Annotated in this window: 83 protein-coding genes and 2 tRNA genes; 59 read left to right on the top strand and 26 right to left on the bottom strand. The window is 64.2% G+C overall.

Annotation, left to right across the window (positions count from 1 at the left end; genetic code table 11):
* Positions 1–552 precede the first annotated feature (552 nt).
* Both AC2EBU_RS15640 and AC2EBU_RS15635 read left to right on the top strand, forming a co-directional pair.
* Positions 553–1,335 carry a hypothetical protein gene (locus tag AC2EBU_RS15640; RefSeq protein ID WP_484611375.1) on the top strand — a complete coding sequence of 261 codons (783 nt, stop codon included), beginning with the start codon at positions 553–555 and terminating at the stop codon, positions 1,333–1,335.
* Between the two features lie 362 nt (positions 1,336–1,697).
* On the top strand, positions 1,698–2,180 hold the full coding sequence (locus AC2EBU_RS15635; RefSeq protein ID WP_484611374.1) for a hypothetical protein: 483 nt from the start codon (positions 1,698–1,700) through the stop codon (positions 2,178–2,180).
* A gap of 42 nt (positions 2,181–2,222) precedes the next feature.
* Here AC2EBU_RS15635 and AC2EBU_RS15630 read toward each other — a convergent pair whose 3' ends face one another.
* Both AC2EBU_RS15630 and tgt read right to left on the bottom strand, forming a co-directional pair.
* On the bottom strand, positions 2,223–3,035 hold the full coding sequence (locus AC2EBU_RS15630; protein ID WP_484611373.1) for a C40 family peptidase: 813 nt from the start codon (positions 3,033–3,035) through the stop codon (positions 2,223–2,225).
* A 17-nt stretch (positions 3,036–3,052) separates the two neighbouring features.
* Positions 3,053–4,219 carry a tRNA guanosine(34) transglycosylase Tgt gene (gene tgt, locus AC2EBU_RS15625; protein WP_484611372.1) on the bottom strand — a complete coding sequence of 389 codons (1,167 nt, stop codon included), beginning with the start codon at positions 4,217–4,219 and terminating at the stop codon, positions 3,053–3,055.
* 260 nt (positions 4,220–4,479) lie between these two features.
* Between tgt and AC2EBU_RS15620 the strand changes: the two genes are divergently transcribed.
* Positions 4,480–5,373, top strand: coding sequence for a FecR domain-containing protein (locus tag AC2EBU_RS15620; protein ID WP_484611371.1), 894 nt, complete (start codon positions 4,480–4,482; stop codon positions 5,371–5,373).
* A gap of 21 nt (positions 5,374–5,394) precedes the next feature.
* On the opposite strand, the gene queA is transcribed toward AC2EBU_RS15620, so the two are convergent.
* Positions 5,395–6,486 (bottom strand): tRNA preQ1(34) S-adenosylmethionine ribosyltransferase-isomerase QueA, encoded by a 1,092-nt coding sequence (queA, locus tag AC2EBU_RS15615; RefSeq protein WP_484611370.1) that lies wholly within the window; start codon positions 6,484–6,486, stop codon positions 5,395–5,397.
* Between the two features lie 58 nt (positions 6,487–6,544).
* Between queA and recG the strand changes: the two genes are divergently transcribed.
* The 4 genes from recG to ubiA are packed head-to-tail and all read left to right on the top strand — an operon-like array spanning position 6,545 to position 11,414.
* Positions 6,545–8,635, top strand: coding sequence for an ATP-dependent DNA helicase RecG (gene recG / locus AC2EBU_RS15610; protein WP_484611369.1), 2,091 nt, complete (start codon positions 6,545–6,547; stop codon positions 8,633–8,635).
* A 10-nt stretch (positions 8,636–8,645) separates the two neighbouring features.
* Complete coding sequence (locus AC2EBU_RS15605; protein ID WP_484611368.1) at positions 8,646–9,611, top strand: LysR substrate-binding domain-containing protein; 966 nt, start codon at positions 8,646–8,648, stop codon at positions 9,609–9,611.
* 44 nt (positions 9,612–9,655) lie between these two features.
* The gene (locus AC2EBU_RS15600) at positions 9,656–10,555 is read left to right on the top strand and encodes a Dyp-type peroxidase (protein ID WP_484611367.1); all 900 of its coding nucleotides are present in this window, start codon (positions 9,656–9,658) and stop codon (positions 10,553–10,555) included.
* 1 nt (position 10,556) lies between these two features.
* A complete protein-coding gene (ubiA, locus tag AC2EBU_RS15595; RefSeq protein WP_484611366.1) occupies positions 10,557–11,414 on the top strand; it encodes a 4-hydroxybenzoate octaprenyltransferase in 858 nt (285 codons plus the stop codon).
* 14 nt (positions 11,415–11,428) lie between these two features.
* Here the strand turns inward: ubiA and proC are convergent, their stop codons facing one another.
* On the bottom strand, positions 11,429–12,265 hold the full coding sequence (gene proC / locus AC2EBU_RS15590; protein WP_484611365.1) for a pyrroline-5-carboxylate reductase: 837 nt from the start codon (positions 12,263–12,265) through the stop codon (positions 11,429–11,431).
* 128 nt (positions 12,266–12,393) lie between these two features.
* Between proC and glpK the strand changes: the two genes are divergently transcribed.
* The 20 genes from glpK (at position 12,394) to AC2EBU_RS15490 (ending at position 24,496) form a co-directional block, all read left to right on the top strand.
* Positions 12,394–13,902, top strand: coding sequence for a glycerol kinase GlpK (gene glpK / locus AC2EBU_RS15585; protein WP_484611364.1), 1,509 nt, complete (start codon positions 12,394–12,396; stop codon positions 13,900–13,902).
* A gap of 247 nt (positions 13,903–14,149) precedes the next feature.
* Positions 14,150–14,518 carry a 50S ribosomal protein L14 gene (gene rplN / locus AC2EBU_RS15580; protein ID WP_484611363.1) on the top strand — a complete coding sequence of 123 codons (369 nt, stop codon included), beginning with the start codon at positions 14,150–14,152 and terminating at the stop codon, positions 14,516–14,518.
* 9 nt (positions 14,519–14,527) lie between these two features.
* Complete coding sequence (gene rplX / locus AC2EBU_RS15575; protein WP_484611362.1) at positions 14,528–14,848, top strand: 50S ribosomal protein L24; 321 nt, start codon at positions 14,528–14,530, stop codon at positions 14,846–14,848.
* Positions 14,849–14,850: 2 nt separating this feature from the next.
* Positions 14,851–15,390 carry a 50S ribosomal protein L5 gene (gene rplE / locus AC2EBU_RS15570; protein ID WP_484611361.1) on the top strand — a complete coding sequence of 180 codons (540 nt, stop codon included), beginning with the start codon at positions 14,851–14,853 and terminating at the stop codon, positions 15,388–15,390.
* 8 nt (positions 15,391–15,398) lie between these two features.
* On the top strand, positions 15,399–15,704 hold the full coding sequence (gene rpsN, locus AC2EBU_RS15565) for a 30S ribosomal protein S14 (protein ID WP_484611360.1): 306 nt from the start codon (positions 15,399–15,401) through the stop codon (positions 15,702–15,704).
* 19 nt (positions 15,705–15,723) lie between these two features.
* Entirely contained in the window at positions 15,724–16,119 is a 396-nt protein-coding gene (rpsH, locus tag AC2EBU_RS15560) for a 30S ribosomal protein S8 (protein WP_484611359.1), read from the top strand.
* A gap of 23 nt (positions 16,120–16,142) precedes the next feature.
* Complete coding sequence (gene rplF, locus AC2EBU_RS15555) at positions 16,143–16,676, top strand: 50S ribosomal protein L6 (protein ID WP_484611358.1); 534 nt, start codon at positions 16,143–16,145, stop codon at positions 16,674–16,676.
* Positions 16,677–16,687: 11 nt separating this feature from the next.
* Positions 16,688–17,053, top strand: coding sequence for a 50S ribosomal protein L18 (rplR, locus tag AC2EBU_RS15550; RefSeq protein ID WP_484611357.1), 366 nt, complete (start codon positions 16,688–16,690; stop codon positions 17,051–17,053).
* Positions 17,054–17,070: 17 nt separating this feature from the next.
* Positions 17,071–17,589: a 30S ribosomal protein S5 gene (gene rpsE, locus AC2EBU_RS15545; protein WP_484611356.1), complete on the top strand. Its 519-nt coding sequence runs from the start codon at positions 17,071–17,073 to the stop codon at positions 17,587–17,589.
* A 13-nt stretch (positions 17,590–17,602) separates the two neighbouring features.
* The gene (rpmD, locus tag AC2EBU_RS15540) at positions 17,603–17,785 is read left to right on the top strand and encodes a 50S ribosomal protein L30 (RefSeq protein ID WP_484611355.1); all 183 of its coding nucleotides are present in this window, start codon (positions 17,603–17,605) and stop codon (positions 17,783–17,785) included.
* 10 nt (positions 17,786–17,795) lie between these two features.
* Positions 17,796–18,227 carry a 50S ribosomal protein L15 gene (gene rplO, locus AC2EBU_RS15535; RefSeq protein ID WP_484611354.1) on the top strand — a complete coding sequence of 144 codons (432 nt, stop codon included), beginning with the start codon at positions 17,796–17,798 and terminating at the stop codon, positions 18,225–18,227.
* Positions 18,228–18,257: 30 nt separating this feature from the next.
* Positions 18,258–19,568, top strand: coding sequence for a preprotein translocase subunit SecY (gene secY, locus AC2EBU_RS15530; RefSeq protein WP_484611353.1), 1,311 nt, complete (start codon positions 18,258–18,260; stop codon positions 19,566–19,568).
* Positions 19,569–19,692: 124 nt separating this feature from the next.
* On the top strand, positions 19,693–19,806 hold the full coding sequence (rpmJ, locus tag AC2EBU_RS15525; RefSeq protein WP_011481465.1) for a 50S ribosomal protein L36: 114 nt from the start codon (positions 19,693–19,695) through the stop codon (positions 19,804–19,806).
* Positions 19,807–19,830: 24 nt separating this feature from the next.
* Positions 19,831–20,196: a 30S ribosomal protein S13 gene (gene rpsM, locus AC2EBU_RS15520; protein WP_484611352.1), complete on the top strand. Its 366-nt coding sequence runs from the start codon at positions 19,831–19,833 to the stop codon at positions 20,194–20,196.
* 19 nt (positions 20,197–20,215) lie between these two features.
* Positions 20,216–20,620, top strand: a complete 405-nt coding sequence (gene rpsK / locus AC2EBU_RS15515; protein WP_484611351.1) for a 30S ribosomal protein S11 — start codon at positions 20,216–20,218, stop codon at positions 20,618–20,620.
* A gap of 88 nt (positions 20,621–20,708) precedes the next feature.
* Entirely contained in the window at positions 20,709–21,332 is a 624-nt protein-coding gene (rpsD, locus tag AC2EBU_RS15510) for a 30S ribosomal protein S4 (RefSeq protein WP_484611350.1), read from the top strand.
* A 101-nt stretch (positions 21,333–21,433) separates the two neighbouring features.
* On the top strand, positions 21,434–22,426 hold the full coding sequence (locus tag AC2EBU_RS15505) for a DNA-directed RNA polymerase subunit alpha (protein WP_484611349.1): 993 nt from the start codon (positions 21,434–21,436) through the stop codon (positions 22,424–22,426).
* A gap of 103 nt (positions 22,427–22,529) precedes the next feature.
* Positions 22,530–22,922 (top strand): 50S ribosomal protein L17, encoded by a 393-nt coding sequence (rplQ, locus tag AC2EBU_RS15500; protein WP_484611348.1) that lies wholly within the window; start codon positions 22,530–22,532, stop codon positions 22,920–22,922.
* A 22-nt stretch (positions 22,923–22,944) separates the two neighbouring features.
* Positions 22,945–23,021: transfer RNA gene (locus AC2EBU_RS15495), tRNA-Met, on the top strand.
* Positions 23,022–23,101: 80 nt separating this feature from the next.
* On the top strand, positions 23,102–24,496 hold the full coding sequence (locus AC2EBU_RS15490; protein ID WP_484611347.1) for an NADH:flavin oxidoreductase/NADH oxidase family protein: 1,395 nt from the start codon (positions 23,102–23,104) through the stop codon (positions 24,494–24,496).
* Between the two features lie 120 nt (positions 24,497–24,616).
* Here the strand turns inward: AC2EBU_RS15490 and AC2EBU_RS15485 are convergent.
* A tRNA-Arg gene (locus AC2EBU_RS15485) sits at positions 24,617–24,691 on the bottom strand.
* 305 nt (positions 24,692–24,996) lie between these two features.
* On the opposite strand from AC2EBU_RS15485, the gene AC2EBU_RS15480 reads away from it, so the two are divergent.
* Positions 24,997–25,539: a c-type cytochrome gene (locus tag AC2EBU_RS15480; RefSeq protein ID WP_484611346.1), complete on the top strand. Its 543-nt coding sequence runs from the start codon at positions 24,997–24,999 to the stop codon at positions 25,537–25,539.
* Positions 25,540–25,634: 95 nt separating this feature from the next.
* On the opposite strand, the gene AC2EBU_RS15475 is transcribed toward AC2EBU_RS15480, so the two are convergent.
* The 3 genes from AC2EBU_RS15475 to AC2EBU_RS15465 all read right to left on the bottom strand — a co-directional run bounded on the left by AC2EBU_RS15475 (position 25,635) and on the right by AC2EBU_RS15465 (position 27,723).
* Entirely contained in the window at positions 25,635–26,192 is a 558-nt protein-coding gene (locus tag AC2EBU_RS15475; protein WP_484611345.1) for a DUF2946 family protein, read from the bottom strand.
* Between the two features lie 29 nt (positions 26,193–26,221).
* Positions 26,222–27,211: a YheT family hydrolase gene (locus AC2EBU_RS15470; protein ID WP_484611344.1), complete on the bottom strand. Its 990-nt coding sequence runs from the start codon at positions 27,209–27,211 to the stop codon at positions 26,222–26,224.
* A gap of 65 nt (positions 27,212–27,276) precedes the next feature.
* On the bottom strand, positions 27,277–27,723 hold the full coding sequence (locus tag AC2EBU_RS15465; protein WP_484611343.1) for a YybH family protein: 447 nt from the start codon (positions 27,721–27,723) through the stop codon (positions 27,277–27,279).
* Between the two features lie 118 nt (positions 27,724–27,841).
* On the opposite strand from AC2EBU_RS15465, the gene AC2EBU_RS15460 reads away from it, so the two are divergent.
* From AC2EBU_RS15460 to AC2EBU_RS15450, 3 genes are read left to right on the top strand one after another with little or no spacing between them, the layout of a single operon-like run.
* Positions 27,842–28,438 (top strand): LemA family protein, encoded by a 597-nt coding sequence (locus AC2EBU_RS15460; RefSeq protein ID WP_484611342.1) that lies wholly within the window; start codon positions 27,842–27,844, stop codon positions 28,436–28,438.
* 40 nt (positions 28,439–28,478) lie between these two features.
* Complete coding sequence (locus AC2EBU_RS15455) at positions 28,479–29,375, top strand: TPM domain-containing protein (protein WP_484611341.1); 897 nt, start codon at positions 28,479–28,481, stop codon at positions 29,373–29,375.
* Entirely contained in the window at positions 29,375–29,929 is a 555-nt protein-coding gene (locus AC2EBU_RS15450; RefSeq protein ID WP_484611340.1) for a TPM domain-containing protein, read from the top strand. Before AC2EBU_RS15455 ends, AC2EBU_RS15450 begins: the two co-directional genes overlap by 1 nt.
* Before the next feature lie 26 nt (positions 29,930–29,955).
* Here AC2EBU_RS15450 and AC2EBU_RS15445 read toward each other — a convergent pair whose 3' ends face one another.
* The 6 genes from AC2EBU_RS15445 to AC2EBU_RS15420 all read right to left on the bottom strand — a co-directional run bounded on the left by AC2EBU_RS15445 (position 29,956) and on the right by AC2EBU_RS15420 (position 36,412).
* Entirely contained in the window at positions 29,956–30,522 is a 567-nt protein-coding gene (locus AC2EBU_RS15445; RefSeq protein WP_484611339.1) for a cyclic nucleotide-binding domain-containing protein, read from the bottom strand.
* Between the two features lie 38 nt (positions 30,523–30,560).
* On the bottom strand, positions 30,561–32,234 hold the full coding sequence (locus AC2EBU_RS15440; protein WP_484611338.1) for a PglL family O-oligosaccharyltransferase: 1,674 nt from the start codon (positions 32,232–32,234) through the stop codon (positions 30,561–30,563).
* Between the two features lie 51 nt (positions 32,235–32,285).
* A complete protein-coding gene (tfpZ, locus tag AC2EBU_RS15435; RefSeq protein ID WP_484611337.1) occupies positions 32,286–33,062 on the bottom strand; it encodes a TfpX/TfpZ family type IV pilin accessory protein in 777 nt (258 codons plus the stop codon).
* Positions 33,059–34,810 carry a PglL family O-oligosaccharyltransferase gene (locus AC2EBU_RS15430; RefSeq protein WP_484611336.1) on the bottom strand — a complete coding sequence of 584 codons (1,752 nt, stop codon included), beginning with the start codon at positions 34,808–34,810 and terminating at the stop codon, positions 33,059–33,061. Before AC2EBU_RS15430 ends, tfpZ begins: the two co-directional genes overlap by 4 nt.
* A 425-nt stretch (positions 34,811–35,235) precedes the next feature.
* Entirely contained in the window at positions 35,236–35,727 is a 492-nt protein-coding gene (locus tag AC2EBU_RS15425) for a pilin (protein WP_484611335.1), read from the bottom strand.
* Between the two features lie 181 nt (positions 35,728–35,908).
* Positions 35,909–36,412: an Lrp/AsnC family transcriptional regulator gene (locus AC2EBU_RS15420; RefSeq protein WP_484611334.1), complete on the bottom strand. Its 504-nt coding sequence runs from the start codon at positions 36,410–36,412 to the stop codon at positions 35,909–35,911.
* A 135-nt stretch (positions 36,413–36,547) separates the two neighbouring features.
* Between AC2EBU_RS15420 and AC2EBU_RS15415 the strand changes: the two genes are divergently transcribed.
* The 5 genes from AC2EBU_RS15415 (at position 36,548) to AC2EBU_RS15395 (ending at position 46,121) form a co-directional block, all read left to right on the top strand.
* Positions 36,548–40,123: an indolepyruvate ferredoxin oxidoreductase family protein gene (locus AC2EBU_RS15415; RefSeq protein WP_484611333.1), complete on the top strand. Its 3,576-nt coding sequence runs from the start codon at positions 36,548–36,550 to the stop codon at positions 40,121–40,123.
* A gap of 220 nt (positions 40,124–40,343) precedes the next feature.
* Positions 40,344–40,670 carry a preprotein translocase subunit YajC gene (yajC, locus tag AC2EBU_RS15410; RefSeq protein ID WP_484611332.1) on the top strand — a complete coding sequence of 109 codons (327 nt, stop codon included), beginning with the start codon at positions 40,344–40,346 and terminating at the stop codon, positions 40,668–40,670.
* A 63-nt stretch (positions 40,671–40,733) separates the two neighbouring features.
* Positions 40,734–42,626, top strand: coding sequence for a protein translocase subunit SecD (gene secD, locus AC2EBU_RS15405; protein WP_484611331.1), 1,893 nt, complete (start codon positions 40,734–40,736; stop codon positions 42,624–42,626).
* A gap of 9 nt (positions 42,627–42,635) precedes the next feature.
* A complete protein-coding gene (gene secF / locus AC2EBU_RS15400) occupies positions 42,636–43,592 on the top strand; it encodes a protein translocase subunit SecF (protein WP_484611330.1) in 957 nt (318 codons plus the stop codon).
* A 12-nt stretch (positions 43,593–43,604) separates the two neighbouring features.
* Positions 43,605–46,121 carry a DUF1631 family protein gene (locus AC2EBU_RS15395; RefSeq protein WP_484611329.1) on the top strand — a complete coding sequence of 839 codons (2,517 nt, stop codon included), beginning with the start codon at positions 43,605–43,607 and terminating at the stop codon, positions 46,119–46,121.
* A gap of 31 nt (positions 46,122–46,152) precedes the next feature.
* Here AC2EBU_RS15395 and dprA read toward each other — a convergent pair whose 3' ends face one another.
* A complete protein-coding gene (dprA, locus tag AC2EBU_RS15390; protein ID WP_484611328.1) occupies positions 46,153–47,352 on the bottom strand; it encodes a DNA-processing protein DprA in 1,200 nt (399 codons plus the stop codon).
* A 20-nt stretch (positions 47,353–47,372) separates the two neighbouring features.
* Positions 47,373–48,581, bottom strand: a complete 1,209-nt coding sequence (locus AC2EBU_RS15385; RefSeq protein ID WP_484611327.1) for a LysM peptidoglycan-binding domain-containing protein — start codon at positions 48,579–48,581, stop codon at positions 47,373–47,375.
* Positions 48,582–48,723: 142 nt separating this feature from the next.
* On the opposite strand from AC2EBU_RS15385, the gene def reads away from it, so the two are divergent.
* From def to pyk, 7 genes are all read left to right on the top strand, one after another.
* The gene (gene def, locus AC2EBU_RS15380; RefSeq protein WP_484611326.1) at positions 48,724–49,233 is read left to right on the top strand and encodes a peptide deformylase; all 510 of its coding nucleotides are present in this window, start codon (positions 48,724–48,726) and stop codon (positions 49,231–49,233) included.
* A complete protein-coding gene (locus tag AC2EBU_RS15375) occupies positions 49,230–49,730 on the top strand; it encodes a hypothetical protein (protein ID WP_484611325.1) in 501 nt (166 codons plus the stop codon). The genes def and AC2EBU_RS15375 overlap by 4 nt, the downstream gene beginning before the upstream one ends.
* A gap of 47 nt (positions 49,731–49,777) precedes the next feature.
* Positions 49,778–50,746: a methionyl-tRNA formyltransferase gene (gene fmt, locus AC2EBU_RS15370; RefSeq protein ID WP_484611324.1), complete on the top strand. Its 969-nt coding sequence runs from the start codon at positions 49,778–49,780 to the stop codon at positions 50,744–50,746.
* Positions 50,747–50,756: 10 nt separating this feature from the next.
* Complete coding sequence (locus tag AC2EBU_RS15365) at positions 50,757–51,503, top strand: AzlC family ABC transporter permease (protein WP_484611323.1); 747 nt, start codon at positions 50,757–50,759, stop codon at positions 51,501–51,503.
* A gap of 46 nt (positions 51,504–51,549) precedes the next feature.
* Positions 51,550–51,903 (top strand): AzlD domain-containing protein, encoded by a 354-nt coding sequence (locus tag AC2EBU_RS15360; protein WP_484611322.1) that lies wholly within the window; start codon positions 51,550–51,552, stop codon positions 51,901–51,903.
* 60 nt (positions 51,904–51,963) lie between these two features.
* On the top strand, positions 51,964–53,157 hold the full coding sequence (locus AC2EBU_RS15355) for a phosphoglycerate kinase (protein WP_484611321.1): 1,194 nt from the start codon (positions 51,964–51,966) through the stop codon (positions 53,155–53,157).
* Positions 53,158–53,252: 95 nt separating this feature from the next.
* Complete coding sequence (gene pyk / locus AC2EBU_RS15350; protein ID WP_484611320.1) at positions 53,253–54,686, top strand: pyruvate kinase; 1,434 nt, start codon at positions 53,253–53,255, stop codon at positions 54,684–54,686.
* On the opposite strand, the gene AC2EBU_RS15345 is transcribed toward pyk, so the two are convergent.
* The gene (locus AC2EBU_RS15345) at positions 54,664–55,254 is read right to left on the bottom strand and encodes a phosphatase PAP2 family protein (protein WP_484611319.1); all 591 of its coding nucleotides are present in this window, start codon (positions 55,252–55,254) and stop codon (positions 54,664–54,666) included. The genes pyk and AC2EBU_RS15345 overlap by 23 nt on opposite strands.
* 150 nt (positions 55,255–55,404) lie before the next feature.
* Here AC2EBU_RS15345 and fba point away from each other — a divergent pair, with 150 nt between their 5' ends.
* Complete coding sequence (gene fba, locus AC2EBU_RS15340; RefSeq protein ID WP_484611318.1) at positions 55,405–56,469, top strand: class II fructose-bisphosphate aldolase; 1,065 nt, start codon at positions 55,405–55,407, stop codon at positions 56,467–56,469.
* 110 nt (positions 56,470–56,579) lie between these two features.
* Positions 56,580–57,488: a phosphoribosylaminoimidazolesuccinocarboxamide synthase gene (locus tag AC2EBU_RS15335; protein ID WP_484611317.1), complete on the top strand. Its 909-nt coding sequence runs from the start codon at positions 56,580–56,582 to the stop codon at positions 57,486–57,488.
* A gap of 135 nt (positions 57,489–57,623) precedes the next feature.
* Here the strand turns inward: AC2EBU_RS15335 and trxA are convergent, their stop codons facing one another.
* Positions 57,624–58,583 carry a thioredoxin gene (gene trxA / locus AC2EBU_RS15330; RefSeq protein WP_484611316.1) on the bottom strand — a complete coding sequence of 320 codons (960 nt, stop codon included), beginning with the start codon at positions 58,581–58,583 and terminating at the stop codon, positions 57,624–57,626.
* 46 nt (positions 58,584–58,629) lie between these two features.
* Here trxA and purE point away from each other — a divergent pair, with 46 nt between their 5' ends.
* Genes purE through AC2EBU_RS15310 form a run of 4 tightly spaced genes read left to right on the top strand, consistent with a single transcriptional unit; the run spans position 58,630 to position 62,300 of the window.
* Positions 58,630–59,130 (top strand): 5-(carboxyamino)imidazole ribonucleotide mutase, encoded by a 501-nt coding sequence (gene purE / locus AC2EBU_RS15325; protein WP_484611315.1) that lies wholly within the window; start codon positions 58,630–58,632, stop codon positions 59,128–59,130.
* A gap of 12 nt (positions 59,131–59,142) precedes the next feature.
* On the top strand, positions 59,143–60,363 hold the full coding sequence (locus tag AC2EBU_RS15320; protein WP_484611314.1) for a 5-(carboxyamino)imidazole ribonucleotide synthase: 1,221 nt from the start codon (positions 59,143–59,145) through the stop codon (positions 60,361–60,363).
* Between the two features lie 16 nt (positions 60,364–60,379).
* Entirely contained in the window at positions 60,380–61,372 is a 993-nt protein-coding gene (locus AC2EBU_RS15315; protein WP_484611313.1) for an L-threonylcarbamoyladenylate synthase, read from the top strand.
* Between the two features lie 49 nt (positions 61,373–61,421).
* On the top strand, positions 61,422–62,300 hold the full coding sequence (locus tag AC2EBU_RS15310) for a twin-arginine translocation signal domain-containing protein (RefSeq protein WP_484611312.1): 879 nt from the start codon (positions 61,422–61,424) through the stop codon (positions 62,298–62,300).
* An 81-nt stretch (positions 62,301–62,381) separates the two neighbouring features.
* On the opposite strand, the gene AC2EBU_RS15305 is transcribed toward AC2EBU_RS15310, so the two are convergent.
* The 3 genes from AC2EBU_RS15305 to dacB all read right to left on the bottom strand — a co-directional run bounded on the left by AC2EBU_RS15305 (position 62,382) and on the right by dacB (position 65,808).
* Positions 62,382–63,053: an OmpW/AlkL family protein gene (locus tag AC2EBU_RS15305; protein WP_484611311.1), complete on the bottom strand. Its 672-nt coding sequence runs from the start codon at positions 63,051–63,053 to the stop codon at positions 62,382–62,384.
* A 23-nt stretch (positions 63,054–63,076) separates the two neighbouring features.
* Positions 63,077–64,243 (bottom strand): SGNH/GDSL hydrolase family protein, encoded by a 1,167-nt coding sequence (locus AC2EBU_RS15300; RefSeq protein WP_484611310.1) that lies wholly within the window; start codon positions 64,241–64,243, stop codon positions 63,077–63,079.
* Positions 64,244–64,380: 137 nt separating this feature from the next.
* Complete coding sequence (gene dacB / locus AC2EBU_RS15295; protein WP_484611309.1) at positions 64,381–65,808, bottom strand: D-alanyl-D-alanine carboxypeptidase/D-alanyl-D-alanine endopeptidase; 1,428 nt, start codon at positions 65,806–65,808, stop codon at positions 64,381–64,383.
* Between the two features lie 105 nt (positions 65,809–65,913).
* Between dacB and AC2EBU_RS15290 the strand changes: the two genes are divergently transcribed.
* From AC2EBU_RS15290 to AC2EBU_RS15265, 6 genes are all read left to right on the top strand, one after another.
* A complete protein-coding gene (locus AC2EBU_RS15290) occupies positions 65,914–66,858 on the top strand; it encodes a DMT family transporter (protein ID WP_484611308.1) in 945 nt (314 codons plus the stop codon).
* A gap of 96 nt (positions 66,859–66,954) precedes the next feature.
* Positions 66,955–67,653 (top strand): tRNA (adenosine(37)-N6)-threonylcarbamoyltransferase complex dimerization subunit type 1 TsaB, encoded by a 699-nt coding sequence (gene tsaB / locus AC2EBU_RS15285; RefSeq protein ID WP_484611307.1) that lies wholly within the window; start codon positions 66,955–66,957, stop codon positions 67,651–67,653.
* Positions 67,650–68,165 carry a ribosomal protein S18-alanine N-acetyltransferase gene (gene rimI, locus AC2EBU_RS15280; RefSeq protein WP_484611306.1) on the top strand — a complete coding sequence of 172 codons (516 nt, stop codon included), beginning with the start codon at positions 67,650–67,652 and terminating at the stop codon, positions 68,163–68,165. The genes tsaB and rimI overlap by 4 nt, the downstream gene beginning before the upstream one ends.
* A complete protein-coding gene (locus AC2EBU_RS15275; RefSeq protein ID WP_484611305.1) occupies positions 68,162–69,043 on the top strand; it encodes a uracil-DNA glycosylase in 882 nt (293 codons plus the stop codon). The genes rimI and AC2EBU_RS15275 overlap by 4 nt, the downstream gene beginning before the upstream one ends.
* A 73-nt stretch (positions 69,044–69,116) precedes the next feature.
* Positions 69,117–69,890, top strand: coding sequence for an alpha/beta fold hydrolase (locus AC2EBU_RS15270; RefSeq protein WP_484611304.1), 774 nt, complete (start codon positions 69,117–69,119; stop codon positions 69,888–69,890).
* The gene (locus tag AC2EBU_RS15265; protein WP_484611303.1) at positions 69,887–70,501 is read left to right on the top strand and encodes a DUF2939 domain-containing protein; all 615 of its coding nucleotides are present in this window, start codon (positions 69,887–69,889) and stop codon (positions 70,499–70,501) included. The genes AC2EBU_RS15270 and AC2EBU_RS15265 overlap by 4 nt, the downstream gene beginning before the upstream one ends.
* Positions 70,502–70,513: 12 nt before the next feature.
* Here AC2EBU_RS15265 and AC2EBU_RS15260 read toward each other — a convergent pair whose 3' ends face one another.
* Positions 70,514–71,404, bottom strand: a complete 891-nt coding sequence (locus AC2EBU_RS15260) for a DMT family transporter (RefSeq protein WP_484611302.1) — start codon at positions 71,402–71,404, stop codon at positions 70,514–70,516.
* A 62-nt stretch (positions 71,405–71,466) separates the two neighbouring features.
* Here AC2EBU_RS15260 and pyrF point away from each other — a divergent pair, with 62 nt between their 5' ends.
* Positions 71,467–72,336 carry an orotidine-5'-phosphate decarboxylase gene (gene pyrF / locus AC2EBU_RS15255; protein WP_484611301.1) on the top strand — a complete coding sequence of 290 codons (870 nt, stop codon included), beginning with the start codon at positions 71,467–71,469 and terminating at the stop codon, positions 72,334–72,336.
* A gap of 15 nt (positions 72,337–72,351) precedes the next feature.
* A complete protein-coding gene (locus tag AC2EBU_RS15250; protein WP_484611300.1) occupies positions 72,352–72,969 on the top strand; it encodes a glutathione S-transferase family protein in 618 nt (205 codons plus the stop codon).
* A 111-nt stretch (positions 72,970–73,080) separates the two neighbouring features.
* Here AC2EBU_RS15250 and AC2EBU_RS15245 read toward each other — a convergent pair whose 3' ends face one another.
* Complete coding sequence (locus AC2EBU_RS15245; protein WP_484611299.1) at positions 73,081–74,037, bottom strand: LysR family transcriptional regulator; 957 nt, start codon at positions 74,035–74,037, stop codon at positions 73,081–73,083.
* 127 nt (positions 74,038–74,164) lie between these two features.
* Here AC2EBU_RS15245 and AC2EBU_RS15240 point away from each other — a divergent pair, with 127 nt between their 5' ends.
* Positions 74,165–75,769, top strand: coding sequence for a GMC family oxidoreductase (locus tag AC2EBU_RS15240; protein WP_484611298.1), 1,605 nt, complete (start codon positions 74,165–74,167; stop codon positions 75,767–75,769).
* Between the two features lie 28 nt (positions 75,770–75,797).
* On the top strand, positions 75,798–77,801 hold the full coding sequence (locus AC2EBU_RS15235) for an alkyl/aryl-sulfatase (protein WP_484611297.1): 2,004 nt from the start codon (positions 75,798–75,800) through the stop codon (positions 77,799–77,801).
* 36 nt (positions 77,802–77,837) lie between these two features.
* Here AC2EBU_RS15235 and AC2EBU_RS15230 read toward each other — a convergent pair whose 3' ends face one another.
* The 3 genes from AC2EBU_RS15230 to AC2EBU_RS15220 form a co-directional block, all read right to left on the bottom strand.
* Positions 77,838–78,953: a tetratricopeptide repeat protein gene (locus AC2EBU_RS15230; protein ID WP_484611296.1), complete on the bottom strand. Its 1,116-nt coding sequence runs from the start codon at positions 78,951–78,953 to the stop codon at positions 77,838–77,840.
* Between the two features lie 36 nt (positions 78,954–78,989).
* Positions 78,990–80,468, bottom strand: a complete 1,479-nt coding sequence (locus tag AC2EBU_RS15225; protein WP_484611295.1) for a CYTH and CHAD domain-containing protein — start codon at positions 80,466–80,468, stop codon at positions 78,990–78,992.
* 61 nt (positions 80,469–80,529) lie between these two features.
* On the bottom strand, positions 80,530–81,477 hold the full coding sequence (locus AC2EBU_RS15220; protein ID WP_484611294.1) for a LysR family transcriptional regulator: 948 nt from the start codon (positions 81,475–81,477) through the stop codon (positions 80,530–80,532).
* Between the last annotated feature and the right edge of the window lie 66 nt (positions 81,478–81,543).

Raw genomic sequence — 81,543 nt, 5'->3', positions numbered from 1 at the left:
GACCGCCAGGGCAAGCTGACGGTGAGCTTTGCCGGCGATGCGCAGGCGATTGCCGGCGTCTACTCCGACATCGTCAACCTGGTGATCAAGGCCAAGTAAGCGTCTGACACCTCCGGCCGGCCGCGCCGGCCCCACCCAACCACCCCGCCCGAGGATGACTCGGCGGGGTTGGTGGCGTCTGGGGGGGTGGGTTGAGGGTGCGCTACGGGTGTTTCAGGGCGTTTTAGGCCGATACCCAGCAGGAAAAGGTCGCTTGTTGCTATCGTCGCAGGAGTGAAACCATGGCAACCTTCGCGTGCCCTGGCGAAGCACGCACGCAATGGAACAGCACCCGGCGGGTAGACAGCGGCGTTCGTGGTCGGTAGTCATTGAGGTAGGTCACGCCCGATCACTGGCAGAACCAGGTACTGGGGCGTTTGCCGGGGGCATGCTCATCACCCGCTGGCGCGGAACAACTTTTGGGTGACGTGACCGCCAGAATGCTCCGCGTGGCCCCGCGTGTCCGGGCAGAATCCGCAGGGTACGTCACACAAGGCGTCATACAGACTACTCATGCGCCAGCCCGCCCATACTCTCACCCGCAAGCTCGCCATCCAGCGCGTGCGGGAACGTCTCATGCGGGAGTCCTTCCCCAGGGCCCAGATGGCGTTCATCGTTGCCCTGACGGGCGGCCTCGGCCTGCTGGCATCTTTCACCATGCTGCACGGCGGCGTGGACTCCATGGCCGTTCGGTATCCGTTGGCACTGGCAATAGCCTATTTGTTCTTTCTTTTTCTCATCTGGCTCTGGCTGCGAACGAACGCGGAAGACTATGTCGATGTGCCCGATATCTCGAACCTGGTGCCTGGCTCACGGACATCTTCAGGCGCCCCAGACTTTCAGAGCGGTGGTGGTGGCGACTTTGGCGGCGGGGGCGCTACTGGCTCCTTCGACGTTCGTTCGGCGGCCCTTGACGAAGCGGCGTCGACGCCAGCGCGAATCGTGCGTGACTCCGTGGGCGCCGTCGCCGACGCTGACGAGCTGGTCATTCCCCTTGTTGCGATCGCACTTGCCTTTGGCATTGCGGTGGCTTCGCTTTACGTTGTTTATGTCGCGCCCATCCTCTTCGCGGAGGTATTGGTTGACGGGGCACTTTCTTACGCCCTGTTCCGGCATCTCCGTGGCCAGCATCCTCAGCACTGGCTGTCAAGCACCGTGCGGCGCACCGCCATTCCCTTCGTGGCAACGGCCGTATTTCTGACTGCGGTAGGTGCGGCAATGGCCGCCTACGCCCCGGGCGCGAAGTCTGTCGGTCAGGTCGTGAAACATGCAAGCACCCAACGCGTTGCGAGATGACGCGTCTCACGAAACCCCAGCTTACTGATTGATTCTCGCGGTGTTTTCATCAGGGTTTGCGGGGTGGACAAGCCGCGCCGCACCGTCTGACCCCCCGCGGCGCGTTCAGAAGGGCCGTTTTATCTCCTTTTAGGATGTTTTTGGCCCATACCCAGCGTAAAAGCGTCACTTTTTGCTATCAAAAACAGACTAATCACGATTCCCGGAACGCTGCCGCAGGCAGCGCCCGATGCCGTCAGAAGGTATCGCATTCAGATACCGAAAGGTGTGCAGATCGAGTCCCGGTGGATAAAGGTGATGCCGATCGGCGGTTCTCCACCACGATGGCGCCACCAGCATGTGCTGGGGCCTTGAAAGTTGGTATGACATCCCTGAATCCTGCTCGTTCGCCCTTCCGGCGCGGTCTGGCCGCGTTGTCGCTGGCGGCGCTGGCGGCGTCGCTGGTGGGTTGCTACGTGGTGCCCATCGACCCGCGCACCGGTCAGCCCCTGCCGCCCCCGGTGGCGGCGCCGGCGGCATCGGTTCCGGCCGCGCCGCCCGCGCCGGTCAGCTTCCCGGCCCGCCTGTACCCGATGAACGAGGCGGCAGCCGGCTACGGAGTGGTCAGCGCGACCGTCACCAACGACCTGCACGGCCGTGGCACCTTCACGGCGGCGATTGATGGCGAGCGGTTTGTCGGCGAGGCCACCCGCCGCGCCGGTTCGCCCCGTGAAGGGGTGGCCAACGGCGCCGGCAACCGGGGCAGCTTCCTCGCCTGCCAATACACCATGAACTCGGCCACGCTGGGCACCGGCACTTGCCGCCTGAGCAATGGCGCCGTGTTCACCCTGCATGTCGGGCATTGACGCGGGACTGCGTGCCGCGACCGCAGCGCCGACGCAAGGGGCTCAGTCGCTTTCCCGCCTGGCGATGGCCGTGCCCTCTGCGCCGGGCCCGAGCTTGAGGTGGCCGACATACTGCAAGGCCTGGTTGATGGTGACCGAGGGGACGTCGCCCTCGCGCATGGTCAGCAAGTCCGCCGGGCTGAACAGCAGGGGGTCTGCGGCAGTCAGCGGCAACTGGGCCTGACGGAACGCCTCCAGCACGAACTGCGAGCAGAAAAACCGGTCATTGCGGGCGGCGCCCAGTTGCACCGCAGCCAGGCCCTGCAGGCAGAAATCGCGCACCAGCCCCGGCACCAGCGGGACTTCGCAGTAGCGCCGCTGCAGCGTGAAGGGGGCTTGCAGCACCACCCCCAGGGTGTTGTAGCCTTTGCCGTCCTGGCTCCGGGCAAAGTGCCGCAGGGCCGCGGCGTGATCGGCCCGCAGCCCGGGATGGCGGAAAGCGACCACGGTGGATTCGTCCGCCATGAACGCCGCGCCGGGACGAATCCGCACCCCCGAGGCCACCGCCTCGGCAATCTGGTCATCGCCCAGGTACAGCGCCGCGTGGCTGACTGGCGCCATGGTCAAGGCGCGTATGCCCGCTGAAACCCAGCCGGCGGTATTGGACAGGATGATGTCGCCCGGCATCAAATCGGCCAGGCCGATCTGACGGCCGCCATTGGCGGGGTTCAACAGCAGTCGCTGTTGAATCTGTATCGGTGGCTGGCCTTGTGTCGTGGCGACCGGGTCCACCCGCGTGGCGCAGCCGGCCACCCCGAGCAGCGCGGCCAGTGCAAGCGCAGCCGCGAACCGGCGCGGGGCCGGAACATTCGCCATGGCGCGATTGACGGCGCTCACACCCCGCGCGCCCGATCTGCCCGGAACTGCGCCCGGAACGCGCTGAACCGGCCCGCGTCCAGCGCCGCGCGCACCTCGCGCATCAGGTTCAGGTAATAGTGCAGGTTGTGGATGGTGGTGAGCATCGGCCCCAACATTTCGCCGCAGCGGTCCAGGTGGTGCAGGTAAGCGCGCGAGAAGCCGCCGCTCACGGTGCCGTCCGGCGCGGTGCGGCCGGCGCAGGTGTAGCAGGTGCAGGTTTCGTCCAGCGGGCGGTGGTCGCTTTTGTGGCGGGCGTTGCGGATTTTCAGGTCGCCGAAGCGGGTGAACAGGTGGCCGTTGCGCGCGTTGCGGGTAGGCATGACGCAGTCGAACATGTCCACGCCGGCGGCGACGCCGTCCACCAGGTCTTCGGGCGTGCCCACGCCCATCAGGTATCGCGGCTTGTTCGCCGGCAGGCGGTGCGGGGTGTGCGCCATGATGCGCTGCATGTCTTCCTTGGGCTCGCCCACACTGACGCCGCCCACGGCGTAGCCGGGGAAGTTCATCTCCACCAGCGCGTCCAGCGACTCCTGGCGCAGGGGCTCGAACATGCCGCCCTGCACGATGCCGAACAGCGCGTTCGGGTTTTCCAGCCGGGCGAATTCGGTCTGGCAGCGCTGCGCCCAGCGGCGCGAGAGCTCCATCGACTGGCGCGCTTCGCGCTCGGTGGTCAGGTGCCCTTTGGTCTCGTAGGGCGTGCACTCGTCGAACTGCATGACGATGTCGCTGTTGAGGATCGTCTGGATCTGCATGCTGATTTCGGGCGTGAGGAACAGCCGGTCGCCGTTGACCGGGCTGGCGAACTTGACGCCCTCCTCGCTGATCTTGCGCATCTCCCCCAGGCTCCAGACCTGAAAGCCGCCCGAGTCGGTCAGGATCGGTTTGTGCCACCGCTCGAAGCCGTGCAGGCCGCCGAAGCTCTGCATCACGTCCAGCCCCGGGCGCATCCACAGGTGAAAGGTGTTGCCCAGGATGATCTGCGCGCCCATGTCCTCCAGGCTGGCGGGCATCACGCCCTTGACGGTGCCGTAGGTGCCCACGGGCATGAAGATGGGCGTCTGCACCACGCCGTGGTTCAGGGTGAGCGTGCCGCGGCGGGCGTGGCTGTCGGGGTCGGTGGTGAGCAGGTCGAAGGTCAGCATGGGCCGGATTGTCGGCTACGCCGCCGCGTGAAGGAATCCACGTTTGCCGCGCGGATATGACCCCAGGCGACATGCCGGTCGGGCCAAACGTGAAATGCTGCACAAAGGCGGTGTCCGGATGTCGGCCAATGGTCATTAAAGTTGCGACATGAACTGGTTGGTTCAATAAATACCATCTGGTCTTGGTGCGGTGCAGGATTGCCTGCCCGTGGTTTTCAGTCAGGAGAAAAGTGGGGTCGATGATGAACAGGCGTGGCTGGATGGGAAGTACGTTGGCGGGCGTTGCCGCAGTGACCGGAGCCGCCGCGGCGGTGGCCGCGACGCCGCGACGTACCGTGGTGGAGGGCATTGCGGTCGAAGCGGTCCAGATGCCGGCATGGATAGACCAGGGGGGGCGACGGGTGCCCTTGGCGCCCGGTGATCGTGTCCGCTCCGACCAGGTGATCGAAACCGGCGCCGGTGCCGCGCTGGTGCTGGTGCTGCCGGAAGGCAGCCGCATCAACCTGGGCGAAAAGTCCCAGCTGGGGATCGCGCGCCTGGCCACCGAACGCCAGGACGGCCAGACCGCGGTACGCACGGACCTCAAGCTGCTGGAAGGATTCTTCCGCTTTGCAACGACATCGATTTCGCGGGTCACCGGGCGACGCGACGTTCGCGTGACCCTGCGGACCGCGACGGTCGGGATCCGGGGGACCGATTTCTGGAGCATGACCGATGCCGCCCACGATGCGGTCTGCCTGTTCGAAGGCAAGGTCGCGCTGGACACCCGCGACCAGGGCGCCCTCAGCCTGGAAAAACCAAGCGCATTCTGGGCGCGCTTTTTCGACCGGCCCGTTCAGCCGGTGGGCGTGGCAACCCCGGATCAACTGGCCGGCTTCATCGCGTCGGCCGCCCTGAAATCGGGCACGGGTGTTGCGGTGGCGGGCGGTGAATGGCAGCTGGTTGCGACGAGTACGACAGACTCCCGAGAGGCGTTGCAGAGCGCCGGGCGGCTCCGGGCCGCCGGCTTCCCCGCGCAACTGGTGGAAAGCCGAGGCCGCCACGAAGTGCGCATTGATCAGCTGGCCACCCGCGACGATGCCCAGGGATTGCTGGTCCGCCTTGGTGATCTGGCCGGCCCGTCCTCCCGGGTGGCACCGGCCGCCGGCCGCTGATTGCCGCCTCGGCCGGCTGGGTCAGCCCTGCCGGGTCAGCCACATGGCGTCGCCGTAGCTGAAAAAACGGTAGCGGTGGGCGATGGCATGCGCGTAGACGCTCCGGATGTGCTCGTAGCCCGCAAAGGCGCTGACCAGCATCATCAAGGTGCTTTTGGGCAGATGGAAGTTGGTAATCAGGGCATCCACCACCTGAAAACGGAAACCCGGGGTGATGAATATGTCGGTATCCGCCTGCATCACGCCGCCGGACAGGTCCGGCCCGGTGCAACTGCGGGCCCATGATTCCAGCGTGCGCACGGTGGTGGTGCCCACCGCCACGACACGGCCGCGCCGCGCCCGGCAGGCCACAATCGCCTGCCGGGTGGTCTCGGGCACGTCATACCACTCGCTGTGCATGGTGTGTTCGGCAAGGTTGTCGGTCTTGACGGGCTGGAACGTGCCGGCGCCCACATGCAGGGTGACACTGGCGCGTCGCACGCCCTGCCGGTCCAGCGCGGCCAACAAGGGCTCGTCGAAATGCAACGCGGCGGTTGGCGCGGCCACCGCGCCGGGCTTGCGGGCGAAGACCGTCTGGTAGCGCCGGGCATCATCCTCGGAATCGGCGTGGGTGATGTAAGGCGGCAGGGGCACATGCCCGTGGCGGGCCATCAGGGCATGGGGCTCGTCGCTGAAGCGCAGGTGGAACAGTGCGCCGTTCGCATCGGGCCAGCGGCCCAGCACCGTGGCCTCGAACCCGCCGCCGGGTTCGCCGTCCCCCAGCCGCAAGACCGAACCGGGTGGCGGCTTCTTGCTCACCTTCATGTGCGCGACCACGGTGTTGTTGTCCAGCACACGCTCGACCAGCAGTTCCAGTTTGCCGCCCGAAGGCTTGTTGCCGAACAGGCGCGCCTTGATGACCTGCGTGTCGTTGAAAACCAGCAGATCGTCGGGACCGAGCAGCGCGGGGAGGTCGCGGAAGACCCGGTCCTGCGGTGTCGCGGAACTGGCATCAAGCAAGCGCGACGCACTGCGTTCGGCGGCCGGATGCTGGGCAATCAGCTCAGGGGGCAGGGAAAAATCGAAGTCGGCCAGCTGGAAATGGCGCAGCGGCGGCGAGGAGGTGCAATTCATGGTGCTTGAGGGCTGGACAGAGCCCGTCCCAAGTCGTGGAAGAAGGCAGAATTGTTCCATGAGTCCGGCGCCCGCCCCTTCCCCGATGCGCAAGGCGCTGGAGCGCCTCGGTCTGGTCCGTGATGCCGACCTCAGTCTGCACCTGCCCCTGCGCTACGAAGACGAGACCCATATCGTGCGTCTGGCCGATGCCCGTGACGGGGAGGAAGTGCTGATCGAAGCGACTGTGCGGACCGCCCAGGTCACGCCGCGACCCCGGCGCCAGCTGGTGGTTCATGTGCACGATGGCAGTGGCGAATGTGTGCTGCGCTTTTTCCACTTCTATCCCACCCAGGAAAAAGCGTTTGCACCGGGCACCTGCTGGCGGGTGCGGGGCGTCCTCAAGCGCGGATTCGGTGGCGACGTGATGCTTCACCCCGTCATGCGGTCGGCCCGAACCGAGCTGGCGCAGACCCTGACACCCGTGTACCCGACGGTTGCCGGTCTGCCGCAGTCGTGGTTGCGCAAGGCCATCCTTGCCGCTGTGGAGCGAAGCGACTGGAGCGACACCATCGTCGTGCCCGACGCCTGGCAGCATGCGCCCGCACCGGTCCTGGGGCTGCGCGAGGCTTTGCTGTTCCTGCATCACCCGGCGCCCGATGTGTCCCTTGCCGCCCTGGAGGACCGCAGCCACCCAGCCTGGCAGCGTCTGAAAGCGGAGGAGTTGCTGGCCCAGCAACTGTCCCAGTGGATAGCCCGTCGCGGCCGGGCGCAGCAGCGTGCCCCCAAGCTCGTGGCCCGTGCCGGTGGATTGCCCGAGCAGTTGCTGCGCCGCTTGCCATTTGCATTGACAGCCGCCCAACAGCGGGTGGTGGCAGAAATCGGCAACGATCTTGCGGCCGCAACACCCATGCACCGCTTGCTGCAAGGTGATGTGGGTGCCGGCAAGACGGTGGTTGCCGCCTTGGCGGCTGCAGTGGCGATGGATGCCGGATGGCAGTGTGTGCTGATGGCCCCCACCGAGATACTGGCGGAACAACACTTTCGCAAGCTGGTCGCCTGGCTGGAGCCCCTGGGCGTTTCAGTCGCGTGGCTGACCGGCAGTCAGCGAAAAAGTGAGCGCACGCTCATGCTCTCACGCATCGCCAGCGGCGAGGCGAGTCTGGTGGTGGGCACCCAGGCGGTGATTCAGCAGCAGGTGCGTTTTCGTCGCCTGGGCCTGGCGATCATCGACGAGCAACACCGGTTCGGGGTCGCCCAGCGTCTGGCACTGCGCAGCAAGTCATCTCCGGCGCCGGAGGAGGACATTTCCGGGGGCGGCGGCAGTGAAGAGCTGGAGCAGCATCTGTTGATGATGTCGGCCACCCCCATTCCGCGCACGCTGGCCATGAGTTACTACGCCGACCTCGATGTTTCCACGCTGGACGAATTGCCGCCCGGGCGCACCCCGGTGGTCACCCGGGTGGTGTCCGACCAGCGGCGCGACGAGGTTGTCGAGCGTATCCGCCAGCAAGTCGCGGCCGGCCGGCAGGTCTACTGGGTTTGCCCCTTGATCGAGGAAAGCGAGGCGCTGGACCTGACCAACGCCACGGCGACCCATGCGCAGTTGTGCGCGGCACTGCCGGACATGGGGGTTGCCTTGCTCCATTCCCGCATGCCGGCGGCCGAAAAAAGAGCGGTCATGGAGCAGTTCACCGTCGGCGCGATTGCCGTATTGGTGTCGACCACGGTGATCGAAGTGGGCGTGGATGTGCCCAATGCCAGCCTGATGGTGATCGAACATGCGGAACGCTTCGGATTGTCCCAGCTGCACCAGTTGCGTGGCCGGGTCGGGCGGGGTGCGGCGGCTTCCGCCTGTGTTCTGCTGTACAGCGCTCCGGCCGGTGGCCGCCTGGGGGAAAGCGCACGCGAGCGACTGCGGGCGATGGCGGAAACCCAGGATGGTTTCGAGATCGCCCGCCGTGATCTGGACATTCGTGGTCCGGGCGAATTCCTGGGTGCGCGTCAGTCCGGTGCGCCATTGCTGCGTTTTGCCGACCTGGCGGTTGACGGGGCCTGGCTTGAGTGGGCGCGCGCGCTCGCACCGCGCCTTCTGGAATACGCGCCGGACGCTGCGCAGCGGCACATTCAGCGCTGGATGGGTGGAAAATCCGAGTTCCTCAAGGCTTGAAAGCGCCGCCATGACCCTGACCGAGCTCAAATACATCGTTGCCGTCGCACGCGAGAAGCATTTCGGAAAAGCGGCGGAGGCCTGCTTTGTCTCCCAGCCCACCCTTTCGGTGGCGATCAAGAAGCTGGAAGAGGAACTGGACGTCAAGCTGTTTGAGCGGGCCGCGAGCGAAATCACCGTGACGCCGCTGGGCGAAGAGATCGTGCGCCAGGCGCAAAGCGTGCTGGAACAGGCCGCCGTGATCAAGGTCATCGCCAAGCGCGGCAAGGACCCGCTGGCCGGGCCTTTGAAGCTGGGGCTGATCTACACCATCGGTCCGTATCTGTTGCCCGACCTGGTGCGGCAGGCGATTCGCATGGCGGGCCAGATGCCTTTGCTGTTGCAGGAGAACTTCACGGTCAAACTCCTGGAGATGCTGCGCACCGGCGAGATCGACTGCGCCATCCTCGCCGAACCGTTTCCGGAAACCGGACTGGCCATCGCGCCCCTGTACGATGAGCCGTTCATGGCGGCCGTGCCGCGGCAGCACCCCTTGGCGGACAAAAAAAGCGTGACCTCGGAGGAGCTCAAGAACGAGACCATGCTGCTCCTGGGCACCGGCCATTGTTTTCGTGACCATGTGCTGGAGGTTTGCCCGGAGTTCGCGCGGTATGCCAGCCATGCGGAAGGGATTCGCCGCAGCTTCGAAGGCTCGTCCCTGGAGACCATCAAACACATGGTCGCGGCCGGAATGGGCGTGACCCTGGTGCCCCGTTTGTCAGTACCCAAAGAGGCGCTGACAACGGCGCGCCGCCGCCGGGGTGCGGACGAGCCGTTTGTCCGCTACCTGCCGATTGTGGACGGCCATGGCGGCGCGCCCCCCTTGCGCCGTGTGGTGCTGGCCTGGCGACGCAGTTTTCCCCGGTATGAAGCGATCGCCGCCTTGCGCAACGCCATCTACGCCTGTGAACTGCCCGGCGTGACCCGCCTGTCCTGACCGAACCCGGGACGCTTTCCCTCCGCTGATCTTCCAATTTGCCCATGTCAACACACCAACCTGGAATCCTTGCCCCCTTGCCGCTGCATGGACGCTACCTGTCTTTTACCCTCAGCGGTCAGGGTGCGCTGCGAGAAAGCTTGCGGGAGGGGGCCGAGCGGATGGATGGTGACCACGCGGTACTCGGCTTGGGGCTGCCGCTGCTGGATGCGCTGGGGGTGCAGGTGCCGGGCATGCGGGAATTCCAGCCGCTGCAGGCCGGTTCGGTGGCAATCCCGTCCACTCCCGTTGCGTTATGGGTCTGGTTGCGTGGCAAGGATCGTGGCGCGCTTGTCCAGCAGACCCGAGCCATCGCCCACGCCTTTGCGCCTGCATTGCGACTCCATGCTGTCGTGGACGGTTTCCGTTACGGCCGGGGACCGAACGGACATGGTCGCGATCTGACCGGGTACGAGGACGGCACCGAGAACCCGGACGGTGCTGCGGCCAGTCGGGCCGCCTTGGTAAGCCGCCAGGGTGCGGGAATGAACGGGTCCAGTTTCGCTGCAATTCAGCAGTGGCAGCACGATCTGGATGGCTTTGATTGCATGGCGCAAGCCGATCGGGACGCGATGATCGGACGCCGTCGTCGCGACAATGTCGAACTGGATGACGCGCCGGCGTCAGCCCACGTCAAGCGGACGGCGCAGGAGGGGTTCCGGCCACCCGCATTTCTGCTGCGACGGTCCATGCCCTGGGCCGATGCCGAGCGGTGCGGGCTGATGTTTGTCGCCTTCGGCAAGTCACTGGACGCGTTCGAGGCCCAGATGCGGCGCATGGCGGGGCTGGATGACGGCGTCACGGATGCCTTGTTCGGGATCTCGCGGCCATTGACGGGTGCGCAGGTCTGGTGCCCGCCGATGCACCAAGGCCGGATCGACCTGCGCTTGCTCGGGGGCGTCTGACGTGCGGGCCCGACTGGCCTTGTACCTTGACCTGATTCGGTGGGACCGGCCGGCCGGCTGGTTGCTGCTGCTCTGGCCCACACTCGCGGCCCTGTGGATCGCGGCGGGTGGCTTCCCGGGGTGGCACCTGCTCACCGTGTTCGTGCTGGGAACCATCCTGATGCGAAGTGCCGGGTGTTGTCTCAACGATGTGGCCGACCGTGAGTTTGACCGCCATGTCAAGCGCACCGCGCAGCGTCCTGTGACCAGCGGCCGGATCGGCGTCCGGGAAGCCCTGGCCGTCGGGGCCGTGCTGGCTCTGTTGGCCTTCGCGCTGGTTCTGACGACCCGGTGGGCTGCCGTGCTCTGGTCGTTTGCGGCGCTGGCCGTAGCGTTGATCTATCCGTATGCCAAGCGCCATGTCTCGATGCCGCAGGCGGTTCTGGGGGTGGCGTTCAGTTTCGGCATTCCGATGGCATTTGCCGCGGTCCAAGGTGAGGTGCCGCCGCTGGCTTGGTGGTTACTTGCGGGCAACCTTTTCTGGGTCCTGGCCTACGACACCGAGTACGCCATGGTCGACCGCGATGATGACCTCAAGATCGGTATGAAGACCTCCGCGATTACCTTGGGGCAGGCCGATGTCGCGGCGGTGGGCGTCTTTTACCTTGTTTACCTGGCAATTTGGTCGATAGCCAGCGTGAAATGGTCATCTGACGCTACATTTATCATATTTGCGGGCCTGGGCTCGCTGCAGGTCATCTGGCACCTTTGGCTGATTCGTGACCGGAGCCGGGAGGGGTGCTTCAAGGCGTTTCGACAGAACCACTGGCTGGGCTTTACCCTGTTTGTCGGCGTGGCAATGTCCTTGCATGCGCGCTGATGCACTGCGGCGCATCAGCCCCCGTACTCTTCACCCAGTTCGCGGGCGCGCTGTCGGGCTGCGTGAATGGCGCGCACAAACAGTGTCTTGACGTTGTCCTGCTCCATGGACGTGACGGCCGCGTAGGTGGTTCCTCCCTTGGAGGTGACCCGTTGCCGCAGAATTTCCGGGGGCTCGTCCGAGACTTGCGCCAGTCGCGAAGCACCGACAAAGGTGGCCACTGCCAGGTGGTAGGACTGGTCGCGGCTGAGGCCCATGCCCGAGCCCGCCTCGGTCATGGCTTCCAGGAAGTAAAAGACATATGCCGGTCCGGAGCCCGACAGGGCGGTGACCGCGTCCAGCTGGTCTTCCGTGTCGACCCACAGGCGCTCGCCCACGGCAGACAGCACGGTTTCGGCCCATTCCCGATCGGCCGCGTTGACGCCAGGCATGGCAAACAGTCCGCTCATGCCGCGTCCGACCAGGGCCGGGGTATTGGGCATGGCACGAATTACCCGCTCGCTACCCAGCCAGCCGGCGATCGATCGGGTGGGTATTCCGGCGGCGATACTCAAGTGCAAAGCATGGCGGGTATGGAAACGCGATTGCAATGCGGCTTCCTTGAAATGCTGGGGCTTGACCGCCCAGACCACCATCTGCGCCTGCGCCAGCGCCGGACCCGGCAGGGAAGCCACCTTGACCGGGTGATGCGCTGTCAGGCGCGCCGCGGCCTCGGCCGACGGGTCCACCACACTGATCTCGGTGGCCGGGTGGCCCTGTTTGATCAGGCCACTGATGATGGCGCTGGCCATGTTGCCACCGCCGATGAAAGCGATATGCGGGCTGGTCTTGGTTTCTTGGGTCGGGTTCATGCGCTTGTCGATTCCGGGGCGACGGGTAGAAGATTGCATTGTCCCCGTTTCAGCCGCCTTGCGATAGGCTGGGTCTGGTTCCGGGGAGGTCGTTTGCCCGGCCCGCCGGGTGTCAAAGGGTGTAGATCATGAAATACATACTGTCTCTGGATCAGGGTACAACCAGCTCGCGGGCGATCCTTTTCGATCAAGCCGGTCAGGTGAAGGGCATGGCGCAGCGAGAGTTTCGCCAGAGTTTTCCCTGCCCGGGGTGGGTGGAGCATGATGCACGGGAGATCTGGACCACCCAGCTCGCGGTTGCCCGCGATGTGCTGGCACAACACGGTGTCCGCGCGGCCGATCTGGCCGCCATCGGCGTCACCAACCAGCGCGAAACCACGGTACTGTGGGACCGGGCAACGGGAGACCCGCTTGCGCCTGCCATTGTCTGGCAGGACCGCAGAACGACGGATACCTGCGCCCGCTTGCAGGCGCAGGGTGCGGCCCGCTCGATCCAACGCAAGACGGGCCTGGTGCTGGACGCCTATTTCTCGGGAACCAAACTGCAATGGCTGCTGGACCATGTCCCCGGGGCGCGAGCTCGGGCGCAGCACGGCGAGTTGGCGTTTGGGACCATTGACAGTTGGTTGATATGGAACCTGACCGGCGGACGCCACCACGTCACGGACGCAAGCAACGCGTCGCGGACCTTGCTGTTCAATCTCCACACCCTGCAGTGGGACGCCTCTTTGTTGCGGCAGTTCGACGTTCCGGCGTCGGTGCTGCCGCGGGTTGTGCCGTCCAGCGGCGCTTTCGGCGAAACCGATGCGCAGTGGCTCGGCGCGCCGGTTCCGATCGCCGGCATCGCGGGCGACCAGCAGGCGGCCACATTCGGCCAGACTTGCTTTTCACCCGGGCTGGCCAAGAATACCTACGGTACCGGGTGTTTCATGCTGATGAACACCGGAGTCAACGCCGTAGCCAGCCGCAACCGGCTGCTGACAACCGTTGCCTGGCAGGGCCCGGCCGGTGACCGCACTCAGACCGCGTACGCGCTGGAAGGCTCGGTCTTCATGGCGGGCGCGACGATTCAGTGGCTGCGGGACGGGCTGGGCATCATCGGGTCGGCGGCCGAGGTTGAAAGCCTGGCCGGGCAGGTCGCTGACACCGGCGATGTGGCGCTGGTGCCGGCATTTGCCGGACTTGGGGCGCCGTACTGGGATGGTCATGCCCGCGCGGCGCTGCTGGGCATGACCCGCGGCACGACCCGGGCTCACATCGCGCGTGCCGCCTTGGAGGCCATCGCGCTCCAGACCGCCGATGTGCTGGCGGCGATGAAACGCGACTCCGGGATCGCGCTGCGCGAACTGCGGGTTGACGGCGGCGCCAGCCGCAACAACCTTCTGATGCAAATGCAGGCCGATGTGCTGGGCGTCCCCGTTGTGCGGCCGCAGGTCACCGAAACAACCGCGCTGGGCGTGGCCTACCTGGCAGGACTGGCTGTGGGCTTCTGGTCGGGCCCAGACGAACTCGCCTCGCACTGGGTGGTCGATCGGCGATACGACCCGGCAGGGGGTGAATCAGACCGACGCGCACGCCATGCGCGCTGGCAAGAGGCCGTCGCTCGGTCGCGCAACTGGGCGCGCGAAGTGTCGTAACGGCCTCTGCGGCGAGTGCCGCGACGGGGGAACTGCGCACTGCCTTGGCGCCGTACCTGCCAAAAACAACAACGCTACTTGACGGCCGCTGGCGAATCGCTCATAATCAGCGGCTCCGCGCAATTTTGCGTGGAATTCTGCCCATTAAGCAGTCCGTGAACGGTTCATGGACTGTGCGGGCCCAAGACTGATTCGGTCTGCCAGCCGGTTGCGGCTGGCCTGCCGAGTGCAAGTTGGGAATAACGAAATGATCCAGACAGAATCTCGGTTAGAAGTGGCCGACAACACCGGCGCGAAGTCCGTTTTGTGCATCAAGGTGCTCGGCGGTTCGAAGCGGCGCTATGCCAGTGTTGGCGACATCATCAAGGTGAGCATCAAAGAGGCGGCTCCTCGTGGGCGCGTCAAAAAAGGCGAGATCTACAGTGCCGTGGTGGTCCGCACGGCCAAGGGCATTCGCCGTGGCGATGGCTCGCTCATCAAGTTCGACGGCAATGCCGCCGTGCTTCTCAATTCCAAGCTGGAGCCCATCGGCACCCGCATCTTCGGCCCGGTGACGCGCGAGCTGCGTACCGAGAAGTTCATGAAGATCGTGTCCCTCGCTCCGGAAGTTCTCTAAGGAACCGCTATGAACAAGATTCGTAAAGGTGACGAGGTCATCGTCATTGCGGGGCGCGACAAAGGCAAGCGTGGCAAAGTGACCTCGCGAGTCGACGATTCGCGAGTCGTGGTCGAAGGTGTGAACATCGTCAAGAAGCACACCAAGCCCAATCCGCTCAAAGGGGTTACGGGTGGCATTGTGGAAAAGACGATGTCGATCCACCAGTCGAACGTGGCTGTCTTCAATGCCGCGACCGGCAAGGCCGATCGCGTAGGTGTCAAGGTTCTGGAAGATGGTCGCCGCGTTCGCGTCTACAAGTCCAGTGGCGAAGAAATCAAGGTGGCATGAGCATGGCACGACTCCAACAACATTACCGCGAAAAAGTCGCGCCTGAGCTGATGGCCAAATTCGGCTACACCTCGCCGATGCAGGTGCCTCGTCTGACGAAGATCACCCTGAACATGGGTGTCAGCGAAGCGGTTGCGGACAAGAAGATCATGGAGCACGCAGTCTCCGACCTGACAAAAATTGCCGGGCAGAAGCCGGTGGTTACCAAGGCCAAGAAAGCCATCGCCGGTTTCAAGATTCGCGAAGGTCAGGCCATCGGGTGCATGGTCACCTTGCGTGGCGTCCAGATGTATGAATTCCTGGACCGTTTTGTCACGGTCGCCCTGCCGCGCGTACGCGACTTCCGCGGAATTTCCGGACGTGCCTTCGATGGTCGTGGAAACTACAACATCGGTGTCAAAGAGCAGATCATCTTCCCTGAGATCGAGTACGACAAGGTTGATGCCCTCCGCGGCCTCAACATCAGCATTACGACGACGGCCAAGACAGACGAAGAGTGCAAGGCGCTGCTCGCCGGCTTCCGATTCCCGTTCAAGAACTGAGGTGACCCGTGGCTAAAGTAGCATTGATTGAGCGCGAGCTCAAGCGCGACAAACTGGTTGCCAAGTACGCGAAAAAACACGCGGAACTGACGGCAATAGCAAAAGACGCCAAACGAAGCGATGAAGAGCGTGCTGCGGCGCGACTGGCTCTTCAGAAGCTCCCCCGAAACGCCAATCCGACCCGGCAACGCAATCGCTGCGAGATCACGGGGCGTCCCCGTGGAACGTTCCGCCAGTTCGGATTGGGCCGGTCAAAGATCCGCGAGCTTGCCTTTGAAGGCAGCATTCCCGGTGTGACCAAGGCAAGCTGGTAATCAGGCAGGAGACGACAAGATGAGCATGAGTGATCCTATCGCCGACCTGCTGACTCGCATTCGTAATGCGCAAATGGTTGCCAAGACATCGGTTTCGGTGCCTGCATCCAAGGTCAAAGTTGCCATCGTTCAGGTCCTCAAAGACGAGGGCTATATCGATGGATTCCAGGTCAAGAGCGCGGACGGAAAGTCCGAGCTGGAAATCGCACTGAAGTATTACGCAGGTCGCCCGGTTATCGAGCGTATCGAGCGGGTCAGCCGCCCGGGCTTGCGTGTATACAAAGGTTGCGAGGCCATTCCGCAGGTCATGAACGGACTGGGCGTGGCGATCGTCACAACCCCAAAGGGCGTGATGACTGACCGCAAAGCCCGTGCTGCCGGCGTTGGCGGTGAAGTGCTTTGCTACGTCGCCTGATCGGGGCATGGAGGAAAACTGAAATGTCACGTATCGGAAAATTGCCCGTCACCATCCCTGCAGGGGTGGAAGTCTCGGTGAATGAAACGCAGATCAACGTCAAAGGTGCAGGCGGTTCACTGTCTGTTGCGCAAAACTCGCTGGTCAAGGTAAGCGCCCAGAACGGGTCGATCTCCTTTGTGCCGGTCGACGACTCCCGCGAAGCGAACGCCATGAGTGGCACGATCCGTCAACTGGTCAATAACCTGGTTGTCGGTGTCAGCAAGGGCTTCGAGAAGAAGCTGTCGCTCGTAGGCGTAGGCTACAAAGCACAGGCGCAAGGCGCGAAGCTGAACCTCGCCGTTGGTTATTCCCATCCGGTCAATATTGAAATGCCGGCGGGCGTTTCCGTTGCGACCCCTACACCGACAGAAATCGTGATCAAGGGTGCTGATCGCCAGCAAGTTGGCCAGGTCGCTGCGGAAATCCGCGCCGTTCGACCGCCCGAGCCTTACAAAGGCAAGGGCGTTCGGTATGCGGACGAAAAAATCACGATCAAAGAAACCAAGAAGAAGTAAGGAGCTGCAACATGTTGACAAAGAAAGAGCAGCGTCTTCGTCGGGCCCGTCAGACCCGCATTCGCATCGCAACGCAAGGGGTGGCGCGTTTGACGGTCAATCGCACCAACCTCCATATTTATGCTGCGGTCGTTTCCGGCGACGGAAGCACGGTGCTGGCCAGTGCCTCCACTGCCGAAGCAGAGGTTCGTCAAAGCCTGGGCGCCTCAGGCAAGGGCGGAAATGCATCGGCAGCGCAGGTGATCGGCAAGCGGATTGCCGAGAAGGCGAAAGCGGCCGGGGTCGAAAAAGTCGCGTTTGATCGCTCAGGCTTTGCCTACCATGGGCGCGTGAAGGCGTTGGCTGAGGCGGCGCGTGAGGCAGGACTGCAGTTTTAAGCGGATCGGAATTCCATATGGCTAAGTTTCAAGCAAAAGCGCAAGGTGACGGTCCGGAGGACGGCCTTCGCGAGAAAATGATCGCGGTGAACCGCGTCACAAAAGTGGTCAAGGGTGGTCGAATCCTTGGTTTTGCCGCCTTGACAGTGGTGGGCGATGGCGACGGCCGCGTGGGCATGGGCAAGGGAAAATCCAAAGAGGTTCCTGCTGCAGTCCAGAAGGCGATGGAAGAAGCTCGCCGGAACATGAGCAAGGTTTCGCTTCGCAACGGAACAATTCACCACAATGTTACCGGTCATCATGGCGCGGCAACGGTGATGATGGCGCCAGCCCCCAAGGGCACCGGCATCATCGCTGGTGGGCCGATGCGGGCGGTGTTTGAAGTGGTTGGGATCACCGACATCGTTGCCAAGAGTCACGGTTCGTCTAACCCGTACAACATGGTTCGCGCGACGCTGGACGCTTTGGCCAACTGCACGAATGCAGCCGAAGTGGCGGCCAAGCGTGGCAAGTCCGTTGAAGAAATCTTCGCGTGACCGGAGAGGCAATATGACTACTCAACAAACAGTGCGCATTCAGCTGGTGCGTAGCCCGATCGGTTGCAAAGAGGACCATCGAGCGACAGTCCGCGGCCTTGGCTTGCGCAAAGTCAACAGTGTCAGTGAGCTGCAGGATACGCCAGCAGTTCGTGGAATGATCAACAAGATCAGCTATCTGGTCAAGGTACTCTGAGGAGTCGGCGATGGAACTCAATAGCATCAAACCTGCTGCAGGTGCGAAACACGCCAAACGCCGCGTCGGTCGTGGAATCGGGTCGGGACTTGGGAAAACTGCTGGCCGTGGACACAAGGGACAGAAATCCCGCGCGGGTGGTTACCACAAGGTTGGCTTCGAAGGTGGGCAAATGCCGCTGCAGCGTCGCCTGCCGAAGCGCGGGTTCAAGTCGCATCTCCTGAAATTCAATGCCGAGGTGACCTTGGATTCGCTCCAGCAGTTGGGCGCGTCGGAAGTTGATCTGCTGTTGCTCAAGAGCGCCGGAATGGTTGGAGAGCTGGTGAAGGTCGTCAAGGTCGTGAAGACAGGCGAAATCGGTATCGCGGTCAAATTGACCGGTATCGGTGCCACTGCGGGTGCAAAGGCTGCTATTGAGGCGGCTGGCGGATCTGTGGCCTGATCGCCAAATTAGGCGGGAAAGCATAAGTTCGTGGCCACAAGCGCATCACAACTGGCGAAAACCGGGAAATTCGGCGACTTGCGTCGTCGGCTGGTGTTTCTCCTGTTAGCACTGGTCGTCTACCGGATAGGCGCGCATATTCCTGTACCAGGGATTGACCCAGGACAGCTGCAACAGCTGTTCAAAGGTCAGCAAGGTGGACTGTTGAACCTGTTCAACATGTTCTCCGGAGGCGCTTTGTCGCGCTTTACGGTATTTGCGCTTGGCATCATGCCGTACATCTCGGCATCGATCATCATGCAGCTGCTCACCTATGTCGTGCCGACGTTTGAGCAGCTGAAGAAGGAAGGCGAAGCCGGGCGGCGAAAGATCACCCAATACACCCGGTACGGTACTTTGGGCTTGGCGCTGTTTCAATCTCTTGGTATTGCGGTTGCGCTGGAAAGCTCAGCCGGATTGGTGATTAGCCCGGGTTTTGTCTTTCGCCTGACTGCTGTTGTCAGCCTCACTGCCGGGACGATGTTCCTAATGTGGCTGGGTGAGCAGATAACGGAACGCGGCTTGGGTAATGGGATCTCGATTCTCATTTTCGCTGGTATTGCCGCAGGCTTGCCCAGCGCGATTGGCGGCTTGCTTGAACTGGTTCGCACCGGTGCCATGAGCATTCTCGCGTCGATATTCATTATCGTCGTCGTCGCTTTGGTGACCTACTTTGTGGTGTTCGTCGAAAGAGGACAGAGGAAGATACTTGTCAACTACGCACGTCGCCAGGTCGGAAACAAGGTCTATGGAGGGCAGTCTTCTCATCTGCCCTTGAAACTTAACATGGCCGGCGTGATTCCACCGATTTTTGCATCGTCCATCATCTTGTTGCCTGCGACGGTAGTGAACTGGTTCAGTTCCGGCGAGTCCATGCGGTGGTTGAAGGACATCGCGTCGACGCTGACGCCCGGGCAGCCCATTTACGTCTTGCTGTACGCTGCGGCGATCGTGTTCTTCTGCTTCTTTTACACGGCCTTGGTTTTCAACAGCAGGGAAACGGCAGACAACCTCAAGAAGAGCGGAGCTTTCGTGCCGGGTATTCGTCCGGGTGACCAGACGGCAAAGTACATCGACAGGATTCTTCTGCGTCTTACTCTGGCTGGCGCGGTCTACATTACTTTTGTATGTTTGCTTCCGGAATTCCTAATCCTGAAATACAACGTACCGTTCTATTTCGGGGGGACCTCGCTGCTCATCATTGTGGTGGTGACGATGGATTTCATGGCGCAGGTGCAGAACTACCTGATGTCTCAGCAATATGAATCGCTGTTGAAAAAGGCGAATTTCAAAGCAAGTTGAGTGGCGAGATTTCTGCAACTGTGTTGTCTGAATTGAACGCTTTCAATTTGATCACAGCAAAAATCATATTTCTGCCGTTCTATGCCACTGTGGCAAATTGATGGTTTAGTTTTAGGAGAGAGCGATGAGAGTTTCGGCTTCGGTCAAAAAAATCTGCCGCAACTGCAAGATCATTCGGCGCAAAGGTGTCGTTCGTGTGATCTGCACAGACCCCCGGCACAAGCAGCGTCAAGGCTGATGGGAAAAGTAACAGAGGAATAATATGGCACGTATTGCTGGTATCAACATCCCGCCGCATCAGCACGCTGAGATCGGACTCACCGCCATTTTTGGCATCGGACGTAGCCGGGCACGCAAAATTTGCGAAGCATGCGGTATCGCCTACACCAAGAAGGTCAAGGAATTGACGGACGGAGATCTTGAAAAGATCCGCGACCAGATTGCCCAGTTGACGATTGAAGGTGATTTGCGCCGTGAAACGACGATGAACATCAAACGCTTGATGGATATCGGTTGTTATCGCGGATTCCGTCATCGTCGTGGACTGCCAATGCGTGGGCAACGTACCCGCACGAATGCCCGTACGCGGAAAGGGCCGCGCAAGGCCGCCGCGGCACTGAAGAAGTAATCAGGATTGAGAGCACAACATGGCTAAAGCACCCGCCAACAATGCAGCCCAGCGAGTTCGCAAGAAGGTTCGCAAGAACATTGCGGACGGCATCGCGCATGTGCATGCATCGTTCAACAACACGATCATCACGATCACGGATCGTCAAGGCAACGCGCTTTCATGGGCATCGTCCGGAGGTCAAGGCTTCAAGGGGTCCCGTAAGTCGACGCCTTTTGCTGCCCAGGTTGCATCCGAAGTCGCGGGCCGCGCTGCGGTCGAGCAAGGTATCAAGAACCTTGATGTTGAAATCAAGGGCCCCGGGCCCGGGCGCGAGTCGTCCGTTCGCGCCTTGGCCGCTCTGGGGATTCGTATCACGTCGATTTCCGACGTGACACCCGTTCCCCACAATGGTTGCCGCCCGCAAAAGCGCCGTCGGATTTAATTGCAGTCGTTGGAAAAGCCCACCGCCGGACGAACGGTTCGTTCGGCTCCCGCGATAGCTCGCGGAAGATGAAAATAAGGAAATTCAAGTGGCACGTTACTTAGGCCCCAAAGCAAAGCTTTCTCGCCGTGAAGGCACCGACCTTTTCCTGAAGAGCGCACGACGCTCCATCAGTGATAAGGCGAAATTCGACTCCAAACCTGGACAACATGGTCGCACATCCGGCCAGCGTACTTCTGATTTCGGCTTGCAGTTGCGCGAAAAGCAGAAGGTCAAGCGGATGTACGGAGTCCTTGAAAAGCAATTCCGGCGTTACTTCGAAGAGGCCGATCGGCGCAAGGGCAATACCGGTGCGAACCTCTTGTTCATCCTCGAGTCTCGCCTCGACAACGTTGTCTACCGCATGGGCTTCGGTTCTACCCGCGCTGAGGCACGCCAACTCGTGTCGCACAAGGCTGTCACCGTCAATGGCCAGAGTGTCAATATTCCCTCCTACCAAGTGAAGGCGGGTGACATCGTTGCGGTTCGTGAGAAGTCGAAAAAGCAGGGCCGAGTTGTTGAGGCTTTGCAACTGGCTCAGCAAGTGGGTTTGCCGGCTTGGGTGGAAGTTAACGCTGAAAAGGTCGAAGGTACCTTCAAGAAGGTTCCGGATCGCGACGAATTCGCGGCCGACATCAACGAATCCTTGATCGTTGAACTTTATTCCCGTTGATCAGCTTTCTGATCCTGACCGCGCCTTCCCGCCTAGTGCGGGTTGAGTGCTTTTTCAGCCTTACCGGTGTAACGAGCCGGGGGCACTGAAAGGAATTCCGAATGCAAACGAATCTGCTGAAGCCCCGCGCCATCAACGTGGAGCAAATTGCCCCGAATCGGGCGAAGGTGACGCTTGAACCCTTTGAGCGCGGTTATGGCCATACCCTTGGCAATGCTTTGCGTCGCGTGCTGTTGTCATCCATGGTGGGTTACTCGCCGACCGAGGTGACCATTGCTGGAGTGTTGCATGAGTACTCTTCGATCGACGGTGTGCAGGAGGATGTTGTCAACATCCTGCTTAACCTGAAGGGGGTGGTTTTCCGCCTGCATAACCGGGACGAAGTAACCCTCAGCCTGCGGAAAGAGGGGGAAGGCGTTGTCTCGGCTGCTGATATTCAGACTCCCCATGACGTCGAGATCATCAACCCCGAACACCTGATTGCCAATTTGTCGCAGGGCGGTAAGTTGGATATGCAGATCAAGGTCGAGAAGGGCCGCGGATACGTCCCCGGCACCATGCGTCGGTATGCGGACGAGCCGACCAAGTCAATTGGGCGCATTGTCCTGGACGCCTCGTTTTCCCCGATCAAGCGGGTCAGCTATACCGTTGAAAGCGCTCGTGTTGAGCAACGTACCGACCTGGACAAGCTGGTGATGGAAATCGAGACCAATGGAGCAGTGTCCGCAGAAGACGCGGTTCGCTCTTCGGCGAAGATCCTTGTCGAGCAACTGGCCGTTTTCGCCCAGTTGGAAGGCAACGAGCTCGCAGCGTTCGATGCCCCGGCACAGCGAGGTGGCGCCGAGCGCTTCGATCCGATCCTCCTGCGACCGGTAGACGAGCTCGAGTTGACGGTACGTTCGGCCAACTGCCTGAAAGCCGAAAACATCTATTACATCGGTGATCTGATCCAGCGCACCGAAAACGAGTTGCTCAAAACCCCGAACCTCGGACGCAAGTCGCTCAATGAGATCAAGGAAGTCCTTGCTTCGCGGGGTCTTACCTTGGGGATGAAGCTCGAAAGCTGGCCGCCTGCCGGGCTGGACAAACGCTGATATTTAAGACGTGCGCGGCCGAGAAGCAGAAAGAGGCCGTGCAAATTGTGCAAGGGGCAGTACCTGATCCGGCTGTCCCTATTGATAACGAAAGGAAAGCACTATGCGCCACGGACAAGGTCTTCGTAAGCTGAATCGCACCAGCGAGCATCGCCAGGCGATGCTTCGTAACATGATGAACTCACTCATCGAGCATGAAGTCATCAAAACCACCGTACCAAAAGCCAAAGAGCTTCGTCGCGTCGTTGAGCCGATGATTACCTTGGCAAAGGAAGCGACAGTTGCCAATCGTCGTCTGGCCTTCAATCGGTTGCGCAATCGTGACAGCGTAACCAAGCTTTTCAATGACCTTGGGCCCCGCTTCAAGGCGCGCCCGGGTGGCTACACACGAATCCTGAAAATGGGCTTCCGGGTCGGAGACAACGCTCCTATGGCGTTGGTTGAACTGGTTGATCGCCCCGCCGCTGACGAACCTGCGGCCCCTGCTGGCGAATAAGCGTGTTATAATTCCACCTTGCCGCGCGATGGAGCAGTCTGGTAGCTCGTTGGGCTCATAACCCAAAGGTCGGAGGTTCAAATCCTTCTCGCGCAACCAACACAGTCGAGCGCCAAGCTCAAATCAAAGCCCTCTCCGGAGGGCTTTGTCGTTCTTGGCGAGGTCTTGGTCGTAACCAGATGGCGAAGCAAAAGCCAGAACAAGGAACAAGTGACGCTCTGGTGGCAATGGCTGGCAAAGCGCCCAAACTGACACAACTCACTACACTACGTTCTCTTCGTCTCCCTCTCCACCGGAGACTCCCCGTGATAGAAAAATCCTTGACGCTCCCCTGCGGCCGCAGTTTGCCCAATCGCCTGGCCAAAGCCGCCATGACCGAGGGTCTGGCCGATGCACACGATCACGCCACCTCGGCTCATCAGCGTCTGTATTCCATATGGGCCCGTGGCGGCGCGGCTTTGCTGCTGACCGGCAACATCATGATTGACCGACGCCATCTGGAGCGTGCAGGAAATGTGGTCCTGGAAGATGACCTGGGCATGGCGGCCGTCCGCGAGTGGGCCAAAACTGTCCAAAACGCCGGCGCTCAACTGTGGGCGCAGATCAACCACCCCGGCCGTCAATGCCCCCGAACGGTCCAAGCGACGCCGCTTGCGCCTTCCGCGGTGCGACTACAGCTCGCGGGTAACTTCGGTCGGCCCCGCGCTGCGGAAGAAAGCGACATTCGGGACATTATTGCCCGTTTCGCCGACACTGCGGCACTGGTCCAGAATGCTGGCCTTGATGGTGTTCAGATTCATTCGGCGCACGGCTACTTGTTGTCCCAGTTTCTGTCGCCGCGTACCAATCAGCGCCAGGACCATTGGGGCGGTTCGCTGGAAAACCGCGCACGTCTGCTGCTGCAGGTGGTCCGTGCGGTGCGGACGCGGGTTGGGCCCGCGTATCCGGTGTCGGTCAAGTTGAATTCCTCGGATTTTGTCAAGGGCGGCTTCACGCTCGACGAGAGCCTGCAAGTGGTGAACTGGCTCAATGACGAGGGCATAGACTTGCTGGAGGTTTCTGGCGGCACCTACGAGCATCTGGAGTTTTTCAAACCCCAGGCGGCTGCCAACATGCGCGACAGCACGCGCGAACGCGAAGCGATGTTCCTGCAATACGCCAAGGCGATCAAGCATGTGGCCCGCATGCCGATCATGGTGACCGGCGGTTTCCGCACACTGGCGGGCATGGAGGCGGCGCTAGCCGGGGGCCACACGGACATGATCGGACTGGCACGGCCGTTCTGCCTGGACCCGGACTTCCCGGCGCGCATGATGGCCGGCCAGATGCAGAGACTGCCGGTCCCAGAAGACCGTCTCGTGCTGGGAAACAGTTGGTGGGGTCCGGATAGCCCGTCACCCTCGGTGCGCGGCCTTAACAACCTCGCCCAGGGCGGCTGGTATTACCACCAGATCGAACGGCTGGCGGCCGGAAAAGCTCCGGAGCCGGAGCTGAGTCCCTGGCGCGCGCTGCTCGGGCACTTCGCAAAAGACCTCCACCGGTCTCTGCGAAGAAAGCTCACACTTCACCGCTAACCTTCTGCAACTGAGAGCGCGGAACGACGAAGCAAACCGCCGTAGAAAAATTCCGCCGAATTGGCGCCCTGTCTGAAGCGCGCTCAGACCGCAATGCGCCTGGTTGAAAAGGTGTGTGAGTGGTCCCGCCGCCAGGAATCGAACCTGGATCTCAGCCTTCGGAGGGCCGAATTCTATCCATTGAAATACAGCGAGAAAGACGAAACTGTTCGAATATCGAGCCGGCAATTATCGCATGAACGCGATACCTCATTGCCCAACGCGGACGGCCAGAGCGTACTGCGGCCCCTCGGGTCGCTTTGTCATTCGTCCATTCTTACGGGCTCACGGTGGCACAGGAACGGATCAATCGCTGAGCGGCGATCAGATAGGGTCCGCGTTGCTCACCTTTATAATCGCCCATTTCGAGGATCGATTGAAGGAGCTTGTTTTGCTCTTCAGACCGGACCCGACCTCTCCAGCATCACAACCCCCGATTACCGAGACCATCTGAGGAAGCCATGAGCAATACCAGCCACAACGCGGGCCACGAAGAGCCGCACACCGGCCCGATCAAGACCCCCAAACAAATGGCTTGGGCCAGTGTGGTCTCGTTTGTGGCTCCGGTGATCGTCATCATTGGCCTTGTTTATAGTGTGACATCCCAGAACAAACCGGCGGCCGACGCCGCCAATCCTGAACTGGCGGTAGCCCAGCGTATACAAAAGATCGGCACGATTGAAATTGTCGACGCCAATCGACCGGCCCGAGCGGGCGAGGCGGTTTACAAGGCACAGTGCGCGGCCTGTCACGACAGCGGCGCAGCAGGCGCGCCAAAACTCGCCGATGCCGGCGCATGGGCTCCCCGGATCAAGACTGGCTACGAAGCATTGTTGACGTCCGCCCTCAAAGGCAAAGGTGCCATGGGTGCGCAAGGGGGCGGCGCATCAACCGACCTGGAAATCGGTCGTGCGGTGGTCTATCTGGCCAATGCCGGTGGGGCGAAATTCGCGGAACCGGCCGCTCCGGCGCCAGCCGACGCAGCGTCGGCTCCCGCAAAGTAAGCGGGTCGCGCCGCGGTTCCCGAGAGCCCGTCGCAGACGGGCCTTTTTTTCGTCAATATGCGCTGCCAACGGATTGGGAGCGCCGCACCCGTGGATCATGCCCCCATGGTGTCATGCGCCCGCGCCGCCGCCGGGCTGCGAACAAATCCAAAACGGCCGGGCAAATCCGCCTGAAGCACGGTTTCGGGGGCTGGCCAGCGGCCCTGGCCGATCTGTTCTGCTGCGCAAACCATGTCCTGGGTGTGAACCAGGCCAAATCCCAGGTCGGTGTGAAGAAAAAGGTGTCCGATCTCATCGGTCAGACACGAATAAACCGAAGCTGGCGCACCTGCGTGACTGAAGACCTCCCCTCGATGGGAAACCCGCCAAATCCATGGCGAAGAGGCCAGCTCGACATAGACGCGTTGGGGGCCGTTCTGGAAATACCACTGCCCGCGTTCATCACTCTGGTAATTGCGTTGAATGAAGTCGATCAGCTTTTCATGGCGCAGCAACGACCCTTTGGCGCCCGCGATGCCACTGGCAAACGCACCGGCCGCCTGCGCTTGATCATCGCGCATATACCAGTGCCCCCGGCCGTCCAGGCCAAGCCACCCATAGCAGTGGGGCACATGGGGCCACTTGGCCATTGCCTGACGTACCAGATCATCCATCCCGCGATTATGTGCCCGCCGTGGTCTGCTCAATCGGGGTTCAGAAGCCAGTGGCCTACCACCTGCGGCAACCAGCGGACATGCCCCGGCGCCCTGCCGGCCGGGAAGCCGACATGGCCACCTTCGGCAGGCTGGAGCAGGCGGACTGACGAGGACACCTCACCAGCAACGGGGAGGCAAGATGCCGGCACAAAAGGGTCGTTGCGTGCATTCAGCACGAGCGCAGGTACACGAACATGTCGGAGCACGGGTTTGGAAGAAGCCCGAGACCAATAGTCGTCCGTATTGCGAAAACCGTGCAGCGGTGCCGTGAACACGTCGTCAAACTCGTACAGATCCCGAGCCGCCATCAGCCGTTGCCGGTCAAACAGGCCTGGGTGCTGTGCGAGTTTTGCCAGCGCCTTGGGTTTCATCGACTGCAGGAACATGCGGTTGTAGACCTGCCGGTTGAAGCCTCTGCCGATGGCCTCACCGCCGGCCGCCAGGTCCAGCGGCGCCGAAATACTCGCGATAGACGCGACCCGGCGGGCGGCGCCATCACCGGTTTCGCCGGCCCACCGCATCAGTGCGTTCCCACCCAGTGAAACGCCAACGACCCGAAGGGGCGCCCCGGCTGCCCGCTCCGACAGGCGGGCCAAAATCCAGTCGATCTCGGCAAAGTCACCGGAATGATAGGCCCGAGGTCCCAGGTTCAGTTCGCCACTGCAGCCGCGAAAATGGGGAACCACAAACTGCAGCCTGTGGTCGCCGGCCCAGTGGGCAAACGCCTCCGCATAGTGGCTGCGAGATGAGCCCTCCAGACCATGAAAAAGCACCAGCCAGCCCCGCCCGGTCGGCGGTACGCGGGCGCTGTTGTCGGGCCCGATCAGGAAATCCACATCAATGAAATCCCCATCGGGGGTGGTCCAGCGCTCGCGCCGGTACTGCGGCGGCCTGCCCGGGCCACGTCGGGACCACAAAGCGGGCCAGATGGTCTGTAGATTGCCCCCCGGGAGCCAGTGTGGCGCTACGTAATGCATAGCAATAAATGACCTTTTTGCGCTGGGTATGCGGCAAAAACGCCAATATCTGGCCCGCAGTGGCCTCAATGAAGCAGCCGCGCCGCACGCACGGCCTCGGGCTCGGCAGCGGGGGCCGCGCTGGCATGGTGTGCCACCATGCGCCAGCCGCGCGTGGTCAACTGAAAAACATTGGTCGCCACAACCCATGCTTCGCTGGGGTGTCCGTCAAGCACCACCACGACCCGCTCCATGACACTGTGCACCGCCAGTCCCGGCGCGGTCAGACGGCGGACCTGCCGGGCCTGCAGGTCAAGCCCGCCCTCTGCCAGCAAGGCCGCGAACGCGTCGCGGATGGCGGCTACGCCCACCTGCCGCCCGCCTCCCGGATGGATACAGACCATCTCATCCTCATCGGCCCAACACGCCATCAGCGCATCGAGGTCCCCGCGTTGCAGGGCGTCGTAGAAAGCAGCTTCGACAGTGGCAGGACTCTCGGCCTCAACCGGAGCGCGCATGTGGCCTTTGACCATGGGGGCGGACAGTGTCAGATGGAATGGATGCCGCGCAGTGTCGCACGATGCGCCTGGCCCCTCGCAAGTGAGCGACCCGGCACGCCGATATAGTACGACGTCACAACCGGAGAAATCCATGAAAAGAACCGTGTTCACCATCGCCCTGCTCCTTTCCCTGAGCCTGAGCGGCTGTGGCTACAACGACTTCCAACGTCTGGACGAACAGACCAGATCAGCCTGGAGTGAAGTGCTGAACCAGTATCAGCGACGGGCCGATCTGGTGCCCAACATTGTCGCGACGGTCAAGGGCGAAGCCGCTTTCGAGCAGGAGACCCTGACCAAGGTGGTCGAAGCCCGTGCGCGCGCCACTGCCATCCAGGTCACACCGGAGACCTTGAGCAACCCTGAAGCAATGAAAAAGTTCCAGGCCGCCCAAGGCGAACTCGGCAGTGCGCTGAGTCGCCTGCTGATGGTCAGCGAGCGTTATCCGGACCTGAAGGCCAACCAAGGCTTCCGCGACCTGCGGGTCCAGCTGGAGGGCACGGAAAACCGCATCACCGTGGCCCGCAACCGCTACATCCAGTCGGTGCAGGAGTACAACGTACTCGCGCGCAGTTTCCCGAGCAATCTCACGGCCATGGTCTTCGGATACAAGACCAAAGAAGGCCTGACGGTGCCCAACGAGGCGCAGATCAGCGCGCCGCCGGCCGTGGACTTCTCCAAAAAGCCCTGATTTGGCGGGTTCTCAGCGAAATCGCTCGATACCCAGCGTAATGCGGTCGCTTTTTGCTATATTTGTCCTAGCGTTGTTGCTCCTCGCGGGCCACAGCCCGGCATTGGCCGACGCGCTGGCTCCGGTGCCGAGCCTGAGCGCCCGGGTGATCGATACGGCGGGCGAACTTGCCGAGGCTGATCGCCAGAGGCTTGAAACCCGCCTGGCCCGGCTGGAAACCGAGCGGGGAACACAGGTGGTGGTCTTGCTGGTGCGCAGTACGGCGCCAGAAGACATTGCCAGCTTCGCCAACCGGGTCGCCAACACCTGGAAAATTGGTCGCCGCGATGTCGGTGACGGTCTGGTGTTGGTGGTCGCCGTCCAGGATCGGCGCATGCGGATCGAAGTCGCCAAAGCTCTGGAAGGCGCTGTGCCGGACCTGATGGCCCGCCGCATCATCGACGAAGCCATGGCGCCGAGGTTCCGCGCCGGCGACTACCTGGGGGGACTGCTGGCGGCAACCGACCGGCTGGACTCATTGATCGCCGGCGAGCCCCTGCCCTCGCCGTCGGCGTCCGTGCCGACCGGGTCCGCGCCGGATCGGGGTTTCGACTGGGATGACCTGGCCATTTTTCTTTTCCTGGCTGTACCGGTGGCCGCCAGCATCAGCCGCGCGGCACTGGGTCGAAGCCTGGGCGCGCTCGCGACAGGAGTCGGCGCGGGGGCGCTTGCACTGTGGGTCACCGCCAGTTTGCTCATTGGCCTGGCAGCGGGCGTGATTGCGCTGTTGTATGCAATGCTGGCGGGGGGTGGATCCTCCTTTGGGCGCCGCGGCACCGGCTGGGGCGGCGGCTGGTCGGGCGGCGGCGGCGGAAGTTGGGGCGACGGAGGGGGCGGTGGATTCAGCTCCGGCGGCGGGGGCGACTTTGGTGGCGGTGGCGCCAGCGGAGACTGGTGATGAATATCCTGGGCGCAATACGCACGATCCTCAGGCACCGCTGGCGCGACGACATCGTCGCGCGCCGGGCGTTCGATCCCGCCTTGATCGAACGCCTGCAGCGCCGTGTGGGCGCCAGCGAGCGCCGGCACAACGGCGAGATTCGCATCTGCATCGAGGCGTCCTTGCCCTGGAGTTACCTCTGGCGGCACCTGGCGCAAGGCCGGCCGCTGCGCCAGGTAGTGCGCGAACGCGCGGTCATGATGTTCGGCAAGCTGCGGGTGTGGGACACCGAGCACAACAACGGCGTGCTGATTTACCTGCTGGTGGCGGAACATGCCATCGAGGTCGTGGCCGACCGGGGATTCAACGCCCACGTGAGCCCCGCGCAGTGGCAGGCCATGGTGCAGCGGCTGGGTGAAGCCCTGCGGCAGGCCCGTTATGAAGAGGGCCTGACCGAGGCGCTGGAGGAGGTATCTGCCGTTCTGGTGGAGCACTTTCCAGACGATCCGACCCCTTCTGTTCCGGGGGATCACCCGGCCGCAGGTTTGCCGGACCGGCCCGTTTTGCTGTAGCGCACCTGGCAGTCCGCTGGCCAGTGTCAGCCTTTGCGGCCGAGCATTTCCGCGTTCAGCTGGTGTGCGCTGTCGAGCTCTTCCTGCTGCGCCCGATTGACCTGGCTGAGTGTCAGCAGTTTGCGGTTGGCATCGCGCAGATGATCTGAAAGCCGCTTGGCGATCGCCAGCAAGAGCCGTGCGGCCACCGCCGGCTCCTGATCGATGAGTTGCACCAGCGAATCACGACTCAGCAAGCCGAGGCCCAACCGGGTGGAGGCAGTGCAGTTGGCCGAACGTGGCGCACCGTCGATCAGCCCCATTTCGCCGATCAGGCTGCCGGGGCCCAACACGGTCACCACCAATCCGTCGAGGCCACCGGAGGTGGGGCTCTCCACAGTGACCTCACCTTCGATCACCAGCAGGAGATGATCGGTGTTCTCTCGATCGCCAGCCCGGATGAACTGCGCGCCTTCGGCAACCCGCCGTGGCTCCATGTACCGCACCACTGTGCGGGCATCATTGAGGCTCAGTTGCGCCAGCGCGCCAGGGGTGACCAGCAGCTGCGCGGCGCGCTCCTGCGCGGAGCCGGCGGTGTTTTCGGTGGAGTGCATCGGCTCATTGTAGGCCGCGCATCCGGGCGTGCCCAGTGTCACGGTGTGGTGGGTGGCGGCCGCTGTGGCAACGGTGCATGCAGGCCACGCGCCCACTGCGCATGGGCTGCGGGGAAGGCGGCGCGATATCGCGCCAGGTGCCACAGTGCGAGCTCGTCCTGGCCCGCAAGCGTGGCGCCTTCGATCAGACGCTCGATCACCCGGGGTTCCGGCGAATACGCGATCAGCGCCTGGGCGGATGCCATTACGGACGCTGCATTGTCGCGGGCCGGTGGGGTGAGGGTCAGTCGGGCGAAGTCGCCCTGTGCTCGAAAGAACCACGCTTCTCCCGCCAGCGCGAACGCGTCGCCTTGCCACCAGCGACCGCGTGCTTCCGGGGCAAGGTAAATCTGGCTGACCTTGCCGTAGTCCCAGGCGGCAGCGATCAGCAGGCCGAGCGCCGAAACCGGCAGCAGGCGCTTCAGATGTCGAGCCAGAATGCCCGCCGGGCGGGCGGGGTCGCCCGGTCCGGGCGGGCATGCCACTTTGCCTTGGCTCAGAAGGCCCAGCGCAAGGCCCAGTGCGATCTGGAACGGCCCATACCACAGGGGATACTCCAGCAAGCTGTGCAGACCCAGGATGGCCACAAATCCCCAGGCCATCTGCCGAAGCGGGTCGCGTTCCCGCCAGGGGCGGCCCCGCCAGCACCACCATCCCGCAGCGCCGCAAAGAACCAGTGCCACGGGCACACCCAATTCCACCGCCAGATGCAAGGGCAAGTTGTGGGCATTGTCCAGAATGTCGCAAAAGCGCAGCCCGGCATACAGATGCTCATAATGGGCCTGATCCAGCCGGCCCCAGCCCCAGCCCGACCAGGGGTGTTGGGCGATCAGTTCCAGAACATTGCTCCACAACGCTACGCGGCTGGAACAGGCCGGCGCGCCTTCGGTCAACCGGGTGAACAGGTCCACATGGGCGTCCAGTCCCAGAAGAGCGGGCAGCCCGATGGCCGCTGCGGCGTAAAACGGCAACATGGCCCACAACAAGGGCCTCAGAGCCCGGTGATGGTGCATCCCCCAGGTCAGGCAGAGCGCCAGAATCAGGACCAGCTGGAAAAACCCCGTCCGGGAAACCGAAAGCGCATTGCCAGCCACGAGGACCAATCCCGCCACCAGGATACCGCCACGCAGCCCAGGCTGGTCTTTACAGGTAGCCCCCAGCCAGATCAGGGCGAGCACGGCGAGGCTGGTCAGCGTCGCAAACAGGTTGCGTTGGCGCAGATTGCCAAACGCTTCGCCCACCGAAGTCAGGTTGACCCAGGGGTAAAACTCCGCCGACTGGCCGGAAAACTGCAGCCACGCGATGGCGGCAGAGACGGTGCCTGCCGTGACCCACCCGAGCGCCAGGGTGCGCGCCAGCGTGTGATCAGTCTGTGCCGCTCGGCCGATGACGCCACAGGCGCCCACCGCCAGCAATGCCGCGCCCGTGGCCCACCAGTCGGGCGACCCGACGGCGCCACTCGCAGCCGTCGCGGCAACAAAAAAAGCCAGCAGCAGGGCCGGCTCACGCCATCGCCAAGTCCCCCCGCCTGGCAAAGCCAGAACGGTCAACGCGACAAGTGACCACGCCAGCAGCAAGGGAACCGCGTTGACCGAAGGCCCAGGCGCCAGCGGCCACAGAGCAGGCAACGCAATGGCGAGGGCGACAAGGGCGGGTGTCAGGAGGCGCGACATCCGGCCTGCCGGCGGAAACCAAGGCACAGGGGCCAACACTGCGACCGGTCCTCAATACGGATCGAGAGGCAGGTACGCCACCGGCAGCAGATTGTCCTTGCGCAGCAACACGGTCCAGAAGGTCTTGCGCCCGACCATGGGCAGCCAGACCAGCTCCGATTCGGCCACTCCGGCGTCTTTGACAGCGGCATCGATCAGGGCCGCCGCCGAGGGCTTTTGTACACGCAACCAGGCCAGCGACCGGGTGCTGGCCCGAACCCGCTCGCTGGCATCGGCATAGGCTTGCCACAGGTCAGGGCGGGTGCCGAGATCGACCCCGCCCAGCGCTGCCATGGTGGCTTCCGCCTTTTCCGCAGCATCGCGGAAGGGGCGAACCGCCACGGGTGTCGGGCCTGTCCAGGGCAGCGACCGCAGGCCCTCGGGCGCGCGGTCCAGCAGTTCCTCGGCCACATCCACGGCATGGACCACCCGCATCCGATCCAGTTCCCAGGCAAGGTGCACCGGTCGCGCCAGCGCGACCGTATGAAGGCCGTAGGCAAGCCCGGCCAACTGCAGAAGCACAATGACCGCCAGATCCCGCCGCAACTCACGCCAGGGCTTGCTGCGGTTGAACACCGTGAAGGTCAGCAGTGGGCCCAGCACCACATCCACCGCGACCACCAGCGTGAACAACTCCCGTCCGCCCGAGATCTCCCGGTAGGGATACGGGTACCAGACGAGAAAAACCAGTGCAGCGGCCCCGGTGGCCACCAGCAAGCTCAGCCCGGCGTGGATGGCGGCGGCGCGGAGGCGGTCTGCTAACGGATTGGGGGTTGCGTGAGAGTTCATGGTTGTTTGGGCACCGATGCATTGACCGAGGGCACGCCGGCCAGTGGCGGGGACGAACCAACGGAGGTTGACGGGATTGGCGCCGGGCCGCCGACCTGCGAAGCCAAGCTGGTGCGCCAAGTCTGAAGTATGTATTCACATTTGACCGGCTGTGATACCAGGCAGAGCCTGCGAGCCCAATACTCCGCGCGTTCCGGATTTCCGTTCAGGGACCACATGTACATCATCTGCCGGATGTCGAACTCCGACGGCCGCGCCAGAACCAGTGCCTCCCACTCGGCCAACTCGTTTGGCGTCATGCCTGCACGGGGTTCCATCCGTGCGTTTCGGAATGTGGTGTCCCAGTGTTTCATGAGCAGCATATCTTCGGGCGGTGGCGGGAGCCGCCAGCCAATAGACAGGATTTCCATCCGCAAGTCGACGAAGCGTTCTTCGATCTTGAGGTAATCGTGAACGATGGCTGCCAGAAACAATGCCGCCGCAGCGAAGACGGCAAGGGCCGTCGGGCGCGATAACACCAGTCGGGTTTGCGACAGTCCGACCTCGTAATTGAGGTAGCCGACCAACAATCCCGCCGGGAACAAGTAGTACGCGTAATGCAGTGGCAACTCCAACATTGCGTGAACCCCAACGACGCCCAGGACCAGTACACAAACCAGCCGATCCGGCTTCCGCGCTTCCTTTGCGACCCAGACAAACCAACCAAAAATGACCACCGACAGCAGAAGTCCGATCGGAAAACCGAAGTAAAGGATGAGGTCAAGAAACAGGTTGTGAGAATGGTTGAAGAACCAGTTGTTCATCTCCGGATAGCGGGGGAATACCTCCATCAGCGCCAGATGCGTATTGTGAAACCCGTACCCGAGCCAAGGCTGCTGCATCGCGGCATCCAGAAAAACCCGCCAGATCAACGGACGCGCTTCACCGGCGCTTCGTCGTTCGATGGTGAAGGCTTCGGAGATTTCCAGCCACTGGTAAATCTGCGCGTTGGCGGCGAGTGTCAACCAGAAAAAGCCAAAGCTGGCGGCGATCAGGACGAAGTCTGCTCGTGAAAGGCGCTTTCGCACAAAAAACGCCAAAGCCAGCAGGAAAACGACGGTGAGGGTCAGCATCGCCGTGCGCGACTGGGTCAACGCTACGCCCACCAGCAGAAACGCCGCAGTGGCAAAGAGTACCAGACGGCTTCGGATCCACTGCCGGCTCCTTAGCCAAAAAAGGCTGCACAATCCCCAGAGGAGCAAAGTTGCCAGCTGGTTCGGTTGCGCGAGATTGGCGTAGGGACGGCCCAAAGTTGGATCGAAACGCATGACCCAGATATCGCGTACATCCTCGCCGAGCGACTGAGCGGCCATCTGGTACAGGGTCAACCCGACGGACACCAGTGCCGCAATGAAGATACCACCCAGCAATACATCGAGCATGCGCATGCCGCGCAGGCGTGCCCAGTTCTCTCCCAGAAGCCCGCACAGTGCAAAACCGACTAGGTAAGCAGCCGGAACCACCATGGCGCCCCAGAGGGGCATCAAGCCGCCTCCGAACTGCAGGAAGGGCAAGAACGCAACGGCCGAGAGGAACAATACCGGCACCGAAAGCATCCAGCCGGCCTGGTTTCTCGCGGCAAGGCCCAGTGCGATGAGGGTCAGCGTTGCCGCCATCCAGGCATCGCGGTGGAAGGAAAACCAGGGAACACTGAAATTCGGCAACAGCCAACTGATTGCGAGTGTTGCACTCGCCAGGACGGCCAGCAATGGGAAAGAAGCCAGGCGGGCTCGCGATGTTGCGGAAGGGCGCAAGATCTCAGAGTGAAACACGTGGGTGCATCTCGAAGGGAAGATTCCGACCGCTACAGCGAAACGGCGGCTTTCAGACGATTGTGCATTCTTAGCACGGTCCGAGCGGGTCGATTGGCTTTCGGTTTCCGAAACGGGTAGGTGGGTCCTAGGCTCGCGCCGCTGATTCTAGTGGCTAGTCCATTGCGGGTTTGCCATAGCGCTGCCTGTGGTGCCGGGGGAGAAACTTGACACGGAGTTGCCGGTGCTATGTCGCCACAGACAGTCCAACCCTCTGATGGCCGCCTGATCCGATCGGTGGCGTTGAAGCAGACCCTTTCTCCGCCAAAAAAAGAAGGCCGCTTTCGCGGCCTTCTCCGACGCCAGGGATGGCGATTGCTTAGTTATGCGGGGCTCTTGCACGAACCCGGCAGGTACTTGCTCGGCATCGGGTTGGTTGAAGCCGGGCCACAACGCCATTCAATGATGGTCTTGCCGCCAGCAGTCGTTCCCACCAGAGAGCCGCCAGAAATCATGGGCACCAGGCGAATGGCGTTGGCGGAAGTGGAAACATCGCCGCCCAAAGCGCCAACACTACCTACGATGGTAATGACACCATCGGCATTGGCAGAGCCACTGACAACCATTTTGGTCGGCGTCACCGAGCAGGCGGAGGGGAGGACGGCAGTCAGGTCAGCACCGGACGTGGGCGCATTCTGCACCGTATCCGTAATCGCGCTACGGCACGACGAAGCCGCCAGAATCACTTCCGACACGCGGGCGCGCACGGTGTAATCCTGATAGGCGGGCAGGGCCACGGCGGCCAGAATACCGATGATCGCGACAACGATCATCAGTTCGATCAGGGTGAAACCCTTTTGGACAGAACGCATCATAAGAAGCTCCTTGGAGAGAGGTTGAGGGGAAATCCGAAAGAGTAGGTGCAGGTTTCGTGCCACCCTGCCGTAAAGAGGCAGATGTGTACTATCGCACGAAGACTGGGGTCCGCTGTCGTGAATTGGCGGCATTCAGTGAGCCAAAAAATGCGACAGCTGGCTGTAAGCATGACAAAAAACGTCAATTGCCCGGGCGTTTTTTTGTCAGATGGCCGATGGGCAGCGCCGTGCGGGTCTTGATTTCACCCAACGAAAACCGGGTTTGCAGATCTTTGACGTTGGGCAGGTTGATCAGGACTTCGCGGGCAAACTGACTGAAGGCGTTCAGGTCGGTACTGATCACCTGCAACTCGAAGGTCCCGGTGCCGCTGATGTAGTGGCAACTCACAATTTCAGGAATTGCGCGGATGGCATCTTCCAGCCGGTGCAGGATGTCGCCCGTGTTTTCTGCCGCGTCCAGGCGAACGAATGCCAGAACACCCAGGCCGATTTTCTCGCGGTCAATGCTGGCGTGGTAGCCGGTGATATAGCCGGCTTCCTCCAGCGCACGCACACGCCTCCAGCATGGGGCCGCCGACAGACCCACCCGCTGGGCGAGTTCGGAATTGGAGATGCGGCCGTGGTCCTGCAGGATCTCCAGAATGGCCCGGTCGTAGCGATCAAGTGTTTCTGAAGCTGCTGACATGGGGAAAGATTATTGCCATAACGGCCGTAATTCTGGCAAAAAAAGAAAACACCTGTCGCCCTCATTTGCCTACACTTTCTGCCATCACAACGCGGCAGGACTGACCTGACTACCGCCCCATCAGGAGACAACATCATGAATGCCCCTCTGCCGGACGCGGTCCGTCGCGCAATGGAAACCGTGACACTCGAAGACAAATACGCCTTGCCGCGAGGGCGTGCGTTCATGAGTGGCGTTCAAGCGCTGGTGCGGCTGCCGATGTTGCAGCAGACCCGGGACCAGTTGTTGGGCAAGAACACAGCCGGGTTTATCAGCGGCTACCGCGGCTCGCCGCTGGGCGGCTATGACCAGGCGCTGCAGAAAGCGCGTTCGTACCTGGCCGCGCAGAACATCGTGTTTCAGCCCGGCGTCAATGAAGAGCTGGCCGCCACTGCGGTGTGGGGTACTCAGCAGCTGGGTTTTGCCCCACCACAGTCGCGGCGGTATGACGGGGTTTTTGGCATCTGGTACGGCAAGGGGCCGGGTGTGGACCGCTGCTCGGACGTTTTCAAGCACGCCAATATGGCCGGCACGACGCCTTGGGGCGGCGTCATTGCCGTTGCCGGCGACGACCATGTGGCCAAGAGTTCCACCGCCGCGCACCAGAGCGACCACATCTTCAAGGCCTGCGGCCTGCCGGTGTTTTTTCCGGCCAGCGTGCAGGAAATACTGGATCTGGGCTTGCATGCCTGGGCGATGAGCCGTTTCTCGGGCGTGTGGGCAGGCATGAAAACCATCCAGGAGATCGTCGAGTCCAGCGCCACCGTGGATGTGGACCCCGAACGGGTGCAGATTGTGTTGCCCGACTTTCCGATGCCACCTGGCGGCGTGCATATTCGCTGGCCCGACCACGCCCTGGATCAGGAGGCCCGGCTTTTCGACCACAAATGGTATGCCGCCTTGGCCTATGTCCGCGCCAACCGACTGAACTACAACGTGATCGAAAGCCCGGCCGACCGCCTGGGTGTGATTGCCAGTGGCAAGGCCTACAACGACACCCGTCAGGCGCTGGCGGACCTGGGGCTGGACGATGCCGCGTGCCGCCACCTGGGTATTCGCCTGCACAAGGTTGGAGTGGTCTGGCCGCTGGAGGCGCAGGGCACACGGGAGTTTGCTGCTGGTCTGCGCGAGATTCTGGTCGTCGAAGAAAAGCGCCAGGTGATCGAGTATCAGCTCAAGGAAGAGCTCTACAACTGGCGTGCCGACGTGCGGCCCAATGTGTTGGGCAAATTCGACGAGGTGGAGGGGGACTTCAGTGGGGGCGAATGGGCGATGCCCAATCCCAGCGCCCACACGCTGCTTCGCGCCAACGCCGATCTGTCGCCGGCCATCATCGCCCGCGCGCTGGTGCGCCGGCTGAAAAAATTGGGGGTGGACGGCGATTGGGCGGCCCGGCTGGATGCGCAAATGGCCGTGCTGGAGGCCAAAGAACAGGCGATGCGCAGCCTGGTGGTGTCGGGTCCGCTGGCCGAGCGGCAGCCGTGGTTCTGCTCGGGTTGCCCGCACAACACCTCCACCCGCGTGCCTGAGGGTTCACGGGCCATGGCCGGCATCGGCTGCCATTTCATGTCGATCTGGATGGACCGGGCGACAGTCGGCTTCACGCAGATGGGCGGTGAGGGGGTGCCCTGGGTGGGACAGCAGCCGTTCAGCACGGATCAGCACATGTTCGCCAACCTGGGCGACGGCACGTATTTTCACAGTGGCCTGCTGGCCGTGCGGCAGAGCATCGCCGCGGGCGTGAACATCACCTACAAGATTCTGTACAACGACGCCGTGGCCATGACCGGTGGTCAGCAGGTGGGGGAGCGACCCGAGGGCCACAGCGTCGTGCAGATTGCGCAGAGCATGCGGGCCGAGGGCGCAGTCAAGATCACCATCGTGACCGACGAACCGGAAAAGTACGCGTCCGTCCAGGGCCTCCCCGCTGGCATCGCCATCCAGCACCGGGACACGCTGGATGCGGTGCAACGCGAGTTTCGCGAGATCAAGGGCACCACGGTCATCATTTACGACCAGACCTGTGCCACCGAGAAGCGCCGCCGGCGCAAGCGGGGGCTGATCGCCGATCCGGCCGTCCGGGTGGTCATCAACGAACTGGTCTGCGAAGGCTGCGGAGATTGTGGTGTGCAGTCGAATTGTCTGTCGGTAGAGCCCCTGGAGACGCCGCTGGGGCGAAAGCGGCGTATCAATCAGAGCACCTGCAACAAGGACCTCAGCTGTCTCAAGGGCTTTTGCCCGAGCTTCGTGACGGTGGAAGGCGGCAAACCACGCAAGAACGCCGCCGGCCGCAAACGCCAGCCGTCCGAGCTGGGGACTCTGCCGGACCCGATGCTGCCCGCGCTGACGCAAACATTCGGCATGGTGGTTGCCGGTGTGGGCGGGACTGGCGTCATCACCATCGGGCAACTGCTGGGGGTGGCGGCGCACCTCGAAGGCAAAGGCGTGGTGACACAGGACGCTGCCGGGTTGGCCCAGAAGGGGGGCGCGACCTGGAGTCATGTCCTTCTGGGCCCGAGTCAGGACGACATTCGCACGACTCGCGTGAGCACCGCCGCAGCCGACCTGATCCTGGCGTGTGACCCTATCGTGGCGGCGGGCAAGGAAACCCTGATGCGCATGCGCGAAGGGCGCACCCGTGTAGCGCTCAACGCGGTGGGCACGCCCACGGCCGCCTTTGTGCGCAATACCGGGTGGGACAATCCGTCCGCCGACTGTGTCCGCACCATCGAACAGGCCGTCGGGGATGACGCAGTGGGGGTTTTCGACGCGGACGCGCTGGCCCACGCGCTGATGGGCGACAGCCTGTACGTCAACCCAATGGTGCTTGGCTACGCGTGGCAAAAAGGCTGGATTCCGCTTTTGCAGGCTTCGCTGATGCGTGCCATCGAACTCAATGCGGTGCAGGTCGACGCGAACAAAGCTGCCTTCGAATGGGGCCGCTGGGCCGCTCAGGACCCGAAACGCGTCGAGGCGCTCCTGGTGCCGACCCAGGCTGTCCAGTGGCACCGCCGGCAAACGGTGGATGAGTTGGTTGACCACCGTGCACGCTATCTGGAGCAATACCAGGACAACCGCTGGGCCGAAACCTACCGGGAATTTGTCGCACGGGTCCGGACGGCGGAGGCTGCGCTGGCGGAAACCGGCGGGCCCCGCACCGCGCTGACCGAAGCCGTGGCCCGCCAGCTGTTTCGCCTCATGTCCTACAAAGACGAGTACGAAGTGGCCCGCCTCCAGGCTGATCCGCAATTCCTTGCCCGTATTGCGACGGAGTTCGAAGGCGACTTTCGCCTGCATTACCACCTGGCGCCGCCTCTGTGGACTCGCCACGACGCGCAAGGCCGACCGGTCAAGCAGAAATATGGCCCGGCCATGCTGACCGCGTTTCGCCTGCTGGCCCGCCTCAAGGGTTTGCGCGGTTCCGCCCTGGACCCATTTGGCCGCACCGAAGAGCGCCGAACCGAACGCGCGCTGATCGGCGAGTACCGCGCGATGGTTGAGGAACTGTTGGCAGGTTTGACGGTGTCCCGCCATGCCGAGGCGGTGGCCATCGCCCAGGAGGCTGACCGGATTCGGGGTTTCGGACCGGTGAAGGCCCGAAACCTCGCAGCGGCACGCCAGCAGTGGGCAACCCGGATGGCCACATGGCGCGAGACGGCGAAAACGGCCTGAAACCGCCGATTCATGATGAAATATCGTCATACCCAGCGGTAAAAGGTCGCTTTCAGCTATCAAAGTAATAGCTCTCTGAGGGCTTCGATCCCCGGCAAATCCCTATGCCCGGTCCGGTTCGGAAAAGCGGGCCGGGCATACAATGGCGGATTGCCCCGAGCCGTCGGCAGGCTTTGCGCCGGCTGAAGGTTTCGTTCCATGTCTCTCAGGAGTTTTCCCCGTGCTGATTTCCATTGCCCATGCCCAAACCGCGCCCGCACCCGCTGCCGGTGGCGAGTCGACATTGATGAGCTTGTTGCCCATCGTGCTGATGTTTGTTGTTCTGTGGTTCGTGATGATCCGGCCCCAGATGAAGAAGGCCAAAGAGCACAAGGCCATGATCGACGCTTTGGCCAAAGGTGACGAAGTGGTGACCGCAGGGGGCATTCTTGGCCGCGTTGCCAAATTGGGCGATAACCACATCAACGTTGAAGTGGCCAACGGAGTTGAAATCCAGATGCAGCGCTCCGCCGTGGTGCAGGTGCTGCCCAAGGGTACCTACAAGTAAACATTCCTGGACGGCCCCGATTTTTCGGGGCCGTACCGTCCCACTCCTTTCTCCCGCGCGATCATGAACCGTTACCCGGTCTGGAAGTACGCGATCATGGTGATCGCGCTCTTGGTGGGGGCCATCTACACCCTGCCCAATTTCTTTGGTGAAGCCCCGGCCGTGCAGGTGTCTGCAGGCAAGGTAACCCTGCGGGTGGACCAGGGAACACTCACCCGCGTCGAGCAGGCGCTCAAGGCCGCCGGAATCACGTCGGACGCTCTGAGTCTCGAGGGGCAGTCCGTCCGCGCCCGTTTTGACTCCACCGATACCCAGATCAAAGCCAAGGACGCGATTCAGAAGGCGCTCAATCCGGACGCCGCTGACCCGGGGTATGTTGTGGCGCTCAACCTGGTGTCGCGGTCGCCGGCATGGCTGACCTCCCTGCATGCGGCACCGATGTATCTGGGCCTGGACTTGCGCGGTGGTGTGCATTTCATGCTGCAGGTCGACATGAAAGCGGCGCTGTCGAAGAAGGTCGACTCCCTGGCCGGTGATTTGCGCTCCATGCTGCGGGAAAAGAATATCCGCCACGGTGGCATCGCCCGCAACGGACAGGCCATCGAGTTGCGCCTGCGTGACGCGGCCACACTGGAAGCCGCCAAGCGCCTGATTCAGGATCAGTTTCCCGACCTTCAATTTACCGAGGTCCCGGAAGGCACCGAATACAAGCTCACCGCCACCATCCGCCCGGAGGCAGCGCGCCTGGTGCAGGAGCAGGCGCTCAAGCAGAACATCACCACGCTGCACAACCGCATCAATGAATTGGGGGTTGCCGAACCGGTGATCCAGCAGCAGGGTCTGGACCGGATCGTGGTGCAGTTGCCCGGTGTCCAGGACACGGCCAAAGCCAAGGACATTCTGGGGCGCACTGCGACCCTGGAGATGCGCCTGGTGGACGAAAGCACGGAAGCTCTGGAGGCCGAGGCCGGCCGCGGACCGGTGCCGTTCGGATCGGAGCGGTACCTGCAGCGCGACGGCCAGCCTGTCATCGTGAAAAAGCTGGTCATCATCACGGGGGACAGCCTGACCGATGCGCAGCCCGGTTTTGACTCCCAGACCCAGCAACCCAAGGTGGATCTGACGGTTGACGCCAAGGGTGGCCGCATCATGCGCGATACCAGCCGCGAAAACCTGAAAAAGCGCATGGCGATTCTGCTCTTCGAGAAGGGCAAAGGCGAGGTACTCACGGCGCCGGTGATTCAGGGCGAATTGGGCAACCGGTTCCAGATTTCGGGATCCATGAGCGTCGTCGAAGCCAATGACCTGGCGTTGTTGCTGCGCGCGGGATCGCTGGCGGCACCGATGGAAATCATCGAGGAGCGCACGATCGGCCCCAGCCTCGGGGCAGAGAACATCGCCAAAGGCTTCAACAGCGTGACCTGGGGTTTCCTGGTCATTCTGGCTTTCATGGCGGTGTACTACATGCTTTTCGGCTTGATCTCGGGAATCGCCCTCGGCGTCAATCTGCTGTTGCTGGTGGCCATTCTGTCGATGCTGCAGGCAACCTTGACCCTTCCCGGCATGGCTGCCATGGCACTGGCCTTGGGTATGGCAATTGACTCCAACGTACTCATCAATGAGCGGGTACGGGAGGAACTGCGCAATGGAGTTGCGCCGCAGGTCGCCATCAACTCGGGTTACGAGCGCGCCTGGGCCACCATTCTGGACTCCAACATCACCACCTTGATTGCCGGGGTGGCACTGCTGGCCTTCGGTTCCGGCCCGGTACGGGGCTTTGCGGTGGTGCATTGCATCGGTATCCTGACCAGCATGTTCTCGGCGGTGTTTTTCTCCCGCGGGCTGGTCAACTTCTGGTACGGCCGGCAAAAGAAGCTCAAGTCGGTTTCCATCGGTACGGTCTGGAAAGCCGACGGAGCCCGCGTTCCTGCGGCGGCGGATTCGGGCAACAAATAAGAGGCTGACATGGAATTTTTCCGCATCCGCAAAGACATTCCGTTCATGCGCCATGCGTTGTTGCTCAACGCGGTGTCACTGATTACCTTCATCCTCGCGGTATTTTTCCTTTTCACGCGCGGCTTGCATCTGTCGGTGGAGTTCACCGGCGGGACGTTGATGGAGGTTTCCTATTCCCAGCCCGCCGATCTGACCAAGGTCCGGTCCACTGTGGCATCGCTGGGCTACGCCGAGGTGCAGGTGCAGAACTTCGGCACTGCCCGGGACGTCCTGATCCGTTTGCCGGTTCAAAAGGGCGCAACCTCTGCCCAGCAAAGTGAACGCGTGCTGACCGCGCTCAAGAGTGCGGATCCTTCGGTCACGTTGCGTCGAACGGAATTTGTCGGCCCTCAGGTGGGCGGCGAACTGGCGGCCGACGGGCTGAAGGCGCTCGCGTTTGTGGTCATTGGCATCATGGTTTATCTGGCGTTTCGGTTCGAATGGAAGTTCGCAGTCGCCGGCATCATCGCCAACCTGCACGATGTGGTGATCATTCTGGGATTTTTCGCCTTTTTCCAATGGGAGTTTTCGCTCGCGGTGCTGGCGGCTGTTCTTGCGGTACTCGGGTATTCGGTCAACGAGTCGGTCGTCATATTCGATCGGATTCGCGAGAACTTCCGTCGCTACCGGAAGATGAGCACCGTTGAAATCATCGACAACGCCATCACGTCCACCATCAGCCGCACCATCATCACCCATGGTTCAACACAGATCATGGTCCTGTCGATGCTGCTTTTTGGGGGCGAAACGCTTTACTATTTCGCCATGGCGCTGACAATCGGAATTTGTTTCGGGATTTACTCTTCCGTATTCGTTGCGGCGGCCATTGCCATGTGGCTGGGGGTCAAACGCGAAGACCTCGTCAAGGCGGCGCCGAAGAAGGACGATCTCGACCCCGGTGACCCGAACGCTGGCGCAACCGTCTGACATCCATAGGCAATGACCCAGACGCTCTCTGCAGAAACCTCACGGCGCCTGGCTCGGGCGGTGCGGGAGCGGTACGTAGCCGAGATCGAGGGGGTCATTGTCGAGCTGGGGGCGATCGCGAGCGGGCGCTTGCGTTCCCTTGCGGAGGATGTGCGTGACACGCGCCAGCAGCAATCCATGCGGGATGCCAATCAGCTGTTTACCCAGCATCGGGCGGCCTGGGTGGATCGGGTCCGGCGACATTGGCGAAGAGCGTTGGGCGGGGAAGTGGCCGTGCCTTCGTTGTCGGGGCTGGACAGCCAGCCGCCCTCTCGCGAAGCTTTTTCCCTGGTGGGCGATGCGGAGGTGGACAACCGGATCGCGGCATCACGCCTGACCTTGGCCATTCTCGACAAGGCGCAATGGCAGCTCAATGATTTGCGGCTGCGCATTCAGCACCTGCAGAAAATCGACGAGTTGCCAGCGCACGATGTGCTCAAGCCGGACACTCTGTCGGTGATGCTGCTCGACTCCTGGACCCACGTGGGCCTGACACTGGATGTCTGGCGTCTGGTTGCCGGTGTGGTCCAACCATTGCTGGTCGAAAGAACGGTCGCCGCCTACCACCATGCGAACGATTTTCTGGTTCGCAGCGGTGTCCTGCCGGAGATCGATCTCAAGTCGCTGGTCCGGCGGTCTGCGGAGGGTGCCCCGGGGGCCGCTCGCCCGTCCCCGGCGGTGGGGCCCGGTGGTTCGGGCGGCGGCAGTGCGGGGGGTTTTGATTCCCAGCGAACAGGCTCGTTCCAGCCGGGCCAGACGGGGGGATTCGGGCCGGCAGCGGGCGCCACCCAATTTGATGCTCAGCGCACGGGTAACTTTGGCGGTTCCGGCGCATTTCAGGCGAGCGGCCCGGGGAACTCGCGCCCGGCACCTGCGAGCCTGGCCTCCCAGTGGCCTTCGCGGGGGGGGGGGTCCGGCGGGCAGTCCATCGTCGGCGCCGGCATGACCGAGCCCGGGGGGATGCGGACTGGCTTGCAGGACGAGACCCGCATGCTCACGGTCACGACGCCCTTGGCGCGGGCGCGGCAGCGTGCGCAAGGGGTGCTGGTCCAGTTGCGCCGGTTCCTTGGCGAGCGGGTTGCCGGATTTGAAGCGACGGACCGGCCCGGACCGTCGCCCGCCATGGCGCAGGCCATGGGGACAACGGATGACACGGGTCGCTCCGTGTTTCTGGATATCAGTCCGGATTCTGCGGGCCTGGTCCAGATTTCGACCGAGTTGCGGGAGCGCACCGCGGCCATCAAGCGCAAGGCCGCAACGCCGGCCGAGAAGGCCACGGTCGAGATCGTCGCCTTGATGTTCCAGGCCATATTGGCGGAAGAGCGCATTCCGGCTGCGATTCGGGTGTGGTTTGCGCGCTTGCAGATGCCGGTACTGCGTGTGGCGATGGCAGAGCCAGAGTTTTTCGGCACTTTGCAGCATCCGGCTCGCCAGTTGATCGATCGCCTGGGCAGTGCCGTGATGGGTTTTGACGCCGCCGCGATCGAAGGCGGAGCGCTGGAGGCGGAGGTTCGTCGCGTTGTGCAGGTCATTGAGCAGTACCCGGAAACCGGACGCAGGGTGTTTCAGCTGGTTCTGGACGAGTTCAAGGCGTTTCTGGCGGTTTACCTCACCGAAGGGGCCTCCGTGCAGAAAGCGGTCAGTGTCGCGCAGCAGGTCGAGCAGAAGGAAACGCTTTCGATCCAGTACACGATCGAACTGCGAAAGATGCTCAACAGCATCAACGTTCGCGACGAAATCCGCGACTTTCTCTTCAAGGTCTGGGCTGAAGTGCTGGCTATGGCCGCGGTTCGACACGGGCCGCAGCACCCCGACACGTTGGCGCTCAAGCGAACGGCCACGGACCTGTTGTGGGCGGCCAGCGCAAAGCCGACCCGTGAGGAGCGCACCAAGGTCATCCACGACCTGCCGGGAATCCTGGCGCGATTGCGGCAGGGCATGGGTTTGCTGGGCCTTTCGGAAATTGCCCAGAATGCTCACTTGAAAGTGATCGGCGACACCCTTTCCGATGCGTTCCTGTCGCGCACGGAAAACATTCCCCGGGCTGAGATCGATGACATGGCGCGCCGGCTTGAGCGACTTGAGGAGGTGGTGCTGGAAGATGTGGCGGGCGACATCCCCCTCAATCCGGAAACCGTGGAGTTGATGCTGGGTATGGACGCTTCGTCTTTTGAGGTGTTGGCTGACGGTGGCTCAAAACCCACGGATGCGATGGTGGCCTGGGTTGCCGAACTGGTTCTGGGCGACTGGTTCATGCTGGACCACAACGCAACGCTGAAACAGGTTCAGCTGTTGTGGCGCAGCGACAAGCGGCAGCTGCATCTTTTTGCGTCGGCAGATGGACGTCATTTCCTGATCCAGGGCAAACGTCTGGCCGCGTATCTGCAGGCGGGTCTGCTGGTACCGGTCGAGGAAGAAGCGCTGACGGTCCGCGCCACGCGAGACGCCATGGCCAAGCTGGATGCGAATCCGGAGCGTCTGCTGAGTTAGCACCGGCGACCGGGACGGGTCCTGTGGTGACTCAGGCACGCGTCATTTGCAAGAATAGGCCCCCCGGCAGCGGCGTAACCCGGTCTTCAAGCTCCAGCTCCAGAAGGCGGGCTTGCAACAGAGGTGTCGGCAGGCCCGTCCGGGCCAGGAGAGCGTCCAGGCTGACGGGATCGAAGCCCATGGCGTTCAGGATCGGATCGTCGATGGCAAGTGATTCTTCTGGCTGGCCGCTACCCGGATTACTGCCCGCCACGCCACGGGCCGAAAGGTCTGTCGACCGGGCCGCGATGGCACCTCGCAGGTCAGACAGTTCTTCCAGGACATCCTGGGCGGATTCGACGAGCTTGGCACCCTGCTTGATGAGGGCATGACAGCCCCGTGCCTGGGTCGTATGAATGGACCCGGGAATCGCAAAGACCTCCCGCCCTTGCTCCGCAGCGAGCCGCGCAGTGATCAGTGAGCCCGATTGCGGTGCGGCCTCCACAACCAGGGTGCCCCGCGTCAGCCCCGCGAGCAGGCGATTGCGTCGGGGGAAGTGCGCTGCCAGGGGCGGAGTCCCGATCGGATATTCGCTGAGGATGAGTCCGGCTTGGGTGATTCGATGGGCCAGTTCCCGATGATGGCGAGGGTAGACCCGATCCACCCCGGTTCCAACGACCGCGACAGTGCGTAATTGCCGGGTCTCAGCGTCATCAGCCAAAGCCCCTTCATGGGCTTTGCCGTCAACGCCCAACGCCAGTCCGGAAACGATCACCAGCCCCGACTGGGCCAGTTCCCGCGAAAAAGCGAACGCATTCGCCGCCCCTTGGGCCGTCGGATTGCGGCTTCCGACAACGGCCAGGCTGAGGCCCGGCGACAGCTGCCGCAGCCATCGTGGCCAGTCCGGGACGCCGATCCCGTACAGGATGGTCGGCGGATCATCAATCGTCAGCAAGCCTGGCGGATAGTCCGGATCCGCCAATGTGAGGATGCGGCGTTCCGACTGGCCATCAACCCCGCGGTCATCGTCCAGCCAGCGTCGTGTGATCTCGATCTGGTGGTCCAGTTCCGCCGCGTGCGCAAGCAACGCATGAGCCTGGGCGCTCGTGACGACCTGTTCGAGTGTGCGTGCGCTTTGGGCGAAGATTGCCGTCGGAAGTCCGAAGCACGCGAGCAACTTGCGCGCCGTGACCGGGCCGATGCCATCGGTGAGGCACAGCCGCAACCATGCCCGCAGCTCGCCCGATTCCATGGCTGCCGCGAAGTTGCCAATCAGCGCGGATTGACCAGTCGGTCGCCGACACGCACGACGTCCGTGATCTCCAGAATCAGCGCATAGGAGACCCGGTCAAATGTGCGAAACACCATCATCAAACCGTTGCGTTCGTCTGGGACACGCAGGGTCGGACGCGTCGGGTCGGTGCGATCGGTTACACGCTCTCCTGCAGTCAGTATCTGGAGCACATGGCCGACCTCCAGTCCGTCCCGCGTGCCACGGTTGATCGCCACCACCTGATTCTGCGACGCGAAGCGCACCCCGCTTCCATAGACTGAAACGACGCGACCATCGACAGGCGTTTCGGGCGCACGGGGAACATAGCTGGGAAACTCGCGCGGGGGCTCCGGCAGCAGCCGGTCACCGACCCGCATCTCCTCCGTGGATTGGACGATCTCCAGTGACGCGGGGACGGCTTCTTCGGCTGCTTTGGTTTCGGTTCTTGGGGTCGCTGCCTTCTCTGGAGCGACCAATCGCGCATTGCCGATGTACTGGGCCTCATAGCCGAGGATTGCGCCGCTTTCGGGGTCCTTCAGGGGTACTGCATTGCGGAATACTCGAAAGTCGCGGGGTTGGCCACTGGCCAGACTCAGCGGCTTGTCGGCAGGCCCTCGGGCATAGGCGCGGTCGCCGCGGCTGAGCAGTACCCGCAACTCCCGGGTTGCGACGATGCGCGCAGCCTGAGCCAGCCCGGCTTCGTCCACCACAATGGGCTCGGCCAGGAATGCCTCGATTCGTCGGGTCTCCAGGGTCGGCAATGCACTGTCCAGCAACGGCTCGACGCGGCTCGTCGGCGAAACCCGAACGGTCTGGATGCCCTCTGACCCGACCGGCTTGGCGGTGGTGAGCATGGCCCGCCCGTCTTTCTTGACCAGGTGCAGTTCCTGTCCGGGGTAGATCAGGTGGGGGTTTCGGATCTCTGCCATGTTCATGCCCCACAGCTCGGGCCAGCGCCAGGGGCGTTTGAGAAACACGCCGGAGATCGCCCACAGCGTGTCACCCTTCTTGACGCGGTAGTGGTCGGGCGCGTCGGGTGCCAACTCAGACAGGGGTACGCCCGACTGCGCGACCTGCTGGGCCGTGGCCTTTTGCGCCGGAGTAGTCACCGGAGTTTGGGCGGCTGTCGTGGTGGGGCCCATGGCAACGAGGGTCCACACAGATAGTGTGACCAAACCGGGACGGAGAGCAACAGTCAGGTGCTTCATGGGTGGAGGGTTCCCTGCGGAAAACTTGACAAAGCACTGGCGATTGTGCTCTCAAGCCATTGATTGATCAACGTAAAACGATGAGGCGCGCGGCACGCCCGGAGAAAAGTGGCGAAAATACCGACATTCGCATCCGATTCCTATGCCCATTCTCGACATTCTCCGTTTTCCTGATCCCCGTCTGAACAAGGTCGCCAGGCCGGTCACAGTCGTGGACTCTCGTATCAAGGCCCTGGTGGCTGACATGCTTGAGACCATGTATGACGCGGAAGGTATCGGCCTGGCGGCGACTCAGATCGATGTTCATGAGCGCGTGATTGTGATCGACGTATCGGAAGAGCGCGACCGTCCGCTGGTTCTGATCAATCCCGAGCTGGAATGGTCCAGTTCCGAACGCGTCAAAGGCGACGAGGGGTGTCTGTCGGTGCCCGGTATCTACGACGGCGTCGAACGTGCCGCGTCGATACGGGTCAGCGCTCTCGATGGCGACGGGCATACCCGCACCATCGAGGCGGAGGGCCTCCTGGCGGTCTGTGTCCAGCACGAAATGGATCACTTGATGGGCAAGGTTTTCGTGGAATACCTGTCTCCGCTCAAGCGCAACCGGATCAAGACCAAGCTGCTCAAGCAGCAAAAGGAAGCGCGCGGGTGAAGGCTCTGATCCCCCGGGCCGGGCGCTGGCTTGCACTGGCGGGCGTATCGGGGATGGTGGCCTGTGCGGGTGTGCCGCAGTGGGAACAACCCGGTGCAGCGCGTGAGGCGGTGATCGCCCGCCTCGGCTCGCCGACCGCCGTGCACCCGTTGCCCGGCGGCGAACGCCTGCAATACTCGCAGCAGCCGGCGGGCCGTCAGGTACACAACCTCGACTTCGATCGGGCCGGTCGGCTTCTGGTCGTCGAGCAGGTCATGGACCCGGCAGTGTTCGCCCGCATTGAAACCGGGCGCTGGACCCGCGACGACCTGCTGCGCCAGTTCGGTCCGCCCGCGCTGGTCGAGCGTGCTGCGCGGTTCGACGGTGATATCTGGACGTGGCGCTACCTGGAAGCCGGAAGCCTGTTTCGTCAGTTGCACGTGTACCTGGACCGTGCCGGTGTGGTCCGCCAGGTGCTGAATACCGACGAAGTACTCCCCGACGACCCAACACCCTGAACAATAGCGATGGGCACCGCGAAGCCCGCCTGATCTGGAACGACCCTGTGCGAGTGATTTTTGCCGGAACCCCCGAATTTGCCCGTGTGGCGCTGGCGCGTCTGCTGGAGGCCGGGTTCACCGTGCCGCTGGTGCTGACCCAGCCCGACCGGCCGGCCGGCCGGGGCATGAAACTGCAGGCGTCGCCGGTCAAACAGCTGGCGCTGCAGCACGGCATTCCGGTGGCGCAGCCGCGCAGCCTGCGGCTGGACGGCAAGTTTCCCGACGACGCGGCCGCCGCCCGCGACGCCATTGCCGCCGCGCGGGCCGATGTGATGGTGGTCGCCGCGTACGGCCTGATCCTGCCCGACTGGACACTGACCGCACCGCGCCTGGGTTGTCTGAACATCCATGCGTCGCGGCTGCCGCGCTGGCGCGGCGCGGCGCCGATTCACCGTGCCATCGAAGCCGGAGACGACGAAACCGGCGTCACCATCATGCAGATGGACGCGGGGCTGGACACGGGCGACATGCTGTTGCTGGAAACGCTGCCGATTCGCGGTGACGACACCACGGCCACGCTGCACGACCGGCTGGCGGCGCTGGGCGGGCGGCTGATCGTGGAGGCGCTGGAACGGGCGGCCTGCGGCGGGCTGCGCCCGGTTCCGCAGCCGGCGCACGGCATCACCTACGCCCACAAGATCGAGAAAGCCGAAAGCGCCGTCGACTGGTCGCTGCCGGCGACGCAGATCGAGCGGCGCATCCGCGCCTTTGACCCGTTTCCGGGCGCCAGCACCACCTGTCAGGGTGAGACGGTGAAGCTCTGGAAGTCTCATCTTGATAGCAATCAACGACCGTTTGACGCTGGGTACGGGCAAATTTTGTCTGCAGATGCCGATGGGGTGCGTGTGGTCACCGGTGACGGCGTGCTTTGTGTGACCGAACTGCAGCGCGCCGGTGGCAAACGCCTGCCGGCGGCCGATTTTTTGCGCGGCTTTGCGCTGCCCGCCGGGGCGGCGTTCGAGTCGCCTGTCTGAAGTTCACGCCATGACTGACATGCTCCCCCGTTGGCGTCGCATTGTTGCCCACCCCGAGTTCCGGGCTGGTGCGCGCGAAATTTCGGGCGTCGCGCCGGGTCTGGCGGCCTGGGGGCTGATGACCGGTGTGGCCATGGTGCAGTCGGGCATGAGCACCGTGGAGGCGCTGGCCATGACACTGCTGGTGTTCGCCGGCAGCTCGCAGCTCGCGGCCATCCCGCTGATCGCGGCCAGCGCGCCGGTGTGGGTGATTCTGGCCACCAGTTTTTGTGTGAATTTGCGCTTTGTGGTGTTCAGCGCCCACCTGCGCAGCTACGTCATGCACCTGCCACGGCCGCTACGGCTGCTGGTGGGCTATGTCACGGCCGACATGACGTATGTGCTGTTCGTGCGCCGGTATGCGCACCCTCCCACGACGGCGGCAGAGCGTGAGGCACAGCTGGCCTACCTGGCCGGCGGAGGCGGGCTGAACTGGGCCAGCTGGCAGGCCGCCAGTGTTGCCGGTATCGCGCTGGCCCATTCGGTGCCGCTGCATTGGGGTCTGGGTTTTGCCGGCATCCTGGCGCTGACAGGTGTGGCCTGCTCGCTGGCCTCGACGACCATGCGGCGTGTCTCGGCGGGCGTGGCGGGTGCCGCGGCCGTGGCGGCTTTTGCGTTGCCGTTCAAGCTCAACATCGTGTTCGCGATCGCCGTAGCCGTGGCGCTGTGCCTGCTGCTGGAGCGACCGGCGCCGCCGGATCGCCGGAGTGCCACGTGACGACCGGCAAACGACCCACAAACCATGGCGAAATGGAGGCCCGGCCATGAGCGAGCCCGGTACCGACTGGTGGACGTTGGCCGTCATTCTGGGCCTGACCGTGGTTACCGTGGTCACGCGCAGCTTCTTTTTCCTCTCCAGCCGCGACTGGCGCCTGCCCCACTGGGCCCAGCGTGGCCTGCAATACGCGCCGATTGCCGCATTGTCTGCAGTGATCGTGCCTGAAGTGGTCATGACTCAGGGGCAGCTGATCAGCACCTGGCAGGATGCGCGGCTGTTTGGCGCCGCCGCCGGTGCGGCGTTCTACTTCGGGCGGCGCGGTCAGGGGCAGGCGGTGTTGGGCACCATCGTCACGGGCATGGCGGTTTTCCTGCCGCTCAAGCTGGGACTGGGCTGGTAAGCGCGGTCGCTGGAGGCGCCTCTTAGAATGGCCGCCTGATCGAACCTTCCCTCCAAAGCCATGAACGTCATCCGTTTTTCCGATCTCTGCACCAGCGGCCAGGCCCGCAACCAGCGCGTCTTCATCCGCGCCGACCTGAACGTGCCCCAGGATGACAGCGGCGCGATCACCGAAGACACCCGCATCCGCGCCAGCGTGCCCTGCATCCGCATGGCGCTGGAGGCGGGCGCGGCCGTCATGGTCACCAGCCACCTGGGCCGCCCGGTCGAAGGCGCCTTCAAGCCCGAAGACAGCCTCGCGCCGGTGGCCGAGCGGCTGGGTGAACTGCTCGGGCGCGAAGTGCCGCTGGTGGCCGACTGGGTGGACGGCGTCAGCGTCGCGCCCGGCCAGGTCGTGCTGCTGGAAAACTGCCGCGTCAACGTCGGCGAGAAGAAGAACAAAGAGGAGCTGGCGCGCAAACTCGCCGCGCTGTGCGACATCTTCGTGCACGACGCCTTCGGCACCGCCCACCGCGCCGAAGGCACCACCTACGGCATCGCCCAGTACGCGCCCATCGCCTGCGCCGGCCCGCTGCTGGCGGCGGAGATCGATGCCATCAGCAAGGCCCTGGCCAACCCGAAACGCCCGCTGGCCGCCATCGTCGCCGGCTCCAAGGTCAGCACCAAACTCACCATCCTGCAAAGCCTGGCGGAAAACGTCGACCAGCTCATCGTGGGCGGAGGCATCGCCAACACCTTCATGCTCGCGGCCGGGCTGAAGATCGGCAAAAGCCTGGCCGAGCCCGACCTGGTCGGTGAAGCCAAGGCCGTGATCGCAGCCATGGCCGCGCGCGGCGCCGACGTGCCCATTCCCACCGACGTGGTCTGCGCCAAGACCTTTGCCGCCGACGCGCCGGCCACCGTCAAGGCCGCCACCGCCGTGGACGACGACGACCTGATCCTGGACATCGGCCCCGAGACGGCACAGAAACTGGCCACCCAGCTCAAGGCCGCCGGCACCATCGTCTGGAACGGCCCGGTGGGCGTGTTCGAGTTTGCGGCGTTTGAAAACGGCACCCGGACGATTGCGCAGGCCATTGCCGAATCGAGCGCCTTCAGCATCGCCGGCGGCGGCGACACGCTGGCGGCCATTGCCAAGTACGGCATCGAACGGGACGTGGGCTACATCTCCACCGGCGGCGGCGCGTTCCTGGAGGTGCTGGAGGGCAAGACGCTGCCGGCGTTCGAGATCCTGCAGGCGCGCGCGGCGGGGTGACGCCGGGGTAGTTTCGGGGCCGGAGGCCCTGAAATCGCGTTGTAACCGCCGGTGTGTCAAAATTGAAACTTGATTACATCGTCGGAGTCTTGTACATGCCTCGTCACGCCACCAAGATTGTCGCCACCCTGGGCCCGGCGTCCAGTGATCCAGCCTTGCTGGAGGCCATGATCCGCAGTGGTGTCGATGTCGTGCGGTTGAACTTCAGTCATGGCAAGGCGCAGGACCACATCGACCGCGCCGGGCTGGTTCGCCAGGCGGCGCAGCGCGCTGGCCGAGAAGTGGCCATCATGGCGGACCTGCAGGGCCCGAAAATCCGCGTTGGCAAGTTCGCCGACGGCAAGGTCATGCTGGAAACGGGCGCGACGTTTGTCCTGGATGCCTCGCGTACCGCGCCGGGGGACTTGAATGGGGTGGGGCTTGACTACAAGGAGCTTCCGCGCGATGTACGCCCGGGCGATCTGCTGTTGCTCAACGACGGTCTGATCGTGCTCAAAGTGGAGGCCGTGCGGGGCGAGGCAGTGCACACCGTTGTGCACATCGGCGGGGAGTTGTCCAACAACAAGGGCATCAACAAGCAGGGCGGTGGCCTGTCGGCGCCGGCCTTGACCGCCAAGGACATGGAAGACATCCGTACGGCCATGGCGTTTCAGGCGGACTATGTGGCCGTCAGCTTTCCGAAGACCGGCACCGACATGGAAATGGCCCGCCAGTTGTGTCTTGTAGCCGGTGCGGAGTTTCGCCACAAACCGGCGTTGATCGCCAAGATCGAACGTGCTGAAGCCATTCCTCGCCTGGAAGAAATCCTGGCTGCCAGCGACGGCATCATGGTCGCACGGGGGGATCTGGCGGTCGAGGTGGGCAATGCGGCTGTTCCTGCGCTGCAAAAGCGCATGATTCGCCTGGCCCGGCGCCAGGACAAGGTTGTGATCACCGCCACCCAGATGATGGAAAGCATGATCACCAACCCGGTGCCCACACGCGCCGAGGTCAGCGACGTGGCCAATGCGGTGCTCGATGGCACCGATGCCGTCATGCTCAGCGCCGAAACCGCCGCCGGTCGCTACCCGCTGGAAACCGTGCAGGAGGTGGCCAAGATCTGCGCGGCGGCCGAAAGTGCTTCCGAAGCCGAGATCGACGATGACTTTGCCGGTGAGACGTTTACCCGGATTGACTACACCATTGCCATGGGAGCGCTGTTCACCGCCCACCATCTGGGCGCGAAAGCACTTGTTGCGCTGACCGAATCGGGTTCGACGGCACTGTGGATGAGTCGCCACCGGATCGCAATTCCGATCTATGCCCTGACCTCGCGCCAGGACACCCAACGCCGGATGGCGCTATACCGCAACGTGCGGGCCCTGCTGCTCGAATCGAGTACCGATCGCGATACCGCGTTGCATCAGGCCGAACAGCGACTGCGTGAGCGGGGGATTGTCCAGCCTGGCGACATCTATGCCATCACCTGCGGCGAGCCGATGGGTTCACCCGGCGGTACCAACATGCTCAAGATCTGCCGCGTGACCTGACCGCTGCGCCTCTGGCGGTACGCAGCCGCCACCATCGCCGACGTGCCCAGGGTTCACGGCGGATCAGGCCGTGTGTCAGGACGGCACAACCCCAGCCGAGCAGCAGCCCGGCGGCAATGTCCGTCGGGTAGTGGAGCCCGAGATACAAGCGGCTCCAGGCAATCCCCGCGGCGACCAGGCAGGCGACCCCGCCGAGCCATGCCGGCTGTTCGCCGCGGTGCAGCGTCAAGGCGGCAGCCCAGGCGGAGGCAACTGCCGCGTGCAGGCTTGGAAAACTGGCGCTCGCGGCATGGGCCATGCCCTGGAAACCCAGCCCGGTGACAAACGGACGCTCCATCGGTATCGCCCAGCGAATGGCCCGCGTCGCCAGCCAGGCCAGCGCCATGGCGGTCACGACCGCAGCCAGACGCCGACGCGTGTCGGGATAACGGCTGACCAGGAGCAAGGAGGCAACGGCCGCCAGGGTGGGCAAGTCGGACGACACCCAGCGTGCGATGGCCAGGATCATTGGCGGAGCGTCCGGTCCGGCATTCAGTGCGAGGAAAAGGGCAACATCCCAGTCGTTCATGGAGCGGTATCGGAGTACCCCTCTACGCTACCGATCAACCGTGAACTTTCTGTGATGCCTTGTCCCGACGCAAAGTCCGGTTCGCCGTGACCGGTAAAATCCCGGGTTACATCACGGTTACCGACTCCGAAAACCTTCTGGGGAATATCTATGGCACTCGTTTCCATGCGCGAGCTGCTGGACCACGCCGCCGCTCACGGCTACGGCATTCCGGCATTCAACGTCAACAATCTGGAACAGGTACAGGCCGTCATGGCCGCCGCCGACGAGGTGGGCGCGCCCGTGATCCTTCAGGCGAGCGCGGGCGCCCGCAAATACGCCGGCGAGAGCTTCATCAAACACCTGATTCAGGCGGCTACCGAAGCCTACCCGCACATTCCCTTGGTCATGCACCAGGACCACGGCACCAGCCCTGCGGTGTGCCAAGGTGCGATCGACCTGGGATTCGGCTCGGTCATGATGGACGGCTCACTGAGGGAAGACGGCAAGACCCCGGCGGACTTCGCCTACAACGTTGACGTGACGCGCAAGGTGGTTGCCATGGCCCACGCCGTGGGGGTGACGGTGGAAGGCGAACTCGGTTGCCTGGGCAGCCTGGAAACCGGTGAGGCCGGCGAGGAAGACGGCATCGGTGCCGTCGGCAAACTTGATCACAGCCAGATGCTGACCGATCCCGAAGAGGCCGCGCAGTTCGTCAAGGCCACCCAGCTCGACGCGCTGGCCATTGCCATCGGCACCAGCCACGGCGCCTACAAGTTCACCCGCCCGCCCACTGGTGACGTTCTGGCGATTTCCCGGGTCAAGGAAATCAACGCCCGTATTCCCAACACCCATCTGGTCATGCACGGATCTTCCAGCGTGCCGCAGGATTTGCTGACCATCATCAACCAGTACGGTGGCAAGATGAAGCAGACCTACGGCGTGCCCATCGCCGAAATCCAGGAAGCCATCAAGTATGGCGTGCGAAAAATCAACATTGACACCGACATCCGTCTGGCGATGACCGGCGCGGTGCGCAAGTTTCTGGCCGAGAATCCCGACAAGTTCGATGCCCGCGAGTGGCTCAAGCCCGCCCGCGAAGCGGCCAAGGCCGTGTGCAAGCAGCGCTATCTGGAGTTCGGATGCGAAGGTCAGGGCGGCAAGGTCAAGGGCAACACGCTGCAGGTAATGGCCGCCCGCTACACCGCCGGAGAACTGGCCCAGGTCGTGCACTGATGGCGGGCCAGCCCGAGCGGCGATAATCGGCCGCGTGGCCCGAAGCCCGCTGACGGTTCGGCGGGCTTTTTCCTTTTCCGACGCCCGATCTTCCGACAAAGCGACCGCCCATGCCCAACGTCCTCCACACCTCGGCCTTGACTTCCTTGCCGCTACTGGCGCGCGGCAAGGTGCGCGACAACTACGCCGTGGGCGACGACCGCATCCTGATGGTGGCCTCCGATCGCATCAGCGCTTTTGACGTGATCATGGGCCAGCCCATACCGGGGAAGGGTGCGTTGCTGACCCGGATGGCGTTGTGGTGGTTCGACCAGTTGGGCCCCAAGGGACTGAACCTGTGCCCGATCCACCTGACCGGCGAGGCGCCCGAAAGTGTGGTCGCGCCCGCGGAGGTGGCCCAGGTGACCGATCGGTCGATGTTGGTCAAGCGGCTCAAGCCCATCCCGGTGGAGGCCGTGGTGCGCGGCTATCTGGCTGGCAGCGGCTGGAAGGAGTATCAGCAGGGTCAGGCCGTCTGTGGCGTGGCACTGCCACCGGGCCTCAGGAACGCGAGCCAGCTGCCCGAGCCGATCTACACCCCGGCCGCCAAGGCGGCAATGGGAGAACATGACGAAAACATCAGTTTCGAGCGCACGGTGGAGATGATTGGTCTGGATCTCGCCACCCGCATTCGTGACATCAGCATCGCCATTTACAAGGCTGCAGCCGAAATTGCACGGAAGAAGGGCATCATCATCGCGGACACGAAGTTCGAATTCGGACTGGATGTGGACGGTACGCTGACGCTGATGGACGAGGTACTCACGCCCGATTCGTCGCGCTACTGGCCGGCAGAAAGTTACGCCGAGGGCGCCAACCCGCCGAGCTTCGACAAGCAATTCCTGCGCGACTGGCTGGAGCAAGCGCGTGTAGGCGACAAACTCTGGGACAAAACCCCGCCCGCGCCACACCTGCCGCGTGAAGTGATCGAGAAGACCGCCGCGAAATACCAGGAAGCGCTGACCCGGCTGACAGCCTGATCGGCAGTCCGGGGATCGATGCTTCGTTTGCTATTTAATATATAGCGACAGTCGACCTTTTCACGCTGGATATCGGCCGATTTCGTGCAATAACGACCGGCATAGACGTTTTGTGGTCCGTGCCGAAGTCCGGACTCAGTTCAGGGCCATGCTGAGTTTGCGCCGGTAGGCCGCCACCAGGGTGGCCTGGGGGTCTTCTTCGACGGCGCCTTTGCCCATCAGCTCGATCCCGCCGGCGGTTTTTGCACCCGTTTCAGCCGTCTTTCCCTTGGGTTTCGGCGGGGTGAGCAGTTCGAGGATGGCAACCACTGTCTTGCGGGGCGCCTCATCGGCCCATTTTTTGTCCCGCAGGATGATTTCCAGCAGTTCATCCATCGCCGCGGGCCAGTCGCCGCGCGCCATCAGCAGCCGGCTCTTGGCAAAGCGGGTTTCGAAGTCACGCCGGTTCTCGGCAATCAACTGGTCGAAACGCTCGATCGGCCAGGTGCCTCGGGGATCGGTGGCTTCGAACTCCAACGCCATCAACCATTGGGAAAGTGCTTCGAAGCGCAGCCCCACCGGAATGCGAGACAGCGCCGGTGCCAGGACACCGGCAGCCTCGGCCAGTTGACCGGTTCCGATCAGCAGCTTGACATAGTCGTAGCGGATGTCGTCATTGGCGGGGTCTGCGGCGAGCGCCTCGGCCAGACGCTCGCGCGCGGCCTGGGTGTCGCCGGATTCCAGAATGGCCTGGGCCTGCTCGGCTTCGGCCTGGGCCGCCAGTTCATGTTCGGCCGGGAGGTGTTTGTCCAGGAACTGGCGGATCTGCCCTTCGGGGACCGCCCCCATGAAGCCGTCGACCGGTTGCCCTCCGATCAGCAGCACACAGGTCGGGATGCTGCGGATGCCGAAGGCGCCGGCCAGTTGCTGCTCATCGTCGGAATTGATCTTGACCAGTTTGAATCGCCCCTCGTAGGCGACCTCCAGTCGTTCCAGCACCGGCCCGAGCGATTTGCACGGCCCGCACCACGGAGCCCAGAAATCCACCAGCACGGGCACAGTCATGGAGGCGGCGATGACCTCGGTTTCAAAGTTCTGCAGGGTGACGTCGATCATGGAGGGTGAAACCTTAAAATTGTGCTTTGCTCGCGAAAAGCACCCAATGTCCCAAGCGCTCATCGGCGTGGTCATGGGCTCCAGTTCCGACTGGGACACCATGCAACACGCAGTCCAGATTCTCCAACAGTTTGGCGTTCCCCACGAAGCGCGGGTCGTCTCCGCCCACCGTATGCCCGACGACATGTTCGCCTATGCCGAGTCGGCGCAGGGGCGGGGGTTCAAAGCGATCATCGCCGGCGCGGGTGGGGCAGCCCATCTTCCGGGCATGATCGCTGCCAAGACCATCGTTCCGGTGTTGGGTGTGCCGGTGCAGTCCAGGGCCTTGTCGGGCGTGGATTCGTTGCACAGCATCGTGCAGATGCCCAAGGGCGTCCCGGTGGCCACGTTCGCCATCGGTGTTGCCGGCGCAGCCAATGCGGCGCTGTTTGCTGTGGCATTGCTGGCCAATGAAGATGCCGCGCTGCGCGTCCGGCTCGAAGCCTTCCGCGCCGAGCAGACCGCCGCCGCGCGGGCGATGACCCTGCCGCCGATGGGCGGGCACTGAACCGGCGGCGACATGAACAAACCGATCCTTCCGGGCACACTGGTCAACGGCCAGCCGGCGACCCTGGGCGTGATGGGCGGAGGCCAGCTGGGGCGCATGTTCGTGCACGCGGCGCAGCGCATGGGCTACTTTACCGTCGTGCTTGATCCCGATCCTGCCAGCCCCGCCGGGCTGGTCAGTCACCACCATATCCAGACGCCTTATCTGGACGAGCAAGGCCTGGCGCAGCTGATGCAGCGTTCAGCGGCCATTACCACCGAATTTGAGAACGTGCCGGCGCCGGCGCTGGTCACCTTGGGCGCCCATCGTCCGGTCGCCCCCGGAGCCGACGCGGTTGCCGTCGCGCAGGACCGTGCGGCCGAGAAGGCCCATTTCCGCGCCTGCGGTGTGCCCGTGGCGCCGTACGTGGTGATCGAGACGCCGGAGCAACTCGCTGCCCTCATCGAGGGGCCGGGAGCAGTACCCGAGGTGAGCCGCGTGGGGGCCGACCTGTTCCCGGGCATCCTGAAAACCGCCCGCCTCGGCTATGACGGCAAGGGCCAGATCCGGATACAAAACCGCGCTGACCTGGCCGCTGCCTGGGACGGCCTCAAGAACGTTCCCTGCGTGCTGGAAAAAATGCTGCCCCTGGCCGCCGAATGCTCGGTCATCGTTGCGCGCGGCGCGGACGGTGCGGTCGTGCATTTTCCGGTGCAGCGGAACGTGCACCGGGACGGCATTCTGGCCCTGACCGAGGTTTTCGAAGGAAATCTGCCGTTACCCATCGCAAAAAGGTCGATAGATGCTGCGATTTCGATAGCAAATGGTCTGGACTATGTCGGGGTATTGTGTGTCGAGTTCTTTGTCCTGGCGGACGGCAGTCTGGTGGTCAACGAAATGGCACCACGACCCCACAACAGTGGGCACTACACCATGGAAGCCTGCGACCAGTCGCAGTTTGATCTGCAGGTGCGCACCCTGGCCGGCTTGCCGCTCACGCCGCCGCGTCAGCACAGCCCGGCCATCCTGCTCAACCTCCTCGGTGAGCTGTGGTTCGACGCTGCCGGCGGCGCAGTGACTCCGCCCTGGGCAGAGCTCCTGGCCCTCCCGGGAACCCATCTGCACTTGTACGGAAAGCTCGACGCCCGCCGCGGGCGCAAGATGGGCCACCTGACCATGACCGGCGCCGATATCGCGGCCGTGCGCGCGACAGCGGCACGCGCCGCCGCTTTGCTGGGCATTGCGCCGTTCTGATGACTGCAGGCGTCCGATGATCCTTGATGGAAACGACCCCCGCGAGGTGCGCGAAGCGGCTCGTGCCCTGGCGGCCGGCGAGCTGGTCGGCCTGCCCACGGAAACCGTCTACGGACTGGCCGCCAACGCGCACGATGACGTTGCGGTGGCGGCCATCTTTGCGGCCAAGGGCCGGCCCGCCGATCATCCACTGATTGTGCATGTGCTCGGGCCGGAGCAGGCGGAGCACTTTGCGGTCGACATCGCTCCGTTCGCTCGGCAGCTCATGGCGCGTTTCTGGCCCGGGCCCCTGACGCTCATCCTGCCGCGGCGGCCCGGGGTTGGCGACGCGGCGGCCGGTGGTCACGAATCGATTGGTCTGCGTTGCCCGTCGCACCCGGTGGCCCAGGCGGTGCTGGCCGGCTGTGCGCCGCTGGGCGTCTGGGGACTGGCAGCGCCCAGTGCCAACCGTTTCGGGCGGGTCAGCCCGACCTGCGCCGACCATGTGGTGGCCGAGCTCGGCGCGAGCTTGCGGATTCTGGACGGAGGCGCCTGCCCGGTGGGGATTGAATCGACCATTGTCGACTGCACGCGGGGCGCGCCGGTGCTGCTGCGCCCCGGCCATGTCTTGCCGGCTGAAATTGAAGCGGCAGCCTCTGTTGCCCTGGTGCCGGCCGAGTCGGTCGCGCCCACCCAGCCGCGCGCGTCGGGCACACTGGAAGCCCACTACGCCCCGTCTGCATCGCTGCGCCTGATGGACGCCAAGGCGCTGCAGACCGCGCTGGATCTGCTCGGCGCCGATGCGCGGCATCTGGCGGTGTATGCCCGCACGGTGCTGCGCAGCCGTTCGGAGCACATCGTCTGGCGCCGCATGCCGTCGGACGCCGCTGCGGCCGCCCAGCAATTGTTTGCGACCTTGCGTGAATTCGATCAACGGGGAGTGCGCCTGATCTGGGTGGAAACCCCGCCCGCCGATGAACCTTGGGACGGTGTCCGCGACCGTCTGCGCCGTGCCGCCGCCGCAGCCTGAGCCCGGCGGGCTTCACCGATACACTACCGACTACTCTGGAGAACCCTTCATGACTGCAAACTGGTCCCGCCGCGCCTTCCTGTCTGCCAGCGGCGCCGCAGCCGCCGCGCTGGCGGGCTGTGGCTCCAGCACCATCGAATCGGCATTGAGGCCCGCCCGGTTCCTGGCCGTGGGCGACGGGTTCGGCGACCTTGGGCAGGGCGGCGTGCGCTATACGGTCAACGATGCCAGCGTCAACATCTGGTCCGATCAACTGGCGACACGGTATGGCGTGGCGCTCAAGCCGAGCGCCAGTGGCGGACTGTCGTATGCCCGCGGTGGTGCCCGAGTCAGTGGCGGGGCGCCCAGCATTCAGAGCCAGATCGACAGCCTTCTGGCGGGCAACACGCTCGGTGCCAATGACGTGGTGCTGGTGGATGGGGGCATCACCGATGTGGTGGCGGAGGTCACCGCGCGGGGAATCTCGGCGCAAACGACAACGAACGTCCGCGCGGCCGGGGCCGCCTTGGGCGCGCAGGTTCGTCGCCTGGTGACAGCGGGAGCGAAGTACGTTGTGGTGGCCGGGGTGTACAACCTGGGCATATCACCATGGGCCGTCGGGCTGGGGCAGGCCAGCGGGATCACCGATCTGTGCAACCGTTTCAACGAAGCTTTGCTGGTGGCCGTGGTGGACCTTGGCGCCAACGTCTTGTTCGTCGACGCCGGGCTGTTTTTCAATCTGGTCAAGGCCAATCCGACGACCTATTCCATGACCAATGTGACCGACAAGGCCTGCACCACGGCCGAGGCGACGAGTTGCAATGTCAGCACGATCGCCGCCGGCATCGACTACACCAAAGCCCTGTTTGCCGACGGCGTCTACCTGACACCTTCCGCAAATGCCCAGTTTGGCAACTATGCCTACGACAAGCTGCGCGACCGCTGGTGAGTTCGTCCGCTCCCGGAACAATCCATGAAAAAAGCCGCCCCGTGGGGCGGCTTCTTTTTTTCAGGCACTGCCTGGTGGGTGTCAGAACCGGCGTCCGACGCCGATGCTGAACGAGGTCGGGTTCAGCTTCATGTCCAGCGTCTGACCGGTCGACAAGGTTGAGCGGGTTTCCAGGAAGGTCTTGGCGACCATGGCGTCAATGAACCAGCCGTCCTTCAGCGCAAAGGAGACGCCGGCCTGGATGGTGGGCACCAGCTTGGATTCGATGCTCATCGTTGTGGGCGTGGCGGGCGTACCGCCGGTCAGCGCCGACAGGGCAGCAGTGGTGCGGGTCTTGAAGAATCGCGCGTAGGTGGGCCCGGCGCCCAGGTAGGGGCGAATGTCCGCCTTGGCGTCACCGAAACGATACTGCACCAGCAACGTCACCGGAAGGGCCTTGGTTTCTGCCAGCTTGCCGACTCCGCCGATCGCACCCGCGCCGACAATGTTGTGCTTGAACGGCAATGCCAGCGGCAGGTCTACCGCGATGTTGTCGGTCATCATGTACGTGACGCCGCCGCTGATCTGGCTGGCCGAACCGACGTCGCCTTTGGTGCCGGCGAAAGCAGGCGCGCTCAGGTCGCCGCTGGTCACCGAGGGCGAAATGTTGGTGGCGCCGATACGGCCCATCAGGGTTCCTGCGGACTGCGCATGCACCGCTGCGGCGCCCAGCGTGGCCAGTGCCAACAGGGTCAGTTTCTGTAGAGTTTTCATGGTTTCGTTTCTCCGTATCGGCTTCAGAGCCAGCCCGCCTGGGCCAGCGAGCGGGAAATCAGCTGCGCCACCAACTGGTGACCGTAGGGCGAGGGATGGAAGCCATCAGAGAAGGCATAGGTCTTCCACCAGTTGGCACCTCCCGTAGCGCCGGCCGGCGGCGTGGCGGCGGACAGGGCGGTTGCGGTGCAGGTCGGGAACGAGTAGGTCGGAAGACCGTCGCCGCCGGTGCCGACCGCCGGACAGGCCGTATCTTTCACATTGGTCAGCCCGAACTGGGCAGGATTGGCCACCTGGTTGTTGAACTCCGTGTACAGGTCAACCACGGTCACGTTGCTGTTGCCCGCGAACTTGGACGCCAGGCGAGCGTTGAACGCCTTCACCCAGCCATCGAACACCGCCTCCGCCTGGGCACGTGCCGCCGCGCCTGCGGTGCCGCCACCGTTTGCGGCCGCAATGCCGTTGAGAACCGCCTGGAAACGGGGGGTTTTGGTGATCCCCGGTACGTTGATCACCGCCACACGGGTCGCCCCCTTGTCCAGCGCCAGCGACTTGATCTGGGTATGGAAGGTGTCGGCCAGGGCCGTCATGTAGAGTCCGCCGGCATTGACGAAGCCCGCCGGGCCAGACGCCAGATTGCTGTTGACCGTGGCGCCATCCAGCACGCTTGAGAGCAAGGCTGCATAGTTGGCAACACCAGCGGCACCCGACGCTGCGCCCAGATAGGCCGTGACGAGCGCCGCCGCGTCGTTTCCACCGCCATCGATGATCAACAGATCGGAGGCCGAATGATTGCCAGCCGCGACCGCGGTCTGCAGCTGGACGGAGATGGTGCGCGGGTCGGCGGCAGTAAGGTTGGAGCTTTTGCCGTTGATGACGCCACCACCGATGGCGTAGTTCACGCAACCCGCCTTGGAGTTGGCGGCGAACGTCGTTCCGGTGAAGACATAGAAATTGCATTGACCACTGATGCCGTAGGTCTGGGCCACACGTTCTACGTACAACAGCGAATCCGCCCCTTGTACGGTGGCTTTGACGCCGCCAAACGTGCCAATGTCCTGCAGGCTGTCGCCCATGACTTTGACGTTGCCGACCTTGACGGCCGGCGTGGTGTCTGCACCGCCGCCGCCGCAGGCGGCCAGGAAAACCGCCGTGCTCAGCGCGGCTAATGAGTACTTCAGGAATTTCATGAGAAGCCTTTCCACCAAAAAGGGATTGTTTTCGAACGATCGTTCACTTTTCCATGCTTATCCTAGTGAGACTGCGGCCCGTCTTCAACGGGGTAAACACCGAGGAACGATCCCGTACGCCCGGCGGGCAGGTGGGCTCAGCGGTCGCGGATGACCCAGTCGAGCAATCGGTCGAGTGTCGGGCGCGCGGCTGCCGCCTGCGGGTGATTGATGATCGCCACCACGCTGTAGCGGGTGCCGCTCTGGCCGGTGGCGAACCCGGCAACGGCAGCAACATCGCGCAAACTGCCGGTCTTGATTCGGGCGTTGCCGATGGCGAGGGCTTCGGGCTGTCGGTCGCGCAAACGGGCCATGGTGCCATCGACGCCGGCGAGCGGCAACGAAGCCTCGAAGACCGCGCCGTGGGGGCCAGCCGCGGCTCGTTCCAGCAACGCACCCAAAGACGCGGCGCTGGAGCGTTCCAGCCGCGACAGGCCAGAGCCGTTTTCGATGTGAGGTTCGCCGTCCGGGGCAAACCGCTGGCGCCACCAGTCGCGCAGCCGCTGGCGCGAGCCATCGAAACTGCCGCGCCCGCCGGTCTGGGCCGACAAGGTCAGGAACACTTGCTGCGCCATGACGTTGTTGGAAAACTTGTTCACGTCGGCCACGATCTCCGACAGGGGCAGTGACGGCTGGCTCAGCAGCAAACGCGCCGAGGGAGGAGTTGCCCCCTCGCGGACCCGTCCGTACAACTGGCCGCCGATGGCGCTCCACATGGCGTGGACCACCCGGGACGCGTAGGTCTGGGGTTCGACCCAGGCCACAGGCCAGCTGCGCTCGCCGCACGTTGCCGGATAGCTGCCGCCGAAGCGTACCTCGCGCGGATCCGAGAAGTCGGCCTGCAGCTGGCCGCGCCAGTCCCCACAAGGTCCCGACGCCAGCCGGACGTTTGCTGGAATCGTAACGCCGGCAATTGGCGGTTCGTGTGCCACGGTGGCCAATGCGCCGTCCGGTGTCGGCGTAAAGCGAAAAATCAAGGACTTGAAATTCACCAGCAGCCCGTCGGGCGCCGTGTTGTAGGGGCGCAGTGGTTCATCATCGAACCGGGCCGGGTTGTGTGGTGGCAACGCGAAGACGCTCGCGTCCAACACGATGTCGCCTTGTATTGCCAGAATTCCTGCAGCCTGGATTTGCCGTAGCAGGGCGTCGAGCCGCTCCAGCACCAGTTTGGGGTCGCCACTGCCTTGCAGGATCAGGTTTCCCCGCAACACGCCGTCTACGACAGGTCCGTCGACCCAGACCCGGTTGGACCAGGTGAAATCCGGCCCCAGCATGTCCAACGCGGCGTAGGTGGTGACCAGCTTCATCAGTGACGCCGGGTTCATGGCCACCTCCGCACGGTGTCGAATCCGGTCGCGGCCACGCGGGCTCGCGCCCGCTGCGGTGGGCAATTCGCGAACCAGCACACTCACCGCGCCAGGCGGAACCCCCGCGCGGGCCAACGACTGCTGCAACTCCGGCGGCAACGCTGCTGCGGCGCCTGTTGCAGCCAGCACCATCAGACTGCCGACCCAAGGGAGCAGCATTCCGGGACGGCGGCGAGATCGAACAGGGTGACGCATGGCCCATTGTCGCCCACCCGGGTCGTGCAGGTGACCGGCCCGCCATTGGCACCCCGGGATAATGGCCGCATGCATGTGCCTGCCCGCGTGGTCGGACCGGTGGCCGCGGTGGTCACGGTCCTGATCTGGTCGTCTTTTATCGTCATCGCGCGCCAGTCCGCCCAACACGACCTGACCGCCCTTGATATGGCGCTGGCGCGGATCGTCGGCGCCTCACTGGTCCTGCTGCCTCTGGGGTGGTGGCTGGCCCGGCGCAAACCGGCCACCGCGTCGTTCGGCGGCCTGTCGCCGTTGCCGGCCCGTACCACGGTGCTGGTCGGCTTCTTTGGCGGCTTGCTGTATGCCTTGCTTGCTTACGCGGGGTTCTTCTATGCTCCCGCGACCCATGCGGCCGTGCTGATGCCCGGAAGCCTGCCATTGTGGACGGCCTTGCTGGCCGCAGTGGTGTTGCGCGAACACCTGAGTCCGGCCCGCCTGACCGGGCTGGCCCTGATTGTCTTTGGGGATCTGATGGTGGGTGGGGTCAGTCTGCTGCAGGCGTTTGACGGCGGGCAGGTCTGGCGCGGCGATCTGCTGTTCATGACCGCCGCTTGCTGCTGGGCGACCTACAGCGTTCTGGCGCGGAAGTTTGCGCTGGATCCCGTCCGTGCGACCGTCGCAATCACCGTATTTGCCTTTCTGGCCTATGTGCCGGCCTACCTGGTCGCCGTGGCAACCGGGTTGGTGAACAGCGGGCTGGGCGAGGTCCCGGCAAGGGAGTGGATTTTTCAGGCCGCGTTTCAGGGCGTGGGGTCGGTGGTGGTCGCCGGCATGACGTTCACCCAGATGATTCGTCACTACGGACCGGTCCGTTCCACCATGATCACTGCGCTGGTGCCGGCCCTGTCGGCACTGGGTGCGGTCTGGTTGCTGGACGAGCCGCTGCACTGGAACCTCTTGCTGGGCCTTGGGCTGGTGACTTTGGGCATTGTGGCTGGCGTGGGAGGGTGGCGCAGGGGCGCAAGCGGGCGTTGACCGCTGCGTGGCCGCGCGTGCAGCAAGCGCGTTGCGCGGTCGCCACCGCGCGGACGGCCGTTTTCGCGACAATGCGGTTTCCGAGTTGCTACTGCCATGCCCATTCTTGCCCTTGAAACCAGCACCGACAGCCTGTCCGTCGCCTTGTCCGGCGGCGCGGACTGCCCGGCCGAGGGCTGGGTTCATCAGGCGGCTGGAGGGCCCGAGGCCTCGCGGATCCTGATCCCGGCGGTGCTCGATCTTCTGGAGCGCAGTGGCCAGCGCCTGCAGGACCTGCAGGCCATTGCCTTTGGCGCTGGCCCGGGCTCCTTTACCGGTTTGCGCACCGCCTGCGCCGTCGCGCAGGGACTGGCCTTCGGGGCCGGCCTGAATCTGCTGCCGGTCGACACTTTGTTGGGTCTTGCCGAGGCGGCCCGGGCGCGGACCGGCGCGCGCCGCGTCCTGGTGACGCTGGACGCCCGCATGGACGAGGTCTACAGCGCCGTGTGGACGTTTGACGGCGGACAATGGAAATGTGAGCGCAAGCTTACATTGACAAGCCCGGAAAATGTTGTTCCTCCTTGCGATGGCGAATGGCTGATGGCCGGCAACGCGGCGGCGGTGTATGGTGCCCGACTGCCCTGCGCCCCGGCGGAACTGGAACTGCGGCCCGATGCCCGTGCGCTGCTGCGACTGGCGCCCGCGCTGCTGGCGACCGATTCGGTCCCTCCCGATCGGGCGCTGCCACACTATGTTCGCGACAAGGTGGCCCGGACCACCGCCGAGCGCGAAGCTGCTGGAGCCACCACCAAATGAACGGGCCCGAGACCGCATTGGTCCAGGCCGCTCCGCCGCCCGTCACCGGGGGTGTGCTGGAACCCATGGACGCGGCGAACCTGGACGCTGTCTTGCGCATGGAACAGTCGGTTTACAGCCATCCTTGGACTCTGGGAAATTTCGTCGATGCCCTGGCTTGCGGCTACGAAGCCCGGTGCCTGATCCTGAATGACGAATTGGCCGGTTACTTTGTCGCCATGAAAGGCGTCGACGAGGTGCATCTGCTCAATCTTGCAGTCGCGACCGCCTATCAGGGTAAAGGCTGGGCGAGGCTGTTGCATGATGCGCTGGCCCGTTGGGCGCGCGAACAAGGCGCTGGCTGGATCTGGCTGGAGGTGCGGGTCGGCAACCTGCGGGCGCAGGCCTTGTACGAATCGCTGGGCTACCGGCGCCTGGGTCTCCGGCGCGATTACTACCCGGCCGGCGGGGGGCGCCGCGAAGATGCGGTTGTCATGAGCCTGCACATCGCCGCCGGGGAGTCGATGCCATGACGGTCGGACTGGACGATCGCCAGCGCGCCATGCTGGCCGAGATGGGCGTGCGGATCTGGTGGCCTGCGCAAACGTCCCCGCCGCAGGAGGCGCCGGCGACGATTGCCGAGGCAGGACCGAACTCGCCGGAAACTATTAAAAGAATAGCTGAAAAAGACCCTGTTGCGCTGGGTATTGGCAGAAAAGGCCTGATTTCTGCGCCGGCGGACGCCCCGCCGGCGCCAGCAGCCCCGATGGGGCCCGACGTTGGTGTGGTGAATGGTCTGGACTGGCCGGAGCTGGAGACGGCCGTCGCCGCGTGCCGTGCCTGTGGCCTGTGCGAGCGACGCAGGCAAACCGTGTTCGGTGTCGGCGACCGGCAGGCCGATTGGATGGTCATCGGTGAAGCGCCAGGGGAACAGGAAGACCTGCGCGGCGAGCCGTTCGTCGGCCCGGCCGGGCAACTGCTCGACAACATGCTGCGCGCCGTGGGTTTGTCGCGGACCGCCGGCCCGGCCGACGCACCGTCGGCGGGTGGCGTCGCGCCGCCCCTTTCGCCGGCGGGGGTCTACATTGCCAACGTGCTCAAGTGCCGCCCACCCGGCAACCGCAACCCGCAGCCCGATGAAATGGCCCACTGCGCACCTTACCTGCGCCGGCAGATTGCCCTGGTGCAGCCGCGTCTGATTCTCGCCATGGGGCGTTTTGCGGTGCAGTTCCTGCTCGACTCGACCGAACCGATCGGGCGGCTGCGGGGGCAGGTGCATCGCTATGAAGGCATCCCGGTGGTGGTCACCTACCACCCCGCCTACTTGCTGCGCAATCTGCCCGACAAGGCCAAGGCCTGGGCCGATCTGCGTCTGGCGCTCAAGACGCTGCGCGAGGCGTCCGGCGGCTGAATGGCTGGCCAGGCAGCCCGCAGCGTGTCATGATTTCGCCGCAGCCCTCGGCAAAAAAAAGGAGAACCACCCCATGAACATGCGACACGACGCCCAGGTCATCGGCGCCGGCCCGCGCAAGGTCATCTGCCTGCACGGCTGGTTCGGCCACGCGCGCGGCTGGGGGCCGCTGGTGCAGCACCTGGACCAGCAGGCCTTCAGCTACGCCTTCATGGACCAGCGCGGCTACGGCCACCGCAAGGGCAGCGGCGGGCCCTACACCATCGAGCAGATCGCCTACGACGCGCTGGCGCTGGCCGACCAGCTGGGCTGGGAGCGTTTTGCGCTGGTGGGGCATTCGATGGGCGGGGCCGCCATCCAGAGGGTGCTGGCCGACGCGCCCGCGCGGGTGCAGGCGCTGGTGGGCCTGACGCCGGTGCCCGCCAGCGGCGTGCCGTTCGACGACGCCGGCTGGGCCTTCTTTTCCGCCGCCGCGCAGGACGCCGGCACCCGCCGCGCCATCCTGGACCTGACCACCGGCAACCGCCTCACCGGCGTCTGGCTGGACCACATGGTGGCGCAGTCGCTGGCCCATTCGGACGTGGAAGCCTTCGGCGCCTACCTCACCGCCTGGGCAAAAACCCCGTTCGCCGAGCGCATCCAGGGCCACCCGGTGCCCGTGCTGGTGGTGGCCGGCGAGCACGATCCGGCCCTGGGCGCCGACACCTGCAAGGCCACCTGGCTGCAGCACTACCCCAACGCCCGACTGCAGGTGATGGCCAACGCCGGCCACTACCCGATGGACGAAACCCCGATTGCCCTGGCGTCGGCCATGGAAGCGTTTCTCCGTGAGGTGATGCCCGGGTGAGCCGCACCAACGAAGCCTCCGAGCCGCCGGCATCGTCGGCGTTGCGCGACCCATGGGCGCGCTATGGCCTGGCCCTGCTGCTGGTCTGCCTGGTGTTGCTGGGCGTCGGGCTGGTACGGGGGCCGGCCGAAACCGTGGGCGCCATCCGTGACGCAGGCGCCCGGCGTGACGCGGCGGCATTGGCCCGCCTGGTCGACGAAGAAGCCCTGGGCCATAGTCTGGGCCGGATGGTGTTGCAGCAAATGGGCGGCGCCATGACCGACGACAGGACCAAGGACAAGGAACTGCTCAAACAGTTTGTTGTCGCGGGTGCCATGACCCAGTCGCTGGTGCGAACGCTGATCGCGCCCGAAGGTCTGGAGGCGCTGGCCAGCGGGCAGATCGGCCCCCGGTTGAGCCCGGACCGCCCTGTGGCACAACGCGTTGCGGTGGAGTGGATCAGTTTCTCCCTGGCCAAAGCGACGCTGGTGTCGGCGACCGGCGACGACCTGATGGTCTTGCGTTTCCAGCGCCAGCGGTTGAGCTGGCGCCTGGTGGGGGTTGAACCGCCACCTGCGCCGGTGGCGTTGCCCGCCCCTGGCGGACGGCCGGTCGCACCGTCACGGCCGTGAACGGCGCCGTCTTCACGAGGGACGGGTTTTGCGCGCCGGCCACAGGACCGAGGCGATGGCCAGCACCATCAGCCCGACCGCCGCCCAGTCCTGCCAGTGCAGGATTTCTCCCAGACCCAGTGCGCCGCTGAATACGCCAACGACCGGGATCAGCATCACGCTGAGGGTCGACGCGACCGGTGGCAGGCCCCGGGCGAGGCTGAACCAGGCGGCCTGGGCAAAGACAAAGACGCCCACCGCGTTATAGAGGACCGCACCCCAACCCGCCGGAGCGGGCCAGCGCCACTCGGCCCGCTCCAGCGCAAAAGCCAGAACCGTCATGACCACGGTGGTCACCGCCGTCATCCAGAAGGAAATGGCCAGTGTCGGCGCCGGCAGGCTGGTGCGGCGCAGCATGCGGGTGCCCATGGCCCAGGTCGCCGCAGCCGTCAGCATCATCAGTACCCCGACCGGGCGCCCGGCCAGCTGGGTCAGTTCATGCCACAGCAGCAACGCAACCCCCAGCGCCGCAGCGGCCACTCCGGCCCAGCCGCGTGGCGCCAGGCGGTCACCCCAGAGCCAGGCACCCAGCACCGCCGAAAAAATCGGCATGGTGTAGCCCAGAATGGCTGCCCGTCCGCTGGACAGGGACTGGACCGCGACAATGGCCAGCGCGTGCCAGCAGATCATGTTGAAGAAGGTCAGCTTCAGCAGTTCCGGCCAGTGGGCGCGGGCCATCGTGAATGGCACTTTCATGACCACGAGTACACCCGCCAGCAGAGGCAGGCCCAGCCACATGCACAGCGTGCGAAAGGTCAGCGGCGGGTAGCCGGTGACCCCCAATTTCATCACCGGCCAGTTGATGCCCCACACCAGGGTGAGGGTGACAAGCAGAACCAGCTGCTGGCGGGTGAGGGTGGGCATGGTGCCGATGGTAGCGGCGCACACGCCGGCGCGGCGGCGGCCCGGGTTCTTAGAATCGCGCCATGACCTTTCTCGACCAACTGGGCGCGGCCGCCGCGCGCAATGCCTCCATGCTCTGCGTGGGCCTGGACCCCGAACCACGCAAGTTCCCCCACCGCCTGCGAGGCGACTCCAACAAAATCTACGACTTCTGCGCCGCCATCGTTGACGCCACGGCCGAGCTGGTGATCGCCTTCAAGCCGCAGATCGCCTACTTTGCCGCCCATCGTGCCGAAGGCCAGCTCGAACGCCTGATGGAGCACATGCGGCGGGTCGCGCCGCAGGTGCCCATCATCCTGGACGCCAAACGCGGCGACATCGGCTCCACCGCCGAGCAGTACGCCATCGAGGCGTTCGAGCGCTACGGCGCCGACGCGGTGACGCTGTCGCCCTTCATGGGTTTCGACTCGGTGGCGCCCTACCTCAAATACGCGGGCAAAGGGGCCTTCCTGCTGTGTCGCACCTCCAACCCCGGCGGTGATGACCTGCAGGCCCAGAGGCTGGCGTCCGTCGACGGCCAGCCGCTGCTGTATGAACACGTGGCCCGCCTGGCGCAGGGCCCGTGGAACCTCAATGGCCAGCTGGGGCTGGTGGTGGGTGCCACCTACCCGGCGGAGATCGAGCGCGTGCGCACGCTGGCGCCCACGCTGCCGCTGCTGATTCCGGGTGTCGGCGCCCAGGGCGGTGACGCCATTGCCACGGTGAAGGCCGGCTGGCGCGCCAACGGGCCGATCATCGTCAACTCCTCGCGTGCGATCCTGTATGCCTCGTCCGGCGACGACTTTGCCGACGCGGCGCAGCGCGAGGCGCGTCGCACCCGCGACCTGCTGGAGGCGGCGCGGGTCGCCGGTGCCGCGGCCGGCGGGCTCGCGCTTTCACCTGCCGCTCAATAAGCTCAAAGGATTTCGATGAAGCTCTACAGTTCCGCCCGTGCGCCCAGCCCGCGCCGTGTCTTGATGTTCCTGGTCGAAAAAGGCATCACCGGCATCGAGATCGTCGAAGTCGACCTCAACGCCCAGGAACATCGGGCCGAGGCCTTTCGAGCCAAGAGTCCGCTGGCCAAGGTGCCCGCGCTGGAACTGGACGACGGCCGCGTGCTCACCGAGACCCGCGCCATCTGCACCTGGCTGGAAGGTCGCTACCCGCATCCCAACCTGATGGGGGTGGACAGCGATGAGCGGGCCTTCATCGAAATGGCCGACCGGCGTGTCGAGTTCTACCTGCTCGGCCCGATCGCCCACTGCATTCGCCACACCCACCCGGGCCTGGCGCCGCTGGAGCAGCCCCAGTTTCCGGATTACGGCCGCGCGCAGGCGGCCAAACTGCAGGACGTCGCGGCCTGGTTCGACCAGGTGCTGCAGCAGCAGCCGTGGATCGCCGGTGAGCGATTCACGGTGGCCGACATCACGGCGTTCTGCGCCATCGAATTCGCCCGACTGATGAAGTTCAGACCGGCCGACCAAGGCTTTGCGGCGCTGCAGGCCTGGCGTGACCGCGTGGCCGAGCGCCCCAGCGCACGGGCGTGAGCGTCACGTACTATAAATATAGTAGCTAAAAGCGACCTTTTTGTGCTGGGTATCGGCGGTTCTTATTGAAAACCCGCCCGCGGGGACCTTGGGGCACGACGCAGGCGGTGGTCAGGGCCGCCCGCTTGGTCCGGTCGCGCCGGGGCGGGCAGGCCGATCCGGGGGGCATGCCGCGATTTCCTGGTCGTAGGCCGATTGCAGGGCCAGAAAGCGCGCGGCTACCGGCGAAACGGTGCGTGACTTCAGCCAGGCGCAGGCAAAACGCACCCGCAGACCCAGATCAAGGTCGCGCAGCAAGAACAGGTGGTTCGAGGCCAGTTCCCGGGCGACCATGAAGCCGGGCATCATCGACACCGCATCGCTGTGGCGCAGCACGTCCTTGAGCATGCCGGAGAGGTCACATTCGACCGCCAACGCGCTTCGGCCACCCCGTTCCTCCGGCGACGCATTCGGTCGCAGCGACCGGATCATGTCCCTCTGTGCGGCCGTGAGGCTCGGGCCGACCAGCGGATACCGGAAGACGTCGTCGACCGCCGGAGCCAACCGCCGGGTGAGCGGATGCTCCGGCCGGCAAACGACCATCAGTCGATGTTCGCTCATTGGCAGGACGGCAAAGTCCTCCATCTGCTGCACCTGGCTGACCTCGAGCACAATCAGATCGACGTCGCGCGCCCGGGCGCGGTCGGCCAGCTCTTGCCAGGGCGCCATGATCGCCTTGACCCGCAAGCCCGGATGCGCCCGGTTGAGCTGACCGATGGGCGCCCCGGCCAGGGCCGAGCCGCCATATGGCCCGACCCCGATACGCAGTTCGCCCAGCTCCAGCCCTTGCGCCAGCGCGATGTCGCGTTCCAGGTCGCGGGTGGCTGTATCCAGTCGGCGGCCGTGGGACAACAACAGTTGCCCTACGTCGGTCGGCACGATGGCACCCCGGTTTCGTTCCACCACCGCGGCACCGACGCTGGCCTCCAGCGCCTGGATGCTGCGCGATAGCGCTGGCTGGGTCAGGTGGACCGCTTCGGCAGCCCGGCTGAAGCTGCCGTGTTCAACCAAAGCAATGAGATGGCGCAATTGCCGCAGTTCCATAAATGAGTGAAGTTCATTAAGTCAATGCTTCGAATGCATTGGACAAATACTACGTCCGGTTCGATCATCCGGCAACCGCCCTCACAGAAGGTCGGGTGATTCAGGAGACTCCATGACCCCCCAGACATTCGATTACGTCATCGTCGGCGCCGGCTCGGCCGGCTGCGTGCTGGCCGCGCGGCTGAGCGAAGACCCGAACGTGACGGTCTGTCTGCTCGAAGCCGGCGGCCCCGACAAGAGCGTGCTGATCCATGCGCCCGCCGGCGTCGTGGCCATGGTGCCCACCAGGATCAACAACTACGCTTACGAGACCGTCCCGCAGCCCGGCCTCAACGGCCGCAAGGGCTACCAGCCGCGCGGCAAGACACTGGGCGGCTCCAGCTCGATCAACGCGATGCTGTACGTGCGCGGCAACCGCTGGGACTACGACCATTGGGCGGCGCTCGGCAACCCCGGCTGGAGTTATGACGACGTGCTGCCGCTGTTCAAGCGCTCCGAGCACAACGAGCAGTTCGCCGACGGCTTCCATGGCCAGGGCGGCCCGCTGAACGTGACCTACCAGGCGCACCAGAGCCCGGTGAACGACCTGTTCCTGCAAGCGGCCGCTGTCAACGGCCTGCCCTTGAACCCGGACTACAACGGCGCGGAGCAGGCCGGCGCCTTCCAGTACCAGGTCACGCACAAGAACGGCGAGCGTTGCAGCGCGGCCAAGGCCTTCCTCACGCCCAACCTGTCGCGGCCCAACCTCCAGGTGATCACCCACGCTGTGTCGGCCAAAGTGACGCTGGAGGGCCGGCGCGCCACCGGCGTGGCCTACCACCAGGGCGGGGCTTTGCAGACGGTGCAGGCGCGGCGCGAGGTGATCCTGTCGGCGGGCGCCTTCGGGTCGCCGCAGTTGCTGCAGCTCTCGGGCATCGGCGCGGCCGCCGACTTGCAGAAGGCGGGTGTGCCGGTGATGCACGACCTCCCGGGCGTGGGCAAGAACCTGCAGGACCATATCGACTATGTGCAGACCTGGCGCGTGCCCAGCCACACCGACACCTTTGGCGTGTCGCTGCGCGGTTCGGCCCGGCTCACCGGCGCGATGCTGGAATGGAAGAAGCAGCGCACCGGGATGGTCACCAGTTCCATCGCCACCTGCGGGGCTTTCTTCCGTTCCGCGCCCGACGTGGCGGTGCCGGACTTGCAGCTCGTTTTTGTGCTGGGCATTGTCGACGACCACGCGCGCAAGCTGCACCTGGGCCACGGCATCTCCTGCCACGTCGACCTGCTGCGCCCGCACAGCCGGGGCACGGTCCGCCTGGCCAGCCCCGACCCGCACGACGCGCCACTGATCGACCCGAAATTCCTGTCCGACGAACGCGACCTGCCGGTGCTCGTCAAAGGCGGCCAGATGCAGCAGCGCATCCTGGAATCGAAACCGTTCGACCCCATCCGCGGCCCGATGCTGTACCCGGTGCGCGCCGACGACGCGGCCGCCATGGCGCAGGACATTCGCAACCGCGCCGACACCCAGTACCACCCGGTGGGCACCTGCAAGATGGGGCCCGACAGCGACCCGATGGCGGTGGTGGACGCACAGCTGCGCGTGCGCGGCATCGACGGCCTGCGGGTCGCCGACGCGTCCATCATGCCCACCCTGATCGGCGGCAACACCAATGCGCCCACCATCATGATCGGCGAAAAGCTGGCTGACCTGCTGCGTTCCGACGCCTGATCCCCTGACAACCCGAAAAGGAGACACCATGACAATTTCCAGTGATTTGCGCCGCGCACGCGATGTGTTTGCGCTTTGCGGCCTGGCAGCGGCGCTCGCGGTGGGCCTGGGCGGCTGCTCCCGCGGTGGCGGCAGCGCCGGCGTCGGCGGCACGGCGTCCGACGCCAGCCCCACGGTGGTGCAGGCCAATGCCGCCATGGCGAAAAGCCTCAACCTGGCGGACGGCCTGGACATGGAAGAGGCCAAGCGCGGCTTCATCGCCAGGCCCACGGGTCAGATCAAGGCGGCTGACGGCACGGTGCTGAAAGACTTTGACGCCTACGCCTTCCTGGATGGCGCCGCGCCGCCCACCGTCAACCCCAGCCTGTGGCGCCATGCCCAGCTCAACGCGCAGGTGGGGCTGTACAAGGTCACCGACGGCGTCTACCAGCTGCGCGGATTCGACATCGCCAACCTCACCATCATTGAAGGCAAGACCGGCCTGATCCTGGTCGATCCCCTCACGGCCAAGGAATCGTCGTCGTTCGCCCTGGAGTTTGCCCGCAAGCATCTGGGCAACAAGCCGGTGACCGGTGTGATCCTCACCCATGCCCATGCCGACCATTTCGGCGGCATCCTGGGTGTGATTACGGCCGAAGAGGTGCAGGCCCGCAAGGTGCCGGTGGTGGCGTCCTACGGTTTCATGGAAGAGGCGACCAGCGAAAACATCATGGTCGGGGCGGCCATGGGTCGCCGCTCGATGTACCAGTTCGGCAAGAACCTGCCGCGCAACGCCAAGGGCAATGTAGACACCGGGCTGGGCAAGGATGTGGTTTATGGTTCGCTGGGCATCCTGCCGCCCAACTGGATCATCGTGAAATCGCGCCAGCCGATGGACATCGACGGCGTCCATTTCGTCTTTCACAACCAGCCCGGGGCCGAGTGTCCGGCGGAAATGACCTTCACGCTGCCCGACAAGAAGCTCTACAACGGCGCCGAGAACCTCAGCCGCACCATGCACAACCTGCTTCCGATCCGGGGTGCCAAGGTGCGCGATGCGTTGCTGTGGTCCCGGTACCTGCAGCAGACACTCGACGATCTGGGTGACACCGAAATCTTCATTGCCCAGCACCACCACCCGATGTGGGGCAAGCAGCGCATCCGGGAATTCGTCACCGTGCAGCGCGACCTGTACAAATACACCCATGACCAGACCGTGCGCCTGATGAACCAAGGGCTCAATGCGCGCGAAATCGCCGACCGGATCACGCTGCCCGAATCGATCGCGAAGCATCTGCATTCGCGCGGTTACTACGGCGACCTGCGCCACAACGTCAAGGCGGTGGTCCAGTTCTACCTTGGCTTCTACGACGGCAACCCGGCCAATCTCGACCCGCTGCCACCCAGCGAGGCGGGCAAACGCTACATGGCACTCATCGGTGCCGACAAGGCGGTCGCCGCCTCCCAGGCGGCCTTCGACAAGGGCGACTACCGCTGGGCGGCTGAACTGCTCAACCATGTCGTCATGGCCGACAGCAGCCACAAGGCCGCCAAGGAACTGCTGGCCCGGACCTACGACCAGATGGGTTACATGAGTGAAGCCTCCACCTGGCGCAATGCCTACCTCACCGGAGCCATGGAGCTGCGCGAAGGCCCCCCGACCAAAGGCATCTCCAAGGCCACCATGCTGGACATGCTGGGCCAGGTGCCGACCGAGCGTTTCCTGGAGGCCATGGCCGGCGGCCTCAACGGTCCGGACGCCGTGGGCAAAGACCTGAAGATCAACCTGGTGCTCACCGACACCCAGGAAAAATACCTGCTGTGGATCGAGAACGCGGTGCTGCATTTCAAGCGCGACGCGCAGGCCGCAGACGCCAACGCGACGCTGTCGCTTACCCGTCCCATCCTGGTCAAGATGATCGCCGGGGTGGCCGGAGCCAAGGACACCCTCTTGAGCGATGACCTCAAGGTGACGGGCAGCAAGATCGATCTGGTGCGTTTTTTCACCCTGATCGACAAGGCGCCGGGCACTTTCCCGATCGTGACCCGCTGAGGCGGCCTTCCCGCGCCGGCGGGCCGCGCAGCCGGCTCAGGTCGAGGGAGCTTGCAGCACCCAGTACTGCCCGGCCACCGGACGTTTCTGGTCTTCGCGCAGGGGGCCGCGTTGCGCCGACAGCACCCGCAGGCCGTGGCGGGCGGCCAGATCGCGCACATAGGCCTCGGCGTGGGCGTACCGCAGGCTGGGGCGCAACACCAGGCCGCCGGCTTCCGATGGGTCCGGCGTCTCGACACTGAACGCCAGCACACCGCCGGGGACCAACACACGCCGCACGCCTGCGAACACCGGCTCCAGCGCGCCGACGTAGATGAAAACATCGGCCGCCATGACCAGGTCAAAGCGTTGCCCGGTCGCGTCCAGCCAGGGCACCAGGTCGGCGTGTTCCACCACGTCGTAGTGGCCGCTGGCTTGCGCACGGCGCACCATGCCCTCCGCCAGATCCAGTCCCACCAGGTGCTTCGCGGACGGACGCAGCAGGGCGCCGACCAGTCCGGTGCCGCAACCCAGGTCGAGCACCGCCTTCCAGTGCCCGGCTGCCGGCGCGGGCAAGGCGGTCACCAGGCGTTCGGGTGCCTCGTAGCGCAAGGCCTGTACCAGGTGGGCACCAAATTCATCGGCGTACTCGTTGAACAGCTGGGCCACGTAGTCGCGCGGGGCGGCCTGCGGAACGCCATCGGCTGTGGCGCCGCTGCCGGCCAGGTAATAGTCCAGCAGTGTGGCATCACCACCCAAGGCGCGGGCGCGGCGAAAACTGTCGGCGGCCGCATCCAGCCGGCCCAGTTCGCGCAGTGCGCTGCCGCGATGGACCCAGGCGTCGACGGCCCGGGGGTCCAGTTCCAGAAGCCGGTCCCAGGCCGCGACCGAGGCCTCAAGCTGACCCAGCTGGGCATGGGCGCCAGCCCGGTGGAACCAGGCGGCTGGGTCCTCGGGCTCCAGTGCCGTGACCTGTTCCAGCAGGTTCATGGCCTGCCTGGGCTGGCCCAGGCGCATGCGGGTGATCCCCAGATTCAGCATCACCGAAGGCCGGCCGGGTGCCAGTTCGAGCGCGGCCTCGAAGTGGCGTGCGGCCTCCGGCAGCCTGCCGCTCTCGAACGCGGCGAGGCCGTCGAGAAAACAGGCGCGCGCCTGGGTCAGGGAATCCGTCATGAGTGCAAGCTTACTGTGCCTTCGGCGGTGTGCGCGTCAGAGGGCCTCACCCAGTGCCTCGCGCAATTGCCGCAGCATGCGGCCCATGCGGCGGTGGACGCGGTCTTCGTGCCGCGCCAACACCCGGTCCAGTCCCGAGCCGGCGGCGGGCGCGAGGCGTTCGCGGGCCAGGCACAGGTCGTTGAAGTGGCCCAGCACCGATTGCGCCCGCACCAGCACCGGCATCCAGCGGGCGAGCGCTCGGGCCCGGCGCGGACTCACCAGGGCACCGAGCATGTCGAGGGCGTAACGGGCCTTTTTGACCTCGATACGCAACGCGTGCAAGCTTGGCGCGTCATGCGGGCGAACCGCCGCCAGGCTGCGCACCAGCCGCTGGCGCCGGCCCTCAAGGCGCTCGCGGGCGAAGCGGCGCAGCCGCCGCTCCGACGCCGGCAGCCGGCTGTCGGGCAGTTCACCCAAAGCCTGCCCGAATGCCAGCAACGGGCCGGCAACTGAAGTGGGTTCCGCGAGGCGGCGCAACAACAGGCGGCGTGCGGCGGCATCGGCCCGCACCAGGCGGGCGGGCCAGGTGGCGCCGGACTCCGCCAGCAGCGGCCAGACCTCCAGCGCCTGGACATCGGCATCCCGCACCGGTCCCAGCCAGGCGCCGAGTGTGCGCCACTGGGCCGTCCAGTGCTGCACCCATGCCGGGTCCAGCGCCGGCGCGAACACGCGCAGGGCTGCCCGCAGCCGCCGCAGTGCCACCCGGGCCTGATGCACCAGTTCCGGGTCCTGGACACCGGCATGCAGTGCATGCAGGTTGCTTTGCAGCGCGGCCAGCGACGGCTGGGCCACGCTGACAAAAGCGGCCACCGGCGTGTCACCGTGCGCGGCGACTGCGCCGGCGGGTGTCGCTGTCTGGTCGGGACTCTGGGCCAGCGCATAGGCCCGCTCGGCCTTGCTGGTTGCGCAGGGGAACAGGGGCGCCGCACTCAGCAAGGCCCGGGCTGTCTGGTGCAATGCGTCGGGCGGCCCATCGAGCAGTTCGAGCTCCAGTTCCAGCAAGGGGTGTGCCACAGGCCGGCCGGCGGTTCCGGTGCAGATTTCACCCTCGTCCAGTGCGATTTCGACGGTGGCGCCGCCGTGGCGCACAGTCCAGGCATGGCGTTGGAAGTCGGTGCGAAATACGGGCCGCAGATCGGCTCGCCGCTGCGCGAGCCAGGCGGCCAGCTCGGTGTCATCGACCAGGGCAGCAAAGTCGAATTCCCCGGCCCGCGTCGGCGCCTCCCATTCGCCCCGACGGGACAGGCCTCCTACCGTCGTTCCCGCCGTCTTTACCGTCAACAGCAAACGCCTGCCGGCGCGCCGCTCCCGAACCGCCATGCGGTTCTTGCGCAACTGGTGGTCGGATGTGTCGTAGTAGGTGTTCACCAGCCGCTGGCGAACGGGTTTTTCCGCTGCCAGCAGCGGATGCCCTAGCAGTCCGGGCAGATCGCTTGGGGCCAGCAGCAGCTTGAGTTCGGTTTCCCGGGCCATGGTGTTGTGCAAGGTCGGAGGCGGTGCGGCGAGTCTGCCTGTTGCCACGCAAAAAAGCCAGTCATGCGCGATCGCGCGGCGGTTCATCGCTGTGGGCAGCGGTCAGACATTCGCGCAGCAACTGCGTCACCCGCGCCGGGGCCGGTGCACGGCGGGTGATGGCCGAAAAGCCGCAGTGATAACGCAGCAGATCGGGCTGCAGCGGCCGTATCTGGCCGGTACGGACGAAGGCGTCGGCATAGTGGTCGGGCAGGAAGCCGACAAAACGCCCGCTCAGAATCAGTGTGGCCACCGACTCCTGGTCGAATCCGGTGGCTGCGCGGCGCAGGCGCTGGCGGTGGGTCAGTTCCATATTTGGGGAGTGGTAGCCCAGGCCGGCAAAGGCCAGGTCCTGCAGGTCGGCCCAGCCCAGGCTTCGGCGCTCGGCGCTGAACAGCGGGTGGGCTGCGCCGCAGTACAGCAGCATGGTTTCGTCAAAAAGCTCGTCATAGACCAGGCTGTCGGAGCGCCGGTGCTCGGGGATGATGCCCAGCTGGAACTGCCCGTCCATGACGCCGCGTTCGATGGCGTTGAGGGTGGCAACATGCAAATTGAGCTGGACTTCCGGCGCCGCGTCGTGGAAGCGGGCCACCGCCTGCGCGATCCGGGCGGACGGGTTGCTGGCGGTCTTGTCGAACACCGCCACATGCAGCTCACCGCCCATGCGCCGGTGGATGTCGTCCACGCTGGCGCGAAAGCCGTCGGTGGCGGCCAGCAGGCGCAGCGTTTCGGCGTGGATACGCTCGCCCTCGGGCGTCAGCGCAAAGCCGCCTCTGCCGCGCCGGCACAGGATCAGGCCCAGCCGGGTTTCCAGGTCCTTGATGTGGCGGCTGATGGTGCTGGTGGCGATATTGAGCTCCAGTTCTGCCGCGGCCATACCGCCACACTCCACCACGGCACGAAACACGCGCAGCAGGCGGATGTCCATATCGCTGATCTGGCCCAGCACGGCGCGATTTTTTACTTGCATTGTTTATCAACTTTACATGGATAAATCGCACTTCGTGCCAGTAACAAGTCTGCTGACAATCCCGAT

The sequence above is a fragment of the Curvibacter sp. T50 genome, from assembly GCF_057219955.1.
The sequence above is the reverse complement of the archived record's forward strand: the minus strand, read 5'-3'. Positions and strand labels throughout refer to the sequence as shown.

Bases quoted from the DNA above. Each gene is read 5' to 3' on its own strand.
- AC2EBU_RS15640 (WP_484611375.1), top strand. From the start codon at position 553: ATGCGCCAGCCCGCCCATACTCTCACCCGCAAGCTCGCCATCCAGCGC.
- AC2EBU_RS15635 (WP_484611374.1), top strand. From the start codon at position 1,698: ATGACATCCCTGAATCCTGCTCGTTCGCCCTTCCGGCGCGGTCTGGCC.
- AC2EBU_RS15630 (WP_484611373.1), bottom strand. From the start codon at position 3,035: ATGGCGAATGTTCCGGCCCCGCGCCGGTTCGCGGCTGCGCTTGCACTG.
- tgt (WP_484611372.1), bottom strand. From the start codon at position 4,219: ATGCTGACCTTCGACCTGCTCACCACCGACCCCGACAGCCACGCCCGC.
- AC2EBU_RS15620 (WP_484611371.1), top strand. From the start codon at position 4,480: ATGGGAAGTACGTTGGCGGGCGTTGCCGCAGTGACCGGAGCCGCCGCG.
- queA (WP_484611370.1), bottom strand. From the start codon at position 6,486: ATGAATTGCACCTCCTCGCCGCCGCTGCGCCATTTCCAGCTGGCCGAC.
- recG (WP_484611369.1), top strand. From the start codon at position 6,545: ATGAGTCCGGCGCCCGCCCCTTCCCCGATGCGCAAGGCGCTGGAGCGC.
- AC2EBU_RS15605 (WP_484611368.1), top strand. From the start codon at position 8,646: ATGACCCTGACCGAGCTCAAATACATCGTTGCCGTCGCACGCGAGAAG.
- AC2EBU_RS15600 (WP_484611367.1), top strand. From the start codon at position 9,656: ATGTCAACACACCAACCTGGAATCCTTGCCCCCTTGCCGCTGCATGGA.
- proC (WP_484611365.1), bottom strand. From the start codon at position 12,265: ATGAACCCGACCCAAGAAACCAAGACCAGCCCGCATATCGCTTTCATC.
- glpK (WP_484611364.1), top strand. From the start codon at position 12,394: ATGAAATACATACTGTCTCTGGATCAGGGTACAACCAGCTCGCGGGCG.
- rplN (WP_484611363.1), top strand. From the start codon at position 14,150: ATGATCCAGACAGAATCTCGGTTAGAAGTGGCCGACAACACCGGCGCG.
- rplX (WP_484611362.1), top strand. From the start codon at position 14,528: ATGAACAAGATTCGTAAAGGTGACGAGGTCATCGTCATTGCGGGGCGC.
- rplE (WP_484611361.1), top strand. From the start codon at position 14,851: ATGGCACGACTCCAACAACATTACCGCGAAAAAGTCGCGCCTGAGCTG.
- rpsH (WP_484611359.1), top strand. From the start codon at position 15,724: ATGAGCATGAGTGATCCTATCGCCGACCTGCTGACTCGCATTCGTAAT.
- rplF (WP_484611358.1), top strand. From the start codon at position 16,143: ATGTCACGTATCGGAAAATTGCCCGTCACCATCCCTGCAGGGGTGGAA.
- rplR (WP_484611357.1), top strand. From the start codon at position 16,688: ATGTTGACAAAGAAAGAGCAGCGTCTTCGTCGGGCCCGTCAGACCCGC.
- rpsE (WP_484611356.1), top strand. From the start codon at position 17,071: ATGGCTAAGTTTCAAGCAAAAGCGCAAGGTGACGGTCCGGAGGACGGC.
- rpmD (WP_484611355.1), top strand. From the start codon at position 17,603: ATGACTACTCAACAAACAGTGCGCATTCAGCTGGTGCGTAGCCCGATC.
- rplO (WP_484611354.1), top strand. From the start codon at position 17,796: ATGGAACTCAATAGCATCAAACCTGCTGCAGGTGCGAAACACGCCAAA.
- rpmJ (WP_011481465.1), top strand. From the start codon at position 19,693: ATGAGAGTTTCGGCTTCGGTCAAAAAAATCTGCCGCAACTGCAAGATC.
- rpsM (WP_484611352.1), top strand. From the start codon at position 19,831: ATGGCACGTATTGCTGGTATCAACATCCCGCCGCATCAGCACGCTGAG.
- rpsK (WP_484611351.1), top strand. From the start codon at position 20,216: ATGGCTAAAGCACCCGCCAACAATGCAGCCCAGCGAGTTCGCAAGAAG.
- AC2EBU_RS15505 (WP_484611349.1), top strand. From the start codon at position 21,434: ATGCAAACGAATCTGCTGAAGCCCCGCGCCATCAACGTGGAGCAAATT.
- rplQ (WP_484611348.1), top strand. From the start codon at position 22,530: ATGCGCCACGGACAAGGTCTTCGTAAGCTGAATCGCACCAGCGAGCAT.
- AC2EBU_RS15490 (WP_484611347.1), top strand. From the start codon at position 23,102: ATGGCGAAGCAAAAGCCAGAACAAGGAACAAGTGACGCTCTGGTGGCA.
- AC2EBU_RS15480 (WP_484611346.1), top strand. From the start codon at position 24,997: ATGAGCAATACCAGCCACAACGCGGGCCACGAAGAGCCGCACACCGGC.
- AC2EBU_RS15475 (WP_484611345.1), bottom strand. From the start codon at position 26,192: ATGGATGATCTGGTACGTCAGGCAATGGCCAAGTGGCCCCATGTGCCC.
- AC2EBU_RS15470 (WP_484611344.1), bottom strand. From the start codon at position 27,211: ATGCATTACGTAGCGCCACACTGGCTCCCGGGGGGCAATCTACAGACC.
- AC2EBU_RS15465 (WP_484611343.1), bottom strand. From the start codon at position 27,723: ATGGTCAAAGGCCACATGCGCGCTCCGGTTGAGGCCGAGAGTCCTGCC.
- AC2EBU_RS15460 (WP_484611342.1), top strand. From the start codon at position 27,842: ATGAAAAGAACCGTGTTCACCATCGCCCTGCTCCTTTCCCTGAGCCTG.
- AC2EBU_RS15455 (WP_484611341.1), top strand. From the start codon at position 28,479: ATGCGGTCGCTTTTTGCTATATTTGTCCTAGCGTTGTTGCTCCTCGCG.
- AC2EBU_RS15450 (WP_484611340.1), top strand. From the start codon at position 29,375: ATGAATATCCTGGGCGCAATACGCACGATCCTCAGGCACCGCTGGCGC.
- AC2EBU_RS15445 (WP_484611339.1), bottom strand. From the start codon at position 30,522: ATGCACTCCACCGAAAACACCGCCGGCTCCGCGCAGGAGCGCGCCGCG.
- AC2EBU_RS15440 (WP_484611338.1), bottom strand. From the start codon at position 32,234: ATGTCGCGCCTCCTGACACCCGCCCTTGTCGCCCTCGCCATTGCGTTG.
- tfpZ (WP_484611337.1), bottom strand. From the start codon at position 33,062: ATGAACTCTCACGCAACCCCCAATCCGTTAGCAGACCGCCTCCGCGCC.
- AC2EBU_RS15425 (WP_484611335.1), bottom strand. From the start codon at position 35,727: ATGATGCGTTCTGTCCAAAAGGGTTTCACCCTGATCGAACTGATGATC.
- AC2EBU_RS15420 (WP_484611334.1), bottom strand. From the start codon at position 36,412: ATGTCAGCAGCTTCAGAAACACTTGATCGCTACGACCGGGCCATTCTG.
- AC2EBU_RS15415 (WP_484611333.1), top strand. From the start codon at position 36,548: ATGAATGCCCCTCTGCCGGACGCGGTCCGTCGCGCAATGGAAACCGTG.
- secD (WP_484611331.1), top strand. From the start codon at position 40,734: ATGAACCGTTACCCGGTCTGGAAGTACGCGATCATGGTGATCGCGCTC.
- secF (WP_484611330.1), top strand. From the start codon at position 42,636: ATGGAATTTTTCCGCATCCGCAAAGACATTCCGTTCATGCGCCATGCG.
- AC2EBU_RS15395 (WP_484611329.1), top strand. From the start codon at position 43,605: ATGACCCAGACGCTCTCTGCAGAAACCTCACGGCGCCTGGCTCGGGCG.
- dprA (WP_484611328.1), bottom strand. From the start codon at position 47,352: ATGGAATCGGGCGAGCTGCGGGCATGGTTGCGGCTGTGCCTCACCGAT.
- AC2EBU_RS15385 (WP_484611327.1), bottom strand. From the start codon at position 48,581: ATGAAGCACCTGACTGTTGCTCTCCGTCCCGGTTTGGTCACACTATCT.
- def (WP_484611326.1), top strand. From the start codon at position 48,724: ATGCCCATTCTCGACATTCTCCGTTTTCCTGATCCCCGTCTGAACAAG.
- AC2EBU_RS15365 (WP_484611323.1), top strand. From the start codon at position 50,757: ATGACTGACATGCTCCCCCGTTGGCGTCGCATTGTTGCCCACCCCGAG.
- AC2EBU_RS15360 (WP_484611322.1), top strand. From the start codon at position 51,550: ATGAGCGAGCCCGGTACCGACTGGTGGACGTTGGCCGTCATTCTGGGC.
- AC2EBU_RS15355 (WP_484611321.1), top strand. From the start codon at position 51,964: ATGAACGTCATCCGTTTTTCCGATCTCTGCACCAGCGGCCAGGCCCGC.
- pyk (WP_484611320.1), top strand. From the start codon at position 53,253: ATGCCTCGTCACGCCACCAAGATTGTCGCCACCCTGGGCCCGGCGTCC.
- AC2EBU_RS15345 (WP_484611319.1), bottom strand. From the start codon at position 55,254: ATGAACGACTGGGATGTTGCCCTTTTCCTCGCACTGAATGCCGGACCG.
- fba (WP_484611318.1), top strand. From the start codon at position 55,405: ATGGCACTCGTTTCCATGCGCGAGCTGCTGGACCACGCCGCCGCTCAC.
- AC2EBU_RS15335 (WP_484611317.1), top strand. From the start codon at position 56,580: ATGCCCAACGTCCTCCACACCTCGGCCTTGACTTCCTTGCCGCTACTG.
- trxA (WP_484611316.1), bottom strand. From the start codon at position 58,583: ATGATCGACGTCACCCTGCAGAACTTTGAAACCGAGGTCATCGCCGCC.
- purE (WP_484611315.1), top strand. From the start codon at position 58,630: ATGTCCCAAGCGCTCATCGGCGTGGTCATGGGCTCCAGTTCCGACTGG.
- AC2EBU_RS15320 (WP_484611314.1), top strand. From the start codon at position 59,143: ATGAACAAACCGATCCTTCCGGGCACACTGGTCAACGGCCAGCCGGCG.
- AC2EBU_RS15315 (WP_484611313.1), top strand. From the start codon at position 60,380: ATGATCCTTGATGGAAACGACCCCCGCGAGGTGCGCGAAGCGGCTCGT.
- AC2EBU_RS15310 (WP_484611312.1), top strand. From the start codon at position 61,422: ATGACTGCAAACTGGTCCCGCCGCGCCTTCCTGTCTGCCAGCGGCGCC.
- AC2EBU_RS15305 (WP_484611311.1), bottom strand. From the start codon at position 63,053: ATGAAAACTCTACAGAAACTGACCCTGTTGGCACTGGCCACGCTGGGC.
- AC2EBU_RS15300 (WP_484611310.1), bottom strand. From the start codon at position 64,243: ATGAAATTCCTGAAGTACTCATTAGCCGCGCTGAGCACGGCGGTTTTC.
- dacB (WP_484611309.1), bottom strand. From the start codon at position 65,808: ATGCTGCTCCCTTGGGTCGGCAGTCTGATGGTGCTGGCTGCAACAGGC.
- AC2EBU_RS15290 (WP_484611308.1), top strand. From the start codon at position 65,914: ATGCATGTGCCTGCCCGCGTGGTCGGACCGGTGGCCGCGGTGGTCACG.
- tsaB (WP_484611307.1), top strand. From the start codon at position 66,955: ATGCCCATTCTTGCCCTTGAAACCAGCACCGACAGCCTGTCCGTCGCC.
- rimI (WP_484611306.1), top strand. From the start codon at position 67,650: ATGAACGGGCCCGAGACCGCATTGGTCCAGGCCGCTCCGCCGCCCGTC.
- AC2EBU_RS15275 (WP_484611305.1), top strand. From the start codon at position 68,162: ATGACGGTCGGACTGGACGATCGCCAGCGCGCCATGCTGGCCGAGATG.
- AC2EBU_RS15270 (WP_484611304.1), top strand. From the start codon at position 69,117: ATGAACATGCGACACGACGCCCAGGTCATCGGCGCCGGCCCGCGCAAG.
- AC2EBU_RS15260 (WP_484611302.1), bottom strand. From the start codon at position 71,404: ATGCCCACCCTCACCCGCCAGCAGCTGGTTCTGCTTGTCACCCTCACC.
- pyrF (WP_484611301.1), top strand. From the start codon at position 71,467: ATGACCTTTCTCGACCAACTGGGCGCGGCCGCCGCGCGCAATGCCTCC.
- AC2EBU_RS15250 (WP_484611300.1), top strand. From the start codon at position 72,352: ATGAAGCTCTACAGTTCCGCCCGTGCGCCCAGCCCGCGCCGTGTCTTG.
- AC2EBU_RS15240 (WP_484611298.1), top strand. From the start codon at position 74,165: ATGACCCCCCAGACATTCGATTACGTCATCGTCGGCGCCGGCTCGGCC.
- AC2EBU_RS15235 (WP_484611297.1), top strand. From the start codon at position 75,798: ATGACAATTTCCAGTGATTTGCGCCGCGCACGCGATGTGTTTGCGCTT.
- AC2EBU_RS15230 (WP_484611296.1), bottom strand. From the start codon at position 78,953: ATGACGGATTCCCTGACCCAGGCGCGCGCCTGTTTTCTCGACGGCCTC.
- AC2EBU_RS15225 (WP_484611295.1), bottom strand. From the start codon at position 80,468: ATGGCCCGGGAAACCGAACTCAAGCTGCTGCTGGCCCCAAGCGATCTG.
- AC2EBU_RS15220 (WP_484611294.1), bottom strand. From the start codon at position 81,477: ATGCAAGTAAAAAATCGCGCCGTGCTGGGCCAGATCAGCGATATGGAC.